At 56.3% G+C, this 115343-nt stretch carries 97 protein-coding genes, 1 pseudogene and 1 riboswitch (1 of these 99 only partly in view); of the genes and pseudogenes, 40 read left to right on the forward strand and 58 right to left on the reverse strand.

The window, feature by feature from the left end; genetic code table 11:
• The 10 genes from gmd to V1572_RS17645 form a co-directional block, all read right to left on the reverse strand.
• On the reverse strand, window positions 1-137 hold the 5' portion of the coding sequence (gene gmd / locus V1572_RS17600) for a GDP-mannose 4,6-dehydratase (protein ID WP_003863514.1). 985 nt of this gene lie to the left of the window's left edge; only the first 137 of its 1122 coding nucleotides appear in the window; the start codon lies at window positions 135-137; its stop codon lies off the left edge, out of view.
• A gap of 24 nt (window positions 138-161) precedes the next feature.
• Entirely contained in the window at window positions 162-710 is a 549-nt protein-coding gene (gene wcaF, locus V1572_RS17605) for a colanic acid biosynthesis acetyltransferase WcaF (RefSeq protein WP_008499422.1), read from the reverse strand.
• Between the two features lie 15 nt (window positions 711-725).
• On the reverse strand, window positions 726-1472 hold the full coding sequence (gene wcaE, locus V1572_RS17610) for a colanic acid biosynthesis glycosyltransferase WcaE (protein WP_008499420.1): 747 nt from the start codon (window positions 1470-1472) through the stop codon (window positions 726-728).
• Between the two features lie 16 nt (window positions 1473-1488).
• Window positions 1489-2709 carry a colanic acid polymerase WcaD gene (gene wcaD / locus V1572_RS17615; protein WP_045908624.1) on the reverse strand — a complete coding sequence of 407 codons (1221 nt, stop codon included), beginning with the start codon at window positions 2707-2709 and terminating at the stop codon, window positions 1489-1491.
• Window positions 2684-3901, reverse strand: a complete 1218-nt coding sequence (gene wcaC, locus V1572_RS17620; protein ID WP_045908625.1) for a colanic acid biosynthesis glycosyltransferase WcaC — start codon at window positions 3899-3901, stop codon at window positions 2684-2686. Before wcaC ends, wcaD begins: the two co-directional genes overlap by 26 nt.
• Window positions 3898-4389: a colanic acid biosynthesis acetyltransferase WcaB gene (gene wcaB, locus V1572_RS17625; RefSeq protein WP_039025009.1), complete on the reverse strand. Its 492-nt coding sequence runs from the start codon at window positions 4387-4389 to the stop codon at window positions 3898-3900. The genes wcaC and wcaB overlap by 4 nt, the downstream gene beginning before the upstream one ends.
• Entirely contained in the window at window positions 4389-5231 is an 843-nt protein-coding gene (wcaA, locus tag V1572_RS17630; protein WP_045908626.1) for a colanic acid biosynthesis glycosyltransferase WcaA, read from the reverse strand. The genes wcaB and wcaA overlap by 1 nt, the downstream gene beginning before the upstream one ends.
• 116 nt (window positions 5232-5347) lie before the next feature.
• On the reverse strand, window positions 5348-7510 hold the full coding sequence (gene wzc, locus V1572_RS17635; protein ID WP_395299424.1) for a tyrosine-protein kinase Wzc: 2163 nt from the start codon (window positions 7508-7510) through the stop codon (window positions 5348-5350).
• Between the two features lie 2 nt (window positions 7511-7512).
• Window positions 7513-7956 (reverse strand): low molecular weight protein-tyrosine-phosphatase Wzb, encoded by a 444-nt coding sequence (gene wzb, locus V1572_RS17640; protein WP_045908628.1) that lies wholly within the window; start codon window positions 7954-7956, stop codon window positions 7513-7515.
• 6 nt (window positions 7957-7962) lie between these two features.
• Window positions 7963-9102, reverse strand: a complete 1140-nt coding sequence (locus tag V1572_RS17645) for a polysaccharide export protein (protein WP_008499413.1) — start codon at window positions 9100-9102, stop codon at window positions 7963-7965.
• Window positions 9103-9786: 684 nt separating this feature from the next.
• On the opposite strand from V1572_RS17645, the gene V1572_RS17650 reads away from it, so the two are divergent.
• Window positions 9787-11370: a TerC family protein gene (locus V1572_RS17650; RefSeq protein ID WP_126535009.1), complete on the forward strand. Its 1584-nt coding sequence runs from the start codon at window positions 9787-9789 to the stop codon at window positions 11368-11370.
• A gap of 74 nt (window positions 11371-11444) precedes the next feature.
• On the opposite strand, the gene asmA is transcribed toward V1572_RS17650, so the two are convergent.
• The 3 genes from asmA to udk form a co-directional block, all read right to left on the reverse strand.
• Entirely contained in the window at window positions 11445-13295 is a 1851-nt protein-coding gene (gene asmA / locus V1572_RS17655) for an outer membrane assembly protein AsmA (RefSeq protein WP_395299425.1), read from the reverse strand.
• A gap of 22 nt (window positions 13296-13317) precedes the next feature.
• Entirely contained in the window at window positions 13318-13899 is a 582-nt protein-coding gene (gene dcd / locus V1572_RS17660) for a dCTP deaminase (RefSeq protein WP_024908111.1), read from the reverse strand.
• Between the two features lie 91 nt (window positions 13900-13990).
• Window positions 13991-14632, reverse strand: a complete 642-nt coding sequence (gene udk / locus V1572_RS17665; protein ID WP_008500855.1) for a uridine kinase — start codon at window positions 14630-14632, stop codon at window positions 13991-13993.
• Window positions 14633-14975: 343 nt separating this feature from the next.
• Here udk and V1572_RS17670 point away from each other — a divergent pair, with 343 nt between their 5' ends.
• Window positions 14976-18305: a diguanylate cyclase gene (locus V1572_RS17670; protein WP_262765930.1), complete on the forward strand. Its 3330-nt coding sequence runs from the start codon at window positions 14976-14978 to the stop codon at window positions 18303-18305.
• Here the strand turns inward: V1572_RS17670 and alkA are convergent.
• Window positions 18264-19142 carry a DNA-3-methyladenine glycosylase 2 gene (alkA, locus tag V1572_RS17675; protein ID WP_395299999.1) on the reverse strand — a complete coding sequence of 293 codons (879 nt, stop codon included), beginning with the start codon at window positions 19140-19142 and terminating at the stop codon, window positions 18264-18266. The two genes, V1572_RS17670 and alkA, sit on opposite strands and share 42 nt — an antisense overlap.
• Before the next feature lie 130 nt (window positions 19143-19272).
• On the opposite strand from alkA, the gene yegD reads away from it, so the two are divergent.
• The 8 genes from yegD (at window position 19273) to yegQ (ending at window position 33359) form a co-directional block, all read left to right on the forward strand.
• The gene (gene yegD, locus V1572_RS17680) at window positions 19273-20625 is read left to right on the forward strand and encodes a molecular chaperone (RefSeq protein ID WP_196365086.1); all 1353 of its coding nucleotides are present in this window, start codon (window positions 19273-19275) and stop codon (window positions 20623-20625) included.
• A gap of 266 nt (window positions 20626-20891) precedes the next feature.
• Window positions 20892-22094, forward strand: a complete 1203-nt coding sequence (locus V1572_RS17685; protein ID WP_048028298.1) for an MdtA/MuxA family multidrug efflux RND transporter periplasmic adaptor subunit — start codon at window positions 20892-20894, stop codon at window positions 22092-22094.
• Window positions 22094-25216: an MdtB/MuxB family multidrug efflux RND transporter permease subunit gene (locus V1572_RS17690; RefSeq protein ID WP_395299426.1), complete on the forward strand. Its 3123-nt coding sequence runs from the start codon at window positions 22094-22096 to the stop codon at window positions 25214-25216. Before V1572_RS17685 ends, V1572_RS17690 begins: the two co-directional genes overlap by 1 nt.
• Window positions 25217-28294: a multidrug efflux RND transporter permease subunit MdtC gene (gene mdtC / locus V1572_RS17695; protein WP_395299427.1), complete on the forward strand. Its 3078-nt coding sequence runs from the start codon at window positions 25217-25219 to the stop codon at window positions 28292-28294.
• The gene (locus tag V1572_RS17700) at window positions 28295-29710 is read left to right on the forward strand and encodes an MFS transporter (protein WP_262796455.1); all 1416 of its coding nucleotides are present in this window, start codon (window positions 28295-28297) and stop codon (window positions 29708-29710) included. It abuts the gene before it with no gap.
• The gene (gene baeS / locus V1572_RS17705) at window positions 29707-31110 is read left to right on the forward strand and encodes a two-component system sensor histidine kinase BaeS (protein WP_039025016.1); all 1404 of its coding nucleotides are present in this window, start codon (window positions 29707-29709) and stop codon (window positions 31108-31110) included. The genes V1572_RS17700 and baeS overlap by 4 nt, the downstream gene beginning before the upstream one ends.
• Entirely contained in the window at window positions 31107-31829 is a 723-nt protein-coding gene (baeR, locus tag V1572_RS17710; protein WP_024908120.1) for a two-component system response regulator BaeR, read from the forward strand. Before baeS ends, baeR begins: the two co-directional genes overlap by 4 nt.
• Window positions 31830-31997: 168 nt before the next feature.
• Entirely contained in the window at window positions 31998-33359 is a 1362-nt protein-coding gene (gene yegQ, locus V1572_RS17715) for a tRNA 5-hydroxyuridine modification protein YegQ (protein ID WP_008500866.1), read from the forward strand.
• A gap of 161 nt (window positions 33360-33520) precedes the next feature.
• Here yegQ and V1572_RS17720 read toward each other — a convergent pair whose 3' ends face one another.
• A complete protein-coding gene (locus V1572_RS17720; RefSeq protein ID WP_395299428.1) occupies window positions 33521-34021 on the reverse strand; it encodes a DUF523 domain-containing protein in 501 nt (166 codons plus the stop codon).
• Window positions 34022-34162: 141 nt separating this feature from the next.
• Here V1572_RS17720 and yegS point away from each other — a divergent pair, with 141 nt between their 5' ends.
• Window positions 34163-35062, forward strand: a complete 900-nt coding sequence (yegS, locus tag V1572_RS17725) for a lipid kinase YegS (protein ID WP_045908639.1) — start codon at window positions 34163-34165, stop codon at window positions 35060-35062.
• Window positions 35063-35115: 53 nt separating this feature from the next.
• On the opposite strand, the gene fbaB is transcribed toward yegS, so the two are convergent.
• A complete protein-coding gene (fbaB, locus tag V1572_RS17730; protein ID WP_008500869.1) occupies window positions 35116-36168 on the reverse strand; it encodes a class I fructose-bisphosphate aldolase in 1053 nt (350 codons plus the stop codon).
• A 250-nt stretch (window positions 36169-36418) separates the two neighbouring features.
• On the opposite strand from fbaB, the gene V1572_RS17735 reads away from it, so the two are divergent.
• From V1572_RS17735 to V1572_RS17745, 3 genes are read left to right on the forward strand one after another with little or no spacing between them, the layout of a single operon-like run.
• Window positions 36419-37696: a nucleoside permease gene (locus tag V1572_RS17735; RefSeq protein WP_045908640.1), complete on the forward strand. Its 1278-nt coding sequence runs from the start codon at window positions 36419-36421 to the stop codon at window positions 37694-37696.
• A complete protein-coding gene (locus V1572_RS17740; RefSeq protein ID WP_395299429.1) occupies window positions 37693-38697 on the forward strand; it encodes an ADP-ribosylglycohydrolase family protein in 1005 nt (334 codons plus the stop codon). Before V1572_RS17735 ends, V1572_RS17740 begins: the two co-directional genes overlap by 4 nt.
• Window positions 38694-39647 (forward strand): PfkB family carbohydrate kinase, encoded by a 954-nt coding sequence (locus V1572_RS17745; RefSeq protein ID WP_395299430.1) that lies wholly within the window; start codon window positions 38694-38696, stop codon window positions 39645-39647. Before V1572_RS17740 ends, V1572_RS17745 begins: the two co-directional genes overlap by 4 nt.
• On the opposite strand, the gene V1572_RS17750 is transcribed toward V1572_RS17745, so the two are convergent.
• Genes V1572_RS17750 through thiM form a run of 3 tightly spaced genes read right to left on the reverse strand, consistent with a single transcriptional unit; the run spans window position 39621 to window position 41977 of the window.
• Window positions 39621-40367, reverse strand: coding sequence for a GntR family transcriptional regulator (locus V1572_RS17750; protein WP_045908643.1), 747 nt, complete (start codon window positions 40365-40367; stop codon window positions 39621-39623). The genes V1572_RS17745 and V1572_RS17750 overlap by 27 nt on opposite strands.
• 42 nt (window positions 40368-40409) lie before the next feature.
• Complete coding sequence (gene thiD, locus V1572_RS17755) at window positions 40410-41210, reverse strand: bifunctional hydroxymethylpyrimidine kinase/phosphomethylpyrimidine kinase (protein WP_048028285.1); 801 nt, start codon at window positions 41208-41210, stop codon at window positions 40410-40412.
• Window positions 41207-41977 carry a hydroxyethylthiazole kinase gene (gene thiM, locus V1572_RS17760; protein WP_069720626.1) on the reverse strand — a complete coding sequence of 257 codons (771 nt, stop codon included), beginning with the start codon at window positions 41975-41977 and terminating at the stop codon, window positions 41207-41209. Before thiM ends, thiD begins: the two co-directional genes overlap by 4 nt.
• A 35-nt stretch (window positions 41978-42012) precedes the next feature.
• A riboswitch (TPP riboswitch) is annotated at window positions 42013-42109 on the reverse strand.
• 418 nt (window positions 42110-42527) lie between these two features.
• Between thiM and V1572_RS17765 the strand changes: the two genes are divergently transcribed.
• From V1572_RS17765 to V1572_RS17785, 5 genes are all read left to right on the forward strand, one after another.
• Complete coding sequence (locus tag V1572_RS17765; protein WP_395299431.1) at window positions 42528-42977, forward strand: STM2901 family protein; 450 nt, start codon at window positions 42528-42530, stop codon at window positions 42975-42977.
• The gene (locus V1572_RS17770) at window positions 42971-43297 is read left to right on the forward strand and encodes a DUF1493 family protein (RefSeq protein ID WP_025913229.1); all 327 of its coding nucleotides are present in this window, start codon (window positions 42971-42973) and stop codon (window positions 43295-43297) included. Before V1572_RS17765 ends, V1572_RS17770 begins: the two co-directional genes overlap by 7 nt.
• An 18-nt stretch (window positions 43298-43315) precedes the next feature.
• A complete protein-coding gene (locus V1572_RS17775; protein ID WP_045908646.1) occupies window positions 43316-43801 on the forward strand; it encodes a type VI secretion system tube protein TssD in 486 nt (161 codons plus the stop codon).
• A 589-nt stretch (window positions 43802-44390) separates the two neighbouring features.
• The gene (locus tag V1572_RS17780; protein WP_395299432.1) at window positions 44391-45398 is read left to right on the forward strand and encodes a YadA C-terminal domain-containing protein; all 1008 of its coding nucleotides are present in this window, start codon (window positions 44391-44393) and stop codon (window positions 45396-45398) included.
• Window positions 45399-45611: 213 nt separating this feature from the next.
• Window positions 45612-46073 (forward strand): hypothetical protein, encoded by a 462-nt coding sequence (locus V1572_RS17785; protein ID WP_196346890.1) that lies wholly within the window; start codon window positions 45612-45614, stop codon window positions 46071-46073.
• An 84-nt stretch (window positions 46074-46157) separates the two neighbouring features.
• Here V1572_RS17785 and V1572_RS17790 read toward each other — a convergent pair whose 3' ends face one another.
• Complete coding sequence (locus V1572_RS17790; protein ID WP_395299433.1) at window positions 46158-47591, reverse strand: glycoside hydrolase family 32 protein; 1434 nt, start codon at window positions 47589-47591, stop codon at window positions 46158-46160.
• 15 nt (window positions 47592-47606) lie between these two features.
• Window positions 47607-48848 (reverse strand): MFS transporter, encoded by a 1242-nt coding sequence (locus tag V1572_RS17795; protein ID WP_045908650.1) that lies wholly within the window; start codon window positions 48846-48848, stop codon window positions 47607-47609.
• A 238-nt stretch (window positions 48849-49086) separates the two neighbouring features.
• On the opposite strand from V1572_RS17795, the gene V1572_RS17800 reads away from it, so the two are divergent.
• The 3 genes from V1572_RS17800 (at window position 49087) to V1572_RS17810 (ending at window position 53289) form a co-directional block, all read left to right on the forward strand.
• On the forward strand, window positions 49087-50094 hold the full coding sequence (locus tag V1572_RS17800; protein ID WP_395299434.1) for a LacI family DNA-binding transcriptional regulator: 1008 nt from the start codon (window positions 49087-49089) through the stop codon (window positions 50092-50094).
• A 333-nt stretch (window positions 50095-50427) separates the two neighbouring features.
• The gene (locus V1572_RS17805; RefSeq protein ID WP_014884533.1) at window positions 50428-51804 is read left to right on the forward strand and encodes a diaminobutyrate--2-oxoglutarate transaminase; all 1377 of its coding nucleotides are present in this window, start codon (window positions 50428-50430) and stop codon (window positions 51802-51804) included.
• Window positions 51805-51822: 18 nt separating this feature from the next.
• A complete protein-coding gene (locus V1572_RS17810; protein ID WP_395299435.1) occupies window positions 51823-53289 on the forward strand; it encodes a pyridoxal phosphate-dependent decarboxylase family protein in 1467 nt (488 codons plus the stop codon).
• 36 nt (window positions 53290-53325) lie between these two features.
• On the opposite strand, the gene V1572_RS17815 is transcribed toward V1572_RS17810, so the two are convergent.
• The 4 genes from V1572_RS17815 to V1572_RS17830 all read right to left on the reverse strand — a co-directional run bounded on the left by V1572_RS17815 (window position 53326) and on the right by V1572_RS17830 (window position 57373).
• Complete coding sequence (locus V1572_RS17815; RefSeq protein WP_048028262.1) at window positions 53326-53841, reverse strand: protein disulfide oxidoreductase; 516 nt, start codon at window positions 53839-53841, stop codon at window positions 53326-53328.
• A 76-nt stretch (window positions 53842-53917) separates the two neighbouring features.
• The gene (locus V1572_RS17820; RefSeq protein WP_395299436.1) at window positions 53918-56098 is read right to left on the reverse strand and encodes a polysaccharide biosynthesis tyrosine autokinase; all 2181 of its coding nucleotides are present in this window, start codon (window positions 56096-56098) and stop codon (window positions 53918-53920) included.
• Between the two features lie 22 nt (window positions 56099-56120).
• Window positions 56121-56234 (reverse strand): hypothetical protein, encoded by a 114-nt coding sequence (locus V1572_RS17825; protein ID WP_205246186.1) that lies wholly within the window; start codon window positions 56232-56234, stop codon window positions 56121-56123.
• Window positions 56234-57373, reverse strand: coding sequence for a polysaccharide export protein (locus tag V1572_RS17830; RefSeq protein WP_045908654.1), 1140 nt, complete (start codon window positions 57371-57373; stop codon window positions 56234-56236). The genes V1572_RS17825 and V1572_RS17830 overlap by 1 nt, the downstream gene beginning before the upstream one ends.
• Before the next feature lie 488 nt (window positions 57374-57861).
• Between V1572_RS17830 and V1572_RS17835 the strand changes: the two genes are divergently transcribed.
• Complete coding sequence (locus tag V1572_RS17835) at window positions 57862-58194, forward strand: RcnB family protein (protein ID WP_008500887.1); 333 nt, start codon at window positions 57862-57864, stop codon at window positions 58192-58194.
• Complete coding sequence (locus tag V1572_RS17840) at window positions 58145-58624, forward strand: GNAT family N-acetyltransferase (protein ID WP_353145810.1); 480 nt, start codon at window positions 58145-58147, stop codon at window positions 58622-58624. The genes V1572_RS17835 and V1572_RS17840 overlap by 50 nt, the downstream gene beginning before the upstream one ends.
• 95 nt (window positions 58625-58719) lie before the next feature.
• On the opposite strand, the gene apbC is transcribed toward V1572_RS17840, so the two are convergent.
• Window positions 58720-59829, reverse strand: a complete 1110-nt coding sequence (apbC, locus tag V1572_RS17845; protein WP_395299437.1) for an iron-sulfur cluster carrier protein ApbC — start codon at window positions 59827-59829, stop codon at window positions 58720-58722.
• Window positions 59830-59966: 137 nt separating this feature from the next.
• On the opposite strand from apbC, the gene metG reads away from it, so the two are divergent.
• Entirely contained in the window at window positions 59967-62000 is a 2034-nt protein-coding gene (metG, locus tag V1572_RS17850) for a methionine--tRNA ligase (protein WP_048224083.1), read from the forward strand.
• A gap of 110 nt (window positions 62001-62110) precedes the next feature.
• Here the strand turns inward: metG and V1572_RS17855 are convergent, their stop codons facing one another.
• From V1572_RS17855 to V1572_RS17865, 3 genes are read right to left on the reverse strand one after another with little or no spacing between them, the layout of a single operon-like run.
• Window positions 62111-62581 carry a DUF1456 family protein gene (locus tag V1572_RS17855; protein ID WP_008500891.1) on the reverse strand — a complete coding sequence of 157 codons (471 nt, stop codon included), beginning with the start codon at window positions 62579-62581 and terminating at the stop codon, window positions 62111-62113.
• 46 nt (window positions 62582-62627) lie between these two features.
• Window positions 62628-63347 (reverse strand): two-component system response regulator BtsR, encoded by a 720-nt coding sequence (gene btsR / locus V1572_RS17860; protein WP_024908144.1) that lies wholly within the window; start codon window positions 63345-63347, stop codon window positions 62628-62630.
• Window positions 63341-65026 (reverse strand): sensor histidine kinase, encoded by a 1686-nt coding sequence (locus V1572_RS17865; RefSeq protein WP_024908145.1) that lies wholly within the window; start codon window positions 65024-65026, stop codon window positions 63341-63343. The genes btsR and V1572_RS17865 overlap by 7 nt, the downstream gene beginning before the upstream one ends.
• Before the next feature lie 217 nt (window positions 65027-65243).
• Here V1572_RS17865 and mlrA point away from each other — a divergent pair, with 217 nt between their 5' ends.
• Both mlrA and V1572_RS17875 read left to right on the forward strand, forming a co-directional pair.
• Window positions 65244-65984, forward strand: a complete 741-nt coding sequence (gene mlrA, locus V1572_RS17870) for an HTH-type transcriptional regulator MlrA (protein ID WP_045908660.1) — start codon at window positions 65244-65246, stop codon at window positions 65982-65984.
• 69 nt (window positions 65985-66053) lie between these two features.
• Complete coding sequence (locus V1572_RS17875) at window positions 66054-66167, forward strand: protein YohO (RefSeq protein WP_008500895.1); 114 nt, start codon at window positions 66054-66056, stop codon at window positions 66165-66167.
• Here the strand turns inward: V1572_RS17875 and V1572_RS17880 are convergent.
• The 5 genes from V1572_RS17880 to bglX form a co-directional block, all read right to left on the reverse strand.
• On the reverse strand, window positions 66142-66879 hold the full coding sequence (locus V1572_RS17880) for an ABC transporter permease (protein ID WP_048028250.1): 738 nt from the start codon (window positions 66877-66879) through the stop codon (window positions 66142-66144). The genes V1572_RS17875 and V1572_RS17880 overlap by 26 nt on opposite strands.
• Window positions 66863-67813 carry an ABC transporter ATP-binding protein gene (locus V1572_RS17885; protein ID WP_395299438.1) on the reverse strand — a complete coding sequence of 317 codons (951 nt, stop codon included), beginning with the start codon at window positions 67811-67813 and terminating at the stop codon, window positions 66863-66865. Before V1572_RS17885 ends, V1572_RS17880 begins: the two co-directional genes overlap by 17 nt.
• Window positions 67806-68963, reverse strand: a complete 1158-nt coding sequence (locus V1572_RS17890; protein WP_048028246.1) for an ABC transporter permease — start codon at window positions 68961-68963, stop codon at window positions 67806-67808. Before V1572_RS17890 ends, V1572_RS17885 begins: the two co-directional genes overlap by 8 nt.
• Window positions 68964-68975: 12 nt before the next feature.
• Window positions 68976-69893 carry an ABC transporter substrate-binding protein gene (locus V1572_RS17895; RefSeq protein WP_021241490.1) on the reverse strand — a complete coding sequence of 306 codons (918 nt, stop codon included), beginning with the start codon at window positions 69891-69893 and terminating at the stop codon, window positions 68976-68978.
• A 147-nt stretch (window positions 69894-70040) separates the two neighbouring features.
• Entirely contained in the window at window positions 70041-72338 is a 2298-nt protein-coding gene (gene bglX / locus V1572_RS17900) for a beta-glucosidase BglX (protein ID WP_395299439.1), read from the reverse strand.
• Between the two features lie 189 nt (window positions 72339-72527).
• Between bglX and dld the strand changes: the two genes are divergently transcribed.
• Together dld and V1572_RS17910 are read left to right on the forward strand one after the other, a co-directional pair.
• Complete coding sequence (gene dld / locus V1572_RS17905) at window positions 72528-74276, forward strand: D-lactate dehydrogenase (protein ID WP_395299440.1); 1749 nt, start codon at window positions 72528-72530, stop codon at window positions 74274-74276.
• 112 nt (window positions 74277-74388) lie between these two features.
• On the forward strand, window positions 74389-74943 hold the full coding sequence (locus V1572_RS17910; RefSeq protein ID WP_045908666.1) for a GNAT family N-acetyltransferase: 555 nt from the start codon (window positions 74389-74391) through the stop codon (window positions 74941-74943).
• A 96-nt stretch (window positions 74944-75039) separates the two neighbouring features.
• On the opposite strand, the gene pbpG is transcribed toward V1572_RS17910, so the two are convergent.
• Entirely contained in the window at window positions 75040-75963 is a 924-nt protein-coding gene (gene pbpG / locus V1572_RS17915; RefSeq protein ID WP_045908667.1) for a D-alanyl-D-alanine endopeptidase, read from the reverse strand.
• 167 nt (window positions 75964-76130) lie between these two features.
• Window positions 76131-76718 carry a Yip1 family protein gene (locus tag V1572_RS17920; protein WP_023312454.1) on the reverse strand — a complete coding sequence of 196 codons (588 nt, stop codon included), beginning with the start codon at window positions 76716-76718 and terminating at the stop codon, window positions 76131-76133.
• A gap of 157 nt (window positions 76719-76875) precedes the next feature.
• Between V1572_RS17920 and V1572_RS17925 the strand changes: the two genes are divergently transcribed.
• A complete protein-coding gene (locus tag V1572_RS17925) occupies window positions 76876-77448 on the forward strand; it encodes a DedA family protein (RefSeq protein ID WP_395299441.1) in 573 nt (190 codons plus the stop codon).
• 429 nt (window positions 77449-77877) lie between these two features.
• Here the strand turns inward: V1572_RS17925 and V1572_RS17930 are convergent, their stop codons facing one another.
• The 8 genes and pseudogenes from V1572_RS17930 to V1572_RS17965 form a co-directional block, all read right to left on the reverse strand.
• Complete coding sequence (locus tag V1572_RS17930) at window positions 77878-78642, reverse strand: SDR family oxidoreductase (protein ID WP_023615867.1); 765 nt, start codon at window positions 78640-78642, stop codon at window positions 77878-77880.
• Between the two features lie 50 nt (window positions 78643-78692).
• Entirely contained in the window at window positions 78693-80111 is a 1419-nt protein-coding gene (mdtQ, locus tag V1572_RS17935) for a multidrug resistance outer membrane protein MdtQ (RefSeq protein WP_395299442.1), read from the reverse strand.
• 201 nt (window positions 80112-80312) lie between these two features.
• Entirely contained in the window at window positions 80313-81707 is a 1395-nt protein-coding gene (locus tag V1572_RS17940) for a glycoside hydrolase family 1 protein (RefSeq protein ID WP_252076908.1), read from the reverse strand.
• Between the two features lie 12 nt (window positions 81708-81719).
• Window positions 81720-83680, reverse strand: a pseudogene (bglF, locus tag V1572_RS17945) (PTS beta-glucoside transporter subunit IIABC); the annotation flags it as partial.
• A 29-nt stretch (window positions 83681-83709) separates the two neighbouring features.
• Entirely contained in the window at window positions 83710-84543 is an 834-nt protein-coding gene (gene licT, locus V1572_RS17950) for a BglG family transcription antiterminator LicT (RefSeq protein ID WP_252076907.1), read from the reverse strand.
• Between the two features lie 166 nt (window positions 84544-84709).
• Complete coding sequence (locus tag V1572_RS17955) at window positions 84710-85999, reverse strand: carbohydrate porin (protein WP_229226264.1); 1290 nt, start codon at window positions 85997-85999, stop codon at window positions 84710-84712.
• A 359-nt stretch (window positions 86000-86358) separates the two neighbouring features.
• Window positions 86359-87291, reverse strand: coding sequence for a tRNA dihydrouridine(16) synthase DusC (gene dusC, locus V1572_RS17960; RefSeq protein ID WP_048028228.1), 933 nt, complete (start codon window positions 87289-87291; stop codon window positions 86359-86361).
• A 41-nt stretch (window positions 87292-87332) separates the two neighbouring features.
• Window positions 87333-88130 (reverse strand): helix-turn-helix domain-containing protein, encoded by a 798-nt coding sequence (locus V1572_RS17965; RefSeq protein ID WP_395299443.1) that lies wholly within the window; start codon window positions 88128-88130, stop codon window positions 87333-87335.
• Window positions 88131-88189: 59 nt separating this feature from the next.
• On the opposite strand from V1572_RS17965, the gene V1572_RS17970 reads away from it, so the two are divergent.
• The 6 genes from V1572_RS17970 to V1572_RS17995 all read left to right on the forward strand — a co-directional run bounded on the left by V1572_RS17970 (window position 88190) and on the right by V1572_RS17995 (window position 93543).
• Window positions 88190-88900 (forward strand): type 1 glutamine amidotransferase, encoded by a 711-nt coding sequence (locus V1572_RS17970; protein ID WP_348957495.1) that lies wholly within the window; start codon window positions 88190-88192, stop codon window positions 88898-88900.
• A 184-nt stretch (window positions 88901-89084) separates the two neighbouring features.
• Entirely contained in the window at window positions 89085-89480 is a 396-nt protein-coding gene (locus tag V1572_RS17975; RefSeq protein WP_045908676.1) for a CidA/LrgA family protein, read from the forward strand.
• Window positions 89477-90172, forward strand: a complete 696-nt coding sequence (locus V1572_RS17980) for a CidB/LrgB family autolysis modulator (protein ID WP_032675200.1) — start codon at window positions 89477-89479, stop codon at window positions 90170-90172. Before V1572_RS17975 ends, V1572_RS17980 begins: the two co-directional genes overlap by 4 nt.
• A 129-nt stretch (window positions 90173-90301) precedes the next feature.
• Entirely contained in the window at window positions 90302-91186 is an 885-nt protein-coding gene (cdd, locus tag V1572_RS17985) for a cytidine deaminase (RefSeq protein ID WP_046091540.1), read from the forward strand.
• Between the two features lie 127 nt (window positions 91187-91313).
• Window positions 91314-92030: an outer membrane permeability protein SanA gene (gene sanA / locus V1572_RS17990; RefSeq protein WP_008500918.1), complete on the forward strand. Its 717-nt coding sequence runs from the start codon at window positions 91314-91316 to the stop codon at window positions 92028-92030.
• 124 nt (window positions 92031-92154) lie between these two features.
• On the forward strand, window positions 92155-93543 hold the full coding sequence (locus V1572_RS17995) for a glutamine synthetase family protein (protein ID WP_395300000.1): 1389 nt from the start codon (window positions 92155-92157) through the stop codon (window positions 93541-93543).
• A gap of 49 nt (window positions 93544-93592) precedes the next feature.
• On the opposite strand, the gene mglC is transcribed toward V1572_RS17995, so the two are convergent.
• From mglC to V1572_RS18030, 7 genes are all read right to left on the reverse strand, one after another.
• Window positions 93593-94603 (reverse strand): galactose/methyl galactoside ABC transporter permease MglC, encoded by a 1011-nt coding sequence (gene mglC / locus V1572_RS18000; RefSeq protein WP_008500921.1) that lies wholly within the window; start codon window positions 94601-94603, stop codon window positions 93593-93595.
• A gap of 15 nt (window positions 94604-94618) precedes the next feature.
• Window positions 94619-96139, reverse strand: a complete 1521-nt coding sequence (mglA, locus tag V1572_RS18005) for a galactose/methyl galactoside ABC transporter ATP-binding protein MglA (RefSeq protein WP_008500922.1) — start codon at window positions 96137-96139, stop codon at window positions 94619-94621.
• A 79-nt stretch (window positions 96140-96218) separates the two neighbouring features.
• Window positions 96219-97217 carry a galactose/glucose ABC transporter substrate-binding protein MglB gene (mglB, locus tag V1572_RS18010; RefSeq protein WP_008500923.1) on the reverse strand — a complete coding sequence of 333 codons (999 nt, stop codon included), beginning with the start codon at window positions 97215-97217 and terminating at the stop codon, window positions 96219-96221.
• Between the two features lie 295 nt (window positions 97218-97512).
• Window positions 97513-98535 (reverse strand): HTH-type transcriptional regulator GalS, encoded by a 1023-nt coding sequence (gene galS / locus V1572_RS18015; protein ID WP_196365105.1) that lies wholly within the window; start codon window positions 98533-98535, stop codon window positions 97513-97515.
• A 155-nt stretch (window positions 98536-98690) separates the two neighbouring features.
• Window positions 98691-99848, reverse strand: a complete 1158-nt coding sequence (gene yeiB / locus V1572_RS18020; protein WP_334762646.1) for a DUF418 domain-containing protein YeiB — start codon at window positions 99846-99848, stop codon at window positions 98691-98693.
• 19 nt (window positions 99849-99867) lie between these two features.
• On the reverse strand, window positions 99868-100536 hold the full coding sequence (folE, locus tag V1572_RS18025; RefSeq protein WP_008500927.1) for a GTP cyclohydrolase I FolE: 669 nt from the start codon (window positions 100534-100536) through the stop codon (window positions 99868-99870).
• A gap of 102 nt (window positions 100537-100638) precedes the next feature.
• The gene (locus V1572_RS18030; RefSeq protein ID WP_395299444.1) at window positions 100639-101787 is read right to left on the reverse strand and encodes a YbfB/YjiJ family MFS transporter; all 1149 of its coding nucleotides are present in this window, start codon (window positions 101785-101787) and stop codon (window positions 100639-100641) included.
• A gap of 138 nt (window positions 101788-101925) precedes the next feature.
• Between V1572_RS18030 and fghA the strand changes: the two genes are divergently transcribed.
• Entirely contained in the window at window positions 101926-102753 is an 828-nt protein-coding gene (gene fghA, locus V1572_RS18035) for an S-formylglutathione hydrolase (protein ID WP_325841147.1), read from the forward strand.
• Between the two features lie 99 nt (window positions 102754-102852).
• Here the strand turns inward: fghA and cirA are convergent, their stop codons facing one another.
• From cirA to yieE, 3 genes are all read right to left on the reverse strand, one after another.
• Entirely contained in the window at window positions 102853-104823 is a 1971-nt protein-coding gene (gene cirA, locus V1572_RS18040; RefSeq protein WP_395299445.1) for a catecholate siderophore receptor CirA, read from the reverse strand.
• Between the two features lie 224 nt (window positions 104824-105047).
• Complete coding sequence (locus V1572_RS18045) at window positions 105048-106517, reverse strand: amino acid permease (RefSeq protein WP_008500931.1); 1470 nt, start codon at window positions 106515-106517, stop codon at window positions 105048-105050.
• Window positions 106518-106675: 158 nt separating this feature from the next.
• Entirely contained in the window at window positions 106676-107542 is an 867-nt protein-coding gene (gene yieE / locus V1572_RS18050) for a DNA-binding transcriptional regulator YeiE (protein ID WP_045908684.1), read from the reverse strand.
• Window positions 107543-107639: 97 nt separating this feature from the next.
• Between yieE and V1572_RS18055 the strand changes: the two genes are divergently transcribed.
• Together V1572_RS18055 and nfo are read left to right on the forward strand one after the other, a co-directional pair.
• Window positions 107640-108686, forward strand: a complete 1047-nt coding sequence (locus V1572_RS18055) for a YeiH family protein (protein WP_023294037.1) — start codon at window positions 107640-107642, stop codon at window positions 108684-108686.
• A 64-nt stretch (window positions 108687-108750) separates the two neighbouring features.
• Window positions 108751-109608, forward strand: a complete 858-nt coding sequence (nfo, locus tag V1572_RS18060; protein ID WP_063622105.1) for a deoxyribonuclease IV — start codon at window positions 108751-108753, stop codon at window positions 109606-109608.
• 47 nt (window positions 109609-109655) lie between these two features.
• Here the strand turns inward: nfo and fruA are convergent, their stop codons facing one another.
• From fruA to fruB, 3 genes are read right to left on the reverse strand one after another with little or no spacing between them, the layout of a single operon-like run.
• Window positions 109656-111341, reverse strand: a complete 1686-nt coding sequence (gene fruA, locus V1572_RS18065; protein ID WP_063622106.1) for a PTS fructose transporter subunit IIBC — start codon at window positions 111339-111341, stop codon at window positions 109656-109658.
• A 16-nt stretch (window positions 111342-111357) separates the two neighbouring features.
• Complete coding sequence (gene fruK, locus V1572_RS18070) at window positions 111358-112296, reverse strand: 1-phosphofructokinase (RefSeq protein WP_008500936.1); 939 nt, start codon at window positions 112294-112296, stop codon at window positions 111358-111360.
• A complete protein-coding gene (fruB, locus tag V1572_RS18075; RefSeq protein ID WP_395299446.1) occupies window positions 112296-113426 on the reverse strand; it encodes a fused PTS fructose transporter subunit IIA/HPr protein in 1131 nt (376 codons plus the stop codon). The genes fruK and fruB overlap by 1 nt, the downstream gene beginning before the upstream one ends.
• Before the next feature lie 361 nt (window positions 113427-113787).
• Between fruB and setB the strand changes: the two genes are divergently transcribed.
• On the forward strand, window positions 113788-114969 hold the full coding sequence (gene setB, locus V1572_RS18080) for a sugar efflux transporter SetB (RefSeq protein ID WP_395299447.1): 1182 nt from the start codon (window positions 113788-113790) through the stop codon (window positions 114967-114969).
• Here setB and V1572_RS18085 read toward each other — a convergent pair.
• Complete coding sequence (locus tag V1572_RS18085) at window positions 114966-115220, reverse strand: YkgJ family cysteine cluster protein (RefSeq protein WP_045908692.1); 255 nt, start codon at window positions 115218-115220, stop codon at window positions 114966-114968. The two genes, setB and V1572_RS18085, sit on opposite strands and share 4 nt — an antisense overlap.
• Window positions 115221-115343: the final 123 nt, after the last annotated feature.

Genomic DNA, 115343 nt, shown 5'->3' on the forward strand with positions numbered 1-115343 from the left:
TGATCGACACGTTCGGTGTTGAAAGAAGACGCACGACGTTTAATACCGTGTACTTCATAACCTTTTTCCAGCAGTAACTCTGCCAGGTAAGAACCATCCTGCCCGGTAACGCCGGTGATGAGAGCGACTTTAGACATGTTTATATTCCTCTACTTATGAATTTAATCAGTTTCAACGCGTTCGCGTATCACCACTGCGGGGTTGCCACGGCAAATCTTATTTGCCGGTAGCGATTTAAAAACGCTGCTGCGGGCACCAACGACCGTGCCATCGCCAACAGAAACACCCGGTGCAACAAAAACATCCGTTGCCAGCCAGCATTTTTCGCCAATCACAATAGGCGAAGCGGTAATATCAAAATGCTGACTCATAAAGTCATGGCTGCCGGTGCACAAATAACATTTCTGTGAAACCACCGAATTTGCGCCAATCGTAATCTCGCCCAGGGTATATAACACCGCGTCATCCCCTACCCAGGCGTAATCCCCAAGCGTTAATTTCCAGGGGTAGGTAATTTTCACCGAAGGCCGAATGACTACGTTTTTTCCTATTTTTGCGCCAAACAGACGCAATAAAAATGCTCGCCAGCGGTACAGTATTTGTGGTGACCAGGCAAATAAGGTGGCCTGAACGGCCCACCATAGCTGCACTTTAATACCGCCCGCCCCCCGAAAACCTTTCGGTACGGAGAAACCGTTCAGATCCTGCATTACGTTTCCTTATATTCAGGCTTTGTTATATAAGGCTTTCGTTTTACTCGTGGTGCGCACGCGTAAAAAATAAGATAATTCCGCCCAGAACCCCGGCACGCGTAATATTTTACGCTGCACGTTTTTGGCATCCTGGCACAATTCCAGATTATTCGAGGTTGACACGCCACCCATTGAAAATTCAGATACCAGCCCTTTAATTCGGCGGAACGGGTAACCTGACTTATAGAGACTGGCGGCCAGCGCATAATCGGAAGACACTTTATACTGCAAATCGTAAGGCTGTTTTTTCAGACCTTTTACCGGAAAGAAAATAGCCTGATGGCTGGCGGGTAAACTGTGATAGATATACCAGCCCGGCTTCGCGCTGCGGCACACTTTATGTCCGTCGCCAAAATCGAGCAGCGCATCGCCAATATACATGGCGTCCTCTTTCTGCCGCGCCAGCTGACGGGCAAAAAGCGCCACGTCATCATGGAAAATATCACCCGAATTCAGAAAGATGGCATAACGGCCCTGCGCCATATTGATGCCTTTGTTCATCGCATCGTAGATGCCTTTATCTTTCTCGCTGATGTAACGTAAGTTGAACTCACCGTTGAGTTTTTCCAGAAACTCCGCCGTGCCATCGTTCGAGCCGCCGTCGACCACAATCCACTCAAAGGTGAGGCTTGGATCGCGCGCCAGGTTGCGCAGCGAGCGCCAGGTTTTTACCACCCCTTCGTAATTACGAAAAGCGACAGTAATGACGCTAAGAAACATAAATCACCTCATTTCGTCATACGTTCGTAATATTAAGCGCTTTGCGCAGAATAAACGGACAGACAATCAAGAAAGCATATTCCGGACTAAATATTGACCCGGTAAAAAACAGCGACACCGGCGTAAACAGATAAAGCTGCACGCGAAAGTTCTGGTTATCCCCGAACGCGTTAATCATCATTTTGAAAACTTTAAACAGATACCACAGCGTCAACAGTACGGCGAACCACGAAAAATAAATAATTAACAGATACAGACCATTGTCTATGGTTTTACCGACATCCGCACCGTTAAAGATTCCGAATGATGCAACATATTCGTAAAGTGAGCCGAATCTTACTACACCATCTATATGGGTTAAGGAATAACCCACCATCACCAGCGGTCCAATGATGCGATAATAGGACGATGAGCCTTCCGTTCCCAAATCACCCAGTCGTTCTGAGATGTATGGGAAGGCAAATATCACGCCCACCATAAATACCGTCAGGGAGATAATCGCCAGCGGCAGTTTTTTCTTAATCGCATCTTTGTTCAGGTACTGAAACGCCCATTCCAGCAGGTAAAACAGGATAAATGTCATTACCCCTGAGAACGATCCAGACAGAACGATTCCTGCAAGAATCATAGCATCGGTCTTAGGCGTTTTGATACCAAACTGTTTGATGCTGAGCCAAATTGAGATTAACGCCAAAGCGAAAAACGCCGGTTCAAAATAGAGGGCCGTGGTACGCTTCCCGCCGAACTTGATGAAGTTCAAAACATAGCTGTTGCTGTAAATGAGATATTTCGAAATTATCTCCATCAGGCTACTGCCACCGGTAAGAATAATTTGCGCCATCTCCATGGCAGCAAGCATAACAATTAACGCAACGGCAATATAAAAGAACCTGAGGATTTTCCGATAATTGTGCGGAGAAATCGTTTTGAAGCGAATACTCCAGACCATTCCGATAATAATAACGATATAAACAAACAGCATGGTCGAGGTGACGTATTTACTGGCATCCAGCGACTGGCCAAAGATGTAGTTAAACAACGTCAGGCCCGTGCCCAACCCTAAGGCAATCATCAGCTTCTTCAGGTTGATTTTATCGACATACAGCAGAAGCAGAACGGGCAAGAAGGTGACGATGGTTATCGGAAAGCTTTCGCCGAGCTGGGCAATTTTGACGTTGACCAGCAGATAGATCAGCGGCAGCAGCAGATAACTACAGATTCTGATAGAACGAGACATACTCCTCCAGCATCTGTTGTCCACTGTAGGCCTTGCGGCTGCGGTTGCGGAACGATTCCAGGTCAGTCCCAAAAACAGCCTGAGCGATCTGCGCCTTCGGCAGTTGCACCAGCGGCAGGACCTCCTGCTCGGCAAAAGTTTTCCCACCCGATTTTTCCAGCACTTCGCGTGCCGCATCGCTGTGGGTGGCAATCACCGGCACGCCGATGGAGAGCGCTTCACAGAGGATCAGCGGGTAGTTATCCACGCGGGAGCTGAATACCAGCGCATCCATTTCATTCAGCGCGCTCATCAGCTTGCGCTTATCAGTTTCAAACCCGTGGTTCACCACGTTAGCCCCTTCGAACGGTGAAAATTTGCCGAAGGTATGAAGCTCAATTTTGTCACCCAGCGCCATCATGTCGCGCACCAGCTGCTGGTTGGTTTTCCCGTCGTAACGCAGGTCATGCGCAACGATAGCGATCTTCGGTTTGCCCGCGGTTTCTGCCACCGGCGTCAGTTCGGCGAGAATGGCTTCCGTCGCCACGTCGATGCCGTTGTTAATAATCTGGCAGCGCCCTGCCCCGTACAGGCTGTTGAAGGCATCGGCCACGTGCTGGCTCGGTGAGATAAACGTGCAGCCGAGCGAGAGCATGTCGCGGAAAAGCTGGCGCTTGCCGGCCACCAGCGTGTGCGCGCGATCCACCTTCACCGGCGGATAGTTGCTCAGCGTCGGGCATTTCTGGCAGTTGTTTTTCCAGCCTTCGCAGCCGTCGGTAAACGCGCAACGGCCGGTTACGCTCCAGTGATCGTGCAGCGTCCAGACGAAGCGGGTGTCGGGCTTGTGGGCCTGCACCTTCTGACAGAACGCCACCACCTCTTCCAGATTTAGCCAGTAGCTGTGCAACACGTGAAAATGCAGCACAACCGGGCCGGTAGTGCGGGTCACCGTGCGATAAAGCGTATTCAGGTTGCCAAACAGATCGCGGTTAAACAGACGGAACAACGCGATATTGGCAATCGAGGTCAGGCGCGGCGTGTGCTTGTGCACCTGCGGGAAGTTATCGTGACTGACGCTTTTCTTGCCGCCCTTGCCATACCCATAAATAAAACGAGACTGAAGTCCTTTTTGCAGCGCGCGCTGGTGCAGATCCAGCGCCACCCCTGCCGCTCCGCCTTCTGCGAGGCGTACGTTAAATTGCAAAATATTCATTTAATCACCTTCACGCGGGCTTTTTCTCCCACCACCAGCGCGTTATCCGGAATGGTGTCCAGCACCACGCTGCCCGCACCAATCGTGACGTTGTTACCAATCGTAATGTCACCAATGATCACCACGTTCGCGCCCAGCTCGACGTTATTGCCAATGACCGGGCAGGCCAGACTGTCTGGCCCTCGGTTGCCAATGGTCACCCCATGGCGGATGGTGAAATCATCCCCGGCGACCACGAACTTGTTGATCACCACCGCATAGCCGTGATGGATGGTAAAGCGGCGGCCAATGGTGGCCGCGGCCTGAATTTCATAGCCAAAAAAGCATTCGGTGATGATGCGATACAGCACCAGCACGGGTGCCGCCCAGATGTTGTTCAGGACATTTTTCTTACGCCACACCGAGCAAAAGTGCGCGATGCGGTACGCCAGAACCATGCAGCACGGACGCAGGCTCCAGCTGTTAGCGCGGCAATCTTCCAGAAACATTATTTCCCCCGAAGTCCATCAGCCAGGCGCTTGCCGTTACGAACGGACAACAGCGTCAGCAGCGTGCGCCAGTTCATGCGCTTATTGCGGATCTGATAGAGGGTAAAGAGCTGATATTTACGGCTGGCACGGTCAAACTTGTCCTTGTGCTTGCGGTAAAAATGGAAGTAGCCCGAGAATTTTTTCGGCGAGGAGGTAATTTGCATCTCCCCGTGATTGATGTGCAGGATCTGCGTGGCCTCTTCGACCTTCCACGGCTCGCCGTATTCCACCACCATGCGCAGAAAGATATCGTAATCCTGCGCAGCCTTCAGTTCGGTATCGAACAGGCACTCTTTGAAGCGCCACGCCCAGGTAAAGACCTGGTTACCAATGATGTTGCGCTTGTAGAACAGGCGGCGAGAATACGGTGATTTCGGATAGAGCGGCAGGCTGGCAGGCTGCGAGTACACCTCGCCCTGACAGACATAGTCGTTGGCATACAGGAACGCGTGCGTGACCAGCTGCTCTTTATGCGACAGGAAGACAGACAGGCGGTTCGGCGTCCATTCGTCGTCGTCGTCGATGCCGGTCAGATACTGCCCTTTGGCCTGCATAATCGCCTGGTTACGCACAGCACAGGCGCCGGAGTTAATGGCGTTATGTGTATAAACCACCCGCGGGTCGTTGAGGTCAGTCACAAATTTTTGCAGCTGTTCATACGAGGAAGAGCAGTCATCCACGATGATCAGCTCCCAGTTATCGTAATCCTGACGTAACACCGACTTGATTGCGCGGATCGCCAGCTGCTGACGATTCCATGTCGGCATATAGATAGAAATCAAAGGGCGTTGTGTGGTCATTTTTTCCTCCTACCCCTCACCCCGCCCCTCTCCCCTGAGGGGAGAGGGTGAAAGGCGGCACCGGACAGTTCCCTCTCCCCTCAGGGGAGAGGGTTAGGGTGAGGGGGGGTGTTTTGTTATTTACTGTCAGACTTATATTCGTACTCGTAATAGCCATAATCCTGATAGCCGGTCGCGCGACGGAAGATGGAGTTCAGGATCACCCCTTTAACCTCAATCCCGTTCTGCTCGAAGCGGCTCAGGCTGGTTTCCACCTCTTTCAGGGTGTTCACCGCGTAACGCGCCACCATCAACGTGGTACCCGCATGGCGGCCAACAACGGCCGCGTCGGTCACGGCCAGAATCGGCGGCGTATCGATCAGCACCAGGTCGTAGTTTTTGCTCGCCCACGCCACCAGTTCGCTAAAGCGCTCGCTCATCAGCAGCTCGGACGGGTTAGGCGGCACCTGCCCACGAGGGATCAGGTCAAATTTCGGCACCGTCGTGGGCTTCGCGCTCTGGCTGATATCACCTTTGCCAAGCAGGATTTCCGACAGACCGTTAACGTTATTGGTACCCAGCAGTTCGTGGGTGTAGCCCTTACGCATATCGCAGTCGATCAGCAGCACACGCTTGTTGGTCTGGCTGACCACCGCCGCCAGGTTGGCGCAGACAAAGGTTTTACCGATTGACGGGCTGACGCCGGTTAACATCAGGACGTTATTTTTAGCCTGCATCATGGCGAAGTGCAGACTGGTGCGCAGGCTGCGGATCGCTTCGATAGCGAGGTCGGTTGGATTACCCACCGCCAGCAGCTGGCTCTGTTTGTAACGCTTAACGCCTTTGATGGTTTTGACGCTATCACGGGATTTTTGCCACTCAGACAGCGGAATGCTGGCATAGACGTTGATACCGTTTTCTTCCAGCACCTGCGGGCTTTCGATACCGCGGTTGAACAGCGAACGCAGCAGCACGCCAACGATGGAGAGCATCAGGCCGAGAATAATGCTGCCGAGAATGATCAGCGCTTTCTTCGGCTTCAGCACGCCAGGCTGGGTAATGGCCGGGTCGACGATGCGCACGTCACCCACGGTGCTTGCCTCGGTGATTTTCAGCTCCTGCTGCTTGTTCAGCAGCTGCATATAGACCTGCTGTCCGGACTCCACGTCGCGGGTCAGACGCACGATCTCCTGCTGAGTTTTCGGCATCGCGGTCACGCGGTCATTGAGCTTCGCCTTCTCCTCTTCCAGCGTGCGGCGTTTTTCCAGCAGGGTGCGGTAGGCCGGGTGGCGTTTGGTGTAAAGCTTGGAAATCTCCGCCTCTTTGAAGGTCAGCTCGTTAAGCTGCGCATCAATATTGACCATCGAATCGAGGACAGACTTTGCCTCCAGCGGCAGGTCAACGGAGTCTTTATCCTGACGGTAGGCGTTCAGCTTGTTCTCGGCATCATCCAGACGGCCGCGTACTTCCGGGAGCTGTTTCGCGAGGAAGGCCAGGCTTTTCGCCGCTTCAGCCGACTTACGCTCGACGTTCTGCTCAAGATAGTTGCGGGTAATGCTGTTCAGGATGTCGCGGATCTGATCCTTATCTTCACCGGTAAAGGTCATGCTCAGCACACCGGTATCCTTACCGTTTTCGGTGACGGTCAGGTTGTTCTGCAGATTGTTGATCATCCCCAGCGTGGAGAATTTCGTGACGGTGAATTTACCGCCCTCCTGGGCATTGATCGCGCTGACCATCATGCTGACGCCATCTTTGGTGAGCATCTGCCCCACTTCACCGCGCGCGCTAAAGCCCGCGTCGCTGGTCAGCTGGTACTGTTTCGGGCCAAGCACCGTCAGGGTAAAGGTCTGATCGGCGGCCCCTTTTGGCAGCACAAAGTCAGTGACCTTGACCGTGTCGTTGTTTCTGCCCATCAACCGATCCCAGCCCGCACCAAAGATCGGGAAGGTATTTTTGGTGACGGAGATATCAAGCCCAAGGTCGTGGACCGTTTTACCCAGCACCAGACGTGACTGGATGAGCTGAATTTCAGCATCGGAGGCCGGCGGCTTGTTCGCCAGCGCAGAGCCAATGTCCTGCACCAGCGAGTTACCGGTATTCTGCTCGATCTGCACCAGCGCATCGGCGCTGTAGATAGGGGTGGCAAACAGCGTGTAGACGACGGCCGCAGCGGCAAACACGGCGGTAATGCCCAGCACCCACCACTTTGCCTCGACAACAGTGCCGACCAGGCGTCCAATATCAATTTCATCACTGCCCGAAGTCGGGGCGGCAGAAGGTCTTGTTTTTTCGGTCATTGTTATCCCTGCTGAGCTTTCAGTGCCTGCGCCCACTGTTGGGCAGACTGGTCAAGTAAGGTGTAAACCGCCTCAAAGGCCTCATGGCTTTTGCGGTAGGGATCGGGGATTTCACGTTCATTGTCCCAGTGTCCAAACAGCATCACCTTACCGCGCATCTCCGGAGCGATATCGCACAGCGCATGAATATGGCGTTTTTCCATCGCCAGAATCAGGTCATACTCGCGGCACATGCGGCCAGTGACCTGGCGGGCAACATGCCCGTCGAGAGAGAGGTGATGATCCCGCGCCACGATCGTTGCGCGCTCATCGGCACCTTTACCGACCAGTGCACCCAGCCCTGCCGAATCAACGGTCAGTTCGGGCTGGTAGTGTTTCAACAACCGTTCAGCCGTAGGGGAACGGCAAATGTTCCCCACGCATACCACCAGAATTTTGTTAAACATCGCGGATTACCAGGTATGAATGTCGCGCGCCGTATCCGTCATGTAGCGAACGCCACTGATGGTTGGCAGCAACTGGTTGATCAGACGGTTCCAGCGGGCAACCGGTGCGGTAGTGACATACACCACATCGTATGGCTGGAGACGGAACTCCGTCGCCATCACCAGAGAGGTCGCATCGGACATATCCAGCTGGTAGATGTTGGCAATCTTGCCTTTCGCGCTGCCCTCACCTTTCAGCGGACGGATCACGAAGATGCCGGTCGCGTTAGAGGTCGTCAGATCGATACCCTCAGCATTGCCCAGCGCTTCGGTCAGCGTCATACCGCTGAAGTCCATCTTGAGGGTGCTTTGTTTCTTCACTTCACCCATCACGAAGACTTTGAGATCGTCATTGCGTGGTACATAGAGGATGTCGCCCGGGTAAAGCAGGCGGTTCTGGGTCAGATCGCCGTTTTGCATCAGCGCCTGAAGCGAAATGCGCTGCTCCTTCCCGTTGTGGGTCAGTACCACGTTGCGCCAGTCGGCGCCGTCGGTTAACCCGCCCGCGGCGTTAATGGCATCCAGCACGGTCAGAGGAACGTTGGTGATAGCCTGCTGACCGGATTTGTTCACCTGGCCGGAGATGTAGGCTTTTTGCGAGCGGAATGCGGCGATATTAACGTCCACCTGCGGGTCGGCGATGTACTGCGCTAAGCGGCCGGTAATATCACTACGGATCTCGGCAAGCGTTTTCCCTGCCACATGGACTTTACCAATGTAGGGATAGAACATGGTGCCATCTGACTGCACCCAGTTACCGGTGTCGCTTGAGCTACGGTACTGGCCCGCTGGCGTGGTCAGTTCGGGGTGGTCCCAGACGGTCACGTTAATGACGTCTCCTGGCCCTACGCGATACTGGTAGGACGCGATTTCCTGGTCCAGTGACATATTCGGCTGGGCAACGTTTGGACGTGGGCGTAATTGTTCGACCAGACGAGGCGTAAGTGGATAAACATTCACCATTTTGTCGAGATCAAAATCGGCATCCTGTTGCTTGATCACATCCTTGCCCATTGTTGACATATTGCTGCCGGGAAAGACAGTGCAACCGCTCATCAAGGTCACAGACACCAATAATGGCATCAATTTCATTTTGGAGTTCATCATTGATTATTTATCACTTTGGCAGAGTAATTATCCTGTGCAATTTAAATACGTGTGAATCTAAAATGCATTAAGAATGTAGCTAATTAAATAAAAATATAACTAGCATCATTCCTAAAAAAAACGTTATTTGGCCAGTCACTGTTGACAACGGAATCATGGCTCATCCACACACATCCAGGCACGCTACCGCCCTTGGCTTCCAGCTACCAATACGCTATAACACGATGAATTGCATGCAAAAAATCGCCAGATTTTTTGCATTTGAAATAAATGGAGCATTCATAATACGCAGGCACTATTTCGTTAGTCGCTCAAAAAAAAACAACAACCAGTAACAGAAGATATCCTTTTTCAGGCTATTAATCTTGTAACAGCTAATCTCAAAACAGGCAAGAAAACGGGTTCCGAACACCAAATTTTAAGAATTTGTTTAGAAAAGCAGTTTATTTTTAAGAATTTCTTTATATTGACAGCGTTATCATTGAACATCTTTTAATGCGATATTTCTTAATTTTGTTATTTCAGATAAATACAGACTTTCTTGATGAATAAGACTTATTATTCCCGGTATTATTAATTTAATGATTATTGAGAGAAATCTCATACTGACATTGCAATTTCCCCCAGCTTTATCCATGATCGAATTGTGTCATTCGTCATGTTACAGAAGGTATTGCTACTACTATGGAATGGATTGCCGATCCCTCAATCTGGGCCGGGCTGGTTACGCTGGTCGTCATCGAGCTGGTGCTCGGGATTGATAATCTGGTTTTTATCGCCATCCTCGCTGAAAAACTGCCCCCTTCCCAGCGCGATCGCGCGCGCGTAACGGGGTTGCTGCTGGCGATGGTCATGCGGTTACTGCTGCTGGCCTCTATTTCCTGGCTGGTCACGCTCACTCAGCCTCTGTTCTCCATCCACGGTCTGAGCTTTAGCGCCCGCGATCTGATCATGCTTTTCGGCGGCCTGTTCCTGCTGTTCAAAGCCACCGTGGAGCTCAACGAGCGGCTGGAAGGCAAAGACAGTGAGAACCCGACCCAGCGCCGCGGAGCAAAATTCTGGCCGGTGGTCGCGCAAATCGTGGTGCTGGATGCGGTCTTCTCCCTGGACTCGGTGATCACCGCCGTCGGGATGGTGGACCATCTTGTGGTGATGATGGCCGCGGTCATTATTGCCATCACGCTGATGGTTATGGCCAGCAAGGCACTGACCCGTTTTGTGAACAGTCACCCCACCATAGTGATCCTCTGTCTGAGCTTCCTGCTGATGATTGGCTTTAGCCTGGTGGCCGACGGTTTTGGCTTCCATATTCCGAAAGGCTACCTGTATGCCGCCATCGGGTTCTCCGTCATGATTGAAGCGCTTAACCAGCTTGCGATATTCAACCGCCGCCGCTTCCTTTCCGCAAATCAGACGCTGCGTCAGCGTACGGCCGACACGGTCATGCGCCTGTTAAGCGGTAAGAAAGAGGATGCGGAGCTGGACGCCGAATCCTCCGCCATGCTGGCCGACCACAGTGACGGGCAGATCTTTGACCCGCAGGAACGACGAATGATTGAGCGGGTGCTCAATCTTAACCAGCGTACGGTCAGCAGCATTATGACGTCGCGGCATGATATAGAGCACATTGACCTGACGGCCCCGGAAGCGCACGTTCGCGCCCTGCTGGATAAAAACCAGCACACACGCGTGGTGGTGACCGGCGGGGAAGCGGAAGAAGAGCTGCTGGGCGTGGTGCACGTTATTGATCTGCTCCAGCAGCAGCTTCACGGCGAGCCGCTCAATCTCCGCGTCCTGGTTCGCCAGCCGCTGGTCTTCCCGGAGGGGCTGCCGTTGCTTTCCGCCCTTGAGCAGTTCCGTAACGCGCGGACCCACTTTGCCTTTGTGGTGGATGAGTTTGGTTCGGTGGAAGGACTGGTCACGCTCAGCGACGTGATGGAAACCATTGCCGGTAATCTGCCAAACGAGGTGGATGAGATTGATGCCCGCCACGACATTCAGAAAAACGCCGATGGCTCGTGGACGGCAAACGGCCATATGCCGCTGGAAGATCTGGTGCAATATGTCCCGCTGCCGCTGGATGAAAAGCGAGAATATCACACCATTGCCGGTCTGCTGATGGAGTATCTGCAGCGTATCCCGCAGCCGGGGGAAGAGGTTCAGGTAGGCGACTATCGGCTTAAAACGCTACAAATTGAAAACCATCGCGTGCAGAAGGTTCAGCTGATACCGCTGCGGGATGAGGAAGAGCTGGATTTTGAGGTGTAAAAAAGCCGGGTGTCGCAACGCGTCAGGCTTTTGTAGGCCGGGTAAGGCGAAGCCGCCACCCGGCGCAACAGGCATCACAGCTTATCCAGCAGCTTCTTCACATCCTTGCCGTCCTGCGAATCTTTATTACGATCCGCCCAGCCGCTCAGCCGACGTTTCGCTTCATCCTGCAGATGCTTGCGCAGGATCTGATCCACCTGGAGGCTATAATTCAGAGCCTGCCATTTGCCGTATACGCTCAATGGGACCGGCGTCTCTTTCAGGAAGTCGATGAGCTTACTTTCTCCCTGCCAGCCGGAAAGTACCCGCACGTTAAAGCGCGTGTCCGCCGTCTCTTTGACCAGATCCAGCTTACCTTCGCCCGTCAATGATAAGAGTGAAGAGGTACCCTGCATTCCGTCGAGAGAGAGTTGTCCGTTGTCCAGCGTCAGGTCCGTGGTGAAGCTGTCGAGTCGCGTGGCGCTGTCGTAGTTCTCCTGGGCTTTCACATCGCTGCTGCGCTCTACCGCCTGCTGCACCAGCTGCTGGAAATTGAGCCCTTCCATACGGGAGTTTTTCAGATCAAGATGCGCCTGTCCCTGCCACTCGCGGCGGAACGCCTCGGCATCAATTTTCGTGCCGGAGAAGTCCCCCGCCAGCGTCAACTGCCCCGTCAGGGATATCGGGTAGTTAAACGCGTTCAGGATGGTCCCTATCTCAACGTTATCGAGACGCGGCTGGAATTCGGCGCTGGCAACGTCTTTACGGACATCCAGCGTGCCGGGCAGCGAGAGGTGCCCTGCGCCCATCTTGCCACTCAGTTCGGAGATCACCAGCAAACCGTTATGGTTAAACATCTGGCTGCTCACGTCGGTAAAGTCCATGCCGCGCCAGCGCAGGCTATTGGCTTTCAGCAGAATATCCGCCGTGAATCCGCGCAGGGCGTTATAGTCAGGCTGATCGAGATTCGACGAAATAACCGGGCGTGATACCGCTGCCTGGCTTTGCCCCGTCTGCGCCGCATTGCTGTCCGTGGCGCTGGCTGGCAGAGGCGGCAACAGATTTTCCAGGTTGAGCTTGCCAAACTGCAGATTCAGCACCCACTTCGGCTTTTCTTCGAGCGTGACGCTGGCCTGCCCTTTCAGACTACTGTCATTTGCCTGCAGGTTGAGGTTATCCAGCTCCAGCTGTTTTTGTTCCTCGCGCCACACGGCCTGCAGCGTCCCCTGCCCGGCGATCCCCTGGGTGGGAAGATCGGCCCCCGTCAGTTGCCAGCCCAGCTGCTGAATGTCGGCGGTGAGCTGGTGCGGATAGTCTGACGCGTTAACGCTGGCACTCAGCGACAAGGTCAGATCGCGCTGATCGCGGTTCACGCGCCCGCTGAATTCCACCGACGCAATATGGTGTGCATCCTGTTCCATCTGCAAGTTAATGTTGCGAACGGTGACCTGCTCTTCGTGCTCATGCTGGAAAACCAGTACGCTATCGGCCACTTTCAGTTTGCCAATATCGAAGGACCAGCCTGTATCAGACGACTCATCAGGCAGGGTGTTTTCGCGCGGTGCCACCGGCGCGTTAGCATCACGCACGGCCTCGGTTTGCGGGGTGAGCTGAATCACCGCGCCTTTCAGCATCACCTGATTCACCTGCAGCTGATGGGAAATGAGCGGGATCAGCGCCACATCAAGGCGCATGTTGTCTGCGGAAACCAGCGGCTGGGATGCCCCCGGCGCCGTGAGCGACATGCGGCCAGAGAGAATACTGAGCTGCGGCCAGACGTGCCAGCGCAGCGGCCCATCAAGCTTCAGTTGATAACCACTGCGTGCCTCGACCTGCCGCACCATGTAAGCGCGGAAGTCATTGGGGTTAACCAGCAGAACCAACGCCGAAAGGCCAGCCACCAGCACCACCAGCAAAATTATCAGCGTTGTCAGAACTCTTCTCATGGCATCCTCAATGGACTAACGATCAGTCTTTATCAATACGGCTGGCAACCGCACCCTGCTGGTCGCGATATTTTGCGTCCTGGCGGCGGTTATACGGCCTGTCTGCCGGGCCTGACAGCGGTTCAAAACTCAACGCGCCGATCATCATGCCCGGACGAAGCGCCAGCGGCAATTTACCGGCATTGAAGAATTCCAGCACGATACGTCCTGACCAGCCTGGATCGATACGGTGCGCGGTCACGTGTACCATCAGCCCCAGTCGCGCCAGCGAAGAGCGGCCATCAAGCCAGCCGACGAGGTCCGCAGGCAGGGTGACGGATTCAAATGTGACCGCCAGCGCCAGTTCACCCGGATGCAGATAAAAGGCTTCGCCGTCGTCGATAACGATTTCATCACTCATCACGCGATCGAGCGCGGCGCTGACTTCGTCCTTCGGACCGCTGAGGTCGATGAACGGTGCGGTATGGCCGCTAAAGGTGCGGAATTTATTCCCCAAACGGACATCAACGGTCACCCCATTGATACGCTCAACAGGTGGACGCGGGGTAATAGACAAACGGCCTTCATCCAGCCAGGCTTCTATATCGCGATCACAAAGACGCACGCCTCTTTCTCCTTTCATGCAACGTACCCTGAGTCGGTAAGCGCTCAGGGTAAAACCAGGTTATCTCTGAACGGTACACAATTCACGCGGCTTATTCAAAAAACTGGCTGATTTTCGCTTTTAAGATATCAATCGCAATGCGGTTTTTACCCCCGCGCGGCACGATAATATCGGCGTATTGTTTGGAGGGTTCAATAAACTGCAGGAACATTGGGCGAACCGTTTTCTGGTATTGCGCCATCACGGAGTCCATTGAACGGCCGCGTTCATTAACGTCACGCTTGATGCGGCGCATCAGGCAGATATCCAGCGGAGTATCGACGAAAATGGAGAAGTTCATGGATTCACGCAGGCGGGCATCGGTCAGCAGCAGAATGCCTTCAAGGATAATGACCTTTTTCGGCTCGATGCGGATCGTTTCCTGGGTGCGGGTATGTTCGACATAACTGTAAACGGGCAGTTCAATCGCCTGGCCGCTCTTAAGCGCTTCTAAATGCTGGAACAACAGGCTGTGATCCATTGCATTTGGGTGGTCATAGTTCGTTTTAACGCGCTCTTCCATCGACAGATGGGATTGATCTTTGTAATAGCTGTCTTCGGGAATGACGCCGATATGCTCATCACCTACTTGTTCACGCAGTTCGCGATAAAGCGTACTGGCAATTAGACTTTTACCTGAAGCCGATGCGCCGGCGATGCCTATAATGACGCACTGATGAGACTTATCAGTCATAAATTTAGCGACCTGATTAACCTGGATGTTAAGGAAGGACGACGCCGGAGCGTCAAACGCGGCAATTATAGGGATTTCGCGGGCGTGATACCAGTCGAATGCACAGGTTCTGCGAGACTGGCCGAAAAGTGACAACTTATTCCCTGAATGAAATTTAAATGACCATTTTTTCACCGTTTCACCGTTTTTTTTAACGGAGTAAGTATTTAATAAGTCTGTGGTGTCAAATTCTGAGCGGTCACCATATGAATTGTAAATTGTTTGTACTAGCATAAACCAAATTATCAAATTCACGCGTTCGGACATCTTCCCTGACGGCATGGCGTCTCTGGATAAAGCGGTAATGAATAAACAATACCAGCGGGTTTTGGTGACTACCCCACATCCTTTAACACGACTTGTCTGTCTGGGCCTGGTCACCTTTATCTTTACCTTATTTTCGCTGGAACTCACCCGTTTCGGCACCCTGCTGGCTCCGCTCTGGTTCCCCACCGCCATTATGATGGTGGCGTTTTACCGCCATGCCGGAAAAATGTGGCCGGGCATTGCCCTGGCCTGCTCGTTCGGTAATGTTCTGGCCTCGTGGATGCTGTTCTCCTGGGGATCGGTCAGCCTCATCTATCCTTCGATCAACATCATTGAGGCCGCTATCGGTGCGCTGTTTCTGCGCAAATGGCTCCCATGGTACAACCCGCTGCAGAATCTGAACGACTGGATCCGCGTGGCCATCGGCAGCGCGCTGGTGCCGCCGCTGGTGGGCGGTATTCTGGTGACCCTGCTGGCCCCCGGCCCAGAGCCCCTGCGTAATTTCTTCGTCTGGGTATTGTCAGAAGCGATTGGCGCGCTGGCGCTGGTGCCGCTAGGGCTGTTGTTTAAGCCGCATTATCTGCTGCGCCACCGCGATCCGCGGTTGCTTCTGGAAACGCTGACCACGCTGGCCGTGACGTTAGCCCTCAGCTGGGCAGCCATCACCTGGCTGCCGTGGCCCTTCACCTGCGTGATCGTTCTGCTGATGTGGAGCGCTGTGCGCCTGCCGAGGATGGAAGCGTTCATGGTGTTTCTGGTCACCGTGATGGTGGTGTCGCTGATGATTGCCCGCAACCCTCTGGCGCTGACCACCCAGCACGCCGGGCCGATGCTGAACGCCCCCTGGCTGCCGTTCCTGATGCTGCTCCTGCCCGCTAACGTTATGACCATGGTGATGTACGCCTTCCGCGCCGAGCGCAAACACATCACCGAAAGCGAAGAGCGTTTTCGTAACGCAATGGAATATTCTGCCATCGGTATGGCGCTGGTCAGCATCGAAGGAAAATGGCTTCAGGCGAACAAGGCGCTGTGCAATTTCCTCGGCTACAGCCAGACGGAACTCCAGTCGCTGACCTTCCAGCAGCTCACCTGGCCGGAAGATCTGAATACCGACCTGGAGCAGCTCGAACAGCTCATTAACGGCGACATCAATACCTATACCCTCGAGAAGCGCTATTACACGCGCGATGGAGAAGTGGTCTGGGCGCTTCTTGCCGTCTCCGTGGTGCGCCATGCCGACGGCTCGCCGCTCTATTTTATCGCCCAGATTGAAGACATTAACGACCTGAAGCAGACCGAGTGGGTCAATAAACGCCTGATGGAGCGCATCACCCTGGCAAACGAAGCAGGGGGCATCGGCATCTGGGAGTGGGATCTGGAACCCGACGTTATCAGCTGGGATAAGCGGATGTTTGAACTGTATGAAATTCCGCCGCACATCAAGCCCACCTGGCAGCTCTGGCACGACACGATGCTGCCGGAAGATCGCGCCCACGCAGAGAAGGTGCTGCGGGACTCTCTGATTTCCCGTCTGCCGTTTAAGCTGGAATTCCGCATTCGCGTGAAGGAAGGCGTGCGTCATATTCGCTCCCTGGCGAACCGGGTGCTCAATAAGCAGGGGGAAGTCGAACGGTTGCTCGGTATCAACATGGACATGACCGAGGTTAAGCAGCTTAACGAGGCGCTTTTCCAGGAAAAAGAGCGTCTGCACATTACCCTCGACTCCATCGGTGAAGCAGTGCTGTGCACCGATATCAACATGAACGTCACCTTTATGAACCCGGTCGCCGAGAAAATGAGCGGCTGGCTGCAGACCGAAGCTATTGGTCAGCCGATCCTGAAGGTGTTACACATCACCTTTGGTGAAAAAGGGCCGCTGATGGAGAATATTCACAGCGGCGATATGTCCCGTTCCGATATCGATCAGGACGTGGTGTTGAACTGCCGTACCGGCGGCAATTTTGATATCCACTACAGCATTACGCCGCTCAGCACGCTGGATGGACAGAATATCGGCTCGGTGATCGTGATTCAGGACGTGACCGAGTCGCGTAAAATGCTGCGCCAGTTGAGCTACAGCGCCTCCCACGATGCCCTGACCCATCTGGCTAACCGGGTTAGCTTCGAAAACCATCTCAAACGGCTCCTGCAGACCGTTCGCGAAACGCGTCAGCGTCATGCCCTGGTGTTTATCGACCTCGATCGCTTCAAAGCCGTCAATGACACGGCTGGCCACGCGGCGGGCGATGCCCTGCTGCGGGAACTGGCTTCCCTGATGTTGACCATGCTCCGCTCCAGCGACGTGCTGGCGCGCCTGGGCGGGGACGAATTCGGGTTACTGTTACCGGACTGCAACCTGGAAAGCGCGCGCTATATCGCCGGTCGCCTGATTCATGCCATCAACGACTATCACTTTATGTGGGAAGGCCGCCTGCACCGGATCGGCGCCAGCGCCGGCATCACGCTGATTGATGAAAATAACCATCAGGCGTCGGAGATCATGTCGCAGGCGGACATTGCCTGTTACGCCTCAAAAAACAGCGGACGTGGCATGGTGACGGTGTATGAACCCCAGCAGGAGCGGGATCACCACACGCGAAGCATGATGTCGCTTGATGAACAGTGGCACATGATTAAAGACAATCATCTGATGATGATTGCCCGCAGCGTCGCCTCACCGCGCATCCCTGAGAGCAGTAATTTCTGGCTGCTGTCGTTACGCCTGTGGACCAGCCAGGGCGAAGTTCAGGAAGAGCATGCCTTCCGCTCGGGCCTGGCGGAGCCAGAGCTTCTGCACGCCCTCGACAGGCGGATCTTTAGCGAGTTTTTCCGCACCTCAGCCGCCCAGATCGCCAGTAAAGGCATGGGTGTGGCGCTGCCGCTCTCGGAGGCCGGTTTAGCCAGCGTGACGCTGGTCGATGAACTGCTCGACCTGCTGGATAAAAGCCCGATGCCGGGCCGTCTGCTGCATCTGGTTATCTCTGCCGATGTGGTGTGCAATCCGGATAAGAACCTGCATCGGGGTCTGCAAAAGCTCCGTCAGGCGGGTTGCCGCGTGATCTTCAGCCAGGTGGGACGCGATATGAACGTCTTTACCCACCTGACCGCGAACATGGCCGACTATCTGATGCTGGATGCGGAGGTGGTAACCAACGTGTACGGCAATCTGATGGATGAGATGATGGTGACCATTGTTCAGGGCCACGCCCAGCGTCTGGGAATGAAAACCATCGCAGGCCCCTGTAACCAGCCCATCATGATGGATACGCTCTCCGGTATCGGCATCGATTTTATCTTTGGTGACACCATCGCCGAGCCGCAGCCATTAGATCTTCTTCTCAACACCAGTTATTTCGCGATCAACTGACGGTGCCCAGCCGTCGGTATACCAGATATGCAGCAGCGCATAGGAGCGCCACGGCTTCCAGCGTTCGGCATAGCGACGAATTTGCGCGGGCGTCATTCCGGCGAAGCGTTGTTTAATCAGGTAATCATCCGGCAGAAACACATCTTTCGCCTGCCAGCCGCGCAGGGCCAGATAATTTGCCGTCCAGCGCCCTATCCCCGGCCGCTGCTGTAGCGCCTTCATCCCCTCTTCTATATTCGCGGGCGGGAAAAGCGGAAATGTTCCGTCGATAACCGACTGCGCCAGATGAATCAGCGACTCCGCGCGCTTTACCGGCATGCCCAACGCTTTCAGCGCCAGCGGGTCCGCTGCCGCCAGCGCTTCCGGCGTGGGGAAGCAGAGATAGCCTGGACAATCCGCCACGGGTTCACCGCATAACGCCACCACGCGTGACGCCAGCTTCGCCGCCATCGCCACGCTCACCAGCTGTCCGAGAATCGCCCGGACGCCCTGCTCATACGCATCCATCGCTCCCGGCAAACGTAAGCCCGGCCTTGCAGCACCGAGATCGCCCAGCGTCTCCGCGATGTGCTGCGGATTGCAGGCAAGATCGAACAGGCGTTCGATGCGCTCAAGGCACGGCTGCGCAACCGGAATTAACCCCGGGCTGAGGGTCACGGTTAGCGTGTGTGTTGCGATATCCGGCGTCACGCGGAAGATCCCCTGATGTCCCTCGCAGGCAAAACTGCGCTCGTAGTAGTCGGGCGTGACGGTTTCAATGCCCGTCACCGCACGCGCGCCAAGAAAGCCAAACATCCACTGCCAGTCGTAAGGGGGAAGCCAGTTCAGGGTGTACATCATCTCTCCTTTTGGGTTCTTCACAGCATAAACGGAAAGGTCCTGTTTCGCCTTGCTTTCATATTCCTGTTGTCGCCATGCGGACATTTCGTTAAAGTCTCGCCCCTTCTCACCGGCATGGGGATTCATCGTGTTTATTGGATTTGACTACGGAACGGCAAACTGCTCGGTTGCGATTATGCAAAACGGGCAGCCACGGCTCCTGAAAATGGAAAAAGAGAGCACGCTGCTGCCGTCAATGCTCTGCGCACCGACGCGTGAAGCGGTGAGCGAATGGCTGTTCCGCCACCATCAGGTTCCGGCTTCGGCGGCGGAAACCCAGGCGCTGTTACGCCGTGCGGTCAGCTTCAACCGCGAGGAAGATATCGACGTTACGCCGTCCAGCGTGCAGTTCGGCCTCTCCTCGCTCGGACACTACATTGAAGACCCCGAAGAGGTCTATTTCGTTAAGTCGCCAAAATCCTTCCTCGGCGCCAGCGGCCTGAAGCCGCAGCAGGTCGCGCTGTTCGAAGACCTGGTGTGTGCGATGATGCTGCACATCCGCAACCAGGCGCAGACGCAGGTCTCCGACGCGATTACCCAGGCGGTGATTGGCCGACCAATTAACTTCCAGGGGCTGGGCGGCGACGAGGCCAACCAGCAGGCGCAGGGGATCCTGGAACGCGCGGCGCACCGCGCAGGCTTCCGCGACGTGGTATTCCAGTATGAACCCGTTGCCGCAGGGCTGGACTTCGAAGCCACGCTGACGGAAGAGAAGCGCGTATTGGTCGTGGACATCGGCGGGGGCACCACCGACTGCTCGCTGCTGCTGATGGGCCCCCAGTGGCATAACCGGCGCGACCGCGAAAACAGCTTGCTGGGGCACAGCGGCTGCCGCGTAGGCGGGAACGATCTTGACATCGCCCTGGCATTCAAGAGCCTGATGCCGCTGCTCGGCATGGGGGGACAAACGGAAAAAGGCATCGCGCTGCCGATCCTGCCGTGGTGGAACGCGATTGCCATCAACGACGTGCCGGCACAGAGTGATTTTTACAGCACCGCCAACGGCCGCTTCCTTAACGATCTGGTGCGCGATGCTCAGGATGGCGAGAAAGTCGCCCTGCTCTATAAAGTGTGGCGTCAGCGTCTGAGCTACCGCGTGGTGCGTACGGCTGAAGAGAGCAAAATCGCCCTTTCCGACCGTGCTGAACATGCGGTCTCCCTGCCGTTTATCAGTGACGAACTGGCCACCGCCATTTCGCAGGACGGGCTGGAGACGGCGCTTGCCCAGCCGCTACAGCGCATTCTGGAACAGGTGCAGCTCGCGCTGGAGAACGGCAAAGAGAAGCCGGACGTGATTTACCTGACCGGGGGAAGTGCCCGTTCACCTCTGATCAAGAAAGCGCTGGCCGAACAGCTGCCGGGTATTCCGATTGCAGGTGGCGATGACTTTGGTTCCGTTACCGCTGGTCTGGCACGCTGGGCGCAGGTGATGTTTAGCTAGTGCAGTTGTGCCGGGTGACGGCTTCGCCTTACCCGGCCTACAAAACGTGTGTTGTTGTGGTGCGGTCTGGTCCTCTCCCACAAAACACCAAAAACGGCAACTTCCGTTGCCGTTCGCATTTACCTTGTAGGCCGGGTAAGCGAAGCGTCACCCGGCAACACTCAGACAATTCCCGACAGTCTTCCATATTTCCTCCATTTTTCCGCTGTGTTGCCTGACTAAACTAGTATCATTCCCCGAAGTATTCAGGATGAGAACGTATAACGATGAAAGGCAGTAACAAATCCCGCTGGGCAATCGCCGCTGGCATCATTGTGGTGGCCCTTGCCGCCGCCTGGTACTGGCACAGCCAATCCGCGAACTCCGCCGCACCTGCCGGTGCCACCAGCCAGGCTCAGCGCCCCACGGGCGGAGGGCGTCATGGAATGCGCGGCGGCGCCCTGGCGCCGGTTCAGGCGGCGACGGCGGTGAATAAAGCCGTTCCTCGCTATCTCACAGGTCTCGGGACCATTACCGCCGCCAACACCGCCACGGTGCGCAGCCGCGTCGACGGCCAGCTCATTGCGATCCACTTCCAGGAAGGTCAGCAGGTTAAGGCTGGTGACCTGCTGGCGGAAATCGACCCGAGCCAGTTTAAGGTCGCCCTCGCCCAGGCGCAGGGACAGCTCGCGAAAGACAACGCGACCCTCGCCAACGCCCGGCGCGATTTAGCCCGCTACCAGCAGCTGGTGAAAACAAACCTGGTGTCCCGTCAGGAGCTGGATACCCAGCAGTCGCTGGTCAGTGAAACGCAGGGCACGATCAAAGCGGACGAAGCCGCCGTGGCCAGCGCCCAGCTGCAGCTGGACTGGAGCCGCATCACCGCGCCGATTGACGGACGCGTCGGCCTGAAGCAGGTCGATATCGGCAACCAAATCTCCAGTGGCGACACCACGGGCATCGTGGTGATCACCCAGACCCATCCGATTGATTTAGTCTTTACCCTGCCGGAAAGCGATATCGCGACCGTCATGCAGGCGCAAAAAGCCGGTAAAGGCCTGGTAGTGGAAGCCTGGGACCGCACCAACAAGCAGAAACTGAGTGAAGGGTCCCTGCTCAGTCTGGATAACCAGATCGACACCACCACCGGCACCATCAAGCTGAAGGCGCGCTTTAATAACCAGGATGATGCCCTCTTTCCGAACCAGTTCGTCAATGCACGCATGCTGGTCGCGACCGAAGAGAACGCGGTGGTGATCCCCACCGCTGCGCTGCAGATGGGTAATGAAGGTAACTTTGTCTGGGTGCTTAACAGCGACAATAAAGTCAGCAAGCATCTCGTAAAAACCGGAATTCAGGACAGCCAGACGGTGGTCATCAGCGCCGGGCTTTCCGCAGGCGACCGCGTGGTCACCGATGGCATTGACCGCCTGACCGAAGGGGCCAAAGTGGAAGTGGTTGAACCTGCGAAACAGGGAGCGACCTCCTGATGCAGGTGCTGCCGCCGGGCTCTACAGGTGGGCCGTCACGCCTGTTTATCCTCCGTCCTGTCGCCACCACGCTGCTGATGGTGGCGATCCTGCTCGCCGGGATTATCGGCTATCGCTTCCTGCCCGTCTCGGCGCTGCCGGAGGTGGATTACCCAACCATTCAGGTTGTCACTCTCTATCCCGGGGCCAGCCCGGACGTGGTGACGTCCGCCATTACCGCCCCGCTGGAGCGCCAGTTCGGCCAGATGTCGGGGCTAAAACAGATGTCCTCCCAGAGTTCTGGCGGGGCATCCGTGGTGACGCTGCAGTTCCAGCTGACGCTGTCGCTGGACGTCGCCGAGCAGGAGGTGCAGGCCGCCATCAACGCCGCTACCAACCTGCTGCCGTCAGACCTGCCTAACCCACCGGTCTACAGCAAGGTGAACCCGGCGGATCCGCCGATCATGACGCTTGCCGTCACCTCCTCCGCCATCCCGATGACCCAGGTCGAAGACATGGTCGAAACGCGCGTGGCGCAGAAAATTTCTCAGGTGTCCGGCGTTGGCCTCGTCACCCTCGCGGGCGGCCAGCGCCCGGCGGTGCGCGTCAAGCTGAACGCGCAGGCCATTGCCGCGCTGGGGCTCACCAGCGAAACCATCCGCAGCGCCATCAGCAACGCGAACGTCAACTCGGCGAAGGGCTCGCTGGACGGCCCAACCCGCGCCGTGACGCTCTCCGCCAACGACCAGATGCAGTCCGCCGACGAATATCGTCAGCTGATTATCGCCTACCAGAACGGCGCGCCAGTGCGTCTGGGCGACGTGGCGACCGTAGAACAAGGCGCGGAGAACAGCTGGCTGGGAGCCTGGGCCAACAAACAGCAGGCGATCGTGATGAACGTGCAGCGCCAGCCGGGTGCCAACATTATCGAAACCGCCGACAGCATCCGCACCATGCTGCCGCAGCTGATCGAAAGCCTGCCGAAATCGGTCAGCGTGAAGGTGCTATCCGACCGTACCACCAACATTCGCGCGTCGGTCACCGACACCCAGTTCGAGCTGATGCTGGCGATTGCGCTGGTGGTGATGATCATTTATCTGTTCCTGCGCAACGTTCCGGCGACCATCATCCCCGCCGTCGCCGTGCCGCTCTCGCTGGTCGGCACCTTTGCGGTGATGGTGTTCCTCGATTTTTCGATCAACAACCTGACGCTGATGGCGCTCACCATCGCCACCGGGTTCGTGGTGGATGACGCTATCGTCGTCATCGAGAACATCTCGCGCTATATCGAGAAAGGCGAAAAGCCGCTGGCCGCGGCGCTGAAAGGCGCGGGCGAGATCGGCTTTACCATTATCTCGCTGACCTTCTCGCTGATTGCGGTGCTGATCCCGCTGCTGTTTATGGGCGATATCGTCGGGCGGCTGTTCCGCGAGTTTGCCGTGACGCTGGCGGTCGCCATTCTGATCTCCGCCGTGGTGTCGCTGACCCTGACACCGATGATGTGCGCCCGCATGCTAAGCCACGAGTCCCTGCGCAAACAAAACCGCTTCTCCCGCGCCTCCGAGCGCATGTTCGAGCGCATTATTGCCGCCTACGGTCGCGTGCTGGCGAAAGTCCTCAACCACCCGTGGACCACGCTGGGCGTAGCGCTGGGAACCCTGGCACTCAGCGTGATGCTGTGGATTTTCATTCCGAAAGGCTTCTTCCCCATCCAGGACAACGGCATTATTCAGGGCACGCTTCAGGCCCCGCAGTCGGTCTCCTTCGCCAATATGGCGCAGCGCCAGCAGCAGGTGTCTGAGATTGTTATGAAAGATCCGGCGGTCGAGAGCCTGACCTCCTACGTGGGCGTCGACGGCACCAACCCGTCGCTCAATAGCGCGCGCCTGCAGATCAACCTCAAGCCGCTGAATGAGCGCAACGATCGCGTCAACGCCGTCATTGAGCGGCTGCAAAACGCCGTCGCGCGCGTGCCGGGCGTTGAGCTTTACCTGCAGCCGATTCAGGATTTGACCATCGATACCCAGGTCAGCCGCACGCAGTACCAGTTCACGCTGCAGGCCACCTCGCTGGATGCCCTCAGTACCTGGGTGCCGCAGCTGGTGGATAAACTCAAAACCCTGCCGCAGCTCTCGGACGTCAGCAGCGACTGGCAGGACAAAGGGCTGGCGGCGTATGTGAACGTCAACCGCGACGCCGCCAGCCGTCTGGGTATTACCATGGCGGACGTGGATAATGCCCTGTACAACGCCTTCGGTCAGCGCCTGATCTCCACCATCTACACCCAGGCGAACCAGTACCGCGTGGTGCTGGAGCACAACACCGAAAATACGCCGGGCCTGGCGGGGCTGGACTCGGTGCGCCTGACCAGCAAAGACGGCGGCATTGTGCCGCTGAGCGCTATCGCCACGGTGGAAGAACGCTATACCCCCCTGTCGATTAACCATCTGGATCAGTTCCCGTCCACCACCATTTCCTTTAACGTGCCGGACAATTACTCTCTGGGTGAAGCGGTGGAGGCCATTCAGGCGGCTGAGAAAGATCTCAGCTTCCCGTCCGACATTCAGACTCAGTTCCAGGGCAGCACCCTGGCGTTCCAGGCTGCGCTGGGCAACACCATCTGGCTGATCGTGGCGGCGGTCGTGGCGATGTACATCGTGCTCGGCGTGCTGTACGAAAGCTTTATCCACCCGATCACCATCCTCTCTACCCTGCCGACAGCGGGCGTAGGGGCACTGCTGGCATTAATGCTGGCGGGCAGCGAGCTGGACGTGATTGCCATCATCGGCATTATCCTGCTCATCGGGATCGTGAAGAAAAACGCCATCATGATGATCGACTTTGCCCTGGCCGCCGAGCGCGAGCAGGGCATGTCGCCGCGCGATGCGATTTTCCAGGCCTGCCTGCTGCGTTTTCGTCCCATTCTGATGACCACGCTGGCCGCCCTGCTGGGTGCGCTACCGCTGATGCTGAGCACTGGCGTCGGCGCGGAGCTGCGCCGTCCGCTGGGTATCGGCATGGTCGGCGGTCTGCTGGTGAGCCAAGTGCTGACGCTGTTCACCACGCCGGTGATCTACCTGCTGTTTGACCGCCTGGCGCTGTGGACCAAAAGCCGCTTCCCGAAACGTGAAGAGGAGGCATAAGTGAAGTTTTTCGCCCTCTTCATTTATCGCCCGGTGGCGACGATATTAATCTCGCTCGCCATTACCCTCTGCGGCGTACTGGGCTTCCGGCTGCTGCCGGTAGCGCCCCTGCCGCAGGTGGATTTCCCGGTGATCATGGTCAGCGCCTCGCTGCCGGGTGCCTCGCCGGAAACCATGGCCTCGTCCGTTGCCACGCCGCTGGAGCGTTCACTCGGGCGGATTGCGGGGGTCAACGAGATGACATCCAGCAGCTCGCTTGGCAGTACACGCATCATTCTGGAGTTCAGCTTCGACCGGGATATCAACGGCGCGGCGCGCGACGTACAGGCGGCCATTAACGCCGCACAGAGCCTGCTGCCGAGCGGGATGCCGAGCCGTCCGACCTACCGAAAGGCCAACCCGTCCGACGCGCCGATCATGATCCTGACGCTGACCTCGGATACGTACTCGCAGGGGCAGCTGTACGACTTTGCGTCTACCCAGCTGGCGCAGACAATCTCACAAATTAACGGCGTCGGCGACGTGAGCGTCGGTGGGAGTTCCCTGCCCGCCGTGCGCGTGGGGTTAAACCCGCAGGCGCTGTTTAACCAGGGCGTGTCGCTGGATGACGTGCGCTCCGCCATCAGCAACGCCAACGTGCGTAAACCGCAGGGGGCGATTGAGGATAACAGCCACCGCTGGCAGATCCATACCAACGACGAGCTGAAAACCGCGGCGGAATATCAACCGCTCATCATCCACTATAATAACGGCGCGGCGGTGCGATTAAGCGACGTGGCCAGCGTCACCGACTCGGTGCAGGACGTGCGCAACGCCGGGATGACCAACGCCAAATCGGCGATTTTGCTGATGATCCGCAAGCTGCCGGAGGCCAACATTATTGAGACGGTGAACAGCATTCGCGCCCGTCTTCCGGACCTGCAGGAGACCATCCCGGCAGCAATCGATCTGCAAATTGCCCAGGATCGCTCCCCGACCATTCGCGCCTCGCTGGAAGAGGTCGAGCAAACGCTGGTGATCTCCGTCGCGCTGGTGATCCTGGTGGTCTTCCTGTTCCTGCGCTCTGGCCGCGCGACGCTGATCCCGGCGGTGGCCGTGCCGGTCTCGCTGATCGGTACCTTTGCCGCCATGTATCTGTGCGGGTTTAGCCTCAACAACCTGTCGCTGATGGCCCTGACGATTGCGACGGGCTTCGTGGTGGATGACGCCATCGTGGTGCTGGAGAACATCTCCCGCCATCTGGAAGCGGGCGTGAAGCCGCTGCAGGCTGCGTTGCAGGGCACGCGCGAGGTGGGGTTTACGGTGCTCTCCATGAGCCTGTCGCTGGTGGCGGTGTTCCTGCCGCTGCTGCTGATGGGCGGGCTGCCGGGCCGGTTGCTGCGCGAGTTTGCCGTCACCCTCTCCGTCGCGATCGGCATTTCGCTGGCGATCTCCCTAACGCTGACGCCAATGATGTGCGGCTGGATGCTCAAGCGCAGCAAACCGCACTCGCAGCCGCGCCGCAAAGGCTTTGGCCGTTTCCTGATGGCAATGCAGGAAGGCTACGGTAAATCGCTGAAGTGGGTGCTGAACCATACGCGTCTGGTCGGCCTGGTGCTGATAGGCACCATCGTGCTCAACGTGTGGATGTATATCACCATCCCGAAAACTTTCTTCCCGGAGCAGGACACCGGCGTGCTGATGGGCGGCATTCAGGCGGACCAGAGCATTTCGTTCCAGGCCATGCGCGGCAAGCTGCAGGACTTTATGAAGATCATTCGTGAAGACAAAGCCGTGGATAACGTGACCGGCTTTACCGGCGGGTCGCGCGTCAACAGCGGGATGATGTTTATTACCCTGAAACCGCGCGGCGAGCGCAACGAAACCGCCCAGCAGGTGATTGACCGCCTGCGGGTGAAGCTCGCCAAAGAGCCGGGGGCAAACCTGTTTTTGATGGCCGTTCAGGATATCCGCGTCGGCGGGCGACAGGCGAACGCCAGCTATCAGTACACATTACTCTCGGACGATTTGGCCGCCCTGCGCGAGTGGGAGCCGAAGATCCGCAAGGCGCTGGCCGCCCTTCCCCAACTGGCGGACGTAAACTCCGATCAGCAGGACAACGGCGCCGAGATGGCCCTGACCTACGACCGTGAAACCATGTCACGGCTGGGCATCAACGTTGAAGCCGCCAACAGCCTGCTGAACAACGCCTTCGGCCAGCGCGAGATCTCCACCATCTACCAGCCGATGAACCAGTATAAGGTGGTGATGGAAGTTGACCCGCGCTACACCCAGGACATCAGCGCCCTGGATAAAATGTTTGTGATTAACAACGACGGCAAGGCGATTCCGCTCTCGTACTTTGCCAGCTGGCAGCCTGCCAACGCGCCGCTGTCGGTGAACCATCAGGGGCTGTCGGCGGCATCGACCATCTCCTTTAACCTACCCGCCGGTTCGTCACTGTCTGAGGCCAGCGATGCAATCAACCGCGCGATGACCCAGCTTGGCGTGCCGTCTACCGTCCGCGGCAGCTTCGCCGGGACCGCGCAGGTATTCCAGGAGACAATGAACTCGCAGGTGATTTTGATTCTGGCCGCCATCGCCACGGTCTATATTGTGCTGGGCGTGCTGTATGAGAGCTACGTGCACCCGCTGACCATCCTCTCGACGCTGCCGTCGGCGGGCGTGGGGGCGCTGCTGGCTCTGGAGCTGTTCGGCGCGCCGTTCAGCCTTATCGCGCTCATCGGGATCATGCTGCTGATCGGCATCGTGAAGAAAAACGCCATCATGATGGTGGACTTCGCGCTGGACGCCCAGCGCAACGGCAACCTCTCGCCGGAAGAGGCCATCTTCCAGGCCTGCCTGCTGCGCTTCCGTCCGATCATGATGACCACCCTGGCGGCGCTGTTTGGCGCGCTGCCGCTGGTGATCTCGGGCGGCGACGGCTCAGAGCTGCGCCAGCCGCTGGGGATCACCATCGTCGGCGGCCTGGTGATGAGCCAGCTGCTGACGCTGTACACCACGCCGGTGGTCTATCTGTTCTTCGACCGCCTGCGGCTGCGCTTTTCGCGTAAAAACAGAACCACGGTGACTGAGTAGATGACAGACCTCCCCGCTAACGTTCGCTGGCAATTATGGATAGTCGCCTTCGGCTTTTTTATGCAGTCGCTGGATACGACCATCGTCAACACCGCCCTCCCCTCCATGGCGAAAAGTCTGGGGGAGAGCCCGCTGCATATGCACATGGTGATTGTCTCCTACGTGCTGACGGTTGCCGTGATGCTGCCCGCCAGCGGCTGGCTGGCCGATAAGGTCGGCGTGCGGAATATCTTTTTTACCGCCATCGTGCTGTTTACCACCGGCTCGCTGTTTTGCGCGCAGGCCAATACCCTCGACCAGCTGGTCATGGCGCGCGTGCTGCAGGGCATCGGCGGGGCGATGATGGTGCCCGTCGGGCGGTTAACGGTGATGAAGATTGTGCCGCGCGAGCAGTACATGGCGGCGATGACCTTTGTCACCCTGCCCGGTCAGGTGGGGCCGCTGCTGGGCCCGGCGCTGGGCGGCATGCTGGTGGAGTACGCCTCCTGGCACTGGATCTTCTTAATCAACCTCCCGGTAGGCATCATCGGCGCGATGGCCACCCTGACGCTGATGCCGAACTACAAAATGCAGACCCGGCGCTTTGATTTCTTAGGTTTTATCCTGTTGGCGGCGGGTATGGCCACGCTTACCCTGGCGCTCGACGGGCAAAAAGGACTGGGGATTTCGCCCCTGACGCTCGGGCTCCTGATCGCGCTCGGTGTTACCGCCATACTGTGGTATCTGTGGCACGCCAGAGGAAACGACAAGGCGCTGTTCAGCCTTGCGTTGTTTAAAAACCCCACTTACCGTCTGGGCCTGTCTGGCAGCTTCGCCGGACGCATCGGCAGCGGGATGCTGCCGTTTATGACGCCCGTTTTTCTGCAAATTGGCATGGGTTTTTCGCCATTCCACGCGGGCCTGATGATGATCCCGATGGTGCTCGGCAGCATGGGAATGAAGCGCATTGTGGTGCAGGTGGTGAACCGCTTTGGCTATCGACACGTGCTGGTGGCCGCCACGCTGGGGCTGGCGCTGGTCAGCCTGCTGTTTATGGCCGTGGCGCTGATGGGCTGGTACTACCTCCTGCCGCTGGTGCTGTTCTGCCAGGGGATCATCAACTCCATGCGCTTCTCGTCGATGAATACCCTGACCCTGAAAGACCTGCCGGACGATCTGGCGAGCAGCGGCAACAGCCTGCTGTCGATGGTGATGCAGCTCTCCATGAGCGTGGGTGTCACGATTGCCGGCCTGCTGCTCGGCATGTACGGTCAGCACCACCTCAGCGTCGACACGCCGGTGGCGCATCAGGTCTTTATGTATACCTACCTCAGCATGGCGATCATTATCGCCCTGCCCGCTTTCATCTTCGCCCGGGTGCCGGATGATACCAGCAAGAACGTCGTCATCAGGCGCGGCAAAAGGAGTGGCTCATGAAATTCTGGCGTCCGGGTATTACCGGCAAGCTCTTTGTAGCGATCTTCGCCACCTGTATCGTCCTGCTGATCACCATGCACTGGGCGGTGCGGGTCAGCTTCGAGCGCGGCTTTATTGATTACATCAAGCATGGCAATGAGCAGCGTTTGCAGGGCTTAAGTGATGCTCTGAGTGAACAGTACGCCCAGCACGGCAACTGGCGTTTTCTGCGCAACAATGATCGCTTTATTTTCCAGATCCTGCGCTCGCTGGAGCACGATACCGGCGACGATCGTCCGGGCCCGGGCATGCCGCCGCACGGCTGGCGCACCCAGTTCTGGGTAATCGACCAGGATATGCGCCCCCTGGTTGGCCCGCGCGCGCCGATACCGCCGGACGGCACCCGGCGGGCGATTAAAGTCAATAATGCCACCGTTGGCTGGGTGATCGCCTCCCCGGTGGAGCGCCTGACGCGCAACACCGACATCAACTTTGACCGCCAGCAGCGTCGCACAAGCTGGCTGATTGTCGCGCTCTCCACGCTGCTCGCCGCGCTCGCCACCTTCCCGCTGGCGCGCGGTCTGCTCGCCCCGGTGAAACGCCTGGTGGAAGGCACGCACAAGCTCGCCGCCGGGGATTTCACCACCCGCGTCGATACCCGCAGCCAGGACGAACTGGGCAAGCTGGCGCAGGACTTTAACCAGCTCGCCAGCACGCTTGAGAAAAACCAGCAGATGCGCCGCGACTTTATGGCCGATATTTCACACGAGCTGCGTACGCCGCTGGCGGTGCTGCGCGGCGAGCTCGAGGCCATTCAGGACGGCGTGCGCCAGTTTACGCCCGAATCGGTGGCTTCCCTCCAGGCGGAGGTGGGCACGCTCACCAAGCTGGTGGACGATCTCCACCAGCTCTCCATGTCCGACGAAGGCGCACTGGCCTACCAGAAGGCGCCCGTAGACGTCATTAACGTGCTGGAGGTGGCGAGCGGCGCCTTCCGCGAACGCTTTGCCAGCCGCAACCTGAAAATCGACCTCTCCCTGCCGGACAGCGCGGTGGTGTTTGGCGACAAAGATCGGCTGATGCAGCTGTTCAACAACCTGCTGGAAAACAGCCTGCGCTATACCGACAGCGGCGGCGGGCTGCTGATTTCCGGCAGACAGGAAAACGGGCGCTTTGCCCTTACCTTCGCGGATTCCGCACCCGGCGTGCAGGACGCGCAGCTGGAAAAACTGTTTGAACGTTTTTACCGTACCGAAGGCTCCCGCAATCGCGCCAGTGGCGGATCCGGTCTGGGGCTGGCGATTTGCGTTAACATCGTCGAGGCGCATAATGGCACGATCCGCGCCGCCCATTCGCCTTTTGGCGGGGTTAGCATTACAGTAGAGTTACCTCTGGAACGGGATTTATCGAGAGAAGTATGACCGAGTTACCGATTGACGAAAACACGCCGCGCATTTTGATCGTCGAAGACGAACCCAAGCTGGGACAGCTGCTGATCGACTATTTACGCGCGGCCAGCTATGCCCCGTCACTGATAAGCCACGGCGACCAGGTGCTGCCTTACGTGCGCCAGACCCCGCCGGACCTGATCCTGCTGGATCTGATGCTTCCCGGGACCGATGGCCTGACCCTGTGCCGGGAAATTCGCCGCTTCTCCGACGTGCCGATCGTCATGGTCACCGCCAAAATTGAAGAGATTGACCGCCTGCTGGGGCTCGAAATCGGTGCGGACGACTATATCTGCAAGCCCTACAGTCCGCGCGAGGTAGTCGCCCGCGTGAAAACCATTCTGCGCCGCTGCAGGCCGCAGCGCGAGCTTCAGGTGCTGGACGCCGAAAGCCCGCTGATTGTCGACGAAAGCCGCTTTCAGGCGAGCTGGCGCAGCAAGCTGCTGGACCTGACGCCTGCGGAGTTCCGCCTGCTGAAAACCCTCTCCCACGAGCCGGGAAAAGTCTTCTCCCGCGAACAGCTGCTGAACCACCTGTACGACGATTACCGCGTGGTGACCGACCGCACCATCGACAGCCACATTAAAAACCTGCGCCGCAAGCTGGAGGCGCTGGACGCCGAGCAGTCGTTTATCCGCGCGGTGTATGGCGTGGGGTATCGCTGGGAAGCGGATGCGTGCAGGATAGCCTAGCCAGCAGAGGGTCAATCCAGGCCGGGTAAGGCGAAGCCGCCGCCCGGCACAATAACTTTACCTCCCTGCCCCGCAGCGCTACAATGCCCGCCCTTAAAGTGGGGGATCTCCCCTTACCGCTGCACCTGGTGCACGCGGATCTGACCTGTCATCAGAACGAGAACAAACATGTTTAAACCGGAACTCCTTTCCCCGGCGGGAACGCTGCAAAATATGCGTTACGCTTTCGCCTATGGCGCCGACGCCGTGTATGCGGGCCAGCCGCGCTACTCGCTGCGCGTACGTAATAACGAATTCAACCACGAGAACCTGCAGCTCGGCATCAACGAGGCGCACGCTCTGGGTAAAAAATTCTACGTGGTGGTCAACATCGCGCCGCACAACGCCAAGCTGAAAACGTTCATCCGTGACCTGAAGCCGGTGGTGGATATGGGGCCGGACGCGCTGATCATGTCGGACCCGGGTTTAATCATGCTGGTTCGGGAGAACTTCCCGGAGATGGATATCCACCTCTCCGTACAGGCTAACGCCGTCAACTGGGCAACGGTGAAGTTCTGGAAGCAGATGGGGCTGACCCGCGTCATCCTGTCTCGCGAGCTTTCGCTGGAAGAGATCGAAGAGATCCGCACCCAGGTGCCGGATATGGAAATCGAAATCTTCGTTCACGGCGCGCTGTGCATGGCCTACTCCGGCCGTTGCCTGCTTTCTGGCTACATCAACAAGCGCGACCCGAACCAGGGCACCTGCACCAACGCCTGCCGCTGGGAATATAACGTTCAGGAAGGCAAAGAGGATGACATCGGCAACATCGTCCACAAGCATGAGCCGATCCCGGTAACCAACGTTGAGCCAACGCTGGGCATCGGCGCGCCAACCGACAGCGTGTTTATGATTGAAGAAGCCAAACGTCCGGGCGAGTACATGACCGCCTTTGAAGACGAGCACGGCACCTACATCATGAACTCGAAAGATCTGCGTGCCATCGCCCACGTCGAGCGCCTGACCCAGATGGGCGTGCACTCCCTGAAGATTGAAGGCCGCACCAAATCCTATTACTACTGCGCGCGTACCGCGCAGGTATACCGCAAAGCCATCGACGATGCGGCCGCCGGTAAACCGTTCGATACCAGCCTGCTGGAAACTCTGGAAGGCCTGGCGCATCGCGGCTATACCGAAGGCTTCCTGCGCCGTCATACCCACGACGACTACCAGAACTACGAGCACGGCTACTCCGTTTCCGAGCGCCAGCAGTTTGTCGGTGACTTCACCGGCGAGCGTAAAGGCGCGCTGGCGGCCGTCGCGGTGAAAAACAAGTTCACCAAAGGCGACAGCCTGGAGCTGATGACCCCGCAGGGCAACATGAACTTCACGCTGGAGCATCTGGAAAATGGCAAAGGCGAAGCGATTGAGGTGGCGCCGGGTGACGGGCATACCGTCTGGCTGCCGGTTCCGGAAGAGGTGGAGCTGAAGTTCGCGCTGCTGATGCGTAACTTCAACGGTGAAAGCACCCGTAACCCACACGGCAAATAGTCAATCAGGGAAATTTTTTCGCGCTGGGATAATTCTTAGAATCGGATCACATACCGCTTCGTTCAATACGGGTATTATCCCCCCGCTGAAAAACATAACCCATAAATGCTAGCTGTACCAGGAACCACCTCCTTAGCCTGCGTAATCTCCCTTACGCGGGCTTATTTTTTGCCTTCTCTCTCCTCAATCCAGGCAATGAGTTCGTCGATTTGCTTCTCTGAGAACACGGCGATCCCATGCTCTGCGAGCAACGATGCCGCAACCCCCTTCCCCGCTTGATGTATGCCGCGAAACGATCCGTCATAAATAAACTCACTGCCGCACGTTGGGCTGCCATCGGTTAATAATGCAGCGCTACACCCCGACTCCTGAGCAGCGCGTAGCGCAAGCCAGGCTGCAAGCTGATAATGTGCGGTCACGTCCTGCCCGGTATTTTCAATAATTCTGGCTTGCCCGCGCATTACGTCTTTGCCATCAGCGGACATAATCTCTGCCGGAGGACGCGGTACAGGCAGCCCGGCAGCCAGTTCAGGGCAGTGGATAACCAGACGTTGTTCCTGTTGCCAGCGAGCGAGTTGCGCGTTCATTCTCGCTTTTTCACTTCCGTTATAACGAACCCTGAAGCCCATCAGGCACGCGCTTACCAAAATTTTATTCATCATCACTTTCCTGTGATTACGTTAATATCATCGCTGGAGTGTAACGCGCTTTCGGGCTTATTTTGTTCCTTTCATCCTGTTCTTACCCGCTTTTTTCCTCTCTGCTATACACTCTTACTAACGCTAAAAAAGGGAGCAGCGCGGATGGCAACCTATCCAGACAGTTTATTGATTCTCAATGGCAAAAGTGCGGGCAACGATCTCCTGCGTCAGGCAATTCAGGATTTGCGTGACGACGGCGCGCGCATCCACGTCAGGGTAACCTGGGAAAAAGGCGACGCGGCACGCTATATCAATGAAGCCCTCGGGCTTGGCGTCAACACCATCATTTCCGGCGGCGGCGATGGCACCATCAATGAGATCGCGTCAGCGCTGATCGACCTGCCCCCGGCAAACCGCCCGGTGATGGGCATTTTACCGCTCGGCACCGCCAATGATTTTGCCACCAGCGCAGGGATCCCGGAGGCGTTAGAAAAAGCGCTCCAGCTGGCGATCCTCGGTAAAGCCACCGCGGTAGATATTGCGCAGGTGAATGACAAAACCTGCTTTATCAATATGGCCACCGGCGGGTTCGGCACGCGCATCACCAGCGAAACGCCGGAAAAACTGAAGGCGGCGCTGGGCGGCGTGTCGTATCTGATCCACGGTCTGATGCGCATGGATACCCTCAAGCCTGACCGCTGCGAAATTCGCGGCGAGGATTTTCAGTGGCAGGGTGACGCGCTGGTCATTGGCATTGGCAATGGTCGACAGGCTGGCGGAGGTCAGCAGCTGTGCCCGGAGGCGCTGATCAATGACGGTCAGCTACAGCTGCGGATTTTCACGGGCGACGGCCTTCTGCCCGCGCTGTTTACCACGCTGACGCAGCCGGAAGAGAGTCCGAATATCATTGATGGGAAATCCGCATGGTTTGAGGTCAATGCCCCGCACGGGATGACGTTTAACCTCGACGGAGAGCCGCTAAGCGGAACACAGTTCCGCATTGAGGTGTTGCCCGGCGCGCTGCAGTGTCGGTTGCCGCCGGACTGTGTGCTTTTGCGCTGATGGTATTGCCGGGTGGCGGCTTCGCCTTACCCGGCCTACGCTTCGCCCTCAGGTCAGGCAATCGTGACTTTGCTGTCCAGATAGACGTCCTGCACCGCATTGATCAGCTTCACGCCATCGGCCATCGATTTCTTAAACGCCTTACGACCCAGGATCAGCCCCATGCCGCCCGCGCGTTTGTTAATAACCGCCGTACGTACCGCGTCTGACAGGTCAGTATCGCCGCCCGCCGCGCCGCCGGAGTTAATCAGCCCTGCACGTCCCATATAGCAGTTCGCCAGCTGGTAGCGCACCAGATCGATCGGATTATCGCTGGTCAGCTTGCTGTAAACGCGGTCATCGGTGTAACCAAAGTTCACCGCTTTATAGCCGCCGTTATTCTCGGCCATTTTCTGCTTCACGATGTCTGCGCCAATGGTCGCCGCCAGATGGTTCGCCTGGCCGGTAAGATCGGCCGACACGTGGTAATCCACGCCGTCTTTTTTGAATGCCGAGTTACGCAGGTACGCCCACAGCACGGTGACCATACCCAATTCGTGTGCGCGCTCAAACGCCGCAGAGATCTCTTCAATCTGACGACGGGACTGTTCAGAGCCAAAGTAAATCGTCGCCCCAACGGCAACCGCCCCCATATTGAACGCCTGCTCGACGCTGGCGTAGAGCGTCTGGTCATATTCGGTGGGATAGCTCAGGGTTTCATTGTGGTTCAGCTTCACGAGGAACGGAATGCGGTGGGCATAGCGACGCGAGACGGAGGCCAGCACGCCGTAGGTGGAGGCCACGCAGTTACAGCCCGCTTCAATCGCCAGCTCAACAATGTTCTTCGGATCGAAATAGAGCGGATTCGCCGCGAAGGAGGCGCCAGCCGAGTGCTCAACGCCCTGGTCTACCGGCAGAATGGAGAGATATCCGGTGCCACCGAGCCGCCCGGTGTTGTAGAGCGTCTGCATGTTTCGCAGAACCGCAGGCGGACGGTTGTTATCGACCATCACGCGGTCGACGTAGTCATGACCCGGCAGATAGAGCTGGTCGGCTGGAATGGTCATACAACGATGCTGTAAAAGGCTGTCGGCGTCTTTGCCAAGCAACTGCGCAATATCAGTCATGTGATACTCCCGTAAGTCCGACGTCGTGTCGGTGTGTGTTTATCCAGTCCCATTATTTATGGGCAGACTAAGCCTGGTACCGACTTAACAGATTTTCCACCTTTTGCATTTTTTTTCAGCACAATCTGCTGGCTCGATTCGTGTACAACAAAACTGTTACATTGATCAAACAATCACCACAAAGGTATTTAAAAGGTATTATAGAATGGTATGTTAAAGGCGTACCCTCTCTGACATGCAGGATTAAAAAATGAAAACGAAAGTCCAACTGTCATTCATGATGTTTGTTGAATGGTTTATCTGGGGCGCGTGGTTTGTGCCGCTGTGGCTGTGGCTGAGCAAAAGCGGTTTTACCGCCGGGGAAATCGGCTGGTCTTATGCCTGTACCGCCATTGCCGCAATCCTCTCCCCAATTCTGGTCGGATCGCTGACGGACCGCTTCTTCGCCGCGCAGAAAGTACTGGCGGTGCTGATGTTTGCCGGCGCGATTTTGATGTACTTCGCCGCACAACAAACCCAGTTCAGCACCTTCTTCCCGCTGCTGCTGGTTTACTCCCTGACCTATATGCCCACCATCGCGCTGACCAACAGTATTGCCTTCGCGAACGTGGATGACGTCGAGGCCGATTTCCCGCGTATCCGCGTAATGGGCACTATCGGCTGGATCGCCTCCGGGCTGGCGTGCGGCTTCCTGCCGCAGATGCTGGGCTATAGCGATATTTCCGATACCAATATTCCTCTGCTGATGACGGCAGCCAGCTCCGCCCTGCTCGGCGTGTTTGCCCTCTTCCTGCCGAACACGCCGCCGAAAAGTACCGGCAAGCTGGACTTCAAAGTGATGCTGGGGCTGGACGCGCTGATCCTGCTGCGCGACAAAAACTTCCTCGTGTTCTTCTTCTGCTCGTTTCTGTTCGCCATGCCGCTGGCCTTCTATTACATCTTCGCCAACGGCTATCTCACCGAAGTGGGAATGAAAAACGCCACCGGCTGGATGACGCTCGGCCAGTTCTCTGAAATCTTCTTTATGCTGGCGCTGCCGTTCTTTACCAAACGCTTTGGTATTAAGAAGGTCTTACTGCTGGGTCTGATCACGGCCGCCATCCGCTACGGGTTCTTCGTTTACGGCGGTGCGGAACAGTACTTCACCTACGCCCTGCTGTTCCTCGGCATTCTGCTGCACGGCGTGAGCTACGACTTCTACTACGTTACCGCGTACATCTACGTGGATAAAAAAGCGCCGGTGCACATGCGTACCGCCGCGCAAGGCCTGATTACGCTGTGCTGCCAGGGCTTTGGTAGCCTGCTGGGTTACCGCCTGGGCGGCGTGATGATGGAAAAAATGTTCGCATATAAAGAGCCGGTGAATGGGCTGACCTTCAACTGGGCCGGAATGTGGGCATTTGGCGCAATCATGATTGCCGTGATTGCCGTGCTGTTTATGCTGTTTTTCCGCGAATCGGACAAAGAGATCACTGCTATTGAGGTGGTTGATGGCGATACCGCGCTGACACAAGGGGAAGTTAAATGAAACAAGAACGTGTTCTCGGTGCCCTTTACGGGCAGGCGTTAGGGGATGCGATGGGCATGCCGTCGGAGCTGTGGCCGAGAAAGCGCGTCAAAGCGCACTTCGGCTGGATCGACCGCTTTTTACCCGGCCCGGCAGAAAATAACGCGGCCTGCTATTTCGGGCAGGCAGAGTTCACCGACGATACCTCAATGGCGCTGTGCCTCGCCGATGCGATCATTGAGTGCGACGGGGAGATTAACGCAGACGTTATCGGCAAGCATATCCTGAACTGGGCGCTGGATTTCGACGCGTTCAACAAGAATGTGCTCGGCCCGACCTCAAAAATCGCGCTTAATGCGATTCGTGACGGGAAGCCGGTGAGCGAACTGGAAAACAACGGCGTGACGAACGGGGCGGCGATGCGCGCCTCCCCGCTGGGCTGCCTGCTCCCGGCGACGCGGCTGGAACACTTTGTTGAACAGGTGGCGCTAGCCTCCAGCCCGACCCATAAATCGGACCTCGCCATTGCCGGCGCGGTGGTGATTGCCTGGGCGGTATCCCGCGCCATCGACGGCGAAAGCTGGCAGAACATCGTTAATGCCCTGCCGGGGATCGCCCGCTATGCGCAGGAGATGAAAACCACCACTTTCAGCGCGTCGCTGGCGGCGCGTATTGAGCTGGCGCTTAAGACCGTGCGGGAAGCCCACGGTATTGATTCCGCCAGCGAGCAGGTTTATCAGCTGATTGGCGCGGGAACCAGCACCATTGAGTCCGTTCCGGCGGCCATTGCGATGGTGGAACTGGCGGGAACCGACCCGAACCGCTGCGCCATTTTATGTGCCAATCTGGGCGGTGATACGGACACCATTGGCGCCATGGCGACGGCCATCTGCGGTGCGCTCCACGGTGTGCAGGCGATTGACCCGGCGCTCAAAGCCGAACTCGATGCCGTCAACCAGCTCAACTTCGGCCATTATTGCGAGAAACTGCTGCACTTCAGGGAGCAAAGGGAGGGCGTATGAATGCATTTGCCCAACGTCTCGAAAATCTGCACGCCACGCGCCCGGTGACGGTGCTGGGCGCAGCGGTGATTGACGTCATCGCCGACGCCTACGCCCTGCCCTGGCGCGGGTGCGATATCGAACTTAAGCAGCAGGGCGTGAATATTGGCGGCTGCGCGCTGAATATCGCCATTGCCCTGAAGCGACTCGGCATTACGGCGCAAAACGCTCTGCCCGTCGGGCACGGCGTGTGGGCGGATATTATCCGCAACGCCATGGCGAAGCAGGATCTGCACAGCGCTGTGGAGGCCGAGACGGGCGATAACGGCTGGTGCCTGGCGCTGGTTGAGCCTGACGGCGAACGCACCTTTATGTCCTTTAGCGGCGTGGAGAACCAATGGCAGCAGCGCTGGCTGGATGCGCTTCACGTCCCGCAAAACAGCCTGGTGTATTTGTCCGGCTATCAGTTGGCCTCACCGTGCGGTGAACTGCTGACAGGCTGGCTGGAGGGATTACAGGACGTGACGGCCTTCATCGATTTCGGCCCACGCATCGCGGATGTTCCTGATGCGCTGATGGAGAGAATCATGGCCTGCAGGCCAATCGTGTCGCTCAATCGTCAGGAAGCGGAACTCGCGGCTGAAAGACTGGGCGTAGAGGCTGAAAACCTGGGTGAAGTGTGGCAGCAGCGCTTTGGCGCCGCGCTGATTGTGCGCCATGATAAAGATGGTGCTACGTGGTATGACGGTGACGCCTCAGGCGTTGTTCCGGCGTTTCCGGCTACGGTTGTGGATACCATTGGTGCAGGCGACAGCCACGCGGGCGGCACGCTTGCCGGGCTGGCTGCGGGATGGTCACTGGCAGATGCCGTTTTGCTGGGGAATGCCGTGGCGTCATGGGTTGTCAGCCACCGCGGCGGCGATTGCGCCCCGACGCGCAAGGAATTACTCCTCGCACACAAAGACGTATAGGTCGCTGCGACAGTAGCTGATGCTGTACTCAATCGGCCGGTGCTGCTGGTCAAGCGCGACCTGCTTGATCACCAGCACCGGTATTTTTTCATCCATCTTAATGTGCGCCTGAAACTCGCTGTCCGGCATGCGGGCGCTCACCCTTGAGCGGGTGCGCTGCGGGAAGATATTCTGGCTGCGGAAGTAGTCGTAGAGAGAAATACCAATCGCATCCGGGTCGGGAATTAACCCGACCGGGACCCAGGACTCTTCAATCGACACCGCATCGTCATCCACATAGCGAATGCGCTTGAGCAAAAAGACCTCGCTGTCCGGGGAGATCGACAGGTGGTTCGCCACCTCTTCCGGGCATTTCACCACCCGCTTGTTAACCCAGAGCGTATTTGGCGTTTGGCCGCGCAGCACCACCTGCTGTGAGAAGCCGCGCGCCTCTTTCAGCGAATATTCGAAGATATTGTTGATTTGCGTCCCGTAGCCACGGGCGCGCGTCACCACCCCCTCTTCCTCCAGCGCCTGCATCGCTTTACGCACGGTGATGCGCGACACCCCGGTCAACTGGCTCAGATCGCGCTCACCAGGCAAAATATTCCCGTGCTCCAGCACCCCGCTGCGCACCGCATTTTTTACCGTTTCGGCAAACTTCAGGTACAGCGGCGTGTTATCGGGCGCGGCGATCCGTTCATTCAGTTGAGCGATTAACCGGGTATGCGCTTGTTCCATCTCTGTTTTCTCAGGCGTGGTGTTTCCTGCCAGTATACTGGCTTACCACCATGCATGAAAATGATGAACCGGCCCAATACCGTGACCGACTTCCAGAGTATCGGCTTTTGCCAGCGCCGCCGAGAGCCAGGCTTTCGCTTCGCGCACCGTTTCGGCCCAGCCTTCATGCCGGGGACGCAGCGCCGCCAGCGCGGCCGAGAGCGTACAGCCCGTGCCGTGGGTATTTTTGGTCTGCACGCGTGGCGCGGTAAAGCGCACTTCGCCGTCGCGGGTGAAGAGCCAGTCCGGGCTTTCCGCGTCATCCAGATGCCCACCCTTCATCAGCACCGCCCCGCAGCCCATCGCCAGCAGCGCGTTGCCCTGCGCTTTCATCTCGCGTTCCGTTTGCGCGTGCGATGTGCCCAACAGCGCGGCGGCTTCCGGCAGATTGGGCGTGATGAGCGCCACCTGTGGCAGCAGCTTTTTGCGCAGCGTTTCCACGGCAGAGGCGGAGAGCAGCGGATCGCCGCTTTTCGCCAGCATCACCGTATCCAGCACCACGTTTTGCACCTGATAGCGTTTAAGCCGCTCGGCCACCGCTTCAACGATATCCGTTTCGGCCAGCATGCCGATTTTGGTGGTATCGATGCGCACGTCGCTGAACACAGAATCCAGCTGCGCGGCAACAAAATCCGGCTCGATACGGTAGACCGACTGTACGCCGCGCGTGTTTTGCGCCACCAGCGCGGTAATGACCGAGCAGCCGTACGCGCCAAGGGCCGAGAAGGTTTTCAGGTCTGCCTGGATACCCGCGCCGCCGCTGGGATCGGTGCCGGCAATGGTCAGGGCGTTAATTCGCTTCATGCCTGCTCCTCCAGCGTGTAGAGCGCATCCAGAAACGCGCTGGCAAAACTGCCTGGGCCACGCGACTGCGCAACGGCGACCGTTCCGGCTCGTTTCATCCATCCGCAGGCGGCAGCGATGTTATCCAGCCGGTCACCCGGCAGCGAGCAGCTCGCCGCCACAACGGCAGAAAGCGCGCACCCGGTGCCCACCACGCGCGTCATCAGCGGGTCACCGCCGGTAACCGTTCGGGTACGTTGCCCGTCCGTGATGTAGTCCACCTCGCCGGTGACCACCACAATCGTATTGATCTGCCGGGCCAGCGCCTGGGCAGCAGGCACCGCGCTGGCGGCGGTATCGGTCGTATCGACGCCGCGCCCGCCGGCGCTCATCCCGGCAAGAGCAAGGATTTCGGAGGCATTGCCGCGAATGGCCGCCGGTTTCAGGGCAAGAATTTGATGGCAAAAGCGGGTGCGGAACGCCAGGGCGCCCACGGCAACCGGGTCCAGCGTCCAGGGCTTGCCTGCCGCCACCGCGCTTTCAATTGCCCGACGCATCGACTGGGCGCGCGGCGCGGTCAGCGTGCCAACGTTAACCAGCAGCGCATCGGCTATCGCGGCAAACTGCTCGGCCTCTTCGGCCTCGATCACCATCGCCGGGGATGCGCCAAGCGCCAGCAAAACGTTGGCCGTAAAGGTCTGTACGACGTCATTGGTCATACAATGGGTCAGCGGAGAACGGGTGCGGAAGTGATGTAAAACGTGTAAATCGAGCAGGTCAGGCTGCATGGGTTCGCTCCTGCCTTGCGTGAAGAAGCGATGACCGGGAAGGCATCTGACTTCCCTACGCTGGCATTATCCAGATCAGGTAATACGGGTATTTCTCAGCCTTCACAAAGAAGGGCACCCCGAGTCATTTGGTAAGCATTAGCTTACTTTTTGCCAGATTAGGGGAAGTTGCTGGCTCAAGCAAGCCCACTCTTTCGGATAATGATTCTTCACGCAAGGCAGGAGCGAAAGACTTCGAGTGCTCAGAAAGAACAACGACATTCTATTACTCACTGTCTTTTTAGTTAAACAACTAAAAGGTCCTTCACAGATAAGAAAATAATTAACATTGTAAGAGATGGTATTGAGCAGTAGCTAATGAATTTCCTTCTCTTTCCCTTATATAACTCACTGGTATGCGACTGTCTCAATGTATAGCCTGCACACATAACTTTTATCATTTAGCCAACAGCACTTTGATTTTAAGTTCTTTTTCATAAAAACAGCTTCCCCTTTGTACTTGCACGCAGTACGATTAATCAACATGTTACCTGAAACTAAAGGGTTACTGATGGATACAGTAGAAGAATTAAATGGAACATATTTCTATCGTGGCGTATGCAATATCACTGCAGGAGAGTTATTTTTTTGGATTTTACTGGATAGAGTTAACGATCAATTTGGCGGAATTAAAGATGTTATATTAATGAGCTGTATTATTCTGGGTCTGCCATTATTAAAAACAAGAGGTAAACCTTACGGAACCACAGCGGGTACGTCAATAGCATCAAAATACCTTCGCCAACTTCTTAACACTGAATTACCTGTAAGACTTCCAACCCTTACAGAAGCGAGCATAACAACACTTAGGCCTAAATATGTTACTAACCTGGGCGCTTTTGTAGGGCGTGGATTACCTGTTGTTGGTTGGGCTATAGTAGCGAGCGATATTAGTCAAATCGTTTATAAAACCGTTCGTGACTACAACACAATCGCACACGAGAAAGATCGCATATGGTAACAGATCAGGAAGTTTTAGAGCTATTCCGTAAAGAGTTACCTGTGTCAGGTACATTCACAGGAAAGCTGATACCGTTAGAGCTTGATGATATTCTTCAAGATTATGCAGACGATGATGATTTAATTTATTGCATTAATAAATACGACAGTTTTTTTAATATTGACATGTCAGCAATGAATTATCAGAAATATTATCCGTGGTTTAGAACGTGGTTCTTTAGAAGATGGTTTACTGATAAACCAGTAAAGCAAATCTCAAAACCTCTTACTGTAAGGATGTTTGCAGAATCGGCTAAAGCAGGAAGATGGTTATACGACTAACAGCAAGGAGCGTTAAAAATGGCTGTACCAGTACATTTGATTTTAAAAGATGATGGTGGATCTCAGATCATGGGATCTTGTGACGTTCATGGACGTGATGGAAGCATAGAACTACGTAGCTTACAGCATAGCGTGATCATTCCTACAGACAATTTAACAGGTAAAGTGACAGGAAGCCGACAACATTGCTCATTCAACTTCACTAAAGAGATTGACAGTTCATCACCCTATCTGTTTAAAGCTGTTGCAACGGGGCAGACTCTTAAAAGCGCTGAGTTTAATTTCTATCGTATCAACTACAGCGGGCAAGAGGAAATTTACTACACCATTACATTAGAACGTGTGAAAGTAGTTAGCTTTAGCCCTGTGATGCACGATACCCGAACGGCTACGGGTACAGGCCATATGGAAGATATTTCTTTAGCCTACGAGAAAATCACTCACCTTTATAAAGATGGCAATATCTTGCACTCCGATGCGTGGAACGAAAAGAAACAAGCATAGCAAAAAAAGCTTTAAACATGGGGCTACCCTGCCCCTCCTTCAGACTCTCCATTTTGTATAACAATTCTGTTACTAAGTCATATAAATTTATATCCAGATACATTTCGCTTGAGTTTTCAACAACAATATTTTTAGCAAAAAACTGCAGGATTACTGTTAGGCTCAACATTGCTTTCATTCAAAACTAAAGAAGGATTCAATAATAAAACAGAGAGAGAGATCCATTAACTGACATTAACTATTCCGCCTATTTTTCATCTTTCCTCGCCAAGAAACTTAAAAAATATTAATGCATTTTTATTTCATACACATCATAAAATCAAACCAACTAAAAACTTATATCATTGATATTTAACAGGTAATACCTTTTCTATTACAACGAACTAAATTAGCTATTAATGCGATTTATGATTTAGATCAATAATCATAATTACACATTCATAGATAGTTGCTGCACGTTACGAAATAAGTTATCAAACCAAAATTTTCAACGTTAATCGTGAATTAATACAGATATAACAAGACGTTATATCTTCCCGCCAGGATAGCGCCCTAATTTTTTTCTTGTATCGATGATGAGAGCTTTAATATGAAATGTTTAAATACATCAGCTACCGCTGTTTTTGTATTTGGTATTGTGTTTTCTGGTACAACATTCGCGGCAACGATCAGCACTGATGATGTTGTAGATTCTTTGGGCTGGACTCAAACCCAAATCAATCAACAAAATGCAGATCGTGAAGAGGCAAATCGTGTTGATATTGGTACAAATCGCACTGATATTATCAACATGCGAGATGAAAATTTATTGCGTGATGATGCGATTAAAAGCGCAACTGATAAAGCTGACGCAGCTTTACAAGGCGTTATGACTAACGGACAAGCAATCATTGATACAAACACGAGAGTAGATAAAGCTGAATCTGATGCTGTGCTTGCTGGTGCAAAAGCTGATACAGCGCTTACTGATGCTACTGGCGCTAAAGCCGCTGCTGATCATGCCGAAATCACCGCCATTAATGCGACCAACAAAGCAGATGCTAATACACAAGCGCTGGCAAGTAAGGTAGATAAAAGCATTTTCAACGCCGATCAGAATAGACAAGATCAAGCCCTTCAGGATGCCTCTGACAAAGCGACTCAGGCATTTAATACGGGCACTTATGCGCAATCTTTAGCTGTAGATGCACAAACGGTAGCCGCAGCGAATAAAGCTGCTATTGCTAACGTTCAGTCACGCCAGCAAACGCAGGAAGCGACGATTCAGAATCACAGCGCACAATTAGCGAATCATGAATCACGTATTACTGCGTTAGAAAGTCAAAATAACGCTAAGTTCTCTTCTCTGGAGAATCAGCAGAATGAGGATCGCAAGGAATATCGTGCTGGTATCGCTGGCGCTGCTTCTCTTGCTGGTTTGCATTACGTTGATACAGATAACGCGGTTGCCGTCGGTGCTGCCAACTTCAAAGATGCGCAAGGTTATGCGATCGGCTACCGTCATAAGTTCGCTGAGAATGTAGCCGCTACCCTCTCTACATCAGGTACATCCAACGGTGATGAAATTGTTGCGGCGTCCGCATCTTACGGATGGTGATGCTAGAGTATTAAAATAAAATGCCAGTAAGCTAAAAAACTCGCCCATGCGTTTTAATCAGCTGGCTATAACTCAATACATTGCTGCTCGCAAAGAAAATGACAAAGTACATTTTTATCTCCGCTGTTTTGTATCTCACTTTTATTTTATTAGGGATATGGATCGGCTTGATGTTAGGCACGTATATTTATAATTGTAATTACTGAGGCAATAATGAAAAAGTTAATGATGGTAGCGGCTATATTATCTCTTGCTGCGTGTTCCTCACCCGCTCAACGGATGGCTGATTGTCAAAGCAAAGGAGTGAGTAAAGATGCTTGTTATATTGCAGAGCAAAACCGCACTACAGCCATTAACGCTGCTGCTGAAAAACAGGCTTTAGAGAATGCTGCTCAACTTGCACAGTCAGCGCACAGGCATCTTCCTGAAGGCTGCACTCAGGTAATGGAAGCTGCGGGTCGTTGTGATAGCAAGCCGGCCAAAGTAAGCGGTGATTTAAAAAAGTTCTCAGGTGAAGCGGATCACGTTATGAATAAGCCAATCTCTGAAGCTGCTGAATATCTGCTTTCGAAAGGCTGGAAGCCAAATAAGGGTTCATGGCACAAGGGTGGCTATATTATGCAGCTGGTTGTCGAAAAAGAGAGAGTTGTAAACGCACAATTATCAAAAATGTGATCTTAGCATTACGCTCCCATCTCATAAGATTTACATAGCCCCATTTGTATGGGGCTTTATTTTAGCTCGTGACTAAATACACATTTACTCTAACTGCCACGCCCCGCCATGAATAAGCGACGCTCCTCCCGTCCAGGCAAATAACGCCAGCTCGCGGCAGCCTGCATCAGGATAGATACGGCTGCTGAGGCACGCCTCACCGTCGTTAACAAACACTTCCACAGACGAGCTATCAAAGAACAGGCGCAGGCTGAGCGCGTCGTTCAGGTTAAGCGCAACGCTTCGGGTCCCGCACAGGCCATACTGTGGATAGTGTCGCTCCAGCACCAGGCGCTGCATCTGCGCATCAACATAGAGGCGTAGTCCGTCGCCGAGACGAATGCCATATTGCTCCGCGCTGCTGTTCGCGCAATCCCATTGCAGAATGACCTCCATCGCATCGCAGTGTTCCACCAGCGTCATCTGCTGGTTATTAAGCGTACTTATCGGCCAGGGGAACCACGCCCCGCGCAGGGTTTCAACTTCTCTGGCCGGCCGCATTTGCAGATGGTTATCCGCACTCAGCGTCAGCTCGCGCGGTAAAGAAAGCATACCCGCCCAGCCATCCTCCTGTTCCGGCAGAGGTGATTCCCACATGTCCAGCCAGCCGATGACGATGCGTCGGCCATCCGGCGTCAGGAAACTTTGCGGCGCATAGAAATCATGCCCGTAATCCATCTCCACAAATTCACCTTCACGCACAAAGGGCTGACCGGGCTGCCATTCACCTACCAGATAGCCGCTCTGGAAAAGATTGCGATGTTTAAATCCGTCTGCGGTGAGTCCCTGAGGCGAAAACATCAGCACGCGTTTCCCACCGAGAGTGAAGAAGTCCGGGCATTCCCACATATAACCCATCTCTTTTTCAGCCACCGCGAGCACGCCCCTGTCCTGCCACTCGCGCAAATCGGCAGACCGGTACGCACGCACCTGGCCCGTATCACCCTCCCGCGCGCCAACGACCATGTACCACCACTCCCCTTCACGCCATACTTTCGGATCGCGGAAGTGATGCAGTCCAGGTGGTGTGTCAATGACGGTCCCGTGCCGTACAAAGTGGATGCCGTCACGACTGGTTGCCAGGCACTGAACCTGGTAGAGATTAGCCTCATCGCCGGGATCGCCGTGGAACTTGTGGCCGGTGTAGATCAGCGCCAGCGTGTCGCCATCCACCACCGCTGAGCCGGAAAAACAGCCGTCCTTGTCGTCTGGTCCTTCCGGTGCCAGCGCAACCGGGAGGTGCTCCCAGTGAACTAAATCTTTGCTGCGCGCATGGCCCCAGTGCATCGGACCCCATTGGGTCGAATACGGATGGTGCTGATAAAAGGCGTGATACCAGCCGTCAAACCAGACCAGGCCATTCGGGTCGTTCATCCAGCCAGCACGCGCAGCGAGGTGGTAACGGGGATACCAGCGCAGGTTGAGCCCTTCGCGTCTGGACTGAATTTCCTGTTCTGCTTTCGTAATGGAATACGTCATTTCTCTACTCTTTGATCAGATGGTGGAAGGTTGCGGCATGAGCGGGTCAGAAGAGGACTTACCCGAGCGCAACAGGAAGATGGAGATAAACGTGGTGCTGAAGACCAGTAGCCCCATGATGAGATAGGACTGGGCAAAGCCGTATTTCTCATAGCTGTAACCTGCCAGCGGCGACAGCACCGAGGCAATCACCGAGCTTGTACAGGCAAAGCCCACCAGATAGAGGGTGGAAGAGAGTCGCTTATCAAAATGCAGGCTGTTGTATTTGAAGATAGAGACCAGCAAAACGGGAAGCTCAACCGCGTGCAATAGCTTGGTAATGGAGATCAATACCGGACCCTCAACCAGACCCGATGCCACCATACGCATCGCCATCACCATTCCGGCGAAAATCAGGCCGTTTTTCGCCCCGAGGCGATTCACCAGCCACGGGGCGCAAAACATGCCCGCCGCCTCCAGGAAAACCTGGAAGGAGTTGAGATAGCCATACATGGCGTTTCCTTCCTGCAGCGTCGGGAACTGTGAGGAGAAATAGACCGGGAACTGCTGGTCATAGACGCCATAAATACAGGTGCCGATAACAAAAAATACCAGCGCCCAGAAGCGCGGCAGCGTCAGCAGGCGCAATGCATCCTCCAGCGTGACCTTACCGCCGGATACCGCCTCCTGCATGGCGTGCGGCGCGGAAGAGACCCGGAGGCGTGCCAGCAACACAAAAAACACCAGCCCGGCGCAGCTCGCTACCGCGAAGTTCAGCTTCGGATTAATGTTGAACAGGAGTCCTGCAAAAAAAGTTGCCACCGCCCAGCCCAGCGATCCCCACATCCTCGCCCTGCCAAACTCAAACTGGCTCTGGCGGGCCACGCGCTCGGTATAGGACTCCAGGACCCCTATTCCACCGTTAAACGTCAGCCCGATATAAACCCCGCCGAAAATACTGCCGAGTAACACGTTAATTTGCAGCAGATAACCAAACAGCAGGAAGGCCGGACCGGAAAGAATGAGCAGGCTGGTCAGAAACCAGAGCAGGTTTTTTCGCAGGCCGAGCTTGTCCTGAATGAAGCCGTAGCAGATTTGCGCGCACAGCGCGGAGACGGACAGCACGGCATAGATGACGCCCGTATCCCCTGCCTTTAACCCCACCTCCTGATGGAGCCAGATAGAGAGCAACGAGCCGGAAGATGACCATGTGACAAAAAAGAAAAAGAGTAGTGCGCTTAATAAAGGGTAGCTGTGAGAGTGATGCGTTTTCATCATGACATTCTCATGTTGGAGTAATGACGCAATGGTAACGTTAACATTTATTCTTTCTCATGCTGTTTGGTAAAAATTTAAGATGTTAATCACGAAAGTTAACGTTAACATTAAGAGAGTGAGATCGCGATCAAATATTCACCACTGAGGTAAGCCTGACCTGGCCTGTGCATCAGCCTTCCTTTTACATCAGCGACTTAGTTGTATACCCTTTCACAAAGAGCATTAACGGAGTAAGAAAATGGCTTCCCTGAAGGACGTCGCAAAGCTGGCTAACGTATCGCTGATGACGGTCTCCCGTGCGCTGAACAGCCCGGAGCGCCTTAAGCCGGAAACGCTGGCGCGCGTTCAGCTGGCTATCGAGCAAACCAGCTACGTGCCCGATCTTTCCGCCAAGAAAATTCGCGGCGCGCATGCCTCGCCTAAAACCATAGGCGTACTGGCGCTCGATACGGTGACGACGCCTTTCTCGGTGGAGATCACGCTGTCGATTGAAGAGACGGCCAGAATGCACGGCTGGAACAGCTTCGTGATGAATATGTTTACCGATGACAACCCGGACGCCATTGTCGACCTTCTCCTTTCTCATCGGCCTGACGGAATTATCTACACCACCATGGGGTTACGTCAGGTTCCTCTCCCGCCCAAATTACTCACCCTTCCCTGCGTGCTGGCTAACTGCGAAAGTGACGGCGAAAAGGTTGCCAGCTATATTCCCGATGATGAACAGGGGCAATATACCGCCGTGCGGGCGTTACTCGCGGAGGGTTATCGACGCCCTCTCTGCCTGCATTTGCCTGAGGGGCATCTGGCCACAACCCGACGTCGTCAGGGGCTGGAACGAGCATGCCGTGAAGCGGGGCTCGATCCGGACGGCCTGGCGCACAGCTATATGGCACTCGGCGATGAGCACTATCGTGACATTGCGTCAGTATTGCTGGCGCACATGCAGAATGGTATTCCCCGGTTCGACGCGGTTATCTGCGGCAACGATCGTATCGCGTTTATGGTCTATCAGACGCTACTGGCGCAAGGGCTTCGCATACCGGAAGATATCGCCGTTATCGGCTATGACAATATGGTGGGTATTGGGGAGTTGTTCCTACCGCCTCTCTCGACGGTTCAACTGCCGCACTATGAAATTGGTCGCCTGAGCGCCCTGCATATTATTAATGGTGAAGAACATCAGGAAACCACGCGCGTAGAAAGTCCTTTTTTACCGCGTGATTCCGTTGCGCATGCAACGTAACCGCCGTTTTTTGCCCAGGACGAAGAAACAGGAAGCGTCACCCTCCTTTTATGCCGTTCGATGGCACGATTTGTCACACTCTTTTCTGTGACTTTACACACCGGGTAAATGGCCTGTAACGCGCTGTTTTTATTTGGCATAAAATGCAATTTTCATTTTAAAAATGGGGATATTTCCTCGTTACAGCCCCGTGTCACAAAACAGTAAACAAATTAACCATTGAGCCCCGTGGCAAAAGGCTCTATATTGGCGGCGTTTTTTTCAGGCCCCCATCTGTTTTTTAACTTTTTATTCAATCGTGGCTCATAACGAAGCGGCGGTTGTAGGAGTGATATGATGACGGATAAAGTCCGTATTGACACCGTAGATGCCCACAAAAGCAACGAAACCTATCTGGCCCGTCAGGCCGAGTTTGAATCTAACGTCAGGAGTTATCCGCGCAAACTGCCTTTAGCCATCACTAAAGCAGAAGGCGTGTGGATCACCGATGCAGATAATAAAGAATACCTTGACTGTTTAGCAGGCGCAGGGACCCTTGCGCTTGGCCATAACCATCCTGATGTGCTGAAAAGCATCCAAAATGTCATTACCAGCGGCTTGCCGTTACATACTCTGGATCTGACGACGCCTCTGAAAGACGCGTTTTCCGAATACCTGCTCTCTCTGCTGCCTGGTCAGGGCAAAGAGTACTGCCTGCAGTTCACCGGCCCATCCGGCGCTGACGCCGTTGAAGCAGCGCTGAAGCTGGCGAAAAAAGTGACCGGCCGTAGCGGTATCATCAGCTTCTCTGGTGGTTACCACGGCATGACCCACGGCGCACTGTCCGTGACCGGCAACCTGTCTCCGAAAGAAGCGGTTGACGGTATGATGCCAGAAGTCCAGTTCATGCCTTACCCGCACGAATACCGCTGCCCGCTGGGTATCGGTGGTGAAGCGGGCGTGAAAGCGCTGACGTACTACTTCGATAACCTGATCAACGACGTTGAAAGCGGCGTGCGTAAGCCTGCTGCGGTGATCCTGGAAGCGGTTCAGGGCGAAGGCGGCGTGAACCCGGCTCCGGCTGAGTGGCTGCAGCGCATCCGTAAAGTCACTCAGGAACACGGCATTCTGCTGATCCTCGACGAAGTTCAGGCTGGCTTTGCCCGTACCGGTAAATTCTTCGCCTTCGAACACGCTGGCATTGAGCCAGACATCATCGTGATGTCTAAAGCCGTCGGTGGCGGTCTGCCGCTGGCCGTGCTCGGTATCAAAAAACAGTTCGATGCGTGGGCGCCAGGTCATCACACCGGTACCTTCCGCGGCAACCAGCTGGCGATGGCCACCGGTCTGACGACGCTGAAAATCCTGAAAGATCAGAACATCGCAGGCAAAGTGGCTGCACAGGGCGAATGGCTGAAAGGCCAGCTGAAAGAGATGGCGAAACGTTATCCGGTCATCGGCCACGTGCGCGGTCTGGGCATGATGATCGGTATTGAGATCGTTAAGCCACACGAAGCCGCTGACCACATGGGCTGCTTCCCGGGCGACGGCGAGCTGTCTGCACTGATTCAGAAGAAGTGCTTCGAAGCCGGTCTGATTCTGGAGCGCGGTGGTCGTAACGGTATCGTTCTGCGTCTGCTGCCTTCTCTGCTGATCAGCGATGAAGAGCTGAAGATCTTCCTGGATAAATTCGAGCAGGCACTGCTTGCTGCGGGCGTTCGCCCGGCGTAACCGGAGTTGTTGATTACGATGTCTGATTCAAACCCAATTTTGTTCTCCTCTGCGCAGAGCATTGAAGCTTACCAGCAGGCGATTGAACAAAGCACTCAGGCTGTGATGCAGTGGCTGAAACAGCCTGAGATGTACCAGGGCAAAACGGTCGCGGAACTGCGCGACCGTATTAAGCTGGATTTCAACCCGAAAGGGCTGGGCAACGAAGCGGCGATTGAACGCGCCGTCGAGTTCTTCCTGAAAGACAGCCTGTCCGTTCATCACCCGCAGTGTGTGGCGCACCTGCACTGCCCAAGCCTGGTCGTAAGCCAGGCGGCGGAAGTGCTGATCAACGCCACTAACCAGAGTATGGACTCCTGGGATCAAAGCCCGTCCGCAACCATCATTGAGATCAAACTGATCGAGTGGCTGCGTACCCGCGTGGGTTATCAGGCTGGCGACGCCGGTGTCTTCACCAGCGGCGGAACCCAGAGCAACCTGATGGGCCTGATGCTGGCGCGCGATGCGTTCTTTGCGCGTCAGAGTCACTCCGTTCAGCAGGACGGCCTTGTAGGCGATCTGCGTAAGATCCGCGTACTGTGCTCCGAAAACGCGCACTTCTCCGTGCAGAAAAACATGGCGCTGATGGGCCTGGGCTACCAGTCCGTAGTGCAGGTGAAAACGGACGAATTCTCCCGCATGGATCTGACCGATCTGGCGGCGAAAATTGAGCAGTGCAATGCGAACGGCGAGCAGATTCTGGCGATCGTCGCGACGGCAGGTACCACCGATGCCGGTGCTATCGACCCGCTGCGTGCGATTGCAGAGCTGGCGGCGAAGCAGAACATCTGGGTACACGTTGATGCAGCCTGGGGCGGCGCGCTGCTGATGTCTGAGCAGTATCGTCACTACCTGGACGGCATTGAGCTGGTGGATTCCGTGACCCTGGACTTCCACAAGCAGTTCTTCCAGACCATCAGCTGCGGCGCGTTCCTGCTGAAAGAAGCGCGCCACTATGAGCTGATGCGCTACCAGGCGGCTTACCTGAACTCTGAGTTCGACGAAGAAGCAGGCGTGCCTAACCTGGTCTCCAAATCTCTGCAGACCACCCGTCGTTTCGACGCGCTGAAGCTGTGGATGAGCCTGGAAGCGCTGGGTCAGGAGCAATACGCGGCGATCATCGATCACGGCGTGACCCTGGCACAGCAGGTTGCGGCCTACGTGAAATCGCAGCCTGCGCTGGAACTGGTTATGCAGCCGCAGCTGGCAAGCGTGCTGTTCCGCTTCCGCGGACAGGTGCAGGCGGATGACGCAGGTATCGCCCTGCTGAACCAGAAAATTGGTGACGCACTGCTGGAATCCGGCCGTGCAAACGTCGGTGTGACCGAGCATAACGGCGTGACCTGCCTGAAGCTGACGCTGCTGAACCCAACCGTGACGCTGGAAGATATTAAAATCCTGCTGTCTCTGGTTGAGCGTACCGCGCAGGAAGTTCTGGCTAAGTAATACAAAACCCCTCTTCCGCCGGGAGAGGGGTTATTTTTATACGCCTGCCCACCACATCCTTAATTTTAATCCCCAGTAGCTCGTCCAGCCCGTTGTGGTACTGACCACGTTCCCCTTCGACACAACCACCAGCGTTGGCGTGACGCTCACCTGCCACTGCTGCGACAAAGCACCGTTTGCATCGTTAATGACCGGCATTTTCAGCTGTTTCTTATCAACCCAGCGCTCAAGCTTTGCGTTGTCACCAGAGCGCATGGCGATACTCACCACGTTCCCGCCCTCTTCTGCCAGTTGATTAACCGCAGGCGTCGTGTAGCGGCAAATGCTGCACCAGGTCGCCCAGACGTAGATCAGCAGCGGACGATCCTGGCTGAGCGCCGCAATATCGTGAACATTGCCGTCGATACTCGTCATCGGCGTTGCACTAAAACTGGCGGGGAGTGTCGGTTTTCGGTATTGATCCACACCCCACACCACGGCCAGCGTCAGCAGAACGAGTATTATCCCTTCCCGCGCCCAGCGGCGCAGTCGATTGATTTTGCGGTTATCCATTGTGACCTCATGTTTTAATGGAGGTCATCTTAACGGGCAATACGCCATCACGCTGTAAAGAAGTGTCGCACCAGGGTTACTCCGGGCTATAGCCGTAATCGTAATAGCTGTACCCCGAGTTGTAATAGAGCGCGGCAGATTTCACTATGTCATTGAGGATCGTGCCACTCACCTGCACGCCCATCCGTTCCATACGCTTAAGGCTGGTCTCAATCTCTTTAACGCTGGTTTTACCAAAGCGGGCGACCAGCAGCGTGGTGGCGGCTGCTCTGGCTATCAGCAAAGCATCCGTGACGGCAAGCACAGGCGGAGTGTCGATAATCACCATGTCATATCGCTTTTCAATCTGCGACATTATCCCCTGAAGGCTTTCACTCATGAGCAGATCGACGGGATGGGCAGGTTGAGGTCCGCAGGTCAGTACATCAAAACCGCCTTTTTCGAAGCGTTGAACCGCCTCCTGCCACTCGACCGTTCCGTCGAGCACGCTGGACAACCCCCGCTGATTATTCAGCCTGAACACGTTGTGGACATAACCCTTGCGCATATCCGCATCAATAAACAGCACCCGCTGTCCGGCCTGCGCCAGAATCGACGCCAGCGAAGAACTGACCAGCGTCTTTCCGCAGTCCTGCGTGGGGCCAGACACCACGACAATCCGGTTTGTGGCATCCATCATGGTAAAATGCAAACTGGTGCGCAGCCCGCGTATCGCCTCGACAAACGAATCAGCCGGACGATCGATGGGCAGAAAAGGCACGTTGGCTATCTTGTGCTTCCAGTGGGAAGTAAACAGGTTTCTCCTGCGCAGGTGCGTTTTTTTCCATAACCATGCCGAGCGCGGAAGCGTCACCAGCAGCGGCATTCCGAGCTCATCCAGTTGTTCTGAGGACGTAATGCCCCGCTTAAAGGCTGAACGCACTAAAACCGTTCCGGCAGAAAGTATCAACCCCATCAGCATACCAAACACGATAATGAGTGCTTTGCGCGGTTCAACCGGAGCAGGCTGCGTCATGGCCGGGTCAATGATACGCACGTTCCCGATCGCGCTGGAGCGCGAGATGCTCAGCTCTTGCTGACGCGTCAGCAACTGCATGTATACGGTACGCCCGGATTCAACGTCACGACTCAGACGTAATATTTCCTGCTGCGTGGAAGGCATGGATGACACGCGGCTATTCAGGCGTGCGCGCTCCCGTTCAAGGGTTTGTTTCTTCTCCCGTAAAGCACGGTAGGTCGGATGATCTTTTTTGAACAGCTGAGAGACTTCTGCTTCGCGAAATATAAGCTCGTTAAGCTGATTTTCCACGTTAACCACCTGATCAAGCACCGATTTTGCCTCAAGAGATAAATCGACCGAATCGCGCTGCTCTCGGTAAGCATTCAGTCGTGCCTCGGCTTCATTCAGTTCGAGACTGATTTTAGGTAACTGATCCTGTAAGAACGCGAGGCTGCGGGAATCTTTAGCCTCCTGGCGCGCAATGTTCTGGCTGAGAAAATGTTCAGCAATCGAATTAAGTATCGTGGCGGTCTTGTCGGGATCGTCGCCCGTTAGCGTTAAGGCGATCATACCGCTCTGTTTCGCCGACTCGGCAATCGTAAGTCTGCTCTGAAGGGCGTTGATCGCGTTAAGCCTGGTCACGGTGTTGAGGGTAAATTGCGTTCCCGGTACCGCACTGAGGGATGTCACCAGAAGCGATACGCCCTCTTTAACCAGCGCTTTCCCGACAACGCCCTCTGCCTCAAGCGTTTTCCCCTCAAGATGATATCGCCCCTGCTCCTGAACGGTGAGTAAAAGCGTTTGTGGCTCACCTTCCACAAGGGGAATATTCAGCGAGCCAATCGTGATTTCCGCCGGTTTGCGGCCCTGCACGTGCTGCCAAAGCGCCCCGATAACGGGGAACATGCGCTGGCTAACCTCGTAGGTCAGCCCTAATTGATCAACGGTCTCGCCGAGGACCATCCGTGACTTGAGGAGTAAAAGTTCTGGGGCGACATCGGGTGAAAGATCGGGCCTGAACGACGTCAGGTTCTTGAGCAGCGCGTTGCCCTGCTTCGCTTCGACCTGCACCAGGGCATCAGCCTGATAAACTGGCGTGGCGCTGAATGCGTAGATCCCCGCAAACACCGTAAACAGAAGTGTCACACACGCGATCGTTACCCGGTGATCGAACATCTCAGCAAGCAGCTGAATAAGATCCATTTCGTTATTCTGCGGCGTCGCAGCACGATATTTGTCTGATTGAGAAGACGACATTACGGCTTCATTCCTTGTTAACTTAAACGGCAGGCCCATTCCTGACGGGCTTTTCCTGATTGCCCGAAAATGGCCGCTCACCAATCGGTGAGCGGCACATATTGCCGGTGCAGACCACTAAGATTGAAGGGAACATTACTGCGGCCACGCTCTGATGTTACGAACGGTTTCGGTCAGGTCATGTACGCCGCTGATGGTGGGTACCAGCTGGGAGATCACGCGATTCCAGCGTGATAGCGGTGCCGTGGTGACATAGACAATGTCATACGGCTCAAGCTGAAATTCCGTACCCAGCACCATGGCTGACGCATCTTCCGCATTCAGCTGATAGATATTGGCGATTTTGTCGGTGTCGCCTTTTTTCGATACCTGCCGAATAACAAAAATGCCGGTTGCATCGGCCATATTTTGGTTAAGCCCCCCGGCATTCCCCAGGGCCTCGGCCAGCGTCATGCCGCTACGATCCATCTTAAGCGTGCTCTGTTTAATCACTTCCCCCATCACGAACACCTTCAGCGCGTCGTTCCGGGGCACAAACAGGATATCGCCAGGATAAAGCAGCTTATTTTGGGTCAAATCGCCATGCTGCATCAGGGCATAGAGGGAAAGGTGCGCGTCCTGTCCATTATGTGTGAGCACGACGTTCCGCCAGTCGGCATCCGCCGAGAGTCCACCCGCAGCGTTAACCGCGTCCATTACCGTCAGCGGAATATTGGTTATCGGTTGTTGCCCTGATTTTTCAACCTCACCGGTGACGTAGGCTTTTTGTGAACGGAAGGCGGCAACGCTGACGTCCACCTGCGGGCTCTCAATAACGTTATCCAGTCGAGCCGTAATCTCGTCGCGTACCTGTGAAACCGTTTTTCCTGCTACCCGCAGTTTACCGACATAGGGATAAAAGAGCGTGCCGTCGGCGTTAACCCAGTTGCCGGCATCGCTCGCGCTACGATATTGTCCTGCCGGCGTCGTTAATTCAGGGTGATCCCAGACGGTGACCGTCAGGATGTCACCCGTACCAATACGGTATTCCCAGCGTTTGATCTGCGCATCCAGATTAGGATTTGCCTGAGATTTCGACACGGGCGGACGCAGTTTTTCAATCAGTTCCGGCGTCAGGGGAAATATTTCCACGCGCTTTTCGAGCTGATAATTTGCCTCTTCCGGCGAAATAACGTTCTTCCCGGACACAGTTAAGTCCAGGCCTGGTGAAAACATACACCCCGTTAACTGACTCATACTCAGAAATAAGAGCGAAAATGCAGTTGTACTTTTCATTAATATAAATATTTCTTTTCAACGTTCCGTTTATCGTCAAGCCTGTAAAAAGACTTAAGCTAACATCATGAAATTTAATTGATTACTCTTTCCCGGAGTGAAATTACTGGCATTATAAAACGCACTTCACCCGCTTTCTAAAAAGCAGAGCCTTTGCCTGGTCTTGTTAAAAAAATGGCGGTAAGCACGCTGCACTCGAAGGCGATATTAAATGCTCTTCAGGCGGAAAGCATTCGCATCGCTTTCTAACTTTGATATGAAAAGTTATTTTCAGAATTAATAAATGAAATGATAAATATTAAAAATATAAGACGCTGGCAATATTCCCGACACTGATAAACATCATGCAATTGGGCTACACAAAACCGTCCACTTTTGTTACATTTTTTTTCAAACATACCCTGCGTTGATACTTAAAATGGACTGTCTGCTTCGCTTTGCACGACCCGCAGACGAAAAGTATCTGTAACGATATCACTGGAGAAAAAATGGCTAAGCGTAAACTGCTGCTTCTGGGTGTATTACTGTCTCTGGCGGGATCTGCATTCTCTGCCCCGCAAACGGCCGCTGCACCCTCCGGCATCAAGGCCTATGAAGAACAAGAGTTCATCGCTGACTTCACGAAATTCAAGATTGGCGACACGGCGCCGGCGCAGTATCAAACGCCGGAGTACACCATCAAACAGTACCAGTTGCGTAACCTGCCGGCGCCGGATGCCGGAACCCACTGGACCTACATGGGCGAGAATTACGTGCTGATTGGCGATGCGGATGGCAAAATCTACAAAGCCTATAATGGAGATATTTTCTATCACCGCTAATACCATCCTGATCCGCCCCTGGCAGGAAAGCGATCGCCCTTTCCTGCGCACGCTCTTCCTCCACGCCCGGCGTGAAGCCTGGCCATGGCTGGACAGTTCAGACTGGCAGCTTGAAGACTTTGACGCGGCCACCCGTGACGAAGTGATTTGGGTTGCCACGCAGAACGGCCATCGACTGGGTTTTGCTTCCGTCTGGACGAACGATAATTTTCTGCACAACCTCTTTGTTGACCCGCAGTATCAAAGCCACGGCGTCGGGAAAATGCTCCTGGAACAGGTGCAGAAGACGTTTACCAGTACGGGTTCGCTTAAGTGTCTGGTGAAGAATGCGCGGGCTGTCGCGTTTTACCAGCGGCACGGCTGGCACATTGAGACGACGGGGGATTCTCCGGAGGGAGAGTATTATTTGATGCACTATCGGTTGGGTTAAAGTCGGGTGGCGGCTTCGCCTTACCCGACCTAGGTGATAGTGCCAGTTGTAGGCCGGGTAAGCGAAGCGCCACCCGGCAATTCAACGCGAAGGCGTTACACCGCGCGAAACGCGATTTCGCCCGGGATCACTTCGCCCTGCCAGTAAAGCTGCGCCGCAACGCGACCCGCCAGCTGACGATACATGTCTGCAAATTCGCTGTCCGGACGGCTGACCACCGTCGGCTTGCCGCTATCCAGATCTTCGCGCAGGGTAATGTGCAGCGGCATCTGTCCCAGCAGTTGGGTGTGATACTTCGCGGCCAGTTTTTCTGCGCCCCCCGTACCGAAGATAGGTTCGTGGTGACCGCAGTTGCTGCAGATGTGCATGCTCATGTTCTCCACGATACCGAGCACCGGCACTTCCACCTTCTCGAACATCACGATGCCTTTTTTGGCGTCGATCAGCGCGATATCCTGCGGCGTGGTCACCACAACGGCTCCCGTCACCGGAATGTTTTGCGCCAGCGTGAGCTGTATATCACCGGTGCCCGGCGGCATGTCCAGAACCAGATAATCCAGATCCGGCCACATCGTCTCCTGCAGCATCTGCAGCAGCGCTTTGCTGGCCATCGGGCCGCGCCAGACCATGGCGTTATCGTCAGTCACCAGGTAACCGATGGAGTTGGTCGCCAGACCGTGCGCCATGATCGGTGCCATGTGGGTGCCGTCCGGTGAGGTTGGACGCTGGTTTTCCGCGCCCAGCATATTTGGAATAGACGGACCGTAGATGTCGGCATCCAGAATACCGACCTTTGCCCCTTCCGCTGCCAGCGCCAGCGCCAGGTTTACGGCGGTAGAAGATTTCCCCACCCCGCCCTTGCCCGAGCTGACGGCAATGATGTTTTTCACGCCGTTCACGCCAGGCTGGTTTTTCACGCGTTTCAGCGTGGCAATACTGTGGCTCAGCTTCCAGTCGATCGCCTTCGCGCCGGTCATGCGCAGCAGCTCAGAGCTGGTCTGCTCTTTCAGCGCGTCAAAGGCGCTGGTCCAGACGAACGGCATCTGCAGCTCAATGTGCAGCGTATCGTCCAACCAGGCAACGTGGTGTAACGCTTTCAGCGTAGTGAGATTATGCTTCAGGGTTGGATGCTGAAAGTTAGCCAGCGTCCCGGCGACCATTGCGCGTAAGGCTTCCGGTGATTTGGCCTGGGATTGAGAACTCATCCCGACTCCTTTGTTCTTGTGAATAAGACCTTAGATGAACAAGTTTACCTGAAAGGCCGTGGTTTGTGCTTACTTAATAATGCCCCTTTTGGTAATATCAAAAACCCTTTTCACAGTTAAAAGAAGTAATGCCTACTATGACTCAAGTCGCGAAGAAAATTCTGGTAACGTGCGCACTGCCGTACGCCAACGGCTCAATCCACCTCGGCCACATGCTGGAGCATATCCAGGCTGATGTCTGGGTCCGTTACCAGCGAATGCGCGGCCACGAGGTTAACTTCATCTGTGCGGACGATGCCCACGGCACGCCGATCATGCTGAAAGCGCAGCAGCTGGGGATCTCCCCGGAGCAGATGATTGCCGAAATGAGTCAGGAGCATCAGACCGATTTTGCTGGCTTTGACATCAGCTATGACAACTATCACTCCACGCACAGCGACGAAAACCGCGAGCTGTCGGAGCTGATCTACACCCGTCTGAAAGAGAACGGTTTTATTAAAAACCGCACCATCTCTCAGCTGTACGATCCGGAAAAAGGCATGTTCCTGCCGGACCGCTTCGTCAAAGGCACCTGTCCGAAATGTAAATCCCCGGATCAGTACGGCGATAACTGCGAAGTGTGCGGCGCAACCTACAGCCCGACCGAGCTTATCGAGCCGAAATCCGTGGTTTCCGGCGCCACGCCTGTGATGCGTGACTCCGAGCACTTCTTCTTCGACCTGCCGTCCTTCAGCGAAATGCTGCAGGCGTGGACCCGCAGCGGCGCGCTGCAGGAGCAGGTGGCGAACAAGATGCAGGAGTGGTTCGAATCCGGCCTGCAGCAGTGGGATATCTCCCGCGATGCGCCGTACTTCGGCTTCGAAATCCCGAACGCACCGGGCAAATACTTCTACGTCTGGCTGGACGCGCCAATCGGCTACATGGGCTCCTTTAAGAACCTGTGCGACAAGCGTGGCGACACCGTAAGCTTCGACGAATACTGGAAGAAAGATTCCACGGCAGAGCTGTACCACTTCATCGGTAAAGACATTGTTTACTTCCACAGCCTGTTCTGGCCGGCCATGCTGGAAGGCAGCAACTTCCGCAAGCCAACCAACCTGTTTGTTCACGGCTACGTGACGGTGAACGGCGCCAAGATGTCCAAGTCCCGCGGGACGTTCATCAAGGCCAGCACCTGGCTGAACCACTTCGACGCGGACAGCCTGCGCTACTACTACACCGCGAAGCTCTCTTCCCGCATCGACGATATCGACCTGAACCTGGAAGATTTCGTGCAGCGCGTGAACGCGGACATCGTCAACAAGGTGGTGAACCTGGCGTCACGTAACGCGGGCTTCATCGCCAAGCGTTTTGATGGCGTGCTTTCTGCCGAACTGGCCGATCCTGAGCTGTATAAAACCTTCACCGATGCCGCCGCTGCGGTTGGCGAAGCCTGGGAAAGCCGTGAATTCGGTAAAGCGATTCGCGAAATCATGGCGCTGGCCGATGTTGCCAACCGCTATGTGGACGAGCAGGCCCCGTGGGTGGTCGCGAAACAGGAAGGCCGTGACGCCGACCTGCAGGCGATCTGCACCATGGGTCTGAACATGTTCCGCGTGCTGATGACCTGGCTGAAGCCGGTTCTGCCACAGCTGGCAGCCCGTGCTGAAGCGTTCCTGAACACCGAACTGACCTGGGATGCTATCCAGCAGCCGCTGCTCGGCCACAAGGTCAACACCTTCAAAGCGCTGTACAACCGCATCGAGATGAAGCAGGTTGAAGCCCTGGTGGAAGCCTCTAAAGAAGAGGTGAAGGCAGCAGCGGCACCGGTCACCGGCCCGCTGGCAGACGACCCGATTCAGGAAACCATTACCTTTGATGATTTCGCCAAAGTCGACCTGCGCGTGGCGCTGATCGAAAACGCGGAGTTCGTGGAAGGCTCTGACAAGCTGCTGCGCCTGACGCTGGATCTGGGCGGCGAGAAGCGTAACGTCTTCTCCGGGATCCGCTCTGCTTACCCTGATCCGCAGGAGCTGATCGGCCGTCAGACCGTGATGGTGGCGAACCTGGCGCCGCGTAAAATGCGCTTCGGCATCTCTGAGGGGATGGTGATGGCTGCAGGCCCTGGCGGGAAAGATATCTTCCTGTTAAGCCCTGACGAAGGCGCGAAGCCGGGTCAGCAGGTGAAATAACAAAAAAGCCGGAGATTATCTCCGGCTTTTTTTTGCCCGGCGGCGCTACGCTTGCACGGGCCTACGGGTTTTGTAGGCCGGGTAAGGCGAAGCCGCCACCCGGCTAAACATCACGCCTTCGGGTGATGCACCCGGTGGGTCAGCCCGCGCAGGAAATTACGCAGAAACTGGTCGCCGCATTCGCGGTAGTTTTTATGATCCGGCGCGCGCATCATGGCGGTCACTTCCGGCACGGATACGCGAAATTTTTGCTCGGTCATGATCGCCACGATATCGTCCGTTTTCAGCGAGAACGCGATACGCAGCTTTTTCAGCACCGTGTTGTTGTTCACCCGACGCTCCAGCGCCAGCTCTGGTGCGGCCGGATCTTTGCCACGCTTATCGTAAATCAGGCCGTTCAGGAAACCCGACAGAATGATGTCAGGGCAGCGGACAAAGCCCTCTTCGTCTTCTTTGGTCATCCACGTGTCAAAACTCGCAGACGTGGATTCCATATCGGACAGCGCAAGAATGCGCACCATGTCGTTATTGTTCGCTTTCAGGGTGTAGCGCAGGCTACGGAGAATATCGTTACTTAGCATAGAGCCTTCGAATGTCGATGATGCAATGGCGCGCAGTGTACCAGCTTTACAGCCCAATCGCCTCTTTCAAACTCTTCAGGTAGCGACGGCTGACGGGTACCGTTTGTCCGGCACGCAGCACCAGCTCGGCCTGGCCGTTATCTTCCAGGCGGATCTCCTTCAGATGCGCCATATTCACCAGGTACTGACGGTGACAGCGAATCAGCGGCGTGCGGCTCTCCAGCGTGCGCAGGGTCAGCTCGGTAAACCCTTCGTTCCCTTCCGCGCTGGTGACAAACACCCCACTCAGACGGCTGCTGACAAACGCCACATCATCCATCTGCAGAAGATAAATCCGGCTGTGCCCGGTGCAGGGGATAAACTTCAGCGGCTGCTGGTTTTCCGGCAGCAGCGTGACGTCCTGGACCGTGCGCTCCTGGCGTAAACGGGTGAGCGTTTTTTCAAGGCGCTTCTCTTCAATCGGCTTGAGCAGATAGTCAAACGCGTGCTCCTCAAAAGCCTTCACAGCATATTCATCAAACGCCGTCAGAAACACGATGTAGGGACGATGTTCCGGATCGAGCATGCCCACCATCTCCAGCCCGCTGATGCGGGGCATCTGAATATCGAGGAACAGCACGTCCGGACGCAGTTTGTGCACCGCGCCGATGGCCTCAATGGCGTTCGCGCACTCCCCCACAATCTCAATATCCGGCTGCTCCTGCAGCAGAACGCGCAGGTTTTCCCGTGCCAGCGGCTCGTCATCCACAATCAGCACTCTTAACATGCGTTTTCCTCCAGCGGCAGTCGTACGGTAATACGGGTAAATCGGTCGGGCTCGCAGGCGACGGTAATGCCACAGTCATCGCCAAAATGGGCACGCAGGCGTTTATCCACCAGGCTCATCCCTAAACCGCCGGAGGCGGAAGGCTGATAAAGCCCGGCATTATCTTCAATATCCAGCACCAGGTGATGGTTGAATCGGCTGGCGGCAATGGTTATCTCCCCCGTTCCCAGCAGCTGTGACGTACCGTGTTTGATTGCGTTTTCCACAATCGGCTGCAGGGTAAAGGCCGGAAGATGCTGATACGCGAGCTCATCCGGTACGGAGAGCGACACCTGCAAACGAGACTGGAAACGCGCCTGTTCAATCTGCAGATAGGCATTCACGTGCTCAATCTCATCGGCGAGGGTGACGATCTCAGACGGACGTTTCAGATTTTTACGGAAAAAGGTCGACAGAAACTGCACCAGTTGGGCGGCCTGATCGCTGTCGCGGCGGATCACCGCCTTAAGCGTATTGAGGGCGTTGAACAGGAAATGCGGATTGACCTGGGCATGCAGCAGTTTGATCTCAGACTGCGTCAGCAGGGCTTTCTGCCGCTCATACTGTCCGGCGAGGATTTGCGCGGACAGCAGCTGGGCGATCCCCTCCCCCAGCGTGCGGTTGATCGAGCTGAACAGACGGTTTTTCGCCTCATACAGCTTGATGGTGCCCATCACCCGCTGATTCTCGCCGCGCAGCGGAATCACCAGCGTGGAGCCCAGCTTGCACTGCGGATGCAGCGAACAGCGGTAAGGCACTTCGTTTCCGTCGGCATACACCACCTCGCCGGTTTCAATGGCGCGCAGCGTATAGGCTGAGGAGATGGGTTTACCCGGCAGATGGTGATCGTCCCCGGTGCCGGTAAAGGCCAGCAGCCGCTCGCGGTCGGTGATGGCCACCGCGCCGATATCCAGCTCCTTGTAGAGCACCTGCGCCACCTTCATGCTGTTCTCTTCGTTAAACCCCTGGCGCAGGATCCCTTCGGTCGAGGCGGCAACCTTCAGCGCCGTGGCGGAAAAGGCCGAGGTGTACTTCTCAAACATGGCGCGCTTGTCGAGCAGAATGCGCATAAACAGCGCCGCGCCCACGGTGTTGGTCACCATCATCGGAGCGGCAATGCTGCTGACCAGGTGCAACGCATCCTCAAACGGACGGGCAATCAGCAGGATGATCGCCATCTGCGCCATTTCGGCCACAAAGGTGATGGCTCCGGCGGTGAGCGGGCTGAAGACTTTATCCGGGCGGCCGCGTTTAATCATGTAGCTGTGAACCAGGCCGCCAAGCAGACCTTCCACAATCGTGGAGATCATACAGCTCAGGGCCGTCATCCCGCCCATGGAATAGCGATGCAGCCCCCCGGTTAAACCGACAAGGCCACCGACGACGGGACCGCCCAGCAGCCCGCCCATCACCGCGCCAATCGCGCGCGTGTTGGCAATAGAGTCTTCGATATGGAGACCAAAATAAGTCCCCATGATGCAGAAAATAGAGAAGGTGACGTAACAGAGCAGCTTATGCGGCAGACGTACGGTGACCTGCATCAGCGGAATAAACAGGCGCGTTTTACTCATCAGCCAGGCAATGACAAGAAACACGCACATCTGCTGAAGCAACAGCAGCACCAGATTAAACTCGTACATACTCAAAACCGCACACGCTAAAAACGCGTAACATACACGGATGCGGCTTAACTTTCTTTGAAGCATCCCATAAAAGCGCAAAATCGTGTCCGTTATCACACCTTTTTCTGAATATCGCGCATGCTTCGCATTGTTTGTTCAAAAATCAATCAATCCTTCCTGGTTCGGAAAAGTGGGTCTACAGTTAAGCTGGGGACGCGTAAGCCAGGGGGCGAATATGGCGCTTTACACGATAGGTGAAGTGGCACTCCTTTGTGATATCAATCCCGTTACCCTACGGGCGTGGCAGCGACGGTATGGATTACTCAAACCGCAGAGAACGGACGGTGGTCATCGCCTTTTCAATGAGGCCGATATCGACCGCATCCGCGAGATTAAGAGCTGGATCGACAACGGCGTGCAGGTCGGCAAAGTGAAGTCCCTTCTGAGCCACGACGACCCGGATACGCTGCATCTCTGGCGCGAACAACAGGAAACCCTGCTGCGGCTCCTGCAGGCGGGCAACCTGCAGCGCCTGCGCGCGTGGATAAAAGAGCAGGGCCGCGATTACCCGGCACAGACGCTGATCTCCCATCTTTTCATTCCGCTCCGTCGACGCCTGCAGTGCCAGCAGTCTACCCTGCAGGCGCTGCTCAGCATGCTCGACGGGGTGCTGATCAACTACATTGCCGTCTGCCTTGCCTCGGCGAAGAACAAAGCCGGCAAAGATGCCCTGGTGGTGGGCTGGAACGTGCACGATACCACCCGCCTGTGGCTGGAAGCGTGGATTGCCACCCAGAAGGGCTGGCGCGTGGATGTCCTGGCGCACTCGCTGGCGCAGCTCAGACCTGAGTTTTTCGACGGCCAGACCCTGCTGGTCTGGTGTGGTGAAGTGCCGTCCGCCACGCAGCAACAGCTGCTGACGGAATGGCGTGAGAATGGTTACCCGGTTTATTCCCTTGGCCCGGATGAGCCATAACGGCATTTAATGGTTCATTAACAGCTGCGCTTCACCGTATAATTGTTCCGTTAACAACAGGAGCACATGATGAAGGCAACCAAACTGGCCATTATTACCCTTTTTGTCCTGATGGCCGTAAGCGGCATCGGCGGCGTAATGCTGGCAGGGTACTCGTTTATTGTTCGCGGCGGTGTCGGCTGAGGTACAGCGCCAGCCGCTCAAAAGCGCGATCGACGACGATTGCTGCCAGCGCGACCAGCACCGCTCCCTGCACAATATAAGCCGTATTAAACCCGCTTAAGCCGATAATGATCGGCGTTCCCAGCGTATTAGCACCGACCGTCGACGCAATGGTCGCCGTCCCGATGTTAATGATGACCGACGTGCGGATCCCGGCAATGATAACCGGTGCCGCAAGCGGCAGTTCAACCTTACGCAGCCGCTGGCCGCGACTCATCCCCACCCCTTCCGCCACGCTCAGCACGGACGCAGGTACCGCCGCGATGCCCGCCAGCGTGCCCTGCAGAACCGGTAATACGCCGTATAATATCAGCGCAATGATCGCAGGCTGTTGGCCAAAGCCCATCACCGGAACCGCTATCGCCAGCACCGCTACGGGCGGAAACGTCTGTCCGATGGCCGCAATCGTCTCCACCAGCGGACGAAACTCCCGGCCCGCCGGCCGCGTGACCGCGATGCCCGCCCCCACGCCCAGCACAACCGCGATGGCGCTTGAGAGCGCCACCAGCCAGAGATGCGCCAGGGCGAGATTAATGAAGCTCTCCTGCTGATACACCGGCCGCGGCAGTCCGGGAAAGAGGCTGTTAAACAGCGCCGCGCTGTGGGGCATCAGAAACAGCAAAGCGACAAAGAGCGCTACCAGCCAGAGGAGCGGATCACGCAGTGCCTTCACGCGTCACCTCCCCGGCCAGCAGATCGCGAAAATGTAAGGTTCCGCACGGCGCGCCCCGGGCATCCGCAACGGGCAATACCTCGCACTGGCGCGCGACAAACGCGGAGAGCGCATCCCGCAGGCTCATCTGCGCCTGCAGCGGTTCGCCGCTCACCGGCACCGCCTCCCGGCGTATATAGTCGCTGACCGTTCGCAGGGAGAGCAGCCTGACGCCCAATTCGCTGCGGCCAAAAAACTCGCGCACAAAGTCGTTCTTCGGCCAGGTTAATAGCTCAAGCGGCGAGCCCTGCTGCACCACTTCGCCATGATCCATCAGCACCAGATGGTCAGCCAGGCGCAGGGCTTCATCAATATCGTGCGTCACGAGTACGATCGTGCGTCCGAGAATGCGGTGAATACGGGTCATCTCCGCCTGCAGCGCCCCGCGCGTAACCGGATCCAGCGCGCCAAAGGGTTCGTCCATCAGCAACACCTGCGGGTTGGCCGCCAGCGCGCGCGCCACGCCCACGCGCTGCTGCTGCCCGCCGGAAAGCTGGTGCGGATAGCGATCGCGCAGCGCGGGCTCTAACCCCAGCAGAGACATCAGCTCATCAACACGATCGGCGATTTTCGCCCGCGACCATTTTTCCAGCTGCAGCACGGTGGCGATGTTCTGCGCCACCGTCCAGTGCGGAAACAGGCCGATAGACTGTATGGCATAGCCCATCCGACGGCGCAGCTCCAGCACCGGCAGGCTGCGGATCTCTTCCCCGGCAAAGCGAATCAGCCCGCTGTCATGCTCAACCAGCCGGTTGATCATCTTCAGCGTGGTGGACTTGCCCGACCCCGAGGTGCCTATCAGCACGGAAAACGCTCCCTCGGCAAAGTTCAGGTTCAGGTGGCTCGCCGCCGGGCGACCGGCAAAGGTTTTACTGACATCATGAAATTCAATCATTGGCTCTTCTCCCGAGCAGCGCGAGCCATAAGGCAAACAGTGCGTCGACGACCACCGCCAGCGCAATCGTGGGCACCACGCCCAATAACACCAGATCCAGAGCACTGCTCAACAGCCCCTGGAACACCAGCGCGCCAAAGCCACCCGCGCCAATCAGCGCCGCAATCACCGCCATGCCAACGGTCTGGACCGCCACCACCCGCAGGCTACGCAGCAGCAGGGGCAGCGCCAGCGGGAGCTGAATTTTCCAGAAACACTGCCGCGCGCTCATTCCCATCGCATGGGCGCTTTCCAGCACGTCAGGTGCGACCTGGCCTAAACCTGCGACCACGCCGCGCACCAGCGGCAGCAGGGCATACAGCACCAGCGCGATAAGGGCGGGCGTTAGCCCCGTCCCGGCAACACCGAGCGTTCCGAGCACCGGGAATGACTTCACCAGCCCGGCCAGCGGCGCAATCAGCAGGCCAAACAGCGCAACGGAAGGAATGGTCTGGATAACGTTGAGCACGGCAAAAACCCCGCCCTGGCGTGAAGGATGGCGATAGCACCACATGCCAAGGGGGATCCCAACCAGCAGCGCCGGAACGAGCGTACCGAAGAGGATCGTCAGGTGCTGCGCGAGGGCATCATCAAACACCTCCTGACGGTTGGCGTACTCTTTTAACAGCGAGAGGTTGTTCAATTCCCCGCTGAACAGCAGGAGTAAAGGAATACACCATATCTGCGCATTGAGCACCCAGCGCCAGACGGCACTGGCGATGAGTCGACGAATGGCATCGCTGCAGGCCAGCAGACACAGCGCCAGCCACAGCCACAGGCCGCTGCCGATAGTGGTTCTCGCCAGCGGACTTTCCGCCGAGGCCATATGCGTCGCCGCCAGCCCGGCGCTCCAGAACAGGAGGATAAACAGCCCTTCAGAGAGGAACAGCGTCAGCCACTGCGCCGGGCGTCCCTGCCAGAGCGACAGGATCACCCACGCGCCCAGCGACGCCACAAGCCACCCCGGCGTAAACGACCAGACCTGCCAGAGCGCTTTGCCCTCCCCCGACATCAGGCGGTTTGGGGCAACGTTGACAAACGGTAACGCGACCGCTGCGATGGCCACACAGGCCAGCAGCAGCAGGACGCGGTTATGACATTTTATTGGCACAGCCTTTTCCCGTTACTTCACAAGCCCTTGTTGCTTCAGGAAGTCGGCGGCCACTTTTTTGGCATCCAGTCCCTCGACGGCAATGCTGGCATTCAGCTGCTGCAGCGTTTTTTCATCCAGCTTTTCGAAAACCGGTTTGAGCCATTCTGCAATGTCCGGGTACGCTTTTAGCACCGCCTCGCGCACCACGGGGGTCGGCGCGTAAATCGGCTGTACGCCTTTTGGATCGGTCAGGGTTTGCAGGCCAAGCGCCGCCACCGGGCCGTCTGTGCCGTAGGCCATTGCCGCGTTAACGCCGGAGGTTTGCTGTGCCGCCGCTTTGATGGTCACCGCGGTATCCCCGCCCGCCAGCGAGAGCAGCTGAGCCTGGTCGAGCTTGAAGTCGTACGCTTTTTCGAACGCCGGGAGCGCATCAGGACGCTCGATAAACTCCGCGGACGCCGCCAGCTTAAAGTCGCCCTTCTCTTTCAGGTAGCGGCTGAGATCCGCCAGGGTGGTCAGCTTCCCTTTCTCCGCCACGTCCTTGCGCACGGCGATAGTCCAGGTATTGTTGGCCGGCGCCGGGGTCAGCCAGACCAGTTTGTTCTGTTCCGCGTCGAGTTTTTTGACTTTCTCATACCCGGCTTTGGCGTTTTTCCAGGCCGGATCGTTTTCATCTTTGAAGAAGAATGCGCCGTTGCCGGTGTATTCCGGGTAGATATCCAGCTCGCCGGAGGTAATTGCGCCGCGCACAACAGGCGTGGTGCCGAGCTGGACTTTATTGACCGTTTTCACGCCGTGACTTTCCAGCACCTGCAAAATAATATTGCCGAGCAGCGCGCCTTCGGTATCGATCTTTGAGCCCACCTTTACCGGCTCCGCCGCCTGTAACGGCAGGCTCAGCGCCGCCAGTAACACCGCAGATCCCAACATCCCCTTTGCAATCGTCATTCCGCTATCCTCATTTTTTTGCTGCCTTTTTCAGAGGCTTGAGAGAAAAGCGTAGCTTAAAACGGCGGAATTAACCGTCAAAATGCCTTTTTAGCATAAGGTAAGACGCCTCCCCCGCAGGACGGGGGGAGGCAAAGGAGGGAAAGGTTACAGCAGCTCGAACTCGCCTTTATTCACGCGGGCGGAGTCCACGCCGATAAAGACGTTAAATTTGCCCGGTTCCGCATCATATTTCATCTGCTGGTTCCAGAACTTCAGCGCATCCACGTCGATCGGGAAGCTGATGGTTTTGGTTTCCCCCGGCTTCAGGTTGACCTTCTCAAAACCGCGCAGCTGTTTCACCGGACGGCTCATCGACGCGGTGACATCCTGAACGTACATCTGAATCACCGTTGCCCCCTCGCGCTTGCCGGTGTTGGTTACCTCAACGCTGGCGGTGACGTTGCCGTCACGCTTCAGGCTCGGCGACGACATTTTGACGTCAGAAACCTTGAAGGTGGTGTAGCTCAGGCCGTAACCAAACGGATACAGCGGGCCGTTAGCTTCGTCGAAGTAACGAGACGTGTATTTGTTCGGCTTGTCGGCGTTGTACGGGCGACCGGTATTCAGGTGGCTGTAGTAGACCGGGATCTGCCCGACGGAGCGCGGGAAGGACATCGGCAGCTTGCCTGACGGGTTGTAATCGCCAAACAGCACGTCGGCGATGGCGTTACCGCCTTCGGTACCGGCGAACCAGGTTTCCAGGATGGCGTCAGCCTGCTGGTCTTCTTTCACCACCGCCAGCGGACGACCGTTCATCAGCACCAGCACCAGCGGCTTGCCGGTGGCTTTCAGGGCGGCGATCAGATCGCGCTGGCTCTGTGGAATGGTGATATCGGTCCGGCTGGAGGCCTCGTGCGCCATACCCTGCGCTTCCCCCATGACCGCGACAACGACGTCAGACTGCTTCGCGGCGTTCACCGCCTCGTCAATCATCTCCTTCGGCGTGCGCGGATCGACCTTGACCGCTTCCTCATACTGGTTGAGGAAGGTCACGATGTCTTTATCGTTGGTGACGTTCGCCCCTTTGGCGTAAACCACTTTGGCGTTTTCACCGACGGCACTCTTGATACCGGTCAGCACGGTCACGGACTGGTCAGCCACGCCCGCGGCAGACCAGCTGCCCATCACGTCGCGCTTGCTGTCGGCCAGCGGCCCCACCACGGCAATGGTGCCGGATTTTTTCAGTGGCAGCGTGTCGAGGCGGTTTTTCAGCAGCACCAGGCTTTCGCGCGCCACGTCACGCGCTTCTTTGCGGTGCAGGCGGCTTTCAGCATTGGTATCTGCCGGGTCAGACTCTTTCGGACCCAGGTGGCTGTACGGATCGTTAAACAGCCCCATGTCGTATTTCACGTTCAGCACGTGACGGGTAGCATCGTCCAGCTCCGCCATCGTCACCTTGCCGCTCTTCACCAGCCCCGGCAGGTATTTGCTGTAATACTCGTCGCTCATGCTCATGTTGATGCCGGACTTGAGCGCGACGCGCACCGCGTCTTCCGGGTCGGAGGCGGTACCGTGTTTGATCAGCTCTTTAATCGCGCCGTGGTCGGAAACGGTGATGCCCTTAAAGCCCCACTGGTCGCGCAGCACGTCTTTCAGCAGCCAGGAATCAGAGGTCGCAGGCGTGCCGTTCAGCGAGTTCAGCGCCACCATCACCGCGCCGCTGCCCGCATCCAGACCGGCCTTGTACGGCGGCATATAGTCGTTGAACAGGCGCTGCGGGCTCATGTCGACGGTGTTGTACTCTTTACCGCCCTCCACCGCGCCGTAGGCCGCAAAGTGCTTGACGCTGGTCATCACCGAGTAGCGGTCCGCCGGGCTTTTGCCCTGCATCGCTTCCACCATGGTTTTACCCATCGTGGAGGTTAAATACGTATCTTCACCAAAGCCTTCCGAGCCGCGGCCCCAGCGCGGATCGCGCGAGACGTCCACCATAGGCGCCCAGGTCATGTTCAGGCCGTCGTCCGCCGCTTCATAAGCCGACACGCGCCCGACGGTTTTCACCGCGTCGAGGTTAAAGGAGGAGGCTAAGCCGAGGCTGATGGGGAAGACGGTACGCTGGCCGTGCACCACGTCATAGGCAAAAAACAGCGGAATTTTCAGGCGGCTGAGATCCATCACCTGGTCCTGCATCTTGCGGATATCCTGGCGGGTGACGGTATTAAAGATGGCCCCTACCTGCCCGTCTTTGATCATCTCGCGGATGGCCTCTTTCGGGTTATCCGGGCCGACGCTGATCAGACGCAGCTGGCCGATTTTCTCATCGACCGTCATTTTCTTGAGCAATTCCGTGACAAACGCATCCCGCGCTTCAGGCGTGAGCGGGTGATTGCCAAACAAATCCTCTGCCAGCGCAGGTTGCAGCGCCAGGCTGACGGCGACACCTACAGAACATAGCCATTTCATGTCGTTTTACTCTCTCATCAATAACCGCCGGACGATCTCGGCCATACCGTGCGAAAAGCGCAGTGTGCCACAAACCCTCCGATCGTTGCAGGGTTATTCTCTGATTTTTCTCGTGAATACTCGACCGCTTAACAGTTAATCGCGCTATGCTTTACAGCGAGAAATTTGCCCCACCACAAGGAGTGGAAGATGTCTTCTGTTCGAACTGACGATAACAAAACATTTATTAACGAACTGTCGCGCCTGGTTGGCTCCTCTCACCTGCTTACCGACCCGGCTAAAACCGCCCGCTACCGCAAGGGCTTCCGCTCCGGTCAGGGCGAGGCGCTGGCGGTGGTTTTCCCCGGCACGCTGCTGGAACTGTGGCGCGTGCTGAGCGCCTGCGTCGCCGCCGACAAGATTATTTTAATGCAGGCGGCCAACACCGGCCTGACCGAAGGCTCTACGCCGAACGGCAATGATTACGATCGTGACATCGTGATTATCAGCACCCTGCGCCTCGACAAGCTGCGCCTGCTGGATAAAGGCGAGCAGGTGCTCGCGTTCCCCGGCACGACGCTCTACTCCCTCGAGAAAGCGCTTAAGCCGCTGGGCCGCGAACCACACTCGGTGATCGGTTCCTCCTGCATTGGCGCCTCGGTGGTCGGCGGGATCTGCAATAACTCCGGCGGCTCGCTGGTGCAGCGCGGCCCAGCCTACACCGAGATGTCGCTGTTTGCCCGTATTGACGAAAACGGCAAGCTGACGCTGGTGAACCATCTGGGAATCGATCTCGGTGTGACGCCGGAGCAGATCCTCAGCAAGCTCGACGACGATCGCGTGAAGGACGAAGACGTTCAGCACGACGGTCGCCATGCGCACGACCATGACTACGTGACCCGGGTGCGGGATATCAACGCTGACACTCCTGCGCGCTATAACGCCGACCCGGATCGCCTGTTTGAATCCTCCGGCTGCGCGGGCAAGCTGGCCGTTTTTGCGGTGCGTCTCGACACGTTCCCGGCAGAGAAAAAGCAGCAGGTATTTTACATCGGCACCAACCAGCCTGAGGTTCTGACGGAGATCCGTCGTCATATTCTGGGCGAATTCACTCATCTGCCGGTGGCGGGCGAGTACATGCACCGGGACATTTACGACATCGCCGAGCGCTACGGAAAAGACACGTTCCTGATGATCGACAAGCTCGGCACCGACAAAATGCCGTTCTTCTTCACCATGAAGGGCCGTACCGACGCGATGCTGGAGAAAGTGTCGCTGTTCAAACCCCACTTCACCGACCGCTTTATGCAGAAGCTGGGCAACGTTTTCCCGGCGCATTTACCGGAGAGAATGAAAACCTGGCGCGACAAGTACGAACATCACCTGCTGCTGAAAATGGCCGGAGACGGGATCGCCGAAGCGCAGGCCTGGCTGACCGAGTTCTTCAAAACCGCCGAAGGGGATTTCTTTGCCTGTACGCCTGAAGAGGGCAGCAAAGCGTTCCTGCACCGCTTTGCCGCCGCTGGTGCCGCCATCCGATATCAGGCGGTGCATTCCGAAGAGGTGGAAGACATTCTGGCGCTGGATATCGCCCTGCGGCGTAACGACACCGAGTGGTTCGAGCACCTGCCGCCGGAAATCGACAGCAAGCTGGTGCATAAGCTCTATTACGGCCACTTTATGTGCTATGTCTTCCATCAGGATTACATCGTCAAAAAAGGGGTCGATGCACACGAACTGAAGGAGCAGATGCTCGCCCTTTTGCGTGAACGTGGCGCACAATATCCTGCGGAACACAACGTCGGACATCTTTATAAAGCCCCGGACGCACTTAAGCAGTTTTATCGCGAGAATGACCCTACAAACAGCATGAACCCCGGCATCGGTAAAACAACGCGGAAGAAATACTGGAAAGAGAGCGAAGACGCGGAGCAGCGCATAACGCAAGCGTCTGATTAATTCCTACAGCCAAATTTGAGAGATTGTTAAGCGCTCCTTAATCGTAATAGAGTAACTGCTCATCGCCGGAGAAACGTTTCTCCGGCATTCGATAACGAGGAGCAGGCACATCATGTCGGCTATTGATGTTTTATCCGAGACCGAGCTGGAAGTGCGCGATGCCCTTCCCGATGATGTGCATGCCATTGCCGCGATCTATGCCTGGCATGTACTTCACGGGCGCGCGTCATTTGAAGAAGTCCCCCCGACCATTGACGAAATGCGCCAACGGATGAAAAGCGTGACTGAGAACGGTTTACCGTGGCTTATCGCGCTGTACCGCGGCATTGTGGTGGGCTACTGCTATGCCACCCCTTACCGACCGCGACACGCCTACCGCTATACCCTGGAAGAGTCGATTTACGTGGATGCCAGCATCACCGGGCGCGGTTTTGGCACGGCACTGATGGATGCGCTGATTGAACGCTGCGAGCAAGGGCCGTGGCGGCAGATGATTGCCGTAGTGGGAGATGGCAATAACAACGCCGGTTCGTTACGCCTGCATAAAAAACATGGTTTCGTGATTGTCGGTCAGTTGCGCAGCGTAGGCTATAAGAAAGGAGACTGGCGGGATACGGTGATTATGCAGCGCCCGCTCAACGACGGTGACTGGACGCTGCCGGAATAAACGCAGTGCGGTCTGGTGCCCTCACCCCGGCCCTCTCCCACAGGGAGAGGGAGAAAACATAAAAAACGGTAACATGCGTTACCGTTTTGCTTTTACCTAATCGTTCTGCGCCGTCGCCATCTGCTCGGCTTTCTGCTTTTTATACGTCAATGCCGCGGCCGGGACAGGCTGAACTTTTCCTGTTTCAATCCAGGTACGCAGGCGGCTCGCATCCGCGAAGTGCGTGTATTTGCCGAAGGCATCCATCACCACCAGCGCCACCGGCTTACCGTTAAACACGGTGCGCATCACCAGACAGTGTCCAGCCGCGTTGGTAAAGCCGGTTTTGGTTAGCTGAATATTCCAGTTATCCCGGTAAACCAGATGGTTAGTATTGCGGAACGGCAGCGTATAGGCTGGGTTCGCAAAGGTCGCCATCTCTTCACGGGTGGTACTGAGCTGACCAATCAGCGGGTACTGTTTGCTGGCAATCAGCAGTTTCGTCAGATCGCGCGCCGTGGAGACGTTGTTGATCGACAGACCCGTCGGTTCCACATAGTGCGTATTGTTCATCCCCAGTGCTTTGGCTTTGGCGTTCATCGCGCGGATAAAGGCGTCGTAGCCGCCCGGATAGTGGTGCGCCAGGCTCGCCGCCGCGCGGTTTTCAGACGACATCAGCGCCAGCAGCAGCATATTCTTACGGCTGATCTCACTGTTCAGGCGCACGCGGGAGTAGATCCCCTTCATCTCCGGCGTGTGGCTGATATCCACCTTCAGTTTTTCGTCCAGCGGCAGATGGGCATCAAGCACCACCATCGCGGTCATTAATTTGGTAATTGAGGCGATCGGTCGCACCAGATCCGGATGGCTGGCGTAAATCACCTTATTGGTGTTGAGATCGACAATCATCGCGCTGCCGGAAGCAATTTGCGGCTGAGCGGCGGTAGCAGTCACCGCGGGCGTTTTGGCGACGGCCGGCACGGCAGCGGACGCACCCAGCAACAGCGCCAGGCTAAGTAAAGAGACTCGGAATTTCAGCATGGTGAGACTTCTGATAATTATTCACGCACGTCATAACGTACACCGCCTGGGTCGACGGATAAACTCAGGCTGGCTTCGGCATCATAGCCGTCAGCGGGCGTTGTCGCCAGAGGATAATCGTGAACAGATGCTGCATTGCTGGCATTTACGCCAGCAATGCAGTGCGTTTAGAAGAGACGGTATCCATAACCCCAAAGAATCACCGTCAGCGCCAGTAGCGCCTCCAGCACCAGCACCCCGATGGCAAGCGTTGAACTGGAGAAGCTCAGGCCCTCTTCTTTATTGATATTCAGGAAGGTTGGAACCCCCAGATACAGCAGATAACCGGTGTAAAAGAGGGCAATAGTACCGATCAGCGCGCACAGCCAGACCAGTGGATAGAGCGCAACAATACCGCTTAAGAACAGCGGAGTCGCGACATACCCGGCAAAGACCATACAGTGCGCCAGCGATGGACGTTGCGGATAGTTACGCGCCATCCAGTGAATGACACGCCCCATGACCGCCACACCCGCCAGCATCAGGCCATAAAAGACGATGGCCAGATAGAGTCCGGTAAACCAGGAAAGCTGAACCACGGTGCCGTCACCGAAGTTCCAGCCGATTTGTGTCGTTCCGATAAAAGCGCATATTACCGGCACCGCAGCCATCAGCAGCACGTGGTGCGTGTAATGATGCGAGACCGTTTCGTTCTCACTTTTAATGACATGCATTTCACGATCGGGATGGGAGAAAAGTCCCCAGACATGGTTCATAGCGCCCCCTTGTTGTCGGCCCGTCAGCGATACCTTAAGTATAATGCAGGCTTTAGATTATTTTATGTACAGTGGGAAATTTCCGTTGATTTCCCCGCTGTTGATTCATGGGGTATATGATTAAACGAGGCACGCAGAGGGAGATAACAGTTACGTAATGGATATTAACGCACTCATTGAGCAATATGGATATGCCGCGCTGGTGATCGGTAGCGTGGCAGAAGGTGAAACCATCACGCTGTTAGGGGGCGTCGCCGCGCATCAGGGGTTACTGAAATTCCCGCTGGTCGTCGCCGCGGTCGCGCTGGGCGGGATGATAGGCGATCAGCTGCTCTACTTTCTGGGGCTGCGCTTTGGGCCAACGCTGCTTAAGCGTTTCGCAAAGCATCAGAAGAAAATCCGCCGCGCTCAGCGGCTCATTCAACGTCATCCCTATCTGTTCGTCATTGGCACCCGCTTTATGTATGGCTTTCGCATTATCGGGCCGATACTGATTGGCGCCAGCCATCTGCCGCCCAAAATTTTTCTGCCGCTCAATATTGTGGGCGCGATTGCCTGGGCGCTGATCTTTACGACGCTCGGTTATGTAGGGGGCGAAGTGATTGCGCCCTGGCTGCATAATCTCGACCAGCACCTGAAGCACTGGGCGTGGTTGATTCTGGTGGTCGTGGCGGTGATTGCGGTTCGACTGTGGCTGAAGCATCGGGAAAAGACGCGGAATGAGGAGTAGCCTGGTTCAGCCTGATGCCCTCACCCACAGGGCTGAGGCTTCCCCAGTAATTTTTTTACCTGAAGCGATGAACACTGCTTCAGGTAAATTAATGGTTTACAGCGACGCCCTGGTCCGGCTGTAAATCGCCGAAGCGTTTCCGTAAGGCCGGGGCGAGGCGCAGGGATGCGCCGAGAGGGCGTGGCCTGCAGGGATGCAGGCTCATGCCCGACCCGATAGCCTGAAGGAATAAGCTGAGGGTACCGCGAAGCGGCGATTTACCGCCGGGAGCCCGGGTCGCCAGGGCGGCGGCGATTGAGCCGCCCTGGCACGTTCACAGGTCATGCTGCTACAGAGTAGCAAAGAACATGAAGTGAACGGAATGACCACTACAGCCGTATGTTCCCCCTCACCCCAGCCCTCTCCCTCAAGGGTGAGGGCGAAAGGAAACTACCCCTCCGGCTTAAACTGCGGGTTCGCCAGCATAAAGCCCCCGTCGACGATAAACGATTGCCCTGTTGTATAGCTGGCGTCGCTGTCACACAGCCACGCCACCAGGCTGGCAATCTCTTTCGTGTGGCCCGGTCTTGCCAGCGGGATTTCCGGCATTGAGCCTTCCTTCACTTCGCTGTCGTCCATGTCATTCATTGGCGTGGCAATGGCACCCGGCGCGACGGCGTTCACCAGAATGTTGTGCTTCACCAGCTCCATCGCCATGGATTTGGTTAACCCGCCGAGCGCGTGTTTCGCCGCCGTGTAGGCGCTGGCCTCCGGCAGGGGCGTGTGTTCATGTACCGAGGTGATGTTCACAATCCGCCCCCCTTCCCCCTGCTTCACCATCTGCCTTGCGGCTATCTGTGAACAAAGAAACGCCCCGTCCACGTCGACGGTGAAAATGTTCCGCCAGTCGTCGAACGGCATCTCGAGGAACGGCGCTTTGGTCATCGCCCCTGCATTATTGACCAGCACGTCCAGCCGGCCAAAACGCGCAATCAGCGTTTCAATGGCCTCAGCGCCTTCCGGCAGCGTGCTTAAATCAAGATGGATAGCCTCCGCACGCTGTCCCTGCGCTTCGACTTCGCGGCAGGTTTCCAGCGCCCCTTTCTCATCCGAGTGCCAGGTGACGCCAATATCAAACCCGCGCTCAGCCAGCATCAGGGCCGTGGTTTTCCCAATCCCGGAATCCGATGCGGTAACAATCGCTACTCTGGTCATACTCACCTCCTGAAAAACTGCAAAGAGGTAAGTATAGATAATGGCCTTTTTTAGCCATGATGATAGCCGCCGCCCAGCGCCGAGGTCAGCTGCAGGGTAGCGTCGACATATTGCCCCTTCAGCAGCACGCCTTCGAGGTGCTCTTTGAGGGCCGGTATTCTGGCTTCACTGACCCGGGAGCCCGCAATAATCCCCGCGCTGAAACGCGCCTGAGCCAGCGCCACGACCCGTGCCGCATCTTTTTCAACCTGCTGCTGATGGCTGTTCTTCGCCATTAGCGTTTCGACTTCGCTGGCCGTGCGTGCCACCTGATTGACGGCCTCCACTACCGCTTTGTTGTAGTTGGCAACCGAGAGATTGTTCTGCGCCTGGGCGATATCCAGGCTGGCGTTCAGCCTGCCGCTGTCAAAAATTGGCAGCGTCAACCCGGCGGTCACGCCCATCTGCTGCGCGGATGAACGGAACAGATCGCTCAGGTGGAGGGCATCCTGCTGTAAGAACGCCATCAGGTTCACGTCAGGATAGAACGCTGCTCTGGCGGCTTCCACCTCGCTCATGGAGGCGTCGATATACCAGTGCGCCTCCTGAAGATCCGGGCGGCGTGCCAGCAGTTCATAGCCGAGCGTCGACGGTAACGAGGCTTCCACCGTCGGCAAGGCGTGCCGCGTCAGCTTCACGGAGGGGGCGTTGGTCAGCGCGACCAGGCGCGCCACTATGGCTTTCATCTTCCCGTTGACCCCGGCCAGCTGCTCTTCGGTTTTGCTGGCGTTGATGTCCGTTTCGACGCCCTCCACGGAGGAGGTGATGCCGTGTTGATACAGCTCGCGGTCGGCGCCGATAATATTGTCCTGCTCATGTTTGATCTGCGCGAGGACCTCCCCCACGGCGGCCTGCGTTTGCCATTCCCAGTAAAGCCGCGCTACGCTGCTGGCCAGCAGCTGACGGGTCTGCTCCAGCTCCGCTTTTTGCGCATTCACTTTGCCTATCCGGGCTTCGACCTGCGCGCGATTTTTTCCCCAGAGATCGAGATCCCAGCCAGCAGTCAGGCCAAAGGTGCCGTTGGTGTACCACGGCCCGGTTGTCCCTGCCGCCGGGTCGGTAATGGCAAAGGGCCCCATCAACCCTTCGGCGGACATTTTCTGGCGTTCAGCATCCGCTGAAAAATCGATCTGCGGACCGTCGGCAGCCATAACCGCTTTGGCCTGGGCTTCAGCGAGCGTAATGCGCTGACGGGCAATCTGCATATCCGGCGCATCGCTTAATGCTTTCGCAATCAGCGAATTAAGTTCGGGATCGTTATATGCTTTCCACCACTCATTTTTCGGCCAGTCCTGATGAGCCAGAACCGTCTTTACCGACGCCGCCGTGGTTTGCGTTTTAATGGGAGATACCGTGGCATGTTCAGGCGCGCAGGCAGCCAGAATAAATGCAAAGGGAACACTCAGAGATAAAATAAAAGAACGTTTCATTACGCCATATACTCAAAAAATAAAGGCGCAAATTACGCTTGATTCTGTTTGTTTTTTTAGTAATGCGTGGCAAAGCGTAAATTGTCATAGATTTAAATATACGGAAAAGTATTCACCGAAATTATTATTTAAATTTAATTATGCAAATAAAAAATAATCAACCCGACAGCGTGAACGTCCCCTGTCAGGTTGATCGCGTTATTAAACTTTCAGCGACGCGCCTTTCGTCGCAATAACCTCTTTATACCAGTAGAAGCTTTTCTTGCGGCTGCGCGCCAGCGTACCTTTTCCGCTGTCATCGCGATCGACGTAAATAAAGCCGTAGCGCTTAGAGAGTTCAGCTTTTGATGCGCTCACCAGGTCGATTGGGCCCCAGCTGGTATAGCCCATCACCTCAACGCCGTCTTCGATCGCTTCACGCACCTGCACCAGATGGTCGTTAAGGTAGCTGATGCGGTAGTCATCCTGCACCGTGCCGTCCGCGTCCGGTTTATCCTTTGCTCCCAGACCATTTTCCACGATAAACAGCGGCTTCTGATAGCGATCCCAGAGCACGTTTAGCAGGGTACGCAGGCCGATGGGGTCAATCTGCCAGCCCCATTCGGAACTGGCCAGATGCGGGTTTGGCACCATGCTCAGGATGTTGCCGCGCGCCTGCTGATTGAGGGCGTCGTCCGCGGTGACACAGCCCGTCATGTAGTAGCTGAAGGAGATAAAATCGACGGTCGATTTCAGCGCCTCGCGGTCGGCGTCCGTGACCTCAAGCTGAATACCGTTGTCGCGGAAGAAGCGCTGCATATACCCCGGGTAGGCACCGCGACACTGTACGTCACCAAAGAATTGCCAGGCGCGGTTTTCCTGCAGTGTTTCCAGAACATCTTCCGGCTTGCAGGTCAGCGGATACATCAGACCGCCCAGCAGCATATTGCCAATTCTGCCATCAGGAACGATCTCATGGCAGGCCTTCACCGCCAGCGCGCTGGCCACCAGCTGATGATGGATCGCCTGATACACTTCGCCTTTGCTGCTGGTTTCCGGCAGGCCCACGCCGGTCATCGGCGCGTGCAGAGACATATTGATCTCGTTGAAGGTCAGCCAGAGCTTGACCTTTTCTTTGTAGCGCGCAAACACGGTACGGGCGTAGCGCTCGAAGAACCCAATAGTCTGGCGGCTGCCCCATCCGCCGTACTGCTTCACCAGCCCCCACGGCATTTCGTAATGCGACAGCGTCACCAGCGGGGTAATGTTGTGCGCAGCCAGCTCGTCAAACAGCCGGTCGTAAAACGCCAGCCCCGCCTCGTTCGGCTGCTGCTCGTCGCCGTTCGGAAAAATGCGGGTCCAGGCAATAGAGACGCGCAGGCAGCTAAAGCCCATCTCCGCGAACAGTTTGATGTCTTCCGGATAGCGATGATAGAAGTCGATGGCAACATCCTTGATGCCGCTGTCGCCCGCCACGCGCTCAACCACCGGGCCGAAGACCCCCTGCGGCTGAACGTCAGAGGTGGACAGCCCTTTCCCCTCCTCCAGATACGCGCCCTCTACCTGATTCGCGGCAACCGCGCCGCCCCATAAAAAATCGTCCGGGAAAGTTATCATCACGTTCTCCTGTTATTGATGGCTTACGCTGAGTAACGGCGCACCAGCATTGACGGACGTTGCCGCCACGGTCACCACGTCGCGATACTCATCGCTGTTACTGATAATAATCGGGGTCGCCAGGTCGTATCCGGCATCGATAATCGCCTGTCGGTCAAACTCCAGCAGCAGATCGCCGGGCTGCACCGTGTCACCGACCTTCACATGGGCGGTAAACGGCTTGCCGTCGAGCTTCACGGTGTCGATACCCACATGGATCAACACTTCGATTCCACTGTTACTGAGCAGGCCGATGGCGTGTTTGGTCTGGAACAGCGAGGCCACCACGCCAGCAAACGGGGCAACCACTTTGTTATCGGAGGGAATAATCGCGGCGCCGCTGCCCAGCAGACCGCTGGCAAAGGTGGTATCCGGCACCTGGTCGAGCGCAAGAACGGTACCGGTCATCGGTGATAGCACATCGTTTTCGCCCGCGGTGACCACCCCTTCTGGCGCGGTGTTTCCTGGCATACCGGCGACCAGCGTCAGGCCGCAGCTCAGCACCAGCGCCACCACCGTACCGATAATGCCGCCCCACAGCGTGGCGTCCACGCCGCCCGGCGGGATCATCTGGGCGACAGTAAAGATATTGGCGAAGCCGAAAGAGTAAACGTGGGTGTCACTAAAACCGACAATCGCTCCGCCGATAGCGCCTGCCACGCAGCCAAAAATAAACGGACGACGCAGCGGCAGGTTTACGCCATACACTGCGGGTTCGGTGATACCGAAAAACCCTGCCGTCACGGATGAACCGGCCAGCATTTTCTGACGCGCATCGCGGGTACGCAGGAAAATGCCCAGCGCCGCCCCCACCTGGCCGAACACCGCAGGCAAGAGCATGGGCAGCATGGAGTCATGCCCCAGCACCGCCAGGTTGTTGATCATCAGCGGCACCAGTCCCCAGTGCAGGCCAAAAATGACGCAGACCTGCCACAGCGCGCCCATCGCTGCGCCCGCCAGCCACGGTGCCAGAACGTAAATACTCTGATAGCCGTTCGCCAGCATCTGGCTCAGCCAGGTCGCCAGCGGCCCGATAACGAGGAAAGTCAGCGGCACGGTCACGGCAAGACAGATCAGCGGCGCGAAGAAGTTTTTCATCGAGGAAGGCAGCAGCCTGGTGCTCTGCTTTTCCAGCCAGCAGCTCACCCACGCGGCGAGAATAATCGGGATCACCGACGAGCTGTAGTTGAACCAGGTGACGGGAATGCCCAAAAAGGCTTCCGACACCGCGCCCGGCTGCTGGCTGGCGTTGAACGCCGCAATCATCACTGGATGGGTGAGCGCCCCGCCGATCACCATGGTAATGAATGGGTTGCCGCCGAACTTTTTCCCGGCGGTATAGCCCAGCACCAGCGGGAAGAAGAAGAACAGCGCGTCGCTGGCAGCAAACCAGATTTTATACGTGCCGCTCTCGGTCGTGAGCCAGCCGCACACCACGGCCAGCGCCAGCAGCCCCTTCAGAATACCGGACGCGGCCAGAATGCCGATAAACGGGGTAAAGATGCCGGAGACGATATCAATCAGACGGCCCAACAGGTTACCCTTTTCACCCTTCTCTTCCACGACAGGGGCGTCATCGGTAAGACCTGCTTCATTGCGGACAGCCTGCCAGACGTCGTGAACGTGGTTGCCAATCACCACCTGAAACTGGCCGCCGCTTTCGACCACCATGATCACGCCCGGATTTTTCTTGAGCCCTTCCGCATCCGCCCGTTGATTGTCTTTCAGTTTGAAGCGAAGCCGGGTCGCGCAGTGCACAAGACTGACGATGTTCTCTTTTCCGCCAACGTGGCCGAGAATATCCTTCGCTAAAGCCTGGTATTCCATCTCGATTTCCTTACATCCGATGCCCGCAGGCACCTGTTGACTGAGTACAAAAAATAAAAAAACCCGAGAACGGCCTTCTGACGAAGGCCGCGCTCAGGTTTTGCCTGCGTAGTGCAGTAACAATCCTGTTTGAGGCTTAACGCCCCTCTTTTCTCACCCGCTCGATATGAATGGCGAGAAACATAATTTCTTCGGTTGTTAGCTCACGCTGATAGCTTTTGTTCAGGTGCTGTGCGATTTTCTCGGCGCATTTCCACGCCTTCGCGTAGTTGTCTTTGACTGCCGTATGCAGCGAGACATCGTCATCTTCCACCACGGTGCGGGTGAGCATCCGCTGGGCAAAAAATTTCAGGTGGGTGACAAAACGCTGATAGCTGAGCGACTCTTCGTCATACTCAAGCTGCAGCTGATACTTCACCAGCTGCAGGATCTCCTGCATCACCCGCGTCACGTGCATCACCTCCGGCATTTCGCTGTTCAACTGCGCGGTGACCAGATGCAGGGCGATAAAACCGGCCTCATCCTCCTCCAGTTCGACGTTCAGGCGTCTGGCGATAATGGCCCGCGCCTCCTGCCCTAACTCGAACTCCTTCGGATACAACCGTTTAATATCCCACAGCAGCACGTTTTTGATGGCCAACCCGCTCTTCTGCCGCTCAATCGCAAAGTAGCAGTGATCGGTAAGGGTGATATACAAGCTCTCCTGCAGCTTGCCCAGCCGCTGCGCCGCCAGCCCGATGATGCGGTCGCAGGTGGTCATCACCTCCAGCGGAATTTGACTCAGCAGTTCTCCAAGCCGACGCACCAGTTCATCGCTTTGTAACGCAAACACCTTTTCAACCAACGCGGTATCCAGCGCTTCACCGACGCGCTTCTGAAAGGCCAGCCCACGGCCCATCACCACCTGTTCGCGCCCGCGCTCATCCTGAACAACCACCACGTTATTATTGAGTATCTTGGCGATTTTCATCTGAACCCCAGAAACAAAAAAACCTGACCTCCGGCAGATGCCAGAAAATCAGGTTTTGCCTGCCTAAGCAGTAACAATCCAGTTCTGGCACTCTAACAGTTTCATTCGTAGCCTCAATGCGTCACGCGTCAGAAACGTGACGCGGATCGAACTTGCTACGGTGATATCAGAAGGTCACCACCGTTTTCAGCTCGGTGACCCAGGCATCCTGGGTGCGGCTGACCCCGCCGGGATGGTGCCAGTACTGCATGCCCGGCTGCAGTTCAAGCCATGACACCGGACGAAAACGGTAGTAAAACTCGCCGTTCAGGGAATGGCCCGGCACCGGGTGATATGCCGGATTGTCATAATCGCTTACGCCGCTCAGGCTGTTCAGGTAACGCTGGTTGCGGGCGTACTGGCTGCTCATATCAATCCAGGTTAAGCCAAAGCCAATCCAGTCTTCCGGTCGCGCATCAAACAGCCCGCGGTAGCGCAGCGAGGCGGCGTAAACCTGGTGCATGTAGTTACTGCTCTGATCCGCAAGGCTCATGCTGAACGAGGTACTCAACCCGCGATTCGGATCATCCTGATGCTGCGTTAGCTGCTGGTTCAGTCCGGCGTACATAAACCAGGTCCGGCTGTGCGTATCGAATCCGTCCGGGTCCGTCGCCCCCGCCCCACCCGATTTGCCGCGATAGAGATCGGTTTGCGGCGCGTTGGTAAACACCACACCCAGGTTGTATGCGCCCGGCAGGCCGTTAATCAGCGGACGCGCTTCGATTTCAACCGGCAGTAAGATCCCTTTGCTGCCCTTCGTCGACCAACTCCAGGCATGGCTGCGGCTGGCGGCCTGCGGATTCTGCTCCATCACGCCGCCCTTCAGGGTTAGCGTCGGCGTGAGTTTATACGCAAGCGTGGTGCCCCAGGTGTGCACGTTCCAGTTGTTCCAGGTCAGCGAGTTGGCTGACTTACCGCCGCACTGGGACAGCAGCTGGAAATCACAGGGGATAATTTGATCGAAGGTTTGTACCTTGTTCATCATCCCGATGCGCCAGGTCAGACGCCGGTCGTCAAAGCTGCGGGCAAAGGTCAGCCAGCCCAGACGGGTAATCGACTGCCCGCCCCAGCTCTCCTGGGTCAGATCGTTGAAGTTGACACGCGGGTCCTGCACGCGTTTGGTGGTGAGGTCATCATTGTGGTTACGGTTGACGATGTTCCCCTCGATACGCGCGTCCGGGATACCGGTCCAGCGCTCCAGATCCTGGTTGAAGGTCAGCGCGAACTGGTCAATATAGGCCACGTGGGAGTCGTGGTTATATCCACCACCGCCGTTCCAGCCAATTTCATTCAGGTATCCGAGGTTATAGGTAAAACCGTTATCGTTAAGGATTTTACGTATGCCGAGCATTTCGCCGAGAACAGGCTCCGGCGGAGCTTCAAACCCTAATACCGTACCGTTCCAGTCTTGCGCCATCGACAGCGGGGATATCGCCAATAAGGCGAGCGCATAGAGTTTATTTTTATATGCCATAATAACAACCTGTGATTGAATATTGAGTGCGTAACCGGCCGCAGGAAATTTTTCTATTTCCTGTCGATATTTCTTTTTTTAAAAATCAGTAAAAAGCGCTAAGCCAAATGTCTCTCCTGCGTAAATGACAGGCAAAAAAAAACCTAAGCACTCCACAGCGAAAATGCTGTGAAACGCTTAGGTTTTGCCTGTTAACCAGTAACAATCCTGCGTTGAAAACAGTGGCACCTTAACACCGTCGCGCCACGTTGAAAACCGGAACTGTTTTCTGTTTTAAAAAAGTGTGAGCAATTTAACGCTTATTATTTGGACTGAATCACCCGCGCAATATCAGCCGACGTCTGTAAAGTACGAATCTCCTGAAATAACCCCAGCGCTTCATCGTACTCTTTGCGTAAATAACTCAGCCACTGCTTAATTCGCGCGACGTGATACAAACCGGTGTCGCCCTGCTTTTCCAGACGGCTGTATTTTTGCAGCAGCGTGACGACGTCTGCCCACGGCATCCGCGGTTCGTTATATTTCACCACCCGGCTGAGGTTAGGCACGTTCAGCGCGCCGCGGCCGATCATTACCGCATCGCAGCCGGTGGCCTGCAGACAGGCCTGCGCGCTCTCGTAGTCCCAGATTTCGCCGTTAGCGATCACCGGAATGGTGAGGCGTTTGCGGATCTCACCGATCGCCTGCCAGTTAATGCGATCGGCTTTGTAGCCATCTTCTTTGGTACGGCCATGCACCACCAGCTCGGTGGCGCCGGCCTGCTGCACCGCATCGGCGATTTCAAACTGCCGCGCATCGCTGTCCCACCCCAGGCGAACCTTAACCGTCACCGGCAAATGCGCGGGTACCGCCTCGCGCATAGCTTTCGCGCCGCGGTAAATCAGTTCAGGATCTTTCAGCAACGTCGCTCCGCCGCCGCTGCCGTTCACCAGCTTAGACGGACAGCCGCAGTTGAGATCTACCCCGTAAGAGCCCAGCTCAACCGCGCGGGCTGCGTTTTCCGCCAGCCATTCCGGATACTGGCCGAGCAGTTGAATACGCACCAGCGTGCCGGAAGAGGTCCGGCTCTGGTTGTGCAGCTCGGGGCAAAGCCGGAAGAAGGATTTTACCGGCAACAGCATATCGACCACGCGCAGGAACTCCGTCACGCAGAGATCGTAGTCGTTCACCTCGGTCAGAAGCTCGCGCACGAGGGAGTCGAGCACGCCTTCCATTGGGGCCAGTAAAACACGCATAGCAGTACCTGTGAAAAAAGACGCGCTATAGTAGCCGCTCTCTATATCGCTGGGAAGCGCTTCTGTTCAGGCAGAAAGTTACCCGGCGTTGCCCCAACAATGGCGCGAAACGCCGCCGCAAATGCCGCCGGGCCGGAAAAGCCCAGCATCCAGGCCACCTGCTTAACCGGGTATCCGTTGGCGAGCAGATCCAGCGAGGCACAAATCCTGGCACGCTGTCGCCAGGCCCGGAAGCTAAAGCCGGTATCGTTGATAAACGCGCGTGAAAACGTGCGTTCAGACATCGCGGCCCGTTCCGCCAGCCTTTCCAGAGAAAGATCCCAGAGATTGTTGGCAATGATGTCACAGGCAATGCGATGTAAGCGCTCATCCACGGGCATCGGTAATTCGGCCGAGATTTGCTGAGCTTCACTGAGGATATCGAGCAGCAAAACGGCCATGCTGCGCTGACTGGCTGGCCGGTATTCCGCGCTGAACAGCCCGGCAATCAGCTCTTTGAACAACGCTGTGGCCATAATCACGTGAACCTCGTCTTTCCGCTTAAAAGGCTCGCATTGCGCTATCAGCGCCGGGCTAAACCAGACCGCGCGCAGCTCCGTTGTGGATAACACGCTGTAGGTATGCTCCTGAAAGGGAGGGATCCACAGCGCGCGCTGTGGCGGTATGACCCAGCGTTTGCTGCCGGTTTCGACCAGCATGACCCCTTGGATGGCAAACAAAAGTTGTCCCTGCGAATGCTGGTGAGGCGGATCGACTTCGCCGCGCGTATAACGAATTGCCCCTCTTGACCATCCGATAGCATCGTCGTGAATTGGCGTTTTATCGATAACGGTTGGCATTTCACATTTCCCCCTTCCTCTTATGATGCTGCTTGTACACGTAACCAGAGAGAGACGCAATGCACATCCATTTTATTATTCATGAACATTTCGAGGCACCTGGCGCCTATGAAATCTGGGGGAAAAGTCGCGGCTGCAGTCTGAGCTACACCAGAGTGTATCAGGGCGATTCGTTACCTGAGGAACTGGAGAACATAGACCTGCTTATCATCATGGGAGGCCCGCAGTCCCCCGCCACCACGCGTGAGGAATGCCCCTGGTTTGATGCGCAGGCGGAAAAGGCACTCATCAGCCGCGCGATAGAGGCAGGTAAAACGGTGATAGGCGTTTGTCTGGGCTCGCAGCTTATCGGTGAAGCGCTGGGCGCAGCGTTTTGCCACAGCCCGGAAAAAGAGATCGGCAAATTTCCCGTCAGGCTCACAGATGCAGGCAAGGCGAACCCGCTGTTTAAGGACTTTGGCAGCGTGCTGAACGTCGGTCACTGGCATAACGATATGCCTGGGTTGACGCCGCAGGCTAAGGTTCTGGCGTACAGCGAGGGCTGTCCCCGCCAGATCGTGCAATACAGCGAACGGGTTTACGGTTTCCAGTGCCATATGGAGCTGACGCCGGAGGTGGTAGAGTTGCTGATTGAGCATTCGCAGAGTGACCTCCGCCGCGCGGGTGAATTCCGTTTTGTCGAAACGGCGGAAAAACTCCGCTCGCATGATTATCGCGAAATGAACCAGGTGCTGTTTTCTTTTCTCGATAAACTGACCGCCTGTCGCTGATACCTTCTCTGGCACGCCGTTTCGCCAGCGCAATCCCTTTCCTCTAAACTGTAGCCTGCACCGGTAAGGTGATACCGGACGTTCCATTCCGGAATGTCTGGTATGCTCAAAATTCATGATGTGATCCATGGCACATTTTTAGGTTTAATTGTATGATGAATGCGTTTCAGCAAGGACTATCACCATGAGCAAATCATTGAACATTATCTGGCAATATCTGCGCGCATTCGCCCTGATTTACGCCTGCCTGTATGCCGGGATTTTCATCGCGTCGCTGCTGCCCATCACCATCCCCGGCAGCATTATCGGCATGCTGATCCTCTTCGTGTTGCTGGCGCTGCAAATCCTGCCCGCAAAGTGGGTCAACCCCGGCTGCTTCGTCCTCATTCGCTATATGGCGCTGCTTTTCGTGCCTATCGGCGTGGGCGTCATGCAGTATTTTGATTTGCTCAAAGCCCAGTTCGGCCCGATTGTGGTCTCCTGCGCGGTCAGTACGCTGGTGGTTTTCCTGGTGGTGAGCTGGAGTTCACATCTGGTGCATGGCGAACGTAACGTGATTGGGGAGAAAACAAAAAAATGATGGACAATATCTGGTGGTCTCTGCCGCTCACCCTGGCAGTGTTCTTCGCCGCACGTAAGCTTGCCGCGCGTTTCAAAATGCCCTTGCTGAATCCCCTGCTGGTGGCGATGGTGGTGATTATTCCATTCCTGCTGCTCACCGGCATTCCTTACGAACGCTACTTTGCTGGCAGCAAAATCTTAAACGACCTGCTGCAACCCGCCGTCGTGGCGCTCGCCTTTCCTTTATACGAGCAGTTGCACCAGATCCGCGCCCGCTGGAAATCCATCATTACCATCTGTTTTGTGGGTAGCCTGGTGGCGATGATCACCGGTACGTCGGTGGCGCTGTTGATGGGAGCCTCGCCGCAAATTGCCGCCTCTATTCTGCCTAAATCGGTGACCACACCTATCGCGATGGCGGTTGGGGGCAGTCTCGGCGGTATTCCGGCCATCAGCGCGATGTGCGTCATTTTCGTCGGTATTCTCGGCGCGGTGTTTGGCCACACCCTACTGAACGCGATGCGTATTCATACTAAGGCGGCTCGGGGGCTGTCGATGGGCACCGCCTCGCACGCGCTGGGCACTGCCCGCTGCGCGGAGCTGGATTATCAGGAAGGGGCATTTAGCTCCCTGGCGCTGGTGATCTGCGGGATTATCACCTCCCTGCTGGCCCCGTTCATTTTCCCGCTTATTCTGGTGGTGATGGGCTAAAATTTGCGATGCGTCGCGCAAATTTCATTTTGATTTCATAAGTTGCATACATAATGAGAAGTGGATCACATATAAAGCCCTGACGGCTCCGTAAACTACCGATCCATTAACCTTTATGAGGCAAACGCCATGCACCCACGTTTTCAAGCTGCTTTCGCCCAGCTTGCAGAGAATTTGCAGTCAGCCCTTGCTCCCGTTCTGGCAGATGCGCACTTCCCCGCCCTGCTGACCGCGGAGCAGGTCACGATGCTGAAACAGGCAACGGGACTGGACGAAGACGCGCTGGCTTTCGCACTGCTTCCTCTGGCTGCCGCCTGCGCGCGGGCCGATCTCTCCCACTTCAACGTCGGGGCCATTGCGCGCGGCGTCAGCGGCACCTGGTACTTCGGCGGCAACATGGAGTTCCTGGGCGCAACCATGCAGCAAACCGTGCACGCCGAGCAGAGCGCAATCAGTCACGCCTGGCTGCGCGGTGAAAAAGCGCTGAGCGCGATTACCGTTAATTACACTCCGTGCGGCCACTGCCGTCAGTTTATGAACGAGCTGAACAGCGGGCTGCAGCTGCGCATCAATCTGCCAGGCCGCGCGCCGCACACGCTGGCGGATTACTTGCCTGACGCGTTTGGCCCGAAAGATCTGGAGATCAAAACCCTGCTGATGGACGAGCAGAACCACGGTTTCGCCCTGTCCGGCGATGACCTGAGCCAGGCGGCGATTGCCGCCGCCAACAAGAGCCACACGCCGTACAGCAAGTCCCCAAGCGGCGTGGCGCTGCAGTGCCGCGATGGCCGAATCTTCACTGGCAGCTATGCGGAAAACGCCGCGTTTAACCCAACGCTGCCGCCGCTGCAGGGCGCACTCAACCTGCTGAGCCTGAACGGCTATGATTATCCTGACATTCAGCGCGCCATTCTGGCTGAAATTGCCGATGCGCCGCTGATTCAGTGGGATGCCACTGCCGCAACGCTTAAAGCGCTGGGCTGTACGACGATTGACCGCGTACTGCTGGCGTAATCCTTCCGGCGGGCAGAAATGCCCGCCTGTTTGCTGAAAAACCCCTCAGTTGAGTCGCTGTTTCTTGCGCTAACCAGGCGGGTAAAGTAGCCTGAGTTAAATTTCACCTTCGGTACGAGCCATCTGCATGTTAAAGCGCGTTTTTTACAGCCTGTCTGTCCTGGTCGGCATACTGCTGTTGATCGTGCTCGGTCTCGACCGCTGGATGAGCTGGAAAACCGCCCCCTACATCTTTGATGACCTGCAGGACCTGCCCTATCGTCAGGTTGGCGTGGTGCTCGGCACCGCCAAGTATTACCGCACCGGCGTCATCAACCAGTATTACCGTTACCGCATCCAGGGCGCGCTGAATGCCTACAACAGCGGCAAGGTGAACTATCTGCTGCTGAGCGGCGATAACGCGCTGCAAAGCTACAATGAACCGGTGACGATGCGTAAGGACCTGATTGCCGCAGGCGTGGATCCAGCCGATATCGTGCTCGACTACGCCGGGTTCCGCACCCTGGACTCCATCGTGCGCACGCGCAAGGTCTTCGACACCAACGACTTCATCATCATCACCCAGCGCTTCCACTGCGAGCGTGCGCTGTTTATTGCCCTGCATATGGGTATTCAGGCGCAGTGCTATGCGGTGCCGTCGCCAAAAGATATGCTGAGCGTGCGCGTGCGCGAGTTCGGCGCCCGCTTTGGTGCCCTGGCCGATCTGTATATCTTTAAGCGCGAACCACGCTTTTTAGGCCCGCTGGTGCCGATTCCGGCGATGCACGAAGTGCCGGAAGACGCGCAAGGTTACCCGGCCGTCACGCCTGAGCAACTGCTCGATATGCAGAAAAAAGAGAAATAGCGGGACCGCCTTTATACTTTCTTTACGCCGGGCCTGACGCTTTTTATCTCCCCTTTACGTCGGCTCTTTTAAGCTGAGTTCATTGCCGCTACGGCTTCATTGAAGAATGACTATGAACTCGATAATGAATGCGTTTTTCCTCAAAAGTCTCCGTCCGTACTTTAACTTTCCCGGCTTATCACTCCCTGGCGCACTCCATTCTGGTCTCTGGCTGGATGAAAAAATTGACGCCCTGCAGCACAACGTTGCCGTGGAAGTGGCCGATTATCTGGAACGTTACCCGCAAACGAAACATGTTGACGTTTACCTGAACGATATCAACGGCACGATGCGCGGCAAGCGCCTCTCGGTGGAGAGCATGCTGAGTCTGGAAAAAGGCTGTTATTTTCCGCTTTCCGTCTACTCAATGGATCAGAAGGGAAACATCGCCGCCCCGCTTTATGATGAACCCGATCGGCTGTGCGTCCCGGTCGCCGGCTCTTTGCGTCCCTGTCCGCAGGATCCGGAGCACACCGCGCAGATCCTGCTGACGATGAAAGACAGCGACGGTAACCCCTGCCCGCTTGAGCCGCGCGCGATACTGCAGAACGTCGTGGCCCGCTTCCACCAGCACGGCCTTTTCCCGGTCATTGCCCCGGAAATTGAGTTTTACCTGACGGGACAGGGCGAACGCGATCCGCAAAATCAGGGCTGTTTTCATATGGATACCTCGTCAGCGCATGCGGCGCTGTTTGACGAGCTGGAACAGCTGGCGCACCTGCAGCGCATCCCGCTGTCAGGGGTCGTAGCGGAAGCCGAGTCCGGACAGTACGAATTAAACCTGAAGCACAGCCAGCGCGTCGTTGAGGTCTGTGATAACGTGCTGGCCCTGCGCCGCCTGACCCGCTATGTCGCTGAAAAGCACGGTCTTCAGGCCAACTTTATGGCTAAGCCTTTCAGCCAGCTGTCCGGCAGCGGTTTGCACATCCATTTCAGCCTGAACAACAGCCGTGGCGAAAACGTTTTTGCCTCGCCGGTGAACGCGCTGAGCAGCATGATGCGTTTGTGCATCGCGGGCCAGCTGGCGCTGATGCCCGCCTCCGTCGCCATTCTTGCGCCGGGGGTCAACGCGTTTCGTCGCCTGCGTAAAAACCTGACGGAACCCGTCTTTAACTCCTGGGGCTATAACACCCGCTCCGCCGCCTTGCGTATTCCCTGCTCGGATGACAGCAATCGTCGCATTGAGTACCGGCTGGCCGGGGCCGATGCGAATCCGTATCTGGTGGCGGCCACTATTCTGACTGGCATGCTGTACGGGCTGGAACATATCGACGAAGGGGACCTCCCTGAGCCGCAGCACGACCAACCCGAACTGCCGCTGTTCCAGCAGGAGGCGATTGAGGCCTTTGCTCGCTGTCAGTATCTCACCGACAGCCTGGGCGACGCCTTTTCCGAACAGTGGGTCGCCTGCAAGCTTTCTGAACTCGACTGGTTTGAGCGCATTGTGACGCAGGAGGAGTCCCATCTGGCTTAGGGCATAAAAAAGCCCGCTCGGTGAGCGGGCCGGGTATGGCGAGTGACGATTACTTCTTACGGGCGTACTTCAGTGAATCCAGCGCAACCGCGAAGATAATGATGGCGCCCTTGATGATGTACTGCCAGTACGGGTTCACGCCGATGTAGGTCAACCCGTAGTTGATGACGGTGAAGATGATCACACCGGTCACCACGCCGAGCACCGTCCCCACGCCGCCGCTGAAGGAGACGCCGCCCACCACGCAGGCTGCAATCGCATCCAGTTCGTACATGAAGCCAAGGTTGTTCGTTGCAGAGCCGATACGGCCCGCTTCCAGCATCCCGCCGAAGGCGTAGAACACCCCGGACAGGGCATAGATGATGAGCAGGTTCAGAGCAACGTTTACGCCGGAGACTTTCGCCGCTTCCGGGTTACCGCCGATAGCGAAGATGTTTTTGCCAAAGCGCGTTTTGTTCCACAGGATCCAGACGAAAGCGACCGCAATCAGCGCATAGAAGGTGATATACGACAGGCGGAAGCTACCGAGCGCGATAAACCCTTGTGTAAAGGTCGAGAAGCCGCTGTCAAAGCCCGAGATGGGCGAAGCACCGACGAAGTCGTAGTACAGGGAGTTGATACCGTAAACGATGATCATCGTACCCAGGGTGGTGATGAATGGCGTCACGTTCAGGTAGGCGATGATAATACCGTTGATCAGACCAATCACCGCACCGATGGCGCAGACAATCAGGATCACCACGAAAATCGGCATGGTGGCCATTTCGGGGAAGACCTTGTTGGCGTTTTCCATCGACTGCAGCAGGGTTGCCGCGATAACCGCCGCCAGACCTACCTGACGACCGGCAGAAAGGTCCGTCCCCTGGGTCACGATCAGGCCCGCCACGCCCAGCGCAATGATAATACGCACGGAGGACTGGGTCAGAATGTTACTCAGGTTCAGCAGGCTTAAGAACGTAGGGTCCTGGAAAATGATGATTGCCAGCAAGACTAAAAGAACAACGTAAATACCGCCTTCTTTCAGGTAAGTGAGAAAACTTTTTTTATTTAACGCACTCATGAGGAGCCCCTGATCTTAAAGGTGCAAAGACGCAAGACGCAAAATTTCATTTTGCGTTGTCGTTTTGGTGTCAACAATACCGGCGACGAGACCATTGCTCATAACCAGAATACGGTCCGTGATCCCTAACAATTCCGGCATTTCGGAAGAAATAATAATGATCCCTTTATTCTTTTTCGCCAGCTCGGCAATCAGCTGATAAATTTCAAACTTCGCGCCGACGTCAATACCGCGGGTCGGCTCATCCAGCATCAGAATTTCTGGCTGCGTTAATAACCAACGGCCAATAATCACTTTCTGCTGGTTACCGCCTGACAGCGAACCAATCTGGGTGCGGTGGCCTGGCGTTTTTACGCGCATGGAGTCAATCACCCATTGGGTATCGCTCTTCATGCGGGAGTTATCCAGCAGCCCGACTTTGTTTTTGTAATTGCGAATGTTAGAAATTAACGAGTTAAAGTTAATATCCAGATAAGCATAAATACCGGTCGAACGACGCTCTTCCGTCACCAGCGCAAAACCATTATTAATGGCTTCGTTGGCGTTGTGGTTATTGATTTTCTTACCGTGCAGCGTAATGGTGCCTTCGGCTTTCTCACGAATGCCAAACAGGGTTTCCACGATATCGGTACGCTTTGCCCCCACCAGTCCGGCAATCCCCAGGATTTCACCCTTGTGCAGGTCGAAGGAGACATCGCGGATAGACGGCTGACGCAATGAGGTCAGATTGCGCACTTCCAGAATCACTTCACCCGGCTTGTTTTCTTTGTCCGGGAAGCGCTGGTTCAGGGAACGGCCGACCATCATGGCGATGATCTTGTCCATGTCCAGCCCTTCCAGCGGCTGCGTGGCAATCCACTGGCCGTCGCGCAGGATGGTGATCTCATCGCACAGCTGGAAGATCTCTTCCATTTTGTGGGAGATGTACACAATGCCGCAGCCGCGATCTTTCAGCTTACGAATAATGGTAAAAAGGTGGTTAACCTCTTTTTCCGTTAATGACGATGTCGGTTCGTCCATGATGACGATTTTCGCATCATAGGAGAACGCTTTGGCAATTTCGATCATCTGCATCTGGGAGACGGATAATGTTCCCACGCGGGCGCGCGGATCGATATCAATATCCAGCTCGTCGAAAATCGCCTTGGTGTCGCGATACATTTTATCCTGATCGACAAAGACACCTTTGGTGGGATAACGCCCCAACCACATGTTATCCATGACTGAGCGCTGCAGCACCAGGTTTAATTCCTGGTGAACCATCGAGATACCGTTTTCCAGTGCTTCTTTCGCTGAATGGAAATCGATCTCTTTCCCCTGAAAAAGAATGCTGCCAGAATCTTTTTGATAGATCCCAAAAAGGCATTTTAATAATGTTGATTTACCCGCACCGTTCTCCCCCATTAAGGCATGAATAGAGTGAGGACGCACTTTTAAATTAACATTATCGAGTGCCTTAACGCCGGGAAATGACTTGTTGATACCGCTCATTTCCAACAGGTATTCACCGGATGACTGAGTTGTTGTGCTGACCATAATTATACCTTGTTGGCCTCGCATATCGCGTTATAAAAGGGCGCAACGAATTGCGCCCAGTGGAGACAAGTTAACTCTTTTATTTACCGATAAACTCAGCCAGGTTGGACTGGTCTACGCCCACGTAAGGTACGCGAACGATTTTGTTGTCAATTTTCCAGTTGGTGCCATCTGCCGCACCTTTGCCATCGGCCAGGTTTTTCGCCAGATCGAAGGTCGCTTTCGCCTGGTTGTTGGCATCGTTCAGCACGGTACCGGCCATCGCACCGGATTTAACCAGCGCCAGCGCTTCTGGCAGCGCATCCACACCGAATACCGGGATAGAGGATTTGTTGTGTGCTTTCAGCGCTTCTACCGCACCCATTGCCATCGCATCGTTGTTGGCGATAACCACTTCGATTTTGTTGGCGTTAGGGCCGGACAGCCACGCGTCCATCTTATCTTTCGCCTGAGCGGTATCCCACATCGCGGTATCTAACGCCAGCTGCTGGGTTTTCAGGCCCTTGTCGTTCAGCTCTTTGATAACGTAGGTGGTACGCGCTTCAGCATCCGGGTGACCAGGTTCGCCTTTCAGCAGCACGAACTGAATCTGACCGTCTTTGTTCAGGTCCCAGTTCGGGTTCGCCGCCCAGTGTTTCGCGATCAGATCGCCCTGAATAATACCGGACTCTTTGGAGTCGGTACCGACGTAATACGCTTTATCGTAGCTATCCAGCGCCTTACGGGAAGGTTCTTTGTTGAAGAAGACGATCGGCACGTTCTGGCCGCGCGCTTTTTCAATAACCGTGCCTGCTGCAGCCGGGTCAACCAGGTTGATGGCCAGGGCTTTCACGCCTTTCGCCAGCAGAACGTCGATCTGGTCGTTCTGTTTGGACTGGTCATTCTGGGAGTCGTTCATCAGCAGCTGAACGTCTGGCGCTGCTTTCGCATCTTTCTCAATCGCTTTACGCACAACAGACATGAAGTTGTCGTCGTATTTATAGATGGTCACACCAATACGGGTATCCGCAGCGTGGGCTGCTGCACCAAAAAGCATGCTTGCCATTACAGCAGACAGGGTCAACACCTTCTTATTCATGGTATCTCCGGTTTTTTTTATGCAGGGTAGTTCTTGTGAATAACGAGCGGCGGGCAGATGTTAATAAAACGTTACTGACAGCCGAGGTTCACTTATAAAATTTCTCTCTTCCGTGTTCGGTAACGCTCCAGAAATGCGTTTTATTCGTTGTTTGCGGCACATTGGCTATAGTGAAAGTGAATAATCACTGTTACATAGCGTTTCAGCCCCTAAAACGCTGACATCATAGTCAGCGCCTTGTTAAGATACTGTGAATTTACTCACAGATTGAAAACGGTTACATCACCACATGTAATCAGTTAGTGATCGGAACCACAGTTTGCCGGGCCGCGACGGAGTGACGACGCACTAAAGTCGGCATGAAACAGTGTGTTGCCCCCGGATCCAGCACGCCAGCAGCCCCCTGTAACGCCAGCTCAGTCGCCAGTTTTGCCATAGAGGCAATGGGGTAACGCACGGTTGTCAGCTGCGGGTCGGTGTAACGGGCAATCGGGATATCATCGAAACCAATGAGTGATAAATGCTGTGGCACCGCAATGCCGTTATCCTTCAGCGCCGTCAGGGCGCCTGCCGCCATGCTGTCGTTATAGGCAAACACCGCAGACAGCTGCAGATTGCGGCCCAGCAGCTCTACCATCGCCGCTTCACCGCCCTGCATGTCCGGCGTGCCGGTCCCCACCCAGCTTTCGGATGGCGTAATGCCGTGCTCTTTCAGGGCATTTTGCCACCCCTCGCGCCGCAGTTCGTCATCTTCAATCTGATGGCTGGAGGCCAGATAACCGATCCGCTGATGTCCGTTGTTGATGAGCATTTTCGTGGCCATCATGGCGCCGCTGACGTTATCCAGCCCGACGCAGCGGTGGGCATAGCCGGGGACGATGCGGTTGATCAGCACCATGCCCGGGATCTGCTCCATCAATCCGGTTAGCTCTTCATCGCTTAAGGCTTTTGAATGGACAATCAAGGCGTTACAGCGCTGGCGGATCAGCACTTCAATGGCATGACGTTCTTTTTCCGCCTCATGATAGCTATTGCCGATCAGGACATATTTCTGATGCTGCTGGGCGACCATATCGACCGCTTTCACCAGTGCGCCAAAAAAGGCATCTGACACATCCATCACCACCACGCCGATGGTGTCGCTAACCTGCGTCGCTAGCGCCTGGGCATTGGCATTTGGCCGGTACCCGAGCTGGGTCACGGCCTTCATTACGGTTTCACGGGTTTCAGGGCTGACCAGCGCGCTATTGTTGAGCACGCGTGAGACGGTAGCCACAGAAACACCCGCCTGACGGGCGACGTCACGAATGGTGATCATATTCACCATCCTTCAAAGGATTGCAGCAACTCACAGACACCCCCTGTGTTTAGCAAGGTGGCTATTTTGGCAGCGAGAGAAAGGGGACTACGTGAAGAAGCTCACAGTCATGAAAACGCTTACATCCGTTTTGTTAATGATTGTGATCCAGATCGTTATCTGGATGTATTTTTCAATGATATCCCTGAAGCACGTGCGGTTAACTGACGCCATACCCACTCCAGCGGTCCCTGGCGGAAATAGCGTAGCCAGAGCACAGAAAACGCCAGGTTTACTGCCCAGACCGGAATAACAAACGCCAGCAGCGTAAGGCGGTCGAATTTCATAAACAGACCAAAGCGATAGAAAAGCGTGGTGCAGATCAGCGTTTGCAGGAGGTAATTGCTCAACGCCATGCGGCCCACGCAGGCGATAGCGCTGACCATCCACAGACGAGAAAGCGAGGGCCAGAAGCCGTAGATCAGCGCCGCGTAGCCGATGGTCTGAAACGGCGCGCTCAGTTCACGCGGCACCTGGAGCAGGAACGCGCACCAGCGGTAATCCCAGTGGATATGCCACTGCATCATCACCGCCGGGAGATTAATCAGCACGCCGAGCAGCACCAGACCGGCGCCGGTGCGACGATAGTGACGCAGGCTGAATTCCCCTTTCAGCCAGCCGGTGCGCATCAGTGACGCGCCCATCAGCATCATGCCCGCCAGCTGCCAGCCGTATTGCGCGCCCAGCGCAAGGAGGTTGTCCCCCAGCATATCCGCGCGGTTGCTTATCGCTTCCGTACCGCCCTTCAGCTTCCAGAACTGCTCGTACTGCAGGTTAGCGGCATCCGGGATCCAGGCACGGTTTGTCGTCTCGCCGGAGATCATCCCCAGCAGCAACAGCACTCCAAGCCCCATGACATAGAGCATCACCCCGGTGTTGAACAGGCTTTTAACGCTGTGCGCATCGCGAATGAGGCGCCAGCAGATGAGCCCGACTAACCCATAGGCAAGAAGAATATCGCCGTCCCAGAAGAACAGGCCATGGATAAAGCCGAGGATAACCAGCAGCGTCAGGCGCGACTGGATCCAGCGTGTGCCGCGTTTGAGGAGAAGCTGCAGGCCTGCGCCAAACAGCAGGGCAAAGAGCGTGAGGAATTTGACCTGCGCAAAGAGATCGAGGATTGCCCAAGTCCAGGCATCACTGCGGGTAATGTCGCCATACCACGCGGGATTGAGATACGCCGCCTTCGGCAAACCGAAGGCGGTGATATTAAGCAGCAGGATACCGAGAATGGCGACGCCGCGAACAAAATCGAGCGTGACGTTTCGCTCCATGGTCCCTGCCCTGTAAGACTTAGTTGTGGTGACGTACGGCGCGCAGGAACTCCTGGCGGGTATTCTGGCTCGATTTAAACAGACCGCCCAGCGAGGTTGTAGTGGTCGCACTGGTGGCATCGCGCACGCCGCGCGCTTTCACGCAGTAGTGAACCGCGTCGATAGAGACGGCCACGTTATTGGTGCCCAGCAGCGTTTGCAGCGCGGTCAGGATCTGCTGGGTCAGACGCTCCTGCACCTGCGGACGCTGAGCGAAGAACTGCACGATGCGGTTGATCTTCGACAGGCCAATCACCGTGTCTTTAGGGATATACGCCACGGTCGCTTTACCGTCAATGGTCACGAAATGGTGTTCGCAGGTGCTGGTCAGCGTGATATCGCGAACCGTGACCATCTCGTCCACTTTCATCTTGTTTTCAATGACGGTGATTTTCGGGAAGTTGGCGTAATCCAGGCCGGAGAAAATTTCGTCGACGTACATTTTCGCGATGCGGTGCGGCGTCTCCATCAGACTGTCGTCACTCAGATCGAGATTCAGCAGCTCCATGATGTCGGTCATATGACCGGCAATCAGACGCTTGCGGGTTTCATTGTCCAAGTCCTGTACGGGCGGACGCAGTGGCGTTTCAAGACCGCGCGCAACCAGGGCTTCGTGGACCAGGGCAGCTTCTTTACTGAGTGATGACATTTTGTTCTCCTGCAGGTGTGGCGTCTTTTGCCCTCGTTGTGGCAAAAGTATGCGTTCATTGTGCGTGAGGCGGCGCACATAATCCAGTATTCACGACGATAATTATTGCAATTGCTGTTGCCTTTCAGCGTGACGATTCCAGACCAGGGCTCCGCCAACGAACAGCGCCAAGCCCGCCAGCCCCAGCGCCGGCTCCAGCCGGTGGGTAAGCCAGGTTGATAACGCCGAAGTGACGGGGCCAATCAACTGCCCAATCGCATACCCGGTGGTGAGCAGGCCCGCCATATAGCGCGTGTGGTTTGGCGCCAGCTCGCGACCGTATAAAAGAGAGAGCTGCACGGCACACAAAAAGCCGCCGCCCACCAGCAGCCCGCCTGTCAGTAACCCGCCAATCCCCGGCAGCAGCCAGGCCGCCAGCACGCCCGCCCCCTGTAACCACAGTACGATAGCCAGTCTGCGGTTAGCCGTTGAGGTATGGCGTAACAGAATACTGAGCGCAATCCCCACCACGGCGGCGAGACCAAAAATCGGCCAGACAAACTGGGCAAACAGGCTGCCGGGAAAACGCACGGCCGCCATTTGCGACAGGAAGGTAGCCGGGAGGATATAGCCAAACCCGGCCAGGCTGTAGCTCCAGACCAGACGCGTTAAATCTGCCGTCAGCACCAGCGGCTCCGGCGCGGTGCCGGGTCGATGGAGCTGCCCGGATCGCGGCAGGTAGCGCGCCACCAGGGCAATCAGCACTAGCGCCAGCACGCCGTAGATTTGCCATGCCGCCCCGGCCGACAGGGACTTCGCCTGAATATAGACGGCGAGCAGGCCGCTCAGCGCAATGCCTGCCCCCGGCCCGGCAAATACGGCAGCGCTCAGGCCCGGTTTACCCAGCTGTCCCAGCCGTTCGTTAGTCCAGGCGGCAATGAGTACCATCGACCAGCCGCTCATGCAGCCGATGACAAAACGCAGCAGGCCGTGCACGACGGCATTATCCGCCGCCGCGGAGAGCAGCGTCAGCGCCACCGCGCCGGTGATGCCAAGCCAGAGGCGCGTTTCAACGAAGCGGTGCGCACGCATCGCATCCCACGCACCCACCAGATAGCCCAGATAGTTCATCGCCGCCACCAGACCCGCGCTGGTCAGCGTAAGCTGTCCGGCAGCAATCATCAGCGGCACCTGGGGCGTAAAGGCAAAACGCCCTATCCCCATCGCCACCACCAGCACGACAAACCCACTGAGCGCAATACGCAGCGCCATGACCGCTCCAATTGTTAAAGAAAAGTAAATTTATGATGCAGCATCTCGCCGTCTGGCGAAAGTGAAAGTTACTCACAGGTCAATGAAAAGGCTGTATTATGGGTTTTATGAATACGCATTCTCATTAAGGATCCCTGCATGGAACTGCTCGAAGAGCACCGTTGTTTTGAAGGTCGACAGCAGCGCTGGCGGCACGACTCCACCACCCTGAACTGTGCAATGACGTTCAGCATTTTCCTGCCGCCGACGGAAAATCCACCGGTTCTGTTCTGGCTTTCCGGCCTGACCTGCAACGACGAAAACTTCACCACCAAAGCGGGCGCGCAGCGTATTGCCGCCGAGCTGGGCATTGCGCTGGTGATGCCTGACACCAGCCCGCGTGGCGACGATGTGGCCGACGATGCCGGATACGACCTGGGCAAAGGTGCCGGGTTTTATCTCAATGCGACCGAGCAACCCTGGGCGCGCCACTACCGCATGTATGATTACCTTCGCGATGAACTTCCTGCGCTGGTGCAGTCGCAATTTGCGGTCGGTGAGCGCTGCGCAATCAGCGGCCACTCAATGGGCGGACACGGGGCGCTCATCATGGCGCTGAAAAATCCGGGGAAATACGTCAGCGTGTCGGCATTTGCACCGATTGTGAACCCAACACAGGTGCCGTGGGGGCAGAAAGCCTTCACACACTATCTGGGTGAGGATGCGGAAAAATGGCAGGCATGGGACAGCTGCGCGCTGATGCTGGCCAGCAAAGCTGAAGAGGCCATTCCCACCCTTATCGATCAGGGTGATGCGGACCAGTTCCTCGCCGGACAGCTACAGCCTGCGGTGCTGGCAGAAGCGGCACGCCAGAAGGACTGGCCGCTGACGCTGCGCATTCAGCCGGGATACGATCACAGCTATTACTTCATTGCGTCCTTCATTGAGGATCATCTCCGCTTCCATGCGGAGCATTTGTTCGGGTAAGTGCGGCCGATTGCCGGGTGGCGGCTTTGCCTTACCCGGCCTACATTCGTGGGTTTTGTAGGCCCGGTAAGCGAAGCGCCACCGGGCATAAAGGTTACATCAGAACTTATAATCCACACCGACAAAGTAGCGACGGCCATCTTCCGTGTAGCTGTAATCGTCGCGGCTCAGATCTTTGTCCAGCAGGTTCTGCACGCCCGCACGCAGCTTCACGCTTTTCGTCGCCTGCCACGCGGCGCCGGTATTCCAGATAACATAGCCACCCGGCGTTGGGTCGCTGCTGGTCAGCGCGCGTTTCTCACCGGTGTAGTTGCCCTGAACATAGAACGACCAGTCCTGCGTCGCCTTCCAGTCAACGGTCCCGTTGGCGGTATGGAACGGCAGATCGGACAGCGGCTTGTTGCCACCGTTGCTGATATCACGACCGTCGTTGTAGGTGTAGTTCAGCGTCACTTTCCAGTCGTCCGCCAGCGGGAATTTCAGCTCGGTCTCCACCCCGCGGATGCGCGCCTTGTTGACGTTGTAGTAGCGGAATATCGGTTCACCGTCCGCATTCAGGCCAACGTAGTTAGGGTAGCTCTGCGCCTGCTTCGCATTGGCCGTACGGCTGATGCTGATGCGGTCATCGACGTTATTCTGGAAGGTGGTCACGCTGGCCTGCACGCCCTCTAACCAGCCCTCTTCCCCGCTGTAGTACAGACCGAACTCGAAGCTCTCGCTGGTCTCCGGTTTCAGATCCGGGTTACCGACAATCTCACAGGCACCGCGGCACGAGCCGGTGACCCAGTCCGGGCTCAGCTGCAGCAGTGACGGCGCTTTAAACGCGGTCGCCCAGCCCCCTTTCACCGTTACGGTATCGGTCGCGTTGTAGACCAGATAGGCGCGCGGGCTCCAGTGGTCGCCGTAGGTATCATGGTCATCCATACGGATGCCGGTGGTCAGCGCCAGAGGTTCAAAGATACGCCACTCGTCCTCCAGGAACAGGGCATACTGGCTTGTCGACGTACTGCTGCTTGAATCGCCCGTCAGGTTGACCGGATCCTTCAGCTTATCGTGACGCCATTCGCCGCCGAAGGTCATCAGCTGGTTGATGTCGCCCAGCGGCAGCACGTATTTCCCGTCCACCGCGTTGCTCTCGGAGGTGATCGGATTGCTGTTGCCCGGGTTTTTGTTATCCACCTTCTCGCCGTACACCTTCAGCTCGCTGTTGCCGACGCCCCAGCGGCCGTTGTGGCTGAGAGAGTAGTTCTGACGCTCAAGGCGGTTTTTGTCGAGAGAATCCGAGTCACGATCCTGACGGTCGAAACCGTAGCCCGCCGTAAAGTCATGATTTTCAGACGGCGTCCAGGCGAACTCCACATTCGCATCGCGGCTGGTGAAGCCTTCAATGCGCGGTGTTTCACCGCTCGCCGTGGTAGAGGACTTCTGCTGCCCGTCTTTCTCACGCTTTGCGAGGCTACCGTAGGCTTTCAGCCCCAGCAGACCGTCCACCAGCGGACCGCTGGTATAGAATTGACCGTTGTAGGTGTCTCCACGGTCGCGATGTTCCTGAATTGTGGAATCGGCGCTCAGGGTACCCGTCCATTTCTGGCCGATTTTTTTGGTGATAATGTTTACCACGCCGCCCAGCGCATCGGAGCCGTAAAGAGAAGACATCGGTCCGCGCACAACTTCAATTCGTTCGATGGCGTCAACCGGCACCCAGTTGAGGTCGAAATCATTATGGCGGAACACCGCGTTACGGGAATTGACGCGCTTGCCGTCAATCAGGATCAGCGTGTAGCTGCTGTCCAGTCCGCGAATACTTACCCCTTTACGGTTGTCCCCTTCGCTCGTGAGCTGCACGCCCGGCACATCCCGTAACACATCTTTCAGATTCTGAACGGGTTTGCGCTGCAAATCTTCCTGGGTGATGACGCTGATGCTTGCCGGTGCGTCTTTCAGGTTTTGCTCGGTCGCGGAGGCCGTGACAACCATTGTGTCGCCGGATTCCGCTGCGATAACAGGCAGGGCCAGGGACATTGCGGACGCGCAAAGTCCTCCCCTGACGAAGGGATTCAACCTAAACATTCCATATCTCCATGAGGTAAATACAACTCAATCAAATCATCATTGCTCACAGCGTCTTCCTGGCCGCCCACATCTCCGGTGGGTCGGTGACACGCTTATTTTTGATAACGATAAAGCAAACGATAATTATTATCAATTAAATTGTTAAGAAATATATCTTTGTTTCAGGGGGCGGGAATAAAAAAGCCCGCTCAAACGAGCGGGCTAACAGAGAGGAAGTGCGGTTATTGTTTAAATCGTTCCGGGAATTCCATTTCACTGTAGCGAACGAAGTGTGTTCCTTTCGTCAGCTTGTAACCAAACCAGATGACGAGGAACAGCGGAATGCCAATGTAGGTTGCCGTGACGGCGCCCCAGTCAATGGTGTCCGCCAGGAACGCTTCATAGTTCTGTCCCAGCGTAATGATCAGGCACAGAATGAAGGCGAAAATGGGACCCAGCGGGAAGAAGCCGGAGCGATACGGCAGCTGGTTAACGTCATAACCCTGTTTGACGTAGCCACGGCGGAAACGATAGTGGCTAATGGCAATCCCCAGCCAGGCAATAAAGCCCGTCATCCCGGAGGTGTTAAGCAGCCACAGGTACACCGTCTGGTTGCCAAACATAGAGGTCAGGAAGCACAGACCGGCGATCACCGTAGTGGCGTACAGCGCGTTACGCGGTACGCCGCCACGGGACAGCTTCGCGAAAATACGCGGTGCTTTACCGTCGCATGCCAGCGTGTAGAGCATACGGGTGGACGCGTACATCCCGGAGTTACCGGCTGACAGTACAGCGGTCAGGATAACGGCGTTCATCACTGCCGCGGCAGAAAGCAGACCGGCGTGCTGGAAGACCAGCGTGAACGGGCTAACGCTAATGTCTTTAACGTCATTACGCAGCAGGCTTGGATCGGTGTACGGAATGATCAGGCTGATAATCAGGATCGCGAACACATAGAACAGCAGGATACGCCAGAAGACCTGACGAACCGCGCGCGGAATATTCTTCTCCGGGTTCTCTGACTCACCGGCAGCAATGCCAATCAGCTCGGTTCCCTGGAAGGAGAAGCCGACAATCATTGCCACGCCAATCATTGCCGACAGTCCACCGGCAAACGGCGCATCGCCTATTGTCCAGTTACTCCAGCCCGCAGGTTCTGCGCCTTTGAAAATACCAACGATCATCGCCACACCGACGACGATAAAGATGATGACGGTTGCCACTTTGATCAAAGAGAACCAGTATTCCGCTTCGCCGAAACCGCGCACGGAGATGTAGTTCAGCAGGAAGATGACGGCCAGGAACAGGGCGCTCCAGATCCAGCCCGGCGTATCCGGGAACCACCAGTTCATCACCAGCTGTGCGGCGACAAGGTCAACGGCGATGGTGACCGCCCAGTTGTACCAGTAGTTCCAGCCCAGCGCGAAGCCGAAGCCTTCTTCAACGTATTTTTGACCGTAGGTCGAGAACGAACCGGATACCGGCATGTACGCGGCCAGTTCGCCGAGACTGGTCATCAGGAAGTACACCATCAGGCCAATCAGGATATAAGAGAAAAGTGCCCCACCCGGGCCGGCTGCCGAAATCGTTGCGCCAGAGGCAACGAAAAGACCTGTACCGATTGAGCCGCCAATGGCGATCATCGTCAGGTGACGCGCCTTGAGTTCACGACGTAGCGTGGGCGCTTCTGTGGTTTTAATTTCTGAAACCATATGAAAATGCTGTCCATTTAATAAATGAGGCGCGATTGTAGCAGACGATCCGCGTTCCTTCCGGCAGAAATACTCAGTTATAAGAGAGCTTCATGACGCGACCAGGATTATAAGTAAAGCATAATTTTTCCCTCTCCCCTTTGGGGTGAGGGATGCTGTCAGATTTCGCAATAGCGCAGAAAACGCTGCAGGGAGCTGGAAAGGTGTTTCTGACGATGATGAATGCACCACAGCGTGCGCACCAGCTTCGGCAGCGGGATGGGGATTTCAACCAGCGATCCGGTTTCAAGCTGTTCGGCAATAACGCGCCGGGAAAGGCAGCTGATGCCCAGCCCGTGGCGCACCGCGTGCTTGATGGCCTCAGAGTTCCCAAGCTCCATCCCTAACTGGAAATGCGGCAGATGTGAAAGCAGCAGATAATCGACAATTTCACGCGTGCCGGAGCCCTGCTCGCGCAGGATCCACTGCGCCTGCGCCAGCCGTTCCAGCGTCACCTCTCCCTGCAATAACGACGAGGCCGGGGACGCAAACACCACCAGCTCGTCTTCCAGCCAGGGCTCGGCAATGATATCGACGTTATGGCAGGGACCTTCGATGAGGCCGATATCCACGCGGAAATCGATCACTGCGTTGATGACGTCCTGGCTATTGCCCACGCTCATCTCCAGCGGCAGGCTCGGGAAATCCCGGCGGTAGCGGGCAATCACTTCCGGCAGAATGTAGTTCCCGATGGTGCTGCTGGCGTAAACGCGGATCGCACCGTTGTCTTCGCGGAACAGCTGCTCGATTTCGATTGCCTGCTCGAGCAGCGCCAGCGCGCGCGGATAAAGAAGACGACCGTGCTCGTTGACCACCAGACGCTTCCCTACCCTGTCAAAAAGCTGAACGCCCAGTTGTCCTTCAAGATCGGTCAACGCCGCGCTGACCGCAGACTGTGAGAGCGCCAGCATTTGTGACGCCTGGGTCGTTGAGCCGCTTTTCAGCACCTCGGCAAAGACTTCCAGCTGACGCAGAGTAATGTGCATGGTTGCTTACCACTTATATAGATTGATTATAAGTATATAATCAATTTTATTTTTAAGCCAGAGCGCCGTAACCTTTAGCCAGACAAAGGAGAAGGTTATGTCAGAAATCACCTTACAACATCATCGTACAGTGTGGCACTTCGTGCCGGGTCTTGCGCTCAGCGCTGCAGTCACCGCCGTAGCGCTATGGGGCGGCAGCATCCCGGCCATCGCAGGCGCAGGTTTCAGCGCGCTGACGCTCGCCATTTTGCTCGGCATGGTCGTGGGTAACACCGTTTACCCGCATATCTGGAAATCCTGCGACGGCGGCGTAATCTTTGCCAAGCAGCATCTGCTGCGTCTTGGGATCATTCTTTACGGCTTCCGTCTTACCTTTTCGCAGATTGCGGATGTGGGTGCGAGCGGGATCGCCATCGACGTTCTGACCCTGACCAGCACCTTTTTACTGGCCTGCTTTATCGGTCAGAAAGTGTTTGGCCTGGACAGGCAAACCAGCTGGCTGATCGGTGCCGGGAGCAGTATCTGTGGCGCAGCGGCGGTGCTGGCCACAGAACCCGTCGTGAAAGCCGAAGCCAGCAAGGTAACGGTGGCGGTAGCGACGGTGGTGATCTTCGGTACGCTGGCGATTTTCCTCTACCCGGCCATGTATCCGCTGGTTGCCCACTGGTTCAGCCCGGAAACCTACGGCATCTATATCGGTTCGACCATGCACGAAGTGGCCCAGGTGGTCGCAGCAGGACACGCCATTAACCCGGACGCCGAAAACGCAGCGGTGATTGCCAAAATGCTGCGCGTGATGATGCTGGCCCCGTTCCTGATTTTCCTGGCCGCACGGGTTAAACAACTGGCTCCGGCGGGCGGCAGCGAGAAAAGTAAAATCACCATTCCGTGGTTTGCGATCCTGTTCATCGTGGTCGCTATCTTTAACTCCTTCCATCTGCTGCCGAAAGCGGTGGTGGATATGCTGGTGACGCTGGATACCGTACTGCTGGCAATGGCCATGGCGGCCCTGGGGGTGACCACGCACGTCAGCGCGCTGAAAAAAGCCGGTGCGAAACCGCTGCTGATGGCGCTGGTGCTCTTCATCTGGCTGATTGTTGGCGGCGGCGCGATTAACCTCGCGGTCCATAGCCTGATGGCATAAACCACTACATCCTTCTCCTGTTAACCCGCTATCATAAGCATTTCGGGTTAACAGGAGTCCCTTTATGAAATATGTTGGAGCGCACGTCAGCGCTGCAGGTGGCCTTGCGAATGCCGCCATTCGTGCCGCCGAAATTGAGGCGACCGCTTTCGCCCTGTTCACCAAAAATCAGCGCCAGTGGCGCGCCGCACCGCTCACCGCTGAGGTGATTGATGATTTCAAAGCCGCCTGTGAGAAATACCGCTACGGGCCCGGCCAGATCCTCCCCCACGACAGCTACCTGATCAACCTCGGTCACCCGGTTGAAGAGGCGCTGGAAAAATCCCGCGAGGCATTTCTTGATGAAGTGCAGCGCTGCGAACAGCTGGGGCTGACGCTGCTGAACTTCCATCCGGGTAGCCATCTGATGCAGATCGACGAAGATGCCTGCCTGGCGCGCATTGCCGAATCCATCAACATCACCCTGGACAAGACCAAAGGCGTCACCGCGGTGATTGAGAATACCGCCGGTCAGGGCAGCAACCTCGGCTTTAAGTTCGAACATCTGGCAGCGATTATCGACGGCGTGGAGGATAAATCCCGCGTGGGCGTGTGCATTGATACCTGCCACGCGTTTGCCGCCGGTTATGACCTGCGCACCACCGAGGCAACGAAAAACACGTTTGATGAGTTCGAGCGCATTGTGGGCTTTAAGTACCTGCGCGGAATGCACTTAAACGATGCGAAAAGCGCCTTTGGTAGCCGCGTTGACCGCCACCACAGTCTGGGCGAAGGCAACATTGGCCACGATGCGTTTCGCTTTATTATGCAGGACGCCCGCTTCGACGGTATTCCGATGGTGCTGGAAACCATTAATCCGGACATCTGGGCAGAAGAGATTGCCTGGCTGAAGGCTCAGCAACCCGCTGAACAGGCGGCATAAAAAAAGCCGGGTGCGTAATGCAACCCGGCTTTTTTGTTGTTTATCGCTTACGCTGCTTTTGCCACAACTTCCGCTTCCGGACGTTTCAGCACCGCGTAAGAGAGACCCGCCACCAGCGTACCGGCAACAATCGCCAGCAGGTAACCCAGTACCGGGGTGATCGCGCCTGGGATCAGCAGCACGAACAGACCGCCGTGTGGTGCCATCAGCTTCGCACCGACAGCCATAGAGATCGCCCCCGTTACCGCACCGCCAACGATACAGCACGGCAGCACACGCATTGGGTCACGCGCCGCGAACGGAATCGCCCCTTCGGTGATGAAGCACAGACCCAGCACCAGCGCGGCTTTACCGCCTTCCTGCTGCGCTTTATCGAACTTACGACGGGCAATAATCGTCGCCAGACCGAGCGCCAGCGGAGGCACCATACCTGCCGCCATGATCGCCGCCATTGGCGCGTAGGTCTGGGTACTCAGCAGGCCCACACCAAAGGCGTACGCCGCTTTGTTCACCGGCCCCCCCATGTCGGTACACATCATGCCGCCGAGGATTGCACCCAGAAGAACCGCGTTCGCGGTACCCATGGTTTGCAGCCAGTGGGTCAGACCCGCCAGGATGCCCGCAACCGGCTTACCAATCAGGTAAATCATCGCCAGGCCGACCACCAGGCTGGAAATCAGCGGGATGATCAGGATCGGCTTCAGCGCTTCCATACTCTGCGGGAGCTTCAGCTTTGAGCTAATCAGCTTCGCGACGTAACCGGCGAGGAAGCCCGCGATGATACCGCCGATAAAACCGGAACCGGTGCTCACGGCCAGCATACCGCCGATAAGCCCCGGGGTCAGACCCGGGCGGTCAGCAATGGAGAAGGCAATAAAGCCCGCCAGAACCGGCACCATCAGGGCGAAGGCTGAGCCGCCGCCGATCTGCATCAGCGCAGCCGCCAGCGTACCTTGTTCTTTAAACGCGGTGATACCAAACGCGAACGAGAGCGCGATACACAGACCGCCCGCGACCACCATCGGCAGCATGTAAGACACACCGGTCAGCAGGTGGCGATAGGCGCCTGCGGACTCTTTCTTCCCTTCCGTCGCGGTCTGACGCGCGCCGGTTGCCTGATACGGCTTCGCTTCTACCAGCGCTTTATCAAACTCCTGCGCGGTCTTTTTCAGCGCCAGGCCGGTGGAGGTACGGTACATTGGCTTACCGGCAAATTTCGCCAGGTCCACTTCGATATCCGCCGCCACAATCACCAGATCGGCCTCCGCCACTTCTTCAGGGGTGATCGCGTTGCCGGCACCGACGGAGCCGCGTGTTTCAACTTTTACCCACCAGCCGCGTTTTTTCGCTTCGGTTTCAATGGCTTCAGCCGCCATAAAGGTGTGAGCTACCCCCGTCGGGCAGGCCGTCACCGCCACAATGCGTTTCGGGCCCGTGGCCGTAGCCGGTGCCGTCGCGACAGGCGCGCTGTAGACAGACGCATGACCTTTCGCTTCGCTCAGGAACAGTTCCGGGTGTGCCACCGCGCGATTAATATCGCCCAGCCACACTTTTTTACCGTTCAGCGCACTGTCAGCCGGGATTTTGTCGCCCAGGACAATGGCCAGTTCTGCATCGCCTGGATTATCGATAATCTCCAGATGTGCTTTTTGTGCCGCCGCGCCCAGCAAGGTCTTCGCCATATAGGCGCGAGCCTGTCCGAGACCGGAGTCAATGATCAGCAGCGTTTTCATTATTCCTCTCCTGCTGTTAGTTAAAAGGTTTTAAGTCAACGCGCGCCATCATCGCGGCTAACTGGGTACGATCGGTAATACCGACATTGCTCTGGCTGACGGCCAGGGCAGCAACGGCAGTGGCAAGACGTAAGGTATGTTCACTGGATTCCCGCATCAGCAGACCATAAATCAGGCCGCCAACCATGGAATCCCCTGCGCCAACGGTACTCACAACTTCCATTGACGGCGGTTTGGCGATCCATTCGCCAGACGCGTTAACCCACAACGCGCCTTCTGCACCAAGCGAGATCACTACGTGAGCGATACCCTGCTCGCGCAGCGCATGGGCAGCGTCAATCACATCTTTTAATTCTGGCAGCTTACGACCCGCCCAGATCTCCAGCTCGCGGCGATTCGGCTTCACCAGCCACGGTGAGGCTTTCAGGCCCGCAACCAGCGCGTCACGGCTGCTGTCAAAAATGATGCATGGGCACTGGCTGCGCAGGCGCGTCATCCAGTCAGTAAAGGCTTCCGGGCTCACGCCGGACGGCAGGCTGCCGCTGACGCAGACCATGTCGAACTGGCCTAGCCAGGTCAGCGAGTCGTTGACAAAGCGTTCCCAGTCTGACGGCGTCACTTCGAAGCCTGAGAAGTTCAGATCGGTTACTTCACCGTCTTTCTCCGTCAGCTTAACGTTGATACGGGTACGGCCCTGAACAACCTGAAAACGGTTGGCAATGCCCAGCTCGCTGAACAACTGCTGGAACCCATCCTGGTTGTCTTTACCGAGGAATCCGCCCACGGTGACATCAATACCGAGATCCTTGAGCACTTTCGCGACGTTAATCCCTTTGCCCGCAGCATGCAGGCCGGTGGTACGCACGAGGTTGACTTCGCCGCGCTCAATTTCCGGGCAAAATCCTACCAGGTCATAAGCCGGGTTTAGCGTAATAGTCGCAACACGTCTGCTCATTATGCGCCCTCCCCCAGACCTGCCGCGATGGCATCGCCAATCGCTTTCAGCGCCTGTTCAGCATCGGCACCCTGCGCGGTGAAACGCAGACGGTGGCCTTTCTTCACGCCCAGCGCGACCACTTTCATCAGACTACGGCCGTTGGCCGGTTTGCCCGTGCCGTCAAGATTCGCCACGGTAATCTCACTCTCGAATTGTTTAATGGTATTCACCAGCATGGTGCCCGGGCGGGCATGCAGGCCGTGTTCGTTCCGCACCACGGACTCCGCGGTTTGCACGTCATCCGTCAGCGCATCATCACTGGTCAGCAGTGCCAGCACGGTGGAGGCATCAGCGTTCAGCAGCTTTTCAGCTTTGTTGTTCAGCAGCAGGTCGCCCAGACGCTTCAGCACGGAAACCGGCTGTTCATCAGCCATCGCCACGGTCACCAGCATGGCCGCGCGTTCGCCTTCTACGTCAAATGCATTGGCCGCACGGCTCACGGCAATCGCACTGCGCAGGTTGCCTTCAGCACTGTCGTTCAGCCAGATACCCTGACCCAGATTCAACGGCTTATCGTTAATCACGCGCGTCACAAAGGTGGCATCCGCCGCGCCGGCTTCTTTCAGGCGGCCCGCGTTCAGCGCCTGCAGCGTCACCAGATCGGAAGCAACTACATCCAGCGTCAGCGTTTCATTATCCAGTTTCAGCGCTTCACTCTGTTTTTCGCCCATCAGCAAGGCGCGCAGCTCTTCCGCGGTGGTGGCGGATTTAAGCTGTTCAGCCACCGCGTCATCGCTCAGGACATGCGTCAGCTGACGCAGCAGACCTAAGTGTTCGTCGCTGCTGGCCGCGATACCGATGGCCACATAGGCTACCTGACCGTCTCCCCAGAGTACGCCCTGCGGGAACTGGTAAACCTTAACGCCGGTTTTCAACACCTGATCGCGGGTGTCGGTGGTGCCGTGCGGAATGGCGATCCCATTGCCGAGGAAGGTTGAGGTCTGCTGCTCGCGCGCCAGCATGCCGTTGACATAGCCGTCCGCGACGTTACCCGCCTGCACAAGCGCAGCGGCAACCTGGCGAATAGCCTCTTCTTTATCCCCGGCCTGAGCGCCCGGGTGGATATCCTGAACAGATAACTGGAACATGGTTCTCCACTCCTGCTGAACTTGAATCGTTTCAGCTTTAATGAGAAAAAATGCGCTAGCCTGCTCCGTTTGTTAAAACAAGATAGCGCTGAAACGTTTCAAAAAGTCTTGCGCTTTCTGCAATGCCTTGCAAGAAAACTCGTATTTCAGATTGCAGAATTTAGAGATACAGCACATTTCTTCTTCGTTCAGCTGAATTTTGCTGAAGTTCAGCAAGTCAGTTTCAGCTAAGGTCAGCCGATGTGGATGCAAGATGAAATGCCATTTTGATTTTTCGTGGCATCATTGACCGCACCCACTGTTTATTTTTTAGCTGACGGCGTACACTCCGCCCCTCCCTGCTACTCGCTAATTATAAAACATGCATAACATCCCTGCGGCTGCCTCGCCGAAGCCCTTTGATTTGACCTCAGCGGCCTTCCTGATTGTTGCCTTCTTCACGGGCATTGCCGGTGCGTTACAGACGCCGACGCTGAGCTTATTTTTGACCAATGAGGTTCATGTTCGTCCGGCGCTGGTTGGCTTCTTTTTTACCGGAAGCGCCATCATCGGCATCCTGGTCAGTCAGTTCCTGGCGGGGCGGTCCGACAGAAAAGGCGATCGTAAAAGCCTGATCGTTTTCTGCTGCCTGCTGGGGGTTTTGGCCTGCGTTCTGTTTGCCTGGAACCGCAACTACTTCATTCTGCTTTTCGTCGGGGTATTCCTGAGCAGCTTTGGTTCGACGGCGAACCCACAGCTGTTCGCGCTTGCCCGCGAACACGCCGACCATACCGGACGTGAAGCGGTGATGTTCAGCTCTGTTCTGCGTGCACAGGTGTCGCTGGCGTGGGTGATTGGCCCGCCGCTGGCTTACGCGCTGGCGATGGGTTTTGGCTTTACGGTGATGTACCTGAGCGCGGCGGTCGCGTTTGTGGCGTGCGGCGCGCTGGTGTGGTTCTTCCTGCCGTCCATGCGCAAAGAGCCCAAAGTGGCAACGGGCGTGCTGGAAGCGCCACGCCGTAACCGCCGCGATGCCCTGCTCCTGTTCGCGATCTGCACGCTGATGTGGGGCACCAATAGCCTCTATATCATCAATATGCCGCTGTTTATTATTAATGAACTGCACCTGTCGGAGAAGCTGGCGGGCATCATGATGGGCACCGCGGCCGGGCTTGAGATCCCGACCATGCTTATCGCAGGCTATTACGCAAAGCGCTTCGGGAAACGTTTTTTAATGCGCATCGCCGCCGTCGCCGGTCTGCTGTTCTATCTCGGCATGCTGACGGTACATACGCCTGAGCTATTGCTGGCGTTACAGCTGCTGAACGCCATCTATATTGGCATTCTCGCCGGGATAGGCATGCTCTATTTCCAGGACCTGATGCCGGGCCAGGCAGGCTCTGCCACCACCCTTTATACTAATACCACCCGCGTGGGCTGGATTATTGCCGGCTCAATGGCCGGTGTTGTGGCCGAAATCTGGAACTATCACACGGTGTTCTGGATTGCGCTGGTGATGTGTACGCTGACGATAGGCTGTCTGGCGAAGATTAAAGACGTTTAAGGTGCGGTGAGCGATTCAAGCTCAAGAAGGTACGTCATCGCCTGCTCGCGCGTGCTGCCACACATTTCGGCCGTGGGCTGAAGCCCGGAGCAGACCTTCGGACGCAGCGGTGAGCCAAAGATCATGCACAGGTTGGTTTCCGAGAGCTGAACGCAGCGGGTATTGGCAGGCTTGCCCTCGGGCATTCCTGGAATGGGGCTTGAAATGGACGGTGCAGTACAGCACGCGCCACAATCGGGACGGCAATCCATAAATGCTCTCTTTCGCTGGCGGATGCCCGTACAGTCGGGCATCGCGCGCACAGTAACACCTTTTGCGTATTGATAGCAAAAGCCACGAATTCCTCTTGCCTGAAAGGCCGCGCGCGAGTAATT

The organism is Enterobacter quasiroggenkampii, from assembly GCF_043972695.1.
Taxonomy (GTDB): Bacteria; Pseudomonadota; Gammaproteobacteria; order Enterobacterales; family Enterobacteriaceae; genus Enterobacter; species Enterobacter quasiroggenkampii.

What these genes read in the sequence shown, in the direction of transcription:
- wcaF (WP_008499422.1), bottom strand. Translation starts at nt 710, where the DNA reads ATGCAGGATCTGAACGGTTTCTCCGTACCGAAAGGTTTTCGGGGGGCG.
- wcaE (WP_008499420.1), bottom strand. Translation starts at nt 1,472, where the DNA reads ATGTTTCTTAGCGTCATTACTGTCGCTTTTCGTAATTACGAAGGGGTG.
- wcaD (WP_045908624.1), bottom strand. Translation starts at nt 2,709, where the DNA reads ATGTCTCGTTCTATCAGAATCTGTAGTTATCTGCTGCTGCCGCTGATC.
- wcaC (WP_045908625.1), bottom strand. Translation starts at nt 3,901, where the DNA reads ATGAATATTTTGCAATTTAACGTACGCCTCGCAGAAGGCGGAGCGGCA.
- wcaB (WP_039025009.1), bottom strand. Translation starts at nt 4,389, where the DNA reads ATGTTTCTGGAAGATTGCCGCGCTAACAGCTGGAGCCTGCGTCCGTGC.
- wcaA (WP_045908626.1), bottom strand. Translation starts at nt 5,231, where the DNA reads ATGACCACACAACGCCCTTTGATTTCTATCTATATGCCGACATGGAAT.
- wzc (WP_395299424.1), bottom strand. Translation starts at nt 7,510, where the DNA reads ATGACCGAAAAAACAAGACCTTCTGCCGCCCCGACTTCGGGCAGTGAT.
- wzb (WP_045908628.1), bottom strand. Translation starts at nt 7,956, where the DNA reads ATGTTTAACAAAATTCTGGTGGTATGCGTGGGGAACATTTGCCGTTCC.
- V1572_RS17645 (WP_008499413.1), bottom strand. Translation starts at nt 9,102, where the DNA reads ATGATGAACTCCAAAATGAAATTGATGCCATTATTGGTGTCTGTGACC.
- V1572_RS17650 (WP_126535009.1), top strand. Translation starts at nt 9,787, where the DNA reads ATGGAATGGATTGCCGATCCCTCAATCTGGGCCGGGCTGGTTACGCTG.
- asmA (WP_395299425.1), bottom strand. Translation starts at nt 13,295, where the DNA reads ATGAGAAGAGTTCTGACAACGCTGATAATTTTGCTGGTGGTGCTGGTG.
- udk (WP_008500855.1), bottom strand. Translation starts at nt 14,632, where the DNA reads ATGACTGATAAGTCTCATCAGTGCGTCATTATAGGCATCGCCGGCGCA.
- V1572_RS17670 (WP_262765930.1), top strand. Translation starts at nt 14,976, where the DNA reads ATGAATAAACAATACCAGCGGGTTTTGGTGACTACCCCACATCCTTTA.
- alkA (WP_395299999.1), bottom strand. Translation starts at nt 19,142, where the DNA reads ATGTACACCCTGAACTGGCTTCCCCCTTACGACTGGCAGTGGATGTTT.
- V1572_RS17685 (WP_048028298.1), top strand. Translation starts at nt 20,892, where the DNA reads ATGAAAGGCAGTAACAAATCCCGCTGGGCAATCGCCGCTGGCATCATT.
- V1572_RS17690 (WP_395299426.1), top strand. Translation starts at nt 22,094, where the DNA reads ATGCAGGTGCTGCCGCCGGGCTCTACAGGTGGGCCGTCACGCCTGTTT.
- V1572_RS17700 (WP_262796455.1), top strand. Translation starts at nt 28,295, where the DNA reads ATGACAGACCTCCCCGCTAACGTTCGCTGGCAATTATGGATAGTCGCC.
- baeS (WP_039025016.1), top strand. Translation starts at nt 29,707, where the DNA reads ATGAAATTCTGGCGTCCGGGTATTACCGGCAAGCTCTTTGTAGCGATC.
- baeR (WP_024908120.1), top strand. Translation starts at nt 31,107, where the DNA reads ATGACCGAGTTACCGATTGACGAAAACACGCCGCGCATTTTGATCGTC.
- yegQ (WP_008500866.1), top strand. Translation starts at nt 31,998, where the DNA reads ATGTTTAAACCGGAACTCCTTTCCCCGGCGGGAACGCTGCAAAATATG.
- V1572_RS17720 (WP_395299428.1), bottom strand. Translation starts at nt 34,021, where the DNA reads ATGATGAATAAAATTTTGGTAAGCGCGTGCCTGATGGGCTTCAGGGTT.
- yegS (WP_045908639.1), top strand. Translation starts at nt 34,163, where the DNA reads ATGGCAACCTATCCAGACAGTTTATTGATTCTCAATGGCAAAAGTGCG.
- fbaB (WP_008500869.1), bottom strand. Translation starts at nt 36,168, where the DNA reads ATGACTGATATTGCGCAGTTGCTTGGCAAAGACGCCGACAGCCTTTTA.
- V1572_RS17735 (WP_045908640.1), top strand. Translation starts at nt 36,419, where the DNA reads ATGAAAACGAAAGTCCAACTGTCATTCATGATGTTTGTTGAATGGTTT.
- V1572_RS17740 (WP_395299429.1), top strand. Translation starts at nt 37,693, where the DNA reads ATGAAACAAGAACGTGTTCTCGGTGCCCTTTACGGGCAGGCGTTAGGG.
- V1572_RS17745 (WP_395299430.1), top strand. Translation starts at nt 38,694, where the DNA reads ATGAATGCATTTGCCCAACGTCTCGAAAATCTGCACGCCACGCGCCCG.
- V1572_RS17750 (WP_045908643.1), bottom strand. Translation starts at nt 40,367, where the DNA reads ATGGAACAAGCGCATACCCGGTTAATCGCTCAACTGAATGAACGGATC.
- thiD (WP_048028285.1), bottom strand. Translation starts at nt 41,210, where the DNA reads ATGAAGCGAATTAACGCCCTGACCATTGCCGGCACCGATCCCAGCGGC.
- thiM (WP_069720626.1), bottom strand. Translation starts at nt 41,977, where the DNA reads ATGCAGCCTGACCTGCTCGATTTACACGTTTTACATCACTTCCGCACC.
- V1572_RS17765 (WP_395299431.1), top strand. Translation starts at nt 42,528, where the DNA reads ATGGATACAGTAGAAGAATTAAATGGAACATATTTCTATCGTGGCGTA.
- V1572_RS17770 (WP_025913229.1), top strand. Translation starts at nt 42,971, where the DNA reads ATGGTAACAGATCAGGAAGTTTTAGAGCTATTCCGTAAAGAGTTACCT.
- V1572_RS17775 (WP_045908646.1), top strand. Translation starts at nt 43,316, where the DNA reads ATGGCTGTACCAGTACATTTGATTTTAAAAGATGATGGTGGATCTCAG.
- V1572_RS17780 (WP_395299432.1), top strand. Translation starts at nt 44,391, where the DNA reads ATGAAATGTTTAAATACATCAGCTACCGCTGTTTTTGTATTTGGTATT.
- V1572_RS17785 (WP_196346890.1), top strand. Translation starts at nt 45,612, where the DNA reads ATGAAAAAGTTAATGATGGTAGCGGCTATATTATCTCTTGCTGCGTGT.
- V1572_RS17790 (WP_395299433.1), bottom strand. Translation starts at nt 47,591, where the DNA reads ATGACGTATTCCATTACGAAAGCAGAACAGGAAATTCAGTCCAGACGC.
- V1572_RS17795 (WP_045908650.1), bottom strand. Translation starts at nt 48,848, where the DNA reads ATGATGAAAACGCATCACTCTCACAGCTACCCTTTATTAAGCGCACTA.
- V1572_RS17800 (WP_395299434.1), top strand. Translation starts at nt 49,087, where the DNA reads ATGGCTTCCCTGAAGGACGTCGCAAAGCTGGCTAACGTATCGCTGATG.
- V1572_RS17805 (WP_014884533.1), top strand. Translation starts at nt 50,428, where the DNA reads ATGATGACGGATAAAGTCCGTATTGACACCGTAGATGCCCACAAAAGC.
- V1572_RS17810 (WP_395299435.1), top strand. Translation starts at nt 51,823, where the DNA reads ATGTCTGATTCAAACCCAATTTTGTTCTCCTCTGCGCAGAGCATTGAA.
- V1572_RS17815 (WP_048028262.1), bottom strand. Translation starts at nt 53,841, where the DNA reads ATGGATAACCGCAAAATCAATCGACTGCGCCGCTGGGCGCGGGAAGGG.
- V1572_RS17820 (WP_395299436.1), bottom strand. Translation starts at nt 56,098, where the DNA reads ATGTCGTCTTCTCAATCAGACAAATATCGTGCTGCGACGCCGCAGAAT.
- V1572_RS17825 (WP_205246186.1), bottom strand. Translation starts at nt 56,234, where the DNA reads ATGTTCCCTTCAATCTTAGTGGTCTGCACCGGCAATATGTGCCGCTCA.
- V1572_RS17830 (WP_045908654.1), bottom strand. Translation starts at nt 57,373, where the DNA reads ATGAAAAGTACAACTGCATTTTCGCTCTTATTTCTGAGTATGAGTCAG.
- V1572_RS17835 (WP_008500887.1), top strand. Translation starts at nt 57,862, where the DNA reads ATGGCTAAGCGTAAACTGCTGCTTCTGGGTGTATTACTGTCTCTGGCG.
- V1572_RS17840 (WP_353145810.1), top strand. Translation starts at nt 58,145, where the DNA reads ATGGCAAAATCTACAAAGCCTATAATGGAGATATTTTCTATCACCGCT.
- apbC (WP_395299437.1), bottom strand. Translation starts at nt 59,829, where the DNA reads ATGAGTTCTCAATCCCAGGCCAAATCACCGGAAGCCTTACGCGCAATG.
- metG (WP_048224083.1), top strand. Translation starts at nt 59,967, where the DNA reads ATGACTCAAGTCGCGAAGAAAATTCTGGTAACGTGCGCACTGCCGTAC.
- V1572_RS17855 (WP_008500891.1), bottom strand. Translation starts at nt 62,581, where the DNA reads ATGCTAAGTAACGATATTCTCCGTAGCCTGCGCTACACCCTGAAAGCG.
- btsR (WP_024908144.1), bottom strand. Translation starts at nt 63,347, where the DNA reads ATGTTAAGAGTGCTGATTGTGGATGACGAGCCGCTGGCACGGGAAAAC.
- V1572_RS17865 (WP_024908145.1), bottom strand. Translation starts at nt 65,026, where the DNA reads ATGTACGAGTTTAATCTGGTGCTGCTGTTGCTTCAGCAGATGTGCGTG.
- mlrA (WP_045908660.1), top strand. Translation starts at nt 65,244, where the DNA reads ATGGCGCTTTACACGATAGGTGAAGTGGCACTCCTTTGTGATATCAAT.
- V1572_RS17875 (WP_008500895.1), top strand. Translation starts at nt 66,054, where the DNA reads ATGAAGGCAACCAAACTGGCCATTATTACCCTTTTTGTCCTGATGGCC.
- V1572_RS17885 (WP_395299438.1), bottom strand. Translation starts at nt 67,813, where the DNA reads ATGATTGAATTTCATGATGTCAGTAAAACCTTTGCCGGTCGCCCGGCG.
- V1572_RS17895 (WP_021241490.1), bottom strand. Translation starts at nt 69,893, where the DNA reads ATGACGATTGCAAAGGGGATGTTGGGATCTGCGGTGTTACTGGCGGCG.
- bglX (WP_395299439.1), bottom strand. Translation starts at nt 72,338, where the DNA reads ATGAAATGGCTATGTTCTGTAGGTGTCGCCGTCAGCCTGGCGCTGCAA.
- dld (WP_395299440.1), top strand. Translation starts at nt 72,528, where the DNA reads ATGTCTTCTGTTCGAACTGACGATAACAAAACATTTATTAACGAACTG.
- V1572_RS17910 (WP_045908666.1), top strand. Translation starts at nt 74,389, where the DNA reads ATGTCGGCTATTGATGTTTTATCCGAGACCGAGCTGGAAGTGCGCGAT.
- pbpG (WP_045908667.1), bottom strand. Translation starts at nt 75,963, where the DNA reads ATGCTGAAATTCCGAGTCTCTTTACTTAGCCTGGCGCTGTTGCTGGGT.
- V1572_RS17920 (WP_023312454.1), bottom strand. Translation starts at nt 76,718, where the DNA reads ATGAACCATGTCTGGGGACTTTTCTCCCATCCCGATCGTGAAATGCAT.
- V1572_RS17925 (WP_395299441.1), top strand. Translation starts at nt 76,876, where the DNA reads ATGGATATTAACGCACTCATTGAGCAATATGGATATGCCGCGCTGGTG.
- V1572_RS17930 (WP_023615867.1), bottom strand. Translation starts at nt 78,642, where the DNA reads ATGACCAGAGTAGCGATTGTTACCGCATCGGATTCCGGGATTGGGAAA.
- mdtQ (WP_395299442.1), bottom strand. Translation starts at nt 80,111, where the DNA reads ATGAAACGTTCTTTTATTTTATCTCTGAGTGTTCCCTTTGCATTTATT.
- V1572_RS17940 (WP_252076908.1), bottom strand. Translation starts at nt 81,707, where the DNA reads ATGATAACTTTCCCGGACGATTTTTTATGGGGCGGCGCGGTTGCCGCG.
- licT (WP_252076907.1), bottom strand. Translation starts at nt 84,543, where the DNA reads ATGAAAATCGCCAAGATACTCAATAATAACGTGGTGGTTGTTCAGGAT.
- V1572_RS17955 (WP_229226264.1), bottom strand. Translation starts at nt 85,999, where the DNA reads ATGGCGCAAGACTGGAACGGTACGGTATTAGGGTTTGAAGCTCCGCCG.
- dusC (WP_048028228.1), bottom strand. Translation starts at nt 87,291, where the DNA reads ATGCGTGTTTTACTGGCCCCAATGGAAGGCGTGCTCGACTCCCTCGTG.
- V1572_RS17965 (WP_395299443.1), bottom strand. Translation starts at nt 88,130, where the DNA reads ATGCCAACCGTTATCGATAAAACGCCAATTCACGACGATGCTATCGGA.
- V1572_RS17970 (WP_348957495.1), top strand. Translation starts at nt 88,190, where the DNA reads ATGCACATCCATTTTATTATTCATGAACATTTCGAGGCACCTGGCGCC.
- V1572_RS17975 (WP_045908676.1), top strand. Translation starts at nt 89,085, where the DNA reads ATGAGCAAATCATTGAACATTATCTGGCAATATCTGCGCGCATTCGCC.
- V1572_RS17980 (WP_032675200.1), top strand. Translation starts at nt 89,477, where the DNA reads ATGATGGACAATATCTGGTGGTCTCTGCCGCTCACCCTGGCAGTGTTC.
- cdd (WP_046091540.1), top strand. Translation starts at nt 90,302, where the DNA reads ATGCACCCACGTTTTCAAGCTGCTTTCGCCCAGCTTGCAGAGAATTTG.
- sanA (WP_008500918.1), top strand. Translation starts at nt 91,314, where the DNA reads ATGTTAAAGCGCGTTTTTTACAGCCTGTCTGTCCTGGTCGGCATACTG.
- V1572_RS17995 (WP_395300000.1), top strand. Translation starts at nt 92,155, where the DNA reads ATGAATGCGTTTTTCCTCAAAAGTCTCCGTCCGTACTTTAACTTTCCC.
- mglC (WP_008500921.1), bottom strand. Translation starts at nt 94,603, where the DNA reads ATGAGTGCGTTAAATAAAAAAAGTTTTCTCACTTACCTGAAAGAAGGC.
- mglA (WP_008500922.1), bottom strand. Translation starts at nt 96,139, where the DNA reads ATGGTCAGCACAACAACTCAGTCATCCGGTGAATACCTGTTGGAAATG.
- mglB (WP_008500923.1), bottom strand. Translation starts at nt 97,217, where the DNA reads ATGAATAAGAAGGTGTTGACCCTGTCTGCTGTAATGGCAAGCATGCTT.
- galS (WP_196365105.1), bottom strand. Translation starts at nt 98,535, where the DNA reads ATGATCACCATTCGTGACGTCGCCCGTCAGGCGGGTGTTTCTGTGGCT.
- yeiB (WP_334762646.1), bottom strand. Translation starts at nt 99,848, where the DNA reads ATGGAGCGAAACGTCACGCTCGATTTTGTTCGCGGCGTCGCCATTCTC.
- folE (WP_008500927.1), bottom strand. Translation starts at nt 100,536, where the DNA reads ATGTCATCACTCAGTAAAGAAGCTGCCCTGGTCCACGAAGCCCTGGTT.
- V1572_RS18030 (WP_395299444.1), bottom strand. Translation starts at nt 101,787, where the DNA reads ATGGCGCTGCGTATTGCGCTCAGTGGGTTTGTCGTGCTGGTGGTGGCG.
- fghA (WP_325841147.1), top strand. Translation starts at nt 101,926, where the DNA reads ATGGAACTGCTCGAAGAGCACCGTTGTTTTGAAGGTCGACAGCAGCGC.
- cirA (WP_395299445.1), bottom strand. Translation starts at nt 104,823, where the DNA reads ATGTTTAGGTTGAATCCCTTCGTCAGGGGAGGACTTTGCGCGTCCGCA.
- V1572_RS18045 (WP_008500931.1), bottom strand. Translation starts at nt 106,517, where the DNA reads ATGGTTTCAGAAATTAAAACCACAGAAGCGCCCACGCTACGTCGTGAA.
- yieE (WP_045908684.1), bottom strand. Translation starts at nt 107,542, where the DNA reads ATGCACATTACTCTGCGTCAGCTGGAAGTCTTTGCCGAGGTGCTGAAA.
- V1572_RS18055 (WP_023294037.1), top strand. Translation starts at nt 107,640, where the DNA reads ATGTCAGAAATCACCTTACAACATCATCGTACAGTGTGGCACTTCGTG.
- nfo (WP_063622105.1), top strand. Translation starts at nt 108,751, where the DNA reads ATGAAATATGTTGGAGCGCACGTCAGCGCTGCAGGTGGCCTTGCGAAT.
- fruA (WP_063622106.1), bottom strand. Translation starts at nt 111,341, where the DNA reads ATGAAAACGCTGCTGATCATTGACTCCGGTCTCGGACAGGCTCGCGCC.
- fruK (WP_008500936.1), bottom strand. Translation starts at nt 112,296, where the DNA reads ATGAGCAGACGTGTTGCGACTATTACGCTAAACCCGGCTTATGACCTG.
- fruB (WP_395299446.1), bottom strand. Translation starts at nt 113,426, where the DNA reads ATGTTCCAGTTATCTGTTCAGGATATCCACCCGGGCGCTCAGGCCGGG.
- setB (WP_395299447.1), top strand. Translation starts at nt 113,788, where the DNA reads ATGCATAACATCCCTGCGGCTGCCTCGCCGAAGCCCTTTGATTTGACC.
- V1572_RS18085 (WP_045908692.1), bottom strand. Translation starts at nt 115,220, where the DNA reads ATGGATTGCCGTCCCGATTGTGGCGCGTGCTGTACTGCACCGTCCATT.